This window comes from Haloferax marinum (assembly GCF_009674625.1).
GTDB classification, from domain to species: domain Archaea; phylum Halobacteriota; class Halobacteria; order Halobacteriales; family Haloferacaceae; genus Haloferax; species Haloferax marinum.
Map to the genome: position 1 here is coordinate 1,011,374 of NZ_WKJQ01000001.1, position 110,066 is coordinate 1,121,439.

Here is a 110,066-nt window from a genome sequence, read left to right on the forward strand (position 1 = left end):
CGACGAGTGGGTGGCCGCAATCGCCGACGGAGAGGGCTACTACATCGCCTGTCCCGACGGCCACGGGTCGCTCCCACCGCGACGGACCTGTCCTCACTGTGGCGACGACGAACTGACCGAAGAACCGCTCCCAGAGACGGGGACTGTCGTCACCTTCACCGAAGTCCACGTTCCCGCGCCGGACTTCGCCGACGAAGCGCCGTACGTGACGGCAATCGCGTCGTTCGGCCCCGTCAGACTCACGGGCGTCGTCCGCGACGTGCCGGGGTCCGACGTCGAACTCGGAATGTCGGTCACGCCCGACGTCGGCGTGAATACCACGACTGACGAGCAGTTGCTCGTGTTCCGCCCGGCAGACGAGTAAGCGTCGTTTCAGTCTCTCACTTCTCGTTTTGGTCTACGACGTCGCCCGGTGAGGTCCATCCGTAGACGTACGACCCGACGACCCAGACCCAGAACCCCCCTGCGAGAACTGCGATGGCCCCGTAGAGGAACAGCGACATCGAATCGAACAGGCCGAGCATCCTCAGGCGAGCGCGTCCAGAACCGTCTCGACGAACGCGTTCGGGAACTCCACGTGCGGGAGGAGCATCGCGTCGTCGAAGACGACGAGGGTGCAGTCGGCCGCCTCTGCCAGTTCGCGGCCATCTTTCAGCGGCGTGATGTCGCTTTCGCGCCCCCAGACGAGCGTCGTCGGCACGTCGAGCTCCGAGAGTGCGGACGCGAGGTCGATATCCGAGTTGAGATAGCCGGAGATGAACGACGCAGGTGCGAACCGTGCGTTCTCCTGGTGGGCCGTCCGCCACTCGTAGTCTTCCCACTCGTCACTCGCCTTCGATTGGTCGTAGTAGCCGTGGTCGTCGTTGAAATACTGGATGGAGGGCCGCGAGGCGACGAGGTTGAACAAGGCTTCGCCGACGACTGGCGCGCGGACGAGTTCACGAAGCCACTCTTTGGGCTCTGGCCCGCCGCGAGCGGTGGGACAGATGAGGACGAGTCCCGAGAGCGAAACGTCGTCGCGCGAGGCAGCAGCGACGGTGTACGCCGAGGTGAGAGACGACGCGACGACTGCCGGGTCGTCGTAGGTTGCGAGGAAGTCGCCGACGAAATCCTCGTAGAGCGCCGGCGAGTAGTACAGCGCCGGACGGTCCGACAGGCCGAATCCGGGGAGGTCGGGGGCGACGACGTGGTAGTCTTCGGCGAGTTCGGAGAACACCTCGCGGAACTCACCCGACGACCCGGCGGCGTTGATGCCGTGGAAGAAGACGAGCGTGGGTGCGTCTTCGTCACCGGCCTCGACGTACGACACGTCGATTCCACGCCAGCGATACGTCTGCTGAGTGCCGGAAAGCGGCGGTTCGAGCGGACCGACACGGTTCGAGAGGGCGGCGTTGGCGGCGGCAGTGAGACCGACACCGGCCGCAGCGAGACCAATCGCTCGTCGGAGTTTCATGTCAGTGAGATAGTTCGGAGAGACCTTAATTCGCCCGCCCGTGGCGGGGTCGGGTGACGAGTGAGTGTGCGAGTCGTTCAGTCGTCTCCGTCTTCGAGACACTCACGAAGCGGTTCGAGCACGTCTTCGGTGACGGCGTAGGGGTCCGTCTCCTTGTCGACGACGGCCCGCGCGAACTGTTCGATGCCGCCGCGACGGTCGAGTTCCCGTTCGAGCAGTCGGTTCACGTCGCTGCGGAGCAGTTGTCGAATCTCCTCACCAGCGCGCTGTCTGGCTTTCACCTCGAGTTCGCCCGACTCGGAGAGATAGGTGTAGTGGTCCCCGAGCGTCTCTGCGAGCGTCTCGATTCCCTCACCCGTCGTGGCGATGGTTTCGACCACCTGCGGTGTCCACGTCGGCTTTGCCTCGCCCTCGTCGGGTGCATCGGTGTCTTCGTCGTGGGGGGAACCACCGTGTCCGTGACTGTCGTGACCACTGTGCCCGCTGTGACCACCGTGCCCGCCGTGTCCGTCCTGCCCGCCGTGCCCGCCGTGTCCGTCCTGCCCGCCGTGCCCCGGTGTCTCCGACATCGCGCCGGCACCGTGGTGACCCATATTCAGCCCTTTCGTCGGGTCGTCGTCACGGAGGTGAATCATCTCCTGTAACTCGGCGACGGTGCGCGATGCACCCTCCATGTCTGCCTTGTTGACGACGAACACGTCGCCGATTTCTAAAATCCCGGCTTTGAGCATCTGCACGTCGTCGCCGCTGCCGGGTTGGACGAGGACGACGACGGTGTCTGCCGTCTTCACGACGTCCACCTCGTTCTGCCCCGCGCCCACCGTCTCGATGATGATTCGGTCCTTGCCGAAGGCGTCGAGGGCTTTCACGGCGTCGGCCGTGGCCGTCGAGAGGCCACCGAGTTGGCCGCGGGCGCTCATCGACCGGAAGAACACGTCCATGTCACCGACGTTCGACGCCATGCGAATCCGGTCGCCGAGGACCGCACCGCCGGTGTACGGTGACGACGGGTCGACGGCGATGACGCCGACAGTCTCGCCCTGGTCGCGATAGTGCTTGGCGAGTTTGTCCACGAGCGTCGATTTGCCGGCACCGGGACTCCCGGTGATACCGACCACGGAGGCGTGGCCGGTGTGCGCGTGAATCTCGGAGACGATGTCGCGGTAGCCCGGAGACTGTGATTCGATTTTCGTGATGACGCGAGCGAGCGCTCGGTGTTCGCCGTCCAGAAGTCGTTCGACGAGGTCGGATTCGACCGCCCGACCCATCGTCACTTACGCTCGGGCGCGTTTTCCTTCACGAAGTCGATGGTCTCCTGCATCGGAGTTCCGGGTCCAAAGATGGCGTCGACGCCCTCGTCGAGGAGTCCGGGGCGGTCTTCTTCGGGGATGATGCCGCCGACGATGACGAGCGTGTCGTCGAGTGCGCCGTACTCTTCGAGGCCGGCCATCACCTTCGGCACGAGCGTGTTGTGGGCACCCGAGAGGATGGAAATCCCGAGTACGTCGACGTCCTCTTGGACCGTCGCCTGGATGATTTCGTCGGGCGCACGGTGGAGACCGGAGTAGATGACTTCGAATCCCGCGTCACGGAAGGCGCGAGAGATTACGTGTGCACCACGGTCGTGGCCGTCGAGTCCCACCTTCGCGATGAGACACCGGATAGTTCGTTGTTCGGAGTCCGCGCTCATGGACGGAGGTTCGGTGTCACCCGATTTGATTCTAACGGAAGATGGGGAAAGATGTACTGTGCGCAGTAGTCGTGAGTGTCCATCGCAAAAAAGAGCCCACAGTCACCCAACCCGGTTGTGTCTCGGACGCTACGCGTCGATGAGACGAGCGACTCGGCCGGGCCTTCGGAGGCCCGAAATCGTGACGAGTTGGCTGTGGTCGACGCTGAACTTGACGTGCCCCTTGTTCGTCAACCGTTCGGAGAGGTTCGCACCCGTCTGGAGTTGCGCGATATCCGCAAGCGGATACGACGACGTATCGGAACCGATTTTCTCGATTACTCGGTCAGACGTAACGACGTACTTCGGCTGGTTTCTGAGCCGGTACGCGTAGAAACAGAGTGGGACACCCCAGAAGAACGGAATGAGAAAGAGCCCCACGACGAACAACGGCCGCCACCGCTCTCTATCCGGCGAAGAGACGTAGACGGCCTCTTCGTCACCGCGGAGGTCGACCGTGAGTCCAGCGGTCTCGCTGTCGCTCCGGTCGAGTCCTTCGTTCGAGAGTGGCCCCACTCCGAGTCGCCCGGCAACGTACACTGCACCGTAGAGAAACGGTATCAAGACGACTCCAAGTCCGACGAGAACGATGACTAGTGCGACGATATCTGCAGTACTCATAAAGATAAACGGGGGTGTTATTCTCGCTGGACGTTCCGAATCGTGTTTGCGACACTCTCGTGGTCGTCGAGACCGAAGAACACGATGTTCGAACCAGCAGCGGCAGTCGCAAACTGGAGGTTACCGACACCGAGGAGCTTCTCGACGAGGCGCTGTCCAGTCGACAACTGACTGATGTCGTCGATTCGATACTCTTCGGTGCTCGTCCCGAGGAGTCCAGTCTTCTTCATCACACGCTCGTTCGTCACGACGTACCGCGAACCCTTCACGAACAGGAACGGGAGAATTCCCAGCGAGATAATCGCGAGAAGGATAGATTGCCCGTCGGTCATGTACGACGCGAACGACGGCTGAATGTTGTGTCGAACCTCTTCACCATCGAGGAGCGTAAAGCCCTCTACATCTGGCACATCTGCACTCATACACCCATACTAAACTATGTCTGTAATTTAAAATTTCCTATTATCAATACACTCACTTTTTGAAGAATGTATATATCGAAAACACAACAGTCTTCATTATCGACGCTGATTCCCACGAGAAATCAGGCTGGCACACCGACCAATCGTGTGCATGGCTCGACCACACCGAACGGATAGAACTCGAATATGTACGTCGGTTGTGAACCGTCTTCTCACCACGTACCATCTCTGTACCCTGGTACGCAGTGAATATCAGGTGAGATATCAATCCCGCTCAGAGACAAAATAGTCACGAAGTTGATGAGCAATCACACGGTCACTCTCCGATAGACAGCGTTCCGACAAATCTGAGACACTGGCTCAGACGTACTCGTCGAGGAACTCGGCAATCTGTGTGTAGGCGTCGATACGGTTCTCCAGTTTGGCAAAGCCGTGGCCCTCGTCTTCGAAGATGAGCTCGCGGACGTGGGCGTGTTTTCGCGCCTCTTCGACTAGCTGGTGAGCCTCGCTCACGGGGACGCGCGGGTCGTTTTCGCCGTGGAGGACGAACAGTGGTGCGCGAATCTTCTCGACGTTGTTGAGCGGCGAGATAGATTCGAGGAACTCTCGGTCGTCTTCGAGCGAGCCGTACTCCGCCTCGCGGAGTTCGCGTCGCCAGTCGCCGGTGTTCTCGAGGAACGTGACGAAGTTGGCGATGCCGACGATGTCGATGCCGGCGGCCCACAGGTCGGGATACTCTGTCATCGACGCGAGTACCATGAACCCGCCGTAGGAGCCACCCATCGCGACGATTTTGTCGGGGTCGACCGCCGGATGGTCGTGTAACCACTCCACCGCCGCTTCGATATCTGCCACCGAATCCATCCGCTTTTCGACGTCGTCGAGGTGGCCGTACGCTTTCCCGTAGCCAGCAGACCCGCGGACGTTCGGTTCGAAGTAGGCGTACCCACGAGAGAGGAAGTACTGTTTCACGGACGAAAACGAGGGCCTGCGCTGTGATTCGGGGCCACCGTGGATATCGACGATGACGGGTGTCTCACCTTCGGGTGACTCCTCGGGGAGGGTGAAGAACGCAGGGATGTTTCGGCCGTCGAACGTCGGATAGTGGACGAGTTCCGGCGGCACGAACGTGTCCCGTGGAATCCCCGCTGTCGCCGCGAGCGTCCATCGCTCGGCGTGCCCCGTAGTCAACTCGACGACGTAGACGTTCGCGGTGTCGGCACTGGCAGTGACTGTCAGCGCCGCGCGAGCACCGTCGGGAGCGAACGAGACGCCGCCCGCGACGCCTCTCGGGAGGTCCGGTTCGGGGAACGTGTCTATCTCGTCGGGTGAGAGGAACTCACCGAACGTGAGTTCGGTGTAGCCCTCGACGTTGCGGGCGTAGACGAGGCGGTTCGACTCGTGGTCGATGCTGATACCCTCGACTTCGTGGTCACCGCCGGACTCGACGAGCGAGAACTCGCCGGTTTCGAGGTCGTATCTGACGAGTTCGAGCGTGTCGCTGTCGCGGTCGGTCACCATGTAGATGTTCTCACCGTCGGGACCCCACGAGGCGCTCTGGAACCGGATGGTTCCCTCGTGCGGCGTGATGTGCGTCAGTTCGTTCGTTATCAGGTCGAGGACGTACACGTCCTGGTCGAAGTTCGAGTACGCCTCTTCGACGATGAGTTTCGAGTCGTCTGGTGACCACCCACCGAGTGTGAGCCACCCGGTGCCCTCGTGGACGAGTGTGGCGTCCATCCCCGTTCCATCGCGTGACTGGACGTACACGTCGAAGACGGAGTTGTCACGGCGGTTCGAGGTGAACGCGAACCGACTGCCGTCGTGACTCCAGCCACCCCAACGGTGTTTCGCGTCGGGGTGTTCGGTCAGGTTCTGTACGACGCCCGTGTCCGGTTCGAGACGGAACAGTTGTTCGCGCTCGTTGCCGCCTTTGTCCATCCCGAAGACGAGTTCGGGATTCTCAGGCGACCACGACGCGAACGTGACGCGTTCGTCGTAGAAGGTGTGCTGTTCGGGCCAGACGCCGGGACCGTCGACGGTCCACACCTGCGGGACCCCCGTCGTGTCCATGAGAAACGAGAGGCGGTCTCCATCGGGGGCAAAGGAAGCACCGTAGGCGCTCCTGATGTGCAGGTAGCGCTCGATGTCGTACGTTCGCATAACTTCGAAATATAGGCGGGGTGACGAGAAATCGGTTTGGGAGTCAGAAGTCGGACAGTCGCGTGTCTTCGCGGTCGGTCCACCCGCGCATCTTCGCGTACGCATCGGGGTTCGTCGGCACGCCTTCTGTGTTGAGCAACCGCTCGGGATACAGTTCGAAGGCGATGCCGATGAGCTGGTACTCCAGTTCTTCGAGGTAGGGATACGTGTCGGGGTAGGGGCCTTCTGTGCCGACCTCCCACGGTTCGACCCAGAAGTACACCGGTTCGCGGAGACGTGGCGGCGCTGTCGAGACGAAGAGGTCTGTCACCCAGCGGTCGTACTTGTTGGTCCCGTCGTTACTGAAGACTGCCGACGAGAGGTCTCCGAAGTGGTAGTAGTTTCCGTAGCCCCAGCGCGCGAGTTTGCCGTCGTTCGTCTCGACGTTCTTCAGGTTGCTGTTGAGACTCGTTCCCGACGCACCGAACTTCCCACATTTGCCGAGGTATCGGGGGACGACCTCGTCGCCGTTGAGGGTGTACATCATGTAGACGAGGCCCTCGTAGCGACCCGCTCTGCGTTCGTAGTCGGTGACGACCTTCTCGCCCGCCTCGCGGAGCCTTCGCTCCATTCGGTGGCCTCGGCGGAGGGTTGAGCGCTCAGACCTGCCGTACCCGAAGGTTTCGATAGTTCCGTCGCTCGTCGTCTCGAAAAGTGGTATCGGGTCCGTGGTGTCGACGAAGCGGTCGACCCAGCGTTCCCAGAGTGCGCGTTTCGTATCCGTCACGGCGACGTGCCGCGTCTAAATCATCCCTTCTTCTTTGAGGCCCGCCATGATGTCGTCGACGAGGCTCTCGGCGTCTTCGTACGGGAAGTCCTGGTGCTTACCGAGCTTTGCGGCGAGTTCCATCGCCGTGATGGTCACGTCGTCTGCTTCGAACTTCGTGCCAGGGCCGTTCGGGAGCGCAGGGACGAGCGACATCTGGTTTTTGACAGGGAAACTCGCGTTTGCGAAAGCGTCCATGAACTGGTCCCGGAGTTGAGATTCAACGTCGGACATACTCTCTACGTTCGTAGTGAGGTGGAAAAATATTCCGGAACAACCAACAACCCGTGGGCAGTTCCATCTCACGACAAATCCCGTGACTCGGGAGGAGTCGGCCGCCTCGTCCGGGACTGGTGGACTTATCTACACCCGGACTGCAACCAGAACTATGGCTTTCGACTTCGACTTCGACCGTCTCAAGCAACTCACAGAGACCAGCGGTGTGCCGGGCTACGAGGACCGAATCCGTGCGCTCGTCCGTGAAGACCTCGAAGCGACGACCGACAGCGTCAGCGTCGACGCCATGGGCAACGTCGTCGGCACCATCGAGGGCGAGAGCGACTACGAAGTCGCCGTTGCCGCACACATGGACGAGATAGGCTTCATGGTCCGCCACATCAACGAAGACGGCTTTCTCCAACTCGACGCACTCGGCGGCTGGGACCCGCGCGTCCTGAAGGCGCAACGCGTCACCGTCCACGCGGATGACAGCGATTTCACCGGTGTCATCGGTTCTGTCCCGCCGCACACGCTCACTGAAGAACAGAAAAAGAAGGAACCGAAGGTCGAAGACGTGTTCGTCGACCTCGGTCTGCCTGCAGAGACCGTCGAGGAGGAGGTTTCTGTCGGCGACCTCGTGACGATGGAACAGACGACCGTCAAGATGGGCGACCACGTCACGGGCAAGGCAATCGACGACCGTGTCTGCCTGTTCGCCATGCTCGAAGCCGCGCGCCGTATCGACAACCCGCAGGTCACCATCCACTTCGCGGCGACCGTGCAGGAAGAAGTCGGACTCCGCGGGGCACAGGCACTCGGCGTCGACCTCGACCCGGACCTCGCGCTCGGCCTCGACACCACCGTCGCCAACGACGTCCCTGGGTTCAAGCCCGCAGATTACGTCACCAGACTCGGCGAAGGCGCGGGTATCAAACTGAAAGACTCCAGCGCCATCGCCAACCCGAAAGTCCACCGTCGCCTGCGCGACGTGGCCGAAGCGAACGAGATTGCCTACCAGATGGAACTGCTCCCCGCGGGCGGGACGGACACCGGTGGCTTCCAGAACACCTACGGTGCCAAGCCCGTCGGTGCCATCTCGATGCCGACGCGCTACCTCCACACCGTGACCGAGAGCGTCCATGCCGACGACGTGACCGCGTACATCGACCTTCTGACCGCCTTCCTGACGAGCGAGACCGGCGAGTTCGACTACACGCTCTGAGGCGGCCGAAAAATGGCGGCCTGGCTCCCGTCAAACTGAGGGGGCCACCCAGTTCGCTGTCGAACGCGAACCAAAGTATTCACTACAGGCCCACACCAAGCGGCGGACATGACCGACGGCAACGTGGATATGTCTCGGCGGGCGTTCCTCGGCGCGGCCGCTGGTGGCGCGGCGGTTGCTGCCACCTCCGGCACGGCCGCGGCGCAAACGGAAGAACCCGACTTCGGCGGCTACCTCGACGGAATCGACGGTGGCTACGAAGACCTTCGTGGTCAGAGCGAAGTCACCATCGAGGTTGGTGCAGAGGGCAACGGCGGCGCCCTCGCGTTCGCGCCCGCGGGTGTCTGGATAGACCCCGGTACGACCGTGACGTGGGAGTGGACCGGCGAAGGCGGCGGACACAACGTCAAGATGGAAGAAGGACCAGCAGGTCTCGACTCCGGTGCGCCCGTCGCTGAAGCAGGCACGACGTACGAGTACACCTTCGAGGAAGCTGATGCAGGTATCTCGAAATACTACTGTGCGCCCCACCAGGCGCTCGGCATGCTCGGCGCAGTCGCCGTCGGCGGCGACGTCGAAACCGTCAGCGTCGGTGGCGAGGGCGGCGGCGCAAGCCTCCCGCAGGTTCCCGACAGCGCGAAGGCCCTCGGCGTGGCGACGACGTTCGCGATGGTCGCGACGCTCGGCCTCGCGTACTTCTTCATGAAATACGGCGGCGATTACGAGATAAACGAGTAATCTCCCGTATTTTTCAGTTTTCGCCGTTCGTGAGCGACCGCACCGTTGCTCTCAGCCGTCGTGTTCGTGAGCGACCGCACCGTTGCTCTCAGCCGTCGTGTTCGTGAGCGACCACACCGTTGCTCTCAGCCGTCGTGTTCGTGAGCGACCGCGTTCACTCGCGTCCTTCGTCGTGAAATACGGCGGTGACTCCGAGGAGTGACGCAAACGCGAAACCCGTCGTGCCTCAGAAGAAGCCGTAGTCGTCTATCTCTGCTTCGTACACCGATTCGTACTGGTCGATGACGTGGGTGTAGTCGTAGGTGGCGAACTCGTCGTCGACCGTCTGGTGGTCGAATCCACGCGCGGCGACGATTTCGTCTGCGAGTTCCTGCGGACTCGTGACCAGTGACCCGCGTGCACGGCCTTCGACGAGTTCGTGCGCCGCCGAGTGTGCCTGGTACTCGACGATGCTCACACACCCGCACGCGAGCGCCCAGAGCAAGTTGGTCGCGAAGGGTTCGACGGTTGCGGTCTGGGCGAAGACGTGCGCGCCTTTCAGAATCGGTACCGCCTCGTTGGCAGAGAGTTCACCGAGGAACTCGACTCTGTCGTCGATTCGGAGGTCACGCGCGGTCTGTTCTGCGTCCGCCCGTTCGGGGCCGTCGCCGACGACGACCGCGTCCCAGTCTTTGTCGCGGAGTTCGGCGAGTGCGAGGAGGAAACTCTCGACGTTGGCGTGTTCGTCCAAGTCGCGGGCGTAGACCACGTCGGCACGCGTTTCGACCGCTGCCTCGCGGACGATGTCCATGTTGATGGGTTCGGGGACGACGTGGGTCGAATCCACCGACGCACCGAGTTCGCGAACTTCCGTCCGAACCATCTCGGAGGGTGCCAAGACGGCGTGTGGCGACTTCGCCGCACGTCGGTACGACCGCGACCCGCCGCGTTCGTCACGCGCCCACCAGTCGGCGACGACGGGAACTCTGAGGAATCGCGCGGCAGTCTTGGCGGCCGTCACGTGCGACGGCGGGTAGCTCGTGACCTGAATCACGTCCGGGCCGACTTCGCGGAGGACGAAGGGCACGCGCGAGGCGAACCGACCGGACGCTGGCGAGTCGGTGACGCGGTGGTAGGTCACGCCGTTCTGTTCGAACTCGACGACTTCGCCGTCCCACCACTTCGCACAGAGAACGACGACGTCGTGTCCGCGTTCGGTGAGCAGTTCTGCGGTTCGCCGCATCCGCATCGTCGCGCCCGTCTCTTCGTGGTGCGGAGTGAACATCGAGACGAGAGCGACGCGCATATTCGCGGCCACTACGTGCCGCGATAAAAATCCATGTCTTTCGCATTCGAGTCGACGCGGAGCGTCGGGAAGATAGTCGAAGTGAATCCGCCGTCAGAGACCGACGACAGGAGCGACGAGAGCGCCGGCGGCAGAGACCGTGTACTCCCATCCGTAGACGTGGTTGAGGAGGAAGTAGGTCACGACGCCGAGCGAGAGCGACAGAAGCCACGCAGCGGCCGCGATGCGGCCGATTTTCTTGTGTGGCGTCTGGGTGCGGATTTCGTGTTCAGAGTGTGTGAGACCGAGGATGAGCGCGTAGAGCACCACCGGCACCGACACGATAGAGAGGATGATGTGAATCGCCAGCATCGCGAGGTACGGATAGTACGCGAACGCCGGGCCGACGAACTCCTTGGTTCCACCGCCACCAATCTTCGTGAGGTAGAGGATGAGGAAGACGATGATGAGCGTGAAGGCCATCACCATCGCGGTGGCGTGTTTTCTGACCTCGTCGCGGCGAATCCAGCGCCAGCCTGCTGCGATGACGAAGACGTTTATCGTGTTCACCAACGCGATCGCGTCCGAGAGGCGGTTCACCTGCTGGAGGGTCAACTCGGGGAAGACGCTCTTGGGGACGAGTCCAGCGAAGGTTCCGATGACGAGGGCGTAGCCAACCACCGAGAGGATGGCCGTCGCCGCCGCGGGGTGTTCCTTCAGTGGATTACTGGCGCTCGCAGTTGCCATGAAACGACGTAAGTTTGGAACTGTCTTCCATCTTCGGGTTTGGGACAGTGGACGGGGTTGGTCGCGTCGAAATCATCGAACGTGGACAGGATGGGCGTGACATATACAGAGGGTGAGTTCAGCACAGTGCCAATGGTTGTTTCGGCGAATAATCACGAAATGACAGTGCGAGAACCGCGTATTGACCGCTGAATACTCTACTTGAATGAAATTTGTCTGGGTCGCATATCGTACAATAATTGTGTGATTTCCGCATCTCGCTAATCCAGACAAAAGTCCACTGACCAATAATAAATAATATTATATAATTTAAAATGGATGTGTGTGTATGGGAAGAACGCAACTCATATGTAAAAAGTGCGATGGGAGGTTTTCACCACATAAACATGAAATGGCAAAAGGAGCAGCCGTCGGCGCTGCAGCAGCCGCGGGTGCGATAAAAGGGGGCACCTATGGGATAGTCTCGGGGTCACTTCCTGGAGGAGCGACAGGTGCAGGAGTTGGTGCAGCATTAGCGGGAGGGGCGGTGTTCTTAGGTGCTAAAAGCACGACAATGTGTCCACACTGTGACAAAGTCCAATTTTTCTGACGCGATTGTAACTTCTCCCTGAGTTTAGCAGTGTGAATGGCATATTCTGAAGATTTCTGAAAAACCACATTATCTGTACGTGACACAGATACCGGAACTGTTGCCTGACCGACTTGCGCGCTCTATTCAGCACGCCGTCAACGACCTATCAGTTAACCATACGTTCAACAAAGCCACAGAGACGGTACAGAGGCACCCACATTGTGAGACTCGACCGCTCTGCACCACGAGCGAGGCCGAAGGCCGAGTCTCGTGGCTTTTTCCCTCCTGGTTTTTTGACGGGTGGTTCCCGCAGTGTCGCCAGACTGCGTCTGGCGGACCGCCGAGGTCCCCTCGGCGACGTCGCCGAGAGGCGACACGAGGAAACCCTCGTCAAAAAAGGTGGATCTTAGATAACGCCCGTAATCGTCGCCGCTTCGATAGCCGCCGACTTGCTCACGCCGTTCCCGAGAATCGTGTAGCGGTCACGAATCGTGTGTGCCGTCGTCAGCGCCTCGATAATCGTCTCGTCGTCGATGCCGAGTTCCTTGGCCGTCGTCGGCGCACCCATCGTCGAGAGCGCGTCGTGGATGTTCCGCCAGTCGCCTTTCTCGCCACTGTGGAAGTACTCGGTCATGATTGCCCCGACGCCGACCTGGTGACCGTGAAGGGCGCGTCCGGGGGCGAGGCGGTCGAGTTGGTGCGAAAAGAGGTGTTCTGCACCCGATGCCGGGCGTGACGAGTCGGCGATAGACATCGCGACACCGGACGAGACGAGTGCTTTCGTCACAATCCACGCAGATTCTTCCAGTCCGGGTTTGATGGAGTCCGCACTCTCGACCAGCAGTTCTGCGGTCATCTGCGCCAGCGCACCTGCGTATTCGGAGTACTCGACGTTCTGGAGGCGGTGGGCGAGTTGCCAGTCTTTCACTGCCGTGTAGTTCGAGATGATGTCTGCACAGCCTGCGGTGGTGAGTTCCCACGGCGCTTCGGCCAAGAGTTCCGTGTCGGCGACGACTGCCAGCGGCGGGTCTGCAGCGACCGAATGTCGAGTGTCGCCTTCGGGTATCGACGAGCGACCGGAGACGATACCGTCGTGACTCGCCGCCGTGGGGACCGAGACGAATCCGCATTCGAGACGGTCGGCGGCCATCTTCGCGACGTCGATTGGTTTGCCGCCGCCGAGGGCGATGAGGTAGCCAGCGTCCATCTCGCGGCCGATTTCGACGACGCGCTCGACCGCTTCGAAACTCGCACGGTCGAGTGAGACCGACGAGATGCCGTCGAACTGCGCGCGGACTCGGTCGCCCGCGATTCGCTCGGGCGAGGGACTCGTGACGAGGAGCGGTTCCCCAGAGAGGTAGAGCTCTGAGACTGCGTCAGCGAGTTGGTCGAGGACGCCGTGGCCGACGAGGACGTTCCGAGGCAGCTTGATCCACGTCGATTTGTCGAACATACGCAAGCATCGGCCACGGTGGTTGATAGTGTTTCTCGTCTCGGGGGCGACACGTGTGTCGTATCGTCGATAGCGGACACGACAGAACTGCTCGTCTCGACTCAGACGAGCGTCCGAACTGCGTCCCAGAGGAACATCACGCCGAACCCACCGAGGACGACGGCACTGAGCGCGGCAACCACGGGAGCGAACGACTCGACGCGCTTTTCTGCCGCGACGAGTGCCGCGGGGAATCCGGTTACCCAGACGGCGATGCCGCCGAAGAATCCGAGAATGAGCGCGGGACTCCCCGTCTGGACGATGAGCAGGTCAGACAGCGACGCACCGAGATACGGCGTGTGCGAGAGCACGTCGACGCTCCCGGTTTCGAGCAACCCGACGCCGATAGTGAGCCAAAACAGAATCTGATACGGGTTCGTCAACGCGAGGACGAACGCCTTCGTGAAGCCGGCACTGTCGGTCTCGGGGTCGGCGGCCTCGCGGAACGTCGTACTCGTCTCTTTGGCCGCGCCGTAGGCGAAGTAGAGCATGAGGAGACCCCCTGCACCGACCATGGCGGCCCGAATCGTCGGGAACTGCTCGACGAAGGCAACGAGTCCGAGTGCCGCGAGGACGAAAAAGAGCGCGTCGGCGCTCATCGCACCGAGGCCGGCACGGGCACCCGACGACCACCCGCGAACGACGCTCTCCTCGGCGATGACGGCGTTCATCGGACCGGGCGGTGCGGCGAGGGCGAGGCCGAAGACCAACCCGGCGGTGAGCGACGGGAGGACGGTAGACATCACCGTCTCTTGGGTGGAATCCCTGAAAAATGACGCGGAACCGGTGACGACGGCGCGGTCAGACGAGCGTGAGAATCGCGTCAGAGACTGTTCCGACGAACGCGTCCCACGCAGAGAATCCGGTGAAGATGGCGACAGTGGTGTCGAGGGCGAAGAAGCCAAACAGGGCTGCCGCACCGAGATACGCCTTCCGAGCGTCGAAGCGGTCCGAGAATCGGTGGAAGAAGTACGCATTGGCGATGCTCACCGGAACGATGGCGAGCATCTCGCCGGCCCAGATTGCGGGGTGTGCGCCGTACTGGACGGCGAGGCCAATCGTCACCAGTTGCGTCTTGTCACCGAATTCGCCGGCGGCCATCATCGCGAAGATGGGGAAGAACCCGCCGAACCCGGCCCCGGAGAGTTCCCGGCCGAAGACGGTCGGCGTCGCGTCGAAGTCGGTCAAGCCACCGTCGGTGGCCGCACCCACATGCTGCTTCGTCGGTGCCGAACGAAACAGGAGGATGGCGAAGACCGCGAACAAGACGGCGGTGAAGGCGTCGAGTGCGACCGGTGGAAGCGCGTTTTTCAGGGCCTGCCCGAGTGTGATTTCGAGGGCGGTCCAGATAGCGAACGCCGACCCGGCGGCGGCGACGACGATTCTCGGGTCGTACCGCGTGGAGAGGCCAGCGATGATGAACTGAACTTTCTCGCCCGGAAGCACCGCTAACTGGGCGACTAGCGCGACGACGAGAATCTCAGCCCACCCAGTCATACAGTCGAGACGCTCTCGTCTTCGCACTCCTCGTCGGGTGCGCGGACGCGAATCGTCTGTGCGACGGACTCGGGGAGACTCTGCTCTCGCCCGGAGTCGACGACGCGAACTGTGACCATGCCGAACGGGGCGACGTCGGTTATCTCGATGGTCGTTCCAGGCGTGACGCCCGCCTCGGAGAGATACTCCAGTTCTTCGGGGTCGCGGTCACTGACGCGACAGACGACGAGCGTGTCGCCGACACCGTGGTCCGAGAGCGTGGACAGTCCTGCCGACTTCGGCGGCGTCAGGTCGGCACTCGGAATCGGGTCACCGTGTGGGTCGACTTCGGGGTCCCCCAGTGCGGCGGCGACACGCCGCTCGAACTCCTCGCTGATGTGGTGTTCGAGTGCGTCGGCCTCTTCGTGGACTTCGCTCCACGAGTAATCGAGATGTTCGGTGAGGTACGCCTCCAGCAGGCGGTGGTGCCGAAGCACTTCGAGTGCGACAGTCTCGCCTTCCGTGGTTAGCTCGACGCCCTTGTACTTCTCGCGTTCGAGCAGTCCTCGCTCTTCGAGTTTCCCGACCATGCTCGTCACTGTCGGCGGCGTCTTCCCGAGATACTCCGCGATACTGGACGTCGAAACCGGAGGCCCGTGTTCCATCTGGAGAGAATAGATAGCCTTCAGATAATCTTCCATCACGTCGCTCAACATGGGTTGAATTAGACGTGTCTAAACTAAATATCCTGCGGGTGAAAATCAGTGTTCGAGCCACGGACTACAACAGACCGAGACGGCCCGTTCGACTGGGTTAGATTCCCTGGCCCATCAGGTGACTTCGAAGGATGTCGGCGTTCTTCGTGCCGGATTCCGTGTTGATTGCGACGACCGTCTCGTCTTCGGCGAACTCGTCTGCGAGTTCCCACGTCGCCGCGAGTGCGACACCGCCGGCGGCCCCGACTTCGACGCCTGCGGTCTGTGCGGCGGTGACTGCCGATTCGAGGGCGTCGTCGTCGCTGACGGTGACGGCGAGACCGTTCGTCTCTTCGAGTGCCTGTAGTGCGAGTGCCCCGCCAGCAGGGTCCGGAATCTCCAGTTCGCCGACGATGGTGTCGGGGTGGTTCCACGCTTCGGTGAAGTCGTTTCCTGCTTCCCACGCAGTCGCAATCGGGGAACAGCCGACAGATTGGGCCGCGACGAGTCGCGGCACGTCGTCCACGAGGCCGAGTTCAGACAGGTCGCGGAACCCCTTGGAGACGCCGTAGACGAGTTCGCCCGTCGCAACGGGGACGACGACCCAGTCGGGAACCGACCAGTCGAGTCGCTCGGCTATCTCGTAGGCGATGGTCTTCGCACCGTCGTGTCGGAACGGGTTGTCGAACTCCTGGAGCGTGTACCAGTCGCTCTTGAGTTTCTCGTGAAGCGCGGAGAGTGCGGCCGGGTAGCGGCCACCGACGACTTTCATCTGCCCGCCGTGGACGTTCACCATCGCTTTGTTGGGGAACGGCGTTCGCGACGGGACGAACCCGTACGAGCGCACGTCGACGAGACCGGCGTAGGACGCTGCCGACTGGGCACTGTTGCCGGCAGAGGCGTGGGCGACGACTTCTGCGTCTGCTTCGCGTGCCGCCGTGACGGCGAGCGAGAGTCCACGGTCGTGGAACGTGCCAGTCGGGTTTCGCCCCTCGTCTTTGATGCGCAACGACCCAACGCCCGCCTCGTCACCGAGTGCCGACGCCTCGACGAGCGGTGTCGCGCCCTCGTTTGCCGTCACCGGATTCGAAAAGGGAAGCAGTTCGCGGTATCGCCACATCGTGTCGAAGGGTCGTTCCGCGAGCGTCTCCGCGTCCCACTCGACCGCGTCGAGGTCGTAGGTGGGGTCCAGCGGTGCGTCGGCCTCGCTGGTGCCGGTTACGTCGGCGTCGTACTCGTCACCAGTCTCCGTACACACCAGCCCCGAGAACGTGTCGGAAGTCTGCATAGGCGGCCCTTACAGGGGGAGGAACTAAGCCCTTCTCGTCGGGCGATGGTCGACACCCGCAGGGGCTATGTGTCACCCGTCCGAGAGACACTGTATGGACGATAGCCACATCGTTGTCGTCGGTGCGGGTCTGGCGGGACTCGTCGCCGCACGACACCTCGCCGCCGATGGGGCCGACGTGACCGTCATCGAACGACGGGACGACGTCGGCGGACGAGTTCGTACCGAGAGGAAAGACGGCTTCACGCTCGACCGCGGCTTTCAGGTGTTGTTCACCGGATATCCCGCGGTCCGGCGCGAACTCGACCTCGACGCCCTCGACCTCCGGGCTTTCACCCCCGGTGCGACCATCTGTCGGCCGAGTCGCCGGTCGGTCCTCTCTGACCCCCTCCGCGACGTCACCACTCTGTTCGACTCCCTCCGCAATCCCGAGGTGACGACGACGGACAAAGTTCGCACGTTGGCGCTTCGGCAGGACGTGAGCACACGGAACGAAGCCGAGATATTCGCGTCGCCCGACCAGAGCATCCGGTCGTACCTCCGCGACTGGGGCTTCTCGGAAGACTTCATCGAGCACTTCGTCGCGCCGTTCTACGGCGGTATCACCCTCGACCGGTCGCTGTCGTCGTCGAAGCGGGTGTTCGAGTACACGTTCAAGATGCTCTCCGCAGGCAAGACTGCAGTCCCTGCGGCCGGGATGCAGGCGATTCCGGAACAACTCGCCGACCGCGCCCGCGACGAGGGAGTGACGATTCGTCTCGGCGAACGCGTCGAAGGCCTCCAAAGCGACGAGGGGAGTGCAATCGTCACCACAGGCCGCGATTCGCTCGAAGCAGACGCCATCGTCGTCGCGGCCGACCCGAAAGAAGCACGCCGACTGACCGGCGTCGAGTCGATTCCGACCGACGCACACGGCTGTGTCACCCAGTACTACACACTCCCAGAAGGGAGCGGCCTCGACGCGGGCAAGCGCATCATGCTCAACGCCGCTAACCCGGACCCCAACACCATCGCACCGCTTTCGACTGTCGCTCCGGAGTACGCCCCCGCTGGGAAGGAACTCCTGAGCGCGACGTTCCTCGGAGACGCCGCACAGGACGAAACCGAAGACGACCTCTTCGAGAAGACGCGCAGGGCACTCGAAGCGTGGTATCCCGAACGCTACTTCGAGAGTCTCGAACTAGTCCACACCGACTACATCTCCTTCGCGCAGTTCGCCCAACCACCGGGAATCCACGACTCCTTGCCGGGCCACCGCGACCCGCCGGGACGGACGTACCTCGCCGGCGACTACACCGCGTGGTCGTCGATTCAGGGGGCGATGCGAAGTGGGCGAGAGGCGGCGAGTGCCGTTCGCGCAGACCTCGCGGATTCGTCCTGAGGTTTATATCAGAGGAGGCGACGAAGTTCCCCCAGCGGCGGGAAGGTGAGCGTCTCGTCGGCGTCGTCGTCGCGGACGAGTGGACGGAAGACGTTCGCGTCGCGCACGAGTGGAGAGTCGAAGTCCGACCCGCGCATTCGGTTGATTTCGACACCGGCCGCGAGACGGGTAAAAGACGGGAGCATCAAGACGTCGGACCCGCGGTACGCCTCGGGACCGTAGAGCACACACGGCCGCCGACGGCCTTCGATAGTGAGCGTGGGATGGTCGTGGCCGACCACGTAGAGGTGACTCTCACTCTCGGGTTCGCGATGGCCGTGTGAGACGAGCGTCCCGTCTGCGAGTCGGTACTCGTCGTGGACGTCGCCGGACCACACCTCCGCGAGCATCGTGTCGTGGTTGCCGGCGACGAACACCGGGTCGGCACCGGCAGCGACGCAACCGTCTGCAATGGTTTCGAGAGCCGAGACGTGCCGCTCTGAGACGCGGTCGAACTGGTGGAGCACGTCGCCCGCGAAGACGACTTCGCGCGGTTCGAACTCGGCGCAGAGTGCCGACAGTCGGTCGGAGAGGTCGGTCTGTTCCCCGAGTGGGAAGTCGACGGCGGAGGCGTCGGCGCGGCCGATGTGCAGGTCGGAGAGAACGAGCGCGTCTGCTTCGGGGAGGGAGACGGCCCGGTCACGGACGGCGACGCGAAGCACGCCCGAGAGGAGGGACGACGGAGACAAATCAGCACCGGTGTCCACCCTCGACTCTGTGACTCGCGGTCGTCTGTCGAGGCGGTCGGAGCGAGGGCCTTTTTACACGACGGCCCCCTCACACGTACTATGAGCGGCGCACTCGAGGACAAGCGGACGGCGACCCGTTTTCGCATCCTCGCGGAGATTGCCGACCGACAACCGGCGGTGAGCCAAGGCGAGATAGCCGAGGCAGTCGGCGTGACGAGTCAAGCAGTCTCCGAGTACATACGCGAACTCGTCGACGACGAACTGGTCGAAAAGGAAGGGCGCTCGCGGTATCGAGTGACCAAGGAAGGCGTCGATTGGCTCTTTCAAGAGGCCCGCGCGCTCCAGCGGTTCGCCGAACACGTCACCGACGACGTGCTCGAAAGCGTCAACGAAGACGCCGCAATCGTCACCGACGACGTCTCGGCCGGCGACACGGTGACGCTCTCGCTCCGTGATGGTCTCCTGTACGCCACCCCAGGGAGCGACGGGCCGGCAATCGGCGTCGCCACGACGGACGCCACGGCCGGTGAAGACGCCAGCGTCACTGGCTTCGAAGGCGTCATCGAGATGGAACCGGGGTCGGTCCGTGTGCTCCAGATTCCGCCCGCACGACTCGGTGGCAGTAGTGACGTCGACCTCCCGGCACTGGCCGACGCCTGTGCGGAGGCAGATATCGTCCTCGCGAGCGGTGTCGAAGCAGTCGTCGCCTGTCGCCGCGCCGACGCGGAACTCGAAACGTGGTTCTCTCCGGGCGAAGTCGCCGCCGACGCCGCCGCTCGCGGGTTGAACGCCGTCGTCGTCGCCAGCACCGACGCCGCCGGACGGGTGACCGACGCGCTCCGCGACGCAGGCGTGTTGTTCGAAGTGACCGAGCCGTAGCTCGCCATTCTCGAACCGGACTCTCACTCGTCGGCGTGTTCTCGCGCCGTCGTGTACGCCTCACGGAGCCTGTGGAACCGCTCTTGGTCGCCGCCGTGGTCGGGATGGACGTCCTTCACCTGCGACCGATAGGCGTCGCGGACGGCGTCTGCCGTCGCGTCCGTCGCCAACCCCAATCTGTCGAACGCTTCCGAGACAGGGTCGTCGACGTCGGCCAGTTCGGGTTCGATTTTGGGAACCTCGAACGGGAGGCGGCGGCCGAGTTGGTTCCCCGGCATCTCGTGTTCACACAGGACGGCGAAGACACTCGTTCGTTCGAGACGGAAGAACGACTGTGCGTCGAAGGTGATGGCGACGTGTCGCTCGGGGAGGTAGAACGCCACCGTCTCGCCGTGTATCGACCAGTCTTCGACGAATCGCTCACCGATCGTAGAGAGATAGTCGCGGATTTCGAGACGGCGACGCCCAGCACCGTCTACTCGTGGACCGCGCGAGACCGACGGGTCCGGGAAGATACGGCCACCGACGACGAACACGCCGGCGACGACGACGGAGGCGACTGCGCCGACCACGAGGCCGACCACCAACCACGTGGGGAGCAGAAATACCCACTCCGGAAGCACGCTAGAGGGCAAGTGACGAACGACTAAGAACCCCTCGCTGGTGGCACCCCACCAGGTGAGGGTCAGTACACTGCGGTGTTGGTGACGCCGCACGCACTGCGGTGTTGGTGACGCTGTACACAGTTCGATGTTGGTGACGCCGCACGCACTGCTATGTCGGTGGAGCGCCACGTTCGTGCATGCAACCGATTCGCTTCGAGGAGGCAGACAGCACAGTGCGAACACAAATCGGTGAAGGGCTAACCCGAATCGCTGTCACCGCCGAGAGATTAGAGACCGGTCGAACAGAGGGGAGATACTTCCTCAGACACGACGATGGCTGTGCAGTCTGTGGCGAGGCAGTCGTCGCAGGCGAACCCTTCTACCTCGACCCGGAAACCGGGGAGATACTCTGTGAAATCCACGGGCAAGAGCGTCGAGAAGATTGATACGGGTCGATTTCCGAATTACGAAACAATTTCATACTCACGACCGAGTGAGTTTTTATTCACGCATGTCCCGGTCGCAAACTTCTTTATCGTACCTCGGGACCATACGAACACCACATGGCTGTAGTCTGGTTGGACGACGTACGGGCCGACGACCTCGACCTGGTCGGCGGTAAAGGCGCGTCGCTGGGCGAACTCACGGGTGCAGGGCTTCCTGTGCCTCCGGGGTTCGTCGTGACGGCGGGCACGTACCGAGCCTTCATCGAGGATGCGGGAATCGACGACGAACTCTTTTCTGCGGTCGAAGTCGACCACGAGGATTCTGCGGCACTGAAAGAGGCACACGAGGCGGCGCACGACCTCATCATGGGTACGCCGATGCCCGAAGACGTCCGTGAGGAGATACTCGACGCCTACCGGAGTATCGGCGACGGCGACGCCTACGTCGCAGTCCGCTCGTCCGCGACGGCAGAAGACCTCCCCGACGCCTCGTTCGCAGGACAGCAAGAGACCTTCCTGAACGTGCAGGAAGAAGCGCTCTTGGAGGACGTCAAGGCGTGTTGGGCCTCGCTGTTCTCCGAGCGCGCTATCTACTACCGCAACCGGAAGGGGTTCCCACACGACAAAGTCGACATCGCGGTCGTCGTCCAACAGATGGTCGACTCCGAGAAGTCGGGCGTGATGTTCACGCGCCACCCATCGACGGGTGAGAAAAAGGTCATCATCGAGGCCGCGTGGGGTCTCGGTGAGGCCGTCGTCTCCGGCACCGTCTCGCCCGACAACTACGTCGTCAACCGCGAGACGGGCGACGTCGAGACGGCGACTATCGCGGACAAGAAGACGATGTGTATCCGCGACAAAGAGACCGGACAGACCGTCGACCGAGAGGTTCCGAGCGAGAAGCGACACGAACGAGTCCTCACCAACGACGAGATTGCTCGACTCCTCGAACTCGGTGAACTGGTCGAAGACCACTACGAAACACCGCAAGACGTGGAGTGGGCCGTCTACGACGGCGAGGTGTACATGCTCCAGTCGCGCCCGATTACGACCATCTCCGAAGGCGGCGAGAACGACGCCGCGAGCGACGACGGGAAGTCGAAGAACGCCGGCGACGACGTCATCATGCGTGGTCTCGGTGCGAGTCCAGGAATCGCCTCGGGTCGCGCCCGCATCGTGACGAAACTCGACCACCTCGACCAGGTCGCCGAAGGCGACATCATCGTCACCGAGATGACGATGCCGGACATGGTGCCCGCGATGAAGCGCGCCGCCGGTATCGTCACCGACGAGGGTGGAATGACCTCTCACGCGGCTATCGTCTCGCGCGAACTCGGCGTTCCGGCAGTCGTCGGCACGGGCGACGCCACCTCGACGCTCACCGACGGTGACATCGTCACCATCGACGGCGACAAAGGGACCATCCGCGAGGGCGAGATGCCCGAAGAAGAACAGCGCCAACCCGTCGAGGAAGCACGACCCAAGACGCCCGTCAAACCGATGACGGCGACGGAGGTCAAAGTCAACGTCTCCATCCCCGAGGCGGCCGAACGCGCCGCGGCGACGGGTGCAGACGGTGTCGGATTGCTCCGAATCGAGCACATGGTGCTGACGCTCGGCAAGACGCCCGAACGCTACATCGAACAGAACGGCGAGCGCGCCTACGTCGACGAAATCGTCACCGGTGTCCGCGAGGTTGCAGAAGAGTTCTACCCGCGTCCAGTCCGCGTTCGCACCCTCGACGCGCCGACCGACGAGTTCCGCCAACTCGAAGGCGGCGAGAACGAACCACGCGAGCACAACCCGATGCTCGGCTACCGCGGCATCCGACGTGGCCTCGACAATCCGAACATCTTCCGCCTCGAACTGCAGGCGTTCCGCCGGCTCTTCGACATGGGGTACGACAACATCGAAGTCATGTTGCCCCTCGTCAACGACGCCGAAGACGTCCTCCGGGCCAAAGAGCACATGATAGAGGCCGGAATCGACCCCGACAAGCGCGAGTGGGGCGTCATGATAGAGACGCCTGCGGCCGCGCTCTGCATCCGCGACCTCGCAGACGCGGGTATCGACTTCGCCTCCTTCGGGACGAACGACCTGACGCAGTACACGCTCGCGGTGGACCGCAACAACGAGCACGTCGCCAACATCTACGACGAACTCCACCCGGCCGTGTTGAAACTCATCGGTGACACCATCGAAGCGTGCCGCGAAGTCGGCGTGAAGACGAGCATCTGTGGACAGGCCGGTTCCAAACCGAAGATGGTCCAGTTCCTCGTCGACAAAGGAGTCAGTTCCATCTCGGCCAACATCGACGCCGTCCGCGACGTCCAACACGAAGTCAAGCGGGTCGAACAGCGACTCCTGCTCGATTCGGTTCGCTGACGCGCCGGTAGCCAGGCACACGAATCTCTCGATTTTTTCGGTTTCGGCCCAGTGTAGCCACACATCCACCTGTCTTTTTCTCCGCAGACATCGTCTCTCTAGGTTGAGAGGTTCCGAACTACCATGTCCACCGCTGTCGATTCCCCCTCCACCAGTCAGTCGAACGTAACCGACCGCCTTCGCGCCGTCATCGTCGCTGTCGCCGTCGTCGCCGCCGCCATCATCCTCGGTGTCGTCCTCACGTTCGCGCTGTTCGTCCCGCTCCTCGTCGGAAACATCGCTATCGACCCGACAGGGTCGACGTTCCTCATCCTCGCGCTGATACCGTCACAACTCGCCTTCGCACTCGTCGGCATCCTCGTCTCGATCGCCCTCCTCGGCGGTGTCTCGGTGAGTCTCCCGACGCGGACAGACCTCAGGTGGGTGGCTCTCGGCCTCGTCGGCAGTTTCGCCGCCGTCGCACTGCTCGTCGCCGCATCGACGTTCGTCGACCTCAGTCCGGTTCAGTCGGTCGTCGGCGAGGCCGCAGGTGTCGACCCGACGATTCTCGTCGCACTCGCGCTCCTCTCTATCTTCGTCATCGCTCCCGCCGAAGAGTTGCTCTTCCGAGGTGCCGTTCAGGGGCGCTTACGCGAGACGTTCGGCCCACTCGGGGCGATCGTCCTCGCCAGCGCGATCTTCGCGTCGCTCCACGCGTTCAACTTCATCGGCGGCGGTATCGTGATTCTCGTCCCGCTTTCGGCCCTGTTTCTCGTCGGGTCGGTCTTCGGCTACGTCTACGAGCGAACGGAGAACCTCGCCGTCCCCATCGCGGTCCACGGACTCTACAACGCGACGCTGTTTCTCTCGTCGTTCGTCCTCGGGTGACGTCGGTCGTCTTCGAGTGAGACAGTTTTCGCAGGCGTCGGCCGGCCCCAGTGTCGCAGGACGACTCCCCGCACTGGAGCGGAACCGATATACTGAGCCTGCGGTTACAGAGGGGCATGCAGCGCGCGGCACCGCAAGAGTTCGACCGCGTCCTCTCTTCGATGTGTACCCAACCGCACCCTGCCGCCCGCGAGGCCGCAGCGCGGTTCTTGGCGACGAATCCGGGCGACCCCGCGACCTATCAGGCGGTCGCAGCACTCGAAGACGACGCACTCGCGTCTCTGGGCGAGATTACTGGACTGTCTTCTCCCTATGGATACATCGCCAGCGGTGGAACCGAGGCCAACATTCAGGCGATTCGTGCCGCGCGCAACCACGCCCGTGACGACGACCCGAACGTCGTCGCCCCCGAGAGCGTCCACTTCAGTTTTCAGAAAGCCGCCGACGTGCTCGGTGTCGAGTTACGGACCGTCCCCGTCGACGCCGACTATCGGGCGAACGTCGACGCCGTCTCCGAGGCCGTCGACGACCACACCATCCTCGTCGCCGGTGTCGCTGGAACCACCGAGTTCGGCCGCGTCGACCCGATTCCAGAACTGACGACCATCGCCCACGACGTTGGGGCCACGATGCACGTCGACGCTGCGTGGGGTGGGTTCGTCCTCCCCTTCACCGACCACGAGTGGTCGTTCGCCCACGCGCCCATCGACTCGATGACCATCGACCCGCACAAGTTCGGACAGGCAGTCGTTCCCGCCGGCGGCCTCCTCTTTCGCGAGAGAGAACTCTTGGACGCGCTCGCCGTCGATACGCCGTACCTCGAATCCACGTCGCAGGCGACGCTCACCGGGACGCGAAGTGGAGCGGGCGTCGCCTCTGCGGCCGCCGCGATGCGCGAACTGTGGCCCGATGGCTACCGCGAGGTGTACGAACGACAGCAAGCGAACGCCGAGTGGTTGTACGACGAACTCGTCGCCCGTGGCTACGACGGCGTCGAACCCGAACTCCCACTCGTCGCCGCCCCCATCCCGGACGCGGAGTTCGAATCACTCCGTGACCTCGGGTGGCGTATCTCTCGCACCGCGAGCGACGAACTCCGTGTCGTCTGCATGCCACACGTCTCCCGAGAGTCGCTTCGAGCGTTCCTCGCGGACCTCGACGACGTCGGCAGCGGTCCGGCACGGAACTAAGTCGCCGAGCCGAACTATTCGTTCACCGTGACCCTCACCGAGAGAAGACAGTTCTGCGCGCCAAGGGGTCTCTACCGAAACCTGAAGGCTTACATTTGATTGGTTGCGAGTGACTGGTGTGACCCTCCCCGTGCTCGTGCCGCTTTCCGACCTCGCCCTCGGAATCTATCCCGACTTCTCGTGGCTCTCGTCACTCGTCGAGACGGCCACCGGGTGGTTCGGGCTGGCAATCATCTTCGTCTACTCGTTCCTCATCGCCTTTGCCCTCCCAGGAGTGAGTGAGATCGTCCTCTTGGCCCCCCTCAACCTCGGCCTCTCGGAGACTGCGAAACTGGCGGTCATCATCGTCGTCAGCGGTGCCGGAAAATCCGCCGGAAGCGTCTTCGCGTTCTACATCGGCCACGAGACGAAAGAGTCCGGAATCGTCGAGCGGGCGCTCGAACGACTCCCCGTAGACGTGATGGGGTGGACCGAGCGACGAGCCATCGAAATCGCCCAGAAGTGGGGCTACGCCGGTCTCGCCGCCGCGCTCTGCGTCCCTGGGTTTCCCGACACGCTCTCGATTTACGCCTTCGCCGTCCTCGAAGACGACTACCTCAAGTTCGCCGCGGCGACGTTCGTCGGGTCGGCCGGCCGCCTCATCGTGACCGTCGTCGGCGTCGAGGCCGCACTCGCGTTCCTCTGAATCGTCGTCGCGAGTCGTTTCTGTGGCTCTGTTGAAATCATCAGTCGCTGATAGTTTGTCGAAACCGTGCTGAATACAGCGCGCATATCTAACAATCCACCATTCCCACCGATTAAACCGGTTTACTGTAGCTGCTTGCGTACCTCACTGATGTACTCCTGCTTGAGTCGGTGCGAGGCATGTCTAGTACTGCCTTCGATCTCGTCGCTATCGACCCACTTGATAACGACCATTTGTCTAGGATATCTCGAAGTTCGACGTGTTGCAGCGTTCATTCCATTCTTTGTGAGTTCTACCCCGTAATCCTCTCGAAGCCGACGACGTACCTCAACACCCCAGAGAGCCTTACCTTCAGCGTCTGCTAGCACTTTCAGTATCGTCTTCTGATTTTTTGTCAAACTGGTCAAGTCCATGGCTCCATTGTTCCCCATCGTTTCTATACGTACAACTGACATTATGTTCAATCTTTCTGCAACATGGGGAGCAAAGAAACAAATAGTGAATCCTTCGCTGAACTCACCCTCTGTATGTTGCACGCCACACCTGTCAAACTCAGAGGGTTTCAATAGAGCTGTTTCTGTCGTCCTACATCGCCTCTTCGAGAGACGGTAACGGACTCACTGGACAGAACATCGGCGTCTTCTCGAGCAGTTCTCGCAAGATGTGGACGTGACCCGCGCCGACGACGACGAGCACTCGTTCGTCTTCCGACTCGATTGCTCGCCAGAGGTTGTGCACCATCCGGAGATTCCGGTCGTACCACGTCGCAACCAGCTTCGGCCCCCCGAAGTTATTTTCACGTCCCCAGCGAAGTGACTCCCCGAAGAACCCAGCCGATTGGACTCCGAGGTTTCGCTCTCGGTTTTGCCACAGGAGGAACTCCTGAATCGACGAGGTGGCAATCTGTTCTGTAACCTCTCGCTCTAACTCGGAGACGTCGAGCTGGTCGAACTGTATCTTCTCTTCGGGTTCGAACCCATCTTCTGCGAGTTCTTCGTACGCCTCGTTTGCGAGCGTCATCGGATAGTCGATGGGGAACACTCGTTCGTGGTCCAGTCGGTCAGCCAATCGAAAACCGAGTTGGACGACCTCACTCCGGCACTCCGTCGTCAGTTCGTTCCGGGACGGGTGTGGAGGCTCGATTTCTTCTTCGGCGTCGTACGACCGCTTGCCAGACCGATACTCGTCGTAGATGGCGTTCACCTCGTCTGCGCGGTCGTACGGCCGTTCGACGGCAACCCGGTCGGGACGCCACCCCTCTAACGCGTCCACGGTGGTTCGCAACTGGGCCTGTCGTTCGGGGTGGAGTACGTCGTCTACGTCGAGTTGGGCGACGTCTAATCCAGGATTGTCCATGTGATACGTCCCGAGGAGCATCACCTCGACCGGACCCGACTCACATCGAGGCCACCCTTCTGGAGGGGTGTCAGACGACTGTTGCCGACTCATACACACACTCATCAGCATTCTGCCATGAATCTACGGGTCGGCCGCCACGGTATCTGCATACGCGTCGCCCGTTTCGACAATCTCGAGAATCAGAATCGCTGGTTATCTCCTCACATGGCGTATCTCTAGTATGGCATACAGACGCATCTCGAATCAGGTGGTCGTCGGGGGCGCAATCGTCGTCGTCGGCCTCGTACTGCTCGCAAACAGCACCGGTCTCTACGACACGAGTGGCCTGTTCCGGTACATCCCGTCGCTGTTCGTACTCGTCGGCCTGTACGCACTCGTCGCCAGTGGCTTCCGAAACGTCGGTGGGCCACTCGTCCTCATCGCCATCGCCGGCGCGTGGCAAGCGGTCGCCCTCGACCTCGTGACGGGGTCGCAGGTGTTGTCGCTGTGGCCGCTCCTCCTCGTCATCCTCGGCCTCTCGGTCGTCCTCGGTCGCGTCCGGTCCTCGGTCGAACCGGTCACCGGTGAACGCGTGGACCTCGTGGCCATCTTCGGCGGTCGGAACGCGCGCGTGACGACCAGTCGGTTCACCGGCGGGGCCCTCACTGCTCTGTTCGGTGCCGTCGAGGTAGACCTCCGCGACGTAGTCGAACTCGAAGAGACCGCCCGAATCAACGTCACGGCGTTGTTCGGCGGTGCCGAAATCACGGTCCCGCGCGACTGGAACGTCCAAATCGACGTGATTCCAATCTTCGGCGGGGCGGAAGACGAACGCCCACGGCGCGAACTCGAACACGAAGCGGTCGACCTCGTCGTCAGTGGGTTCTGTGCGTTCGGCGGCGTCTCGATAAAGGACTGAGTCGCTCTTACCCAGATGCGGCGTCTGAGGCGCGTCTTTTTTATCTCTCCTCTGTCTCAGTAGCGGTGTGACCGTCTTGCGTCCGGACAACATGCGTATGCGTCCCCTCTTTTAGCCACGGGTGGACCCGTCTTCGGCGTCCGTCTCGGTAACGCGAGGCGGGGGCGAATTCGGTGAACCCCGAGGTTGCATCGCATCGACCGACAGACGCACCCGTACCGGCGGGCTTTAGGCCCGCATCCGAGATACACGACACATATGAGCCACGAGGAATTCCCCACAACGAACCCAGCGGTGGTGACGTGTGGGTTGCCCTATGCGAACGGCGACCTCCACATCGGCCACCTTCGAACGTACGTCGGCGGCGACATCTACAGTCGCTCGCTGCGAAAGCTCGGCCAGCAGACGGCCTTCGTCAGCGGGTCGGACATGCACGGCACGCCCGTCGCCGTCAACGCCGAGAAAGAGGGTGTCACGCCCGAGGAGTTCGCACTCCGCCACCACGAGAAGTACGAAGCGACGTTCCCCCGATTCAACATCGACTTCGACAACTACGGCCACACGCACGACGAGACGAACACCGAACTCACGCAGGAAATCGTCCGAACGCTCGAAGCCGAGGGCTACGTCTACGAGAAAGAGATTCCCGTCGCCTACGACCCCGACGCGGACCAATGGCTTCCCGACCGATTCGTCGAAGGCGCGTGCCCGTACTGTGGCGAGCACGCCCGCGGCGACGAGTGTGACGAAGGCTGTGGCCGCCACCTCGAACCCGGCGAGATAGAGAACCCGACGTCGACGCTCACCGGCAACCCCGCCGAGTACCGCGAGCGCCAGCACAAGTTCTTCGCCGTCTCCGACCTCCAGGAGTACCTTCAGGAGTTCATCAATCGAGTCGAGGGCACCTCGAACGCCCAGAACCAGCCACGAGAGTGGATAGAAGGCGAACTCCAAGACTGGTGTATCACCCGCGACATGGATTGGGGTATCGACTACCCTGGAGACGCAGGTGACGATTTGGTCCTCTACGTCTGGGTAGACGCCCCTATCGAGTACATCTCGTCGACCAAGCAGTACACAGAAAAGGTCGGTGCCGACGTGTTCGACTGGGAGCAAGCGTGGAAAGAATCGGGCGACATCGTCCACATCATCGGCCGCGACATCATCCAGCACCACACCGTCTTCTGGCCGGCGATGCTCAAGGGTGCGGGGTACATCGAACCACGCGCCGTCATGGCCTCCGGGTTCATCACGCTCAACGGCAAGGGCTTTTCCACCTCGCGGAACCGCGCCGTCTGGGCCGACGAATACCTCGACGAAGGCTTCCACCCCGACCTGCTTCGGTACTACCTCGCCACGAACGGCGGGTTCCAACAGGACGTCGACTTCTCGTGGTCGAAGTTCCAAGAGCGCGTCAACAGCGAACTCGTCGGCACCGTCGGCAACTTCCTCTACCGGTCGATGCTCTTCGCCTACCGCAACTTCGAGGGGACGCCCGAGGCAGACGTCTCCGAGGAAGTCGAAGACCGAATTCGGGAAGCCATCGACGAGTTCGGCGCGGCCATCAACGACTACTCCATCCGCGAGTCCGGCAACGCCGCCGTCCGCCTCGCCCAGTTCGGCAACGAGTACATCCAGCGGAACGAACCGTGGAAACTCACCGACGAAGACCCCGAAGCGGCCGCACAGGTCATCCGCGACTGCGTCCAGATTGCGAAGGCCGTCGCCGTCATCTTCCAGCCCGTCGCGCCCGCGAAGATGCAGGCGCTCTGGGAGCAACTCGGCGAAGCGGGCCTCGTGGCCGACACGGACATCGACGACGCACTCGCCGCGCCGCCGGCGTCGTTCGACGAACCCGAGGCACTCTTCGAGAAGATAGAAGACGAACGCGTCGAGGCGCTCAACGAGAAACTCGACGAGCGCGTCGCTGCGACGGAATCCGAAAGTGACGAGTCCGAGGAGGACGGCGACGAGAGTATGGCAGACGACGCTGACCTCGAACCTATCGCCGACGACCGCATCTCGTTCGACGAGTTCCAGAACCTCGACCTGCGCGTCGGCGAGATTCTCTCCGCCGAAGGCATCGATGGCGCGGACAAACTCGCCAAACTGACCGTCGACATCGGCGTCGAAGAGCGCCAAATCGTCGCCGGCATCAAGCAACTCCACGACCTGTCGGAACTCCCCGGCAAGAAGGTCATCATCGTGGCCAACCTGGAGAAGGCCGAACTGTTCGGCACGGAGTCCAACGGCATGCTGCTCGCCGCCGGTGACGAAGCAGACCTGCTGACGACCTACGACGACGCGACGCCCGGCACGAAGGTCCAGTAACTGCGACCTGCCGAGTCTCGTTTTCCACCGCCCAACGAACCAGGACCGCAGGGGCTATCAGTGCTGCCTCCTCAGCGTCGTCTATGGAACTCGGTGGACGAACCGCAGTCGGAATCGTATTCGCGCTCGTCGCAGTCGTCGGTGTCGTCGCCGCCGTCACCAGCGGTGGGGTCGGCACGCTGACCGTCGAACGCGTCGACGAACTTCCACAGGGCCAAGGCGCTGTCGCCTTCGAGAACCTCGACCCAGACCAGCGAGCGACGTTCGAAGAAGCGGTCACGACCGACTCGCCCGTCGAGATACCCACCGAGTCAGCACGGAACGAGTTCGTCGACCCCGGATACGTCCGGTACGACGGCGGCATCTACCGCACGACTGTCTCTTCGTAACTGCCGAAAACGACCGACGGACGCCCGCGTCCCGAACATCTTCCTTCGAATGTCAGCATCGTATCGGAGTCACTATGAGTGACGACGTTCGACCCCCATCTATGCGACTGGGCGTCTCACTCGCCGTGCTTCTGTTGGTCGTCACCGCAGGGTGTCTCGGTGGAAGCAACGGAACCGGCCAACTGACCGTCGAACGCGTCGACGAACTCCCGCAGGGAGAAGGCGCAGTCTCGTACGACAACCTCTCGCCGGAGCAGAAAGACGCCTTCCAGCGAGCACTCGGCGAAGGTGGGTCTACGACCATCCACAAAGGGACCGACCGAAACGAGTTCGTCGACCCCGGATACGTCCGGTACGACGGCGGTATCTACCGAACGGCGGTCGCGGTTCAGTAGGCGGTCGCGGTTCAGTAATCGCAGCTAGCGACTGAGCCGCCTATTTTGGCGGACGAAGTCGGTAGTAGCGGCGGTTGAGGTTGTACATGTAGCCCTCACGCATCGTCTTGAGCACCGCGTAGGTGATAGTCCCGAAGACGATGGGGAGCAGGAACGTCAAGTCGAACAGCAAGTTGACGTTCATCGGCATGAGGTTCTTGACTGCCAAGAGCGAGATGGTCAGCGCGAACACCACGCCGAAGACACCAACTGCGGCCCAGAACGGTTCTTCGACCGGTCTGCGTGCGGACCCCTTGTTGAGGAAGGGGACGATGGCGATGAAGCCGACGACGACACCGTTCGCGAGGACACCGTAGGTCCGGTCGGCCATAATCTTCTGCCCACCGAGGATGGCGAGTTCGGGATTCAACGGGTCGAGTTTGAGCAGCCCGAACGACCAGTAGAGATACCAGTCGGGCAGGATGATGGCCGGCGTCTGACTCGGGTTCGCGGGTGCGCCGATGTGCGGCGGCATCGTCGCCGAGAGGAACAGAATCATCCCGACGAAGAACGACGCGATAGAGAGGTTTCGAACCGTCTCGTGGGGCCACGTCGGGAACGCCAGGACGTCTCGTTCGATGTAGTCCGACGACTGGCGAACCGTCTGGTCTTCGTATCGCGAGCGTTCGAAGTACTCGTACGTCAGGCGGGACAGTCCGGTGGTTCGGGCCTTACGCTCCGCCCACGTCGGCGTCTCGTTGTCAGGTGGGACTGGTCCGGTTGGAAGCCCACCATCCGTCGTTGGCGACCCAGTTTCCGGTGAGTCGCCACCGTCGTCAGTCCCCCCGTCTGTCCAGAGCGGAGACTCGTCGGTCGGAGACATACTACAGTATTAGCTCGAGCACAGAAAAAGTGCGCGACAAGCCCTCAGACTAGTGTTTTCGAGACATTCACCGGTTCAGTCTCGTCGGAGGACGTTCGACTGGTGCACTACATAGACTATATGTGTGAATGACTTACTCACAAACGAGTTTTTCATCGGGCTTTTTTATTGGTCGGTCGTAGTCAGGGTTATGCGCAACGCAAAAATCGTCTGTACACTCGGTCCCGCCTCGTTCGACCGAGAGACGATTCGTGGGCTCGCCGACGCTGGGATGAGCGTCGCCCGGATGAACGCGAGTCACGGAACCGTCGAACACCGGTCGGACGTTATCGATAGCATCCGTGCTGTAGACGATGCGACCGACGAACCGCTCGCGGCCATGCTCGACCTGCAGGGCCCCGAAGTGAGGACGGCCCCAATCGACGAAGACATCTATCTCGAAACGGGCTCTGAGGTCCAGTTCTTCGAAGGTGACGACGCGACGCCCGACGCAATCGGCCTCTCGTACTCTATCTCTGCTGCGGAGTCCGGTGACACCATCCTCCTCGACGACGGCCGTATCGAAGCGACGGTGGACCGAGTGGAAGACGGCACTGTCTTCGCGACCGTCGACTCCGGTGGCAAACTCGGTGCCCGAAAGGGTGTGAACGTTCCTGGTGTCGACCTCGACATCGACCTCATCACCGACTCCGACTACGAGAACCTCGAACTCGCCGCAAAGAAGGAAGTCGACTTCGTCGCCGCCTCGTTCATCCGCGACGCAGCAGACGTCTACACCATCAGCGACACGCTCGAATCGCTCGGTGCGGACATCCCTATCATCGCGAAGATCGAACGCGCCGGTGCAGTCGAAAACCTCGACGAGATTATCGAGGCCGCCCACGGCGTGATGGTCGCTCGCGGCGACCTCGGTGTCGAATGTCCGCTCGAAGAGGTCCCGATTATTCAGAAGCGAACCATCCGAAAAGCACAGGCCGCCGGTGTCCCCGTCATCACGGCGACCGAGATGCTCGACTCGATGGTCCACTCGCGTCGCCCGACCCGCGCCGAGGCGTCCGACGTGGCCAACGCCGTTCTGGACGGCACCGACGCCGTGATGCTCTCCGGTGAGACGGCCGTCGGTGACCACCCCGTTCGTGTCGTCCAGACGATGTCTCGCATCGTCGAAGAGGTCGAAGCGAGTCCCGAGTACGACGAGAGCCAAGAACAGCGTGTTCCGACCGCTATCGAGGGGTCGCGGACGGAAGCACTCGCTCGCTCGGCACGCTACCTCGCCCGTGACGTGAACGCGGCGGCTATCGTCGCCGTCTCCGAGTCCGGGTACACTGCCCGGAAGACGGCGAAGTTCCGCCCCGGCGTTCCCGTCGTCGCCGTCACGCCGAACGACCGGACGCGACGCCAACTCGCCCTCCTGTGGGGCTCTTCGGCCGAATACTCGGACTACAGTACGAGCGTCGAATCCGTCATGGACGACGCCGTCACCGCCGCCCTCGACGCTGGCGCCGCAGAATCCGGTGATACCATCGTCGTCCTCTCTGGGATGATGACCGAACTCGAAGGGACGAACACGACGAACATGCTCAAAGTGCACGTCGCCGCCGAGTCTATCGCCACCGGCCGCAAAATCGTCGGCGGGCGCGTCGCAGGGCCGCTCTACCGGACGACAGACGGTGACCTCTCGGACGTTCCCGAAGGTGCGGTTCTCGCCCTCGCCGCCGACTTCGACGGCGAGTTCGACGGCGACGCGGACAAACTCGCAGGAATCATCGACGCCCGCGCGGGCATGACCGGCTATCCGGCACTCGTCGCACGCGAACTCGACATCCCGATGGTTTCCGGTGCACCGCTCCCGGTCACGGTGACGGAGGGTTCGACCGTCACGCTCCACGCCGAACGCGGCATCGTCTACGAAGGCGACGTCATCGGCTTCGAGTACGACGGCCGATAGAAGTGCGGTAGCCCTTTCCCGCCGCGTCTCCTATCTGACAGTGATGTCCCGTTCTTCAGAACCGAAGACCGAAGACGAAGGCGAGTGGCGGTTCAGTATCGACGACGTTGGCCCCGACGGCATCGTCGACAACTCGCCCGACGGACCGGAGGCGCTCCCCATCGAACCGGAGTCGCCGAATCCGGAGAACGTCGTCTTCGTCGTCCTCGGCGTCCTGCTCGCAGTCGGTCTCATCGTCATCACAGTGTTCCCCAACGCTATCTGACGGCGTCCGAACCTCGTCTCGTCGTTCGGTTCCAAACTGCCCCCTGTTGGTCCCCGTCTCGCCCTTGCCGAGAGAGCGAATTTCCGTTTTGATAATCGGGCCTTTTGATTTATGTAACCCCGAGCGAAATCGCCGCCAACCCCAACCGGGAACACCACATGAGTTACGCAGTCCGCGCACCCTCCGCCATGGTCGCCGTGTTGATTCTCACCGCGGCGTTGTGGGTTCCGACGCCCACCGCCGCGGCCGACCAGCCAACTGCTTCGTTCGAACAGGACGTGACCACCGTCACGCGTGGTGACATCGTCGAGATTCGGGTTCGACACTCCGAACCCGGTGTCCTCCACGTCGGCGGCGACGACTACGGCTACCACCTGACCGTCGAACTCACCGGTGCAGGCGTGACGACGGTCACCATCGACACCTACAGTTCGACCGGTGGCCCCGAGACGTACGTCTCTGGCGGCGGAAACAAGACGCTCCACACTGCCGAACTTCAGCGACCACTCGAACCGACGACCTATCTGATGAACGTGACCATCGGCGGCGTCGAACGCGCTATCGGCCAACTCCAAGTCGAACCACGTGGCAACACGTCGGCGTCGACGTTCGTCGCTCCGGCGAGTCTGACCGACGCCGAGTCGACGCCGTCGGTGAGTGCCATTCGCGCCGCCTCGACGAAGCGAACGGTCGTCGCCAGAGGCGACATCGCCGTCTTCCGCCTCGACGAGAGTGGCCTCGAATCGGCGCTCGCGTCCGGAAACGTCTCCGGTGGACCGGACTCCAACGGCGTCGAACTCTCGCTGAACCAACTCGAAGTCCGCCCGAACCACGAGCAAGAGACGTTCCTCGCGACGCCCGAGAACGGCGCGACGGTCGTCTCTGACCTCGAAAACGACGCCGTCTACGTTCTGTGGGACACCTCGGACCTCCCACTCGAAGGCGACCGAGAGAACTACGAACTGGCGGTGACGCTCCAAGGCGAACACAACGAACTCGTCGAAGCGGACACCATCACCGCCCGCACACCGGTGCACCTCGTCGAACCGTCGGTGTCGATGGCCGTCGACGACGAGACAATCTACCCGTGGGAGCCGCTCACGGTCAACGTCACGGGCGAGACGACGCTGGCACCCGACACCGTGCTCGAACTCCGTGCACGCGCACCCGGCCAACCGTTCTTGCGACTCGTTCCGATGACCGTCACCGAGAACGGAACGCTCGCCACGAACCTCACGTTCGCACCCGAAGACCGCGGCCTCGTCTTCCCCATGTGGATTCGCGAGTACCGCGACCAGACGAAGACGACGATGACGTTCCACGAATCCACCGCCGCGCTGCGATTCGTCGACCAGGAGACGGACGGGACGTTCGTCACCATCAGCGAAGTGAACCTCTCGGTCGGCGGGTTCATTCAGGTCGAGACACCCGACGAAGAACTGCTGGGAACGAGTGCGTACCTCCCACCGGGGCGACACGAGAACGTCGTCGTGGAGTTCGACCGCCGGCAACTGACCGACAGCGAACTCCTGGCAGTCGCCTACGCCGACCGGAACAGAGACGGGAACTTCTCGGCCGAAGTCGACCTCCCGTTCCGAGAGAACTCGAGTGTCAACGGCACAGTCGTCGCGGACGACGCGATGGTCAGACTCGAACCGGACGCGAAGACACCGACGGCAACGCCGACACCGACTCGAACGCCGGAGACCGACGAATCACCCGCTTCGGAGGCGACGGCGACGACCACACCGTATCCGGTCGTCGAACGGACGCCGCTCGACCCGGCAGTCGCCGGGACGAACACGGGGATTCCGTTCTCGCCAGCACTTGCGGTCGTCGCACTCGTCGTCACAGGGTTGCTTGTACGACTGCGAAAGGTGGGAGGTGACCGACGATGACGAGACTCGTCGAACTCGAATCGACGAAGTTCGTCCGGTTCCTCTCTGACCTCTGGACGCAACGGAACTGGCAGACGAACGTACAACCACGAGGCGAAGGGCGCTACCTCGTTCAGGGACAGCGTGGCGACGGGACGAAGGGCCTGATGCTCGTCCTCCCTGCTGCCGAGGCGACCGTCGAGAAAGACCACGTCAGAGGCTTCGTCGCCCACGCGAAAAAGAGACAGATAGACGTCGTCGCCATCGCGACGCAAGGCGAGTTCGCGGACGAAGTTCGAGGCTTTACGACCAAACACGACGTGACGCTCCTCGATTTGGACACGTTGGGTGAGACGGTCGAAGACGAAGGGCTCGAAGAGACGGTCAAACAGTACACAGACGGCGACGTGTACGAAACCGCAGAAGTCGAGTTCGGTATTCCGTTCGACGTCCCCGAACCACTCGAGAACGCCATCTCGGCGCTCCCGCTCGACGGCGTCCGTGAACGACTCGAGTCGCTCACGAGTGGTGACGATGGTGGTGACGACGACGGTGGGTCCCTCCGTGACCGACTTCCGTCGTCGCTCGACGACCTCAAATCGGGGTCGCCGCCGAGTGTCCGGGTCGTCGTCGTCGCAGTCTTGCTGTTGGTCCTCGCACTCGGGTCGGTGGCGGCCCTCGGCCCGATGGTCGATGGTCTCGGCGGGCCTGTCGGTCAGAGCGGTGTCGGGGTGTCGGCCCTCTCGAGTGCGCCTCCCTCGTCGGCAGAGTTGGTCGCGCAGTGGAATGCGAAGACGACCGAGTCTGTCGCGGTCGGAAACGAGTCGTACACCGCTCCTGACGGCAAACAGTTCGTGTTGGTCGCGCTCAACGTCTCCGTGACAGGGTCCTCGCCTGGGTCGTTCTCGCAGACCGACCTCGTGTTCGAATCCGACGGCGTCCGGTACGGCCACCAACCACTCTCGAACACCACTGGGTTCGCGAACGGTGGGTTGTTCGCACCGAACGAGTCAGAGACCGTCTGGACGGTCTTTACCGTCCCGTCGAACGCGTCGACAGGAACCGTTCTCGTCCGCGACGCTGGTGGCGACACAGTCGCTTTCGTCCACGACGAGTCGCTTCCGGTCGAACCGGACGAAACTGACTGACTACAGCTTCGACGTGGGCCGAGTCGACGTCTCCGAATCGCCGAGTTCGACACGACTTACCCTCAACCCTTAATCGGACGACGGCCCTAGAGCACCTATGGCACACCCGCCGTTTCCGTTACAGACGGGACTCGTCGGTCCCGAGACGTTGCCGCTACTCTTGGTACTCGCCGGTCTCGGACTCTCTCTTGCCGAAGCGATGGCACCCGGCGCACACTTCGTCGTCCTCGGCGTCGCACTCCTCGCCGCCGGACTCGTCGGGCTAGTCATCGGGCCGTTCGCCACGCCACTCGTCCTCGGTCTCCTCGTGTTCGTCTTCGGCGCCCTCGCACTGTACGGCTACCGCGAGTTCGACCTCTACGGTGGCAAAGGAGAAGGTCGGACGAGCGACTCGAAGGCACTGAAAGGGAAGATAGGACGGGTGACCGAACGTGTCACCCCGACCGAGGGAGAAGTGAAACTCGACGAAGGCGGGTTCAATCCGTACTACGCTGCTCGGTCGGTCCACGGTGAACTCTCCGTGGGGAGTGAGGTTGTCGTCGTAGACCCCGGCGGCGGCAACGTCGTGACCGTCGAAGGAATCGGCCCCGGTGAGGACGAAATCGACCGAGAACTCGCCAGAGAACGTGCCCGAAGAGCACGTGAGCGGGACGAACGTGAGCGAGAACCCGAAGACGTAGAACGAATCTGACCGACGCTCACCTCCACCCCGTCACGGAGAAAACCGTGTGACGTGATTGGTTTGGTACACGAATACTTATCATACGGCCAACCCTAGACGAGGTTATGGACCTACTTGCTCTCCAGGTGGGACTCGGGTTGGGAAGTGCCGTCGCCGGCCTTCTCGTCCTCGCTCTCGCCGTCGTCACGGTGTACCAGATGGTGGAGATCGTAGACGCCTACGAGAAGAAGGCGCTCACGGTCTTCGGGGAGTACCGACGCCTCCTCGAACCAGGTATCAACTTCATCCCGCCGTTCGTCTCGCGTACCTACGCGTTCGACATGCGTACGCAGACGCTCGACGTCCCCCGTCAGGAAGCGATTACGCGCGACAACTCACCGGTGACCGCCGACGCCGTCGTCTACATCAAAGTCATGGACGCCAAGAAGGCGTTCCTCGAAGTCGACGACTACAAACGTGCGGTCTCCAACCTCGCCCAGACGACGCTCCGCGCCGTCCTGGGTGACATGGAACTCGACGACACGCTCAACAAGCGACAGGAAATCAACGCCCGAATCCGCAAGGAACTCGACGAACCGACCGACGAGTGGGGCGTCCGCGTCGAATCCGTCGAAGTCCGCGAAGTCAATCCGAGTGCGGACGTTCAGCAGGCGATGGAACAGCAGACCTCCGCCGAACGTCGTCGTCGTGCCATGATTCTCGAAGCGCAGGGTGAACGGCGCTCTGCGGTCGAGAAGGCAGAGGGTGAAAAGCAGTCGAACATCATCCGCGCACAGGGTGAAAAGCAGTCGCAGATTCTCGAAGCACAGGGTGACGCTATCTCGACGGTTCTCCGAGCGAAATCCGCCGAGTCGATGGGCGAACGCGCCATCATCGACAAGGGGATGGAGACGCTGGCGAACATCGGCCAGAGCGAATCGACGACGTTCGTCCTCCCGCAGGAGCTCACCTCACTCCTCGGCCGGTACGGCAAACAGCTGACCGGGTCCGACGTACAGGACATGGAGGGCCTCTCCAGCATGCAGTTCGACGAGGAGACCCGCGAACTAATCGGGCTGGACGACATCGACGACATCCTCGGCCAAATCGACCAGGCCGCCGAGATGGACGTCGAACAACTCGAACAGGAAGCAGAGGCCATCAAGGCCGGTGCAGAGGTCAACGACATCAAATCGCCCGACGAAGTCATCGCCGAGGTGGACGAAGAAGAAGAACCGATCAAATCGTCCGACGAAGTCGTCTCGGAGGCTGACGAGACGGACGAAACATCGAAGACAGAGGCGACGTCCAACGGCCAACAGAGCGACGACGAAACCGACGACGAGTCTGAGATGGCGTTCGAGAAAGACCTCGAATAGGACGACAGCGTTCGCGACCCGTCGGCCGCACGGTGCGAGACGCGACCGAACTGGGCGGAACGCGGCGGGTTACTCTTCTGCGTCGACGCGAGTGCGGACGTTCTCGAAGTAGGCTTCTACGTCGCGTTTGACGATGGGACGGAGCAGTCCCGTGCCGAGCGACGAGACGCCTCCGGAGAACCCGACTTCCGCAGAGTACGAGAGAATCGTCGTTCCGTCGTCTCCCTCCGTCATCTCCATCGCCGCGAGGATGTCGAAATCGCTCCCGGTCTTGGTGTCGTGTGCGACGCCGCTGGCGACGACCCAGTCCGGTTCGTTCATCTCGACGAGTTCCATTTCTCCCTCGAGCGAGACCGTGAGGTGGCTCACGCCACGCGTGATGTGGACGTCGTAGACGCGTTCAGAGCGTCGGTCTATCTCCTCGGCACCGGGGACGCACGACGAGAGGACTTCTGGGTCGGAGATGAGTTCCCACACGCTATCTTTGTCGGTGGGCAGTTCGACGGCGTCGGCGAATTCGAGGCGCTTGTCGCCCGACGGTGACTCCGCAGACGACTCTTCTTCGGTTGCTGTAGTATCGGTATTACTCATGGTTCGTGGAAAGCCGACGCAGCCGTCGGAGGAGACCGACGGAGGCGACGGGTCAGTTACTCAAGCGTGACGATGCTGAACGTGTTCTCTTCGACGTTGACGTCGCGGTAGTTGTTCTCTTCGTCGGTGATGTTTATCGTGTAGGTGACGTCCGTCGGTTCGGCGTCCTCCGGAACGTCCCACGAGCCTCCCCAAATCGGTGCGGGGTGTTCTTCGTCGTCACCAGCCCACTGCAGTTCGACGGTGACGCCGTTGTCCATCTCGACGACCATCTCGTCGATGGTCTCGTTGCTCACCGGTTCGCCAGTCGCGGGGTCGTAGACGCCGACGTCGAAGACGACGGTCATGCCTGGGACGAACGTCCGGGACGTCCCACAACTGGAGACCAGTCCGCCTTCGGGGACGGCCCCACTGGCGACGAGTTCGTCGGTCACGACGTAGTTCTTCGGGTGGAAGTCGTCGATGATGGAGAACTCGTCGGCGGCCACCTCGACGTTCTGGTACTCGATGTTTTCGCCGGTGAGTTCTACGGAGTACTTGATGGTACCTGGGTCGGCGTCTTCGGGAATCGTCCAAGAGCCGTTCCAGTAGGGGTGTGGGTGTTCTTCGTCGTCGCCGGCCCACGTGAGGTCGACGGTGACGCCGTTGTCCATCTTGACGGTTACGCCGTCGATGGTGTCGTTACCCACCGATTCGCCGGTTTCGGGGTCGTAGACGCCGACTTTGAAGACCGCATGCATGCCTGGCATGAACGTCCGCGTCGGCGCACAAGCCGACACGAGGCCGGCGTCTTTCGGGAGGCCCTCGGACCCGGCGATGAGGTCCTCGCTCAGGACGTAGTTCTTCGTCGGTTCAGGCGTCTCTGTCGTGGTCGGGGCTTCAGTCGTCTCGTCTTCCTGTTGGCCCTGACTGCTACACCCGGCGACGACCGCGCTCGTCCAGACGGCGGCGTTCGTCGCGAGGAACTTCCGCCTCGTCGCCGCTGAGCGACTCCGGAGTACGGTACTGGTACCGCCGCCCCCGTCTGTGGGGTCGGCCGTGTCACGGTCGGAATTGTCGTTGCTCATCTCCGTTCGTACCATCCAACAATCATTCACTAAAGGTGACTCTGCGATATACAGATATTTTTCAACTACACCGAAGTGCGGCGACGACACTACCCAGTCGGAAGCGGGGGGCTAAAACTCAGTTCGGTCGGTGTCTGGTGTTCGGCGACCGCACGCGAAAATCAGTTCGGTCGGTGTCAGACGGTCGGGTCGCGCTGGTTAGCCGTCGACGTCGACGAGAGTGAACTGGCCGGTCTGAACGACCTCCTCGTCCGACCCGGCGTCGACGACGACATCGTAGCTGTAGTCGCCGGGGGCAAGGTCATCGGTGCTCGGAAGTTTGCCACCCCACTGGTTCTCGATGTGGTCGGCGTGAGGGCCGTCCCACGAGAGTTCTTGCGGCGGTACGTCTGCGTTGGGGAACCGCACACTCACTTCTTCGAGGTCACCAGGACCGATGATTTCGCCCGAATCGGTCTCGAAGATGCCGACGAGGAACCCGACGGGCGACCCAACAGGGAAGAGCGATTCCGACGGGCAGGTCGTCGTCGTCCCCGACCCTCCCGACGACGTGGTGGTCTCGGTCGGAGTCGGCGTCGGCGCCTCCGTCTCCCCATCCGTGGGACTCGACGTGGTCGTCGGCGAGGTCTGCGTCGTCCGGTTCGTAACCGTGGTGGATGTCGTCTCGTCGTCGCCCCCGTCGTCGCCCCCGTCGTCGTTGCTGTCGCCGGTACACCCCGCGACGCCGATGGTGAGCCAGGTCGACGCCCCGGCGGCCACGAGTCGACGTCGCGAGAGGCGGCCGGTTCGCGCGTCGCCACCGTCGTGAGTCGACTCGGTGCTTCCGTCTTCGTTGGTCGGTTCGTTGCGCATTATGGTGAATGGTCAGCAAACGGGACCGTAAATTCCGGTTTGGAGAATACAGGGGTTTATCCCCACGGCGCCCCGTGTGTGCGCCCGCGTTTCCGACGGACGCATCCGTTCGGAGAAGACTCAGATGTCTGTCGTAGAATTCGCACTTCCCACACGTCCTGTCGTAGAATTCTCACTTCCTAAGAAGGCCACCCGTCTTTCATGGCGGGGCACTCCGAACGTACGAGTATGTCCGCTTCTGAGGGTGATTTCTGGACTAAACAGCCGGACGGAAGGGACGCGGAGCCCATCGACGTACGGCTGTCGATTCGGCCCGACGAGACGGTGGAGTGTGCGCCACCCACACCGGAACCGACGCCGATTCGCCAGTCGTTCTGTCTCGGTACCACCGATACGGCAGGTTGTCAGCAGATTGTTTCCCGTGACGGCGAGTGCGAGTACCGGGCCTACTCGCCGTGCTCGAAGTGTCCGTGTTACGTCTTCGCGAATCACGACTGTATCGCTACGCTGGAGAAGGGCCGGGACGGCCGGCTGGTCTACTCGGTGACGCTTCCGGACCGGTCGGGACTGCCCACCCTCGTTGGAGAACTCCGAGAGGCCGGAGCGACAGTGTCCGTCGACCGAATCCTCTCGATCGACGAAGAGACGGACGACCCACCTGTATTGACCGACAAACAGCAGTCTGCGCTGACCTGCGCGCTGGAGACTGGCTACTACGAACGCCCCCGCAAAGCGACGCTCGACGACCTCGCCGCAGAACTCGACATCTCGTCGTCCGCGGTCTCGCAGCGGTTGAACGCCGTCAACAGACGGCTCATCAAAAAGTACTGCAAGCAGTTCGAACCCGACCGCCTGCAGTGAGCGTTCGAGGGATGAACCACCGTTCGAACATTATTATCTAAACATTACAGGCAAACGGATTGCCCCTTCGAGAACGATGTGTCATTTGTCACGATGTCACGTCACCAGTTCCATTGTCCGTCCTGTGGGGCCGACGTCGTCGTCGACGACCGAGTTCGGAGGTACGTCCTCGACGACGGTTGTCTGCTGTGCCTCGCGCCCGTGACGGACGACGCCTTCGAGATGGTCGCCGAGGCCGAATCGTAGTCGCCGGCTTGTACCTCGACGACCTGTGTCTCGACGACGCGTCCACCTATCCAGACCGACGGCGTAAGCGGGGTGAACTGTCGCCCAACCGACCACTAATATAAAGGACTTCATATTCCCCAAACGACCGTAAGTGGTCGTTGACCGAACTCGCATCTATAATTATGGCGCAGGATACCGACATCTCCGCGGAACTCGAAGACAAGCTCAGCCAACATCGGAGACGGCAGACGCCAGCCTCGGGGACGCTCGTGATGGGTTCACAGGAGGCCTACGTCGGCGACGAGGTGACGCTGCTCGGTCGCAACCTCCCAGAGTCCATCGAGCTGACGGTCGTCTGGCACTCGGTGAACGGCAGTTGGGGCGTCCTCAAGGCCAACGAGATACTTGGACCGCAGTACCAGTCCAAAGAGAAACGACTCACGACGGTCACCACCGACGCCGACGGGAAGTTCGACGAGAGCATCGAGATTCCAGAGGACTACGGTGGGGCCCACACCGTCGAACTCCGCGCGCCCGACGGGACGAACCTCGGACAGGGCGAAATCGAGGTCACGCCGCATTTCGAGATAGAGAACCGCACGGCACCGCTCGGCGAGGTCTTCACCATCACGGGGTACGGCCTCGGCCCCAACCCCCTTACGAACAACTATCAGGTGACCTGGGACAACGGGATGGTCGGATTCATGACCGGCGTGATGAACAACGGGAAGGCGACGGCCCAAATCCGCGCGGCGGGACCCGTCGGAGAGCACGTCGTGCAGGTCTGGCGGAACTACCGCGGCGTCCCGTTCCTCCAGAACAACACGCAATCACCGTACGGTCCGGTCGCCGGGGGGCGACAGTCGTCGTGGACCGTCGAGACGACCGAACCCGAGGGCGAACCCGAATCCATGTGGATCGACGCGCAGTTCGACGAGACGCCCCTCGAAGTCCACTACCCCGACATCGACGAGGATACCGACGCCGAACTCGAAATCACGCCCACGTCGGGCAAGCCGGGGACCACGGCGTTCATCCGTGGCGAGAACTTCCCGTCGGATGAGGAGGTCGACCTCGTGTGGTACCGCCACCAGGGCCACCGCGTGAAGGGAATCCCCATCACGCCTGTGCCGCAACCGGACGTGCTTCCGTCGGTGACCACCGACGAGAACGGGTCGTTCCAGGTGGAAGTCGAAATCCCACGGGACGTCGGGTCGACCCGACCGATAACCGCGGAGATAGACGGGACGTCCGTCGCCATCACCGGCTTCATGATGCAACCCGACGTGGTCGACATCTCGCCGAAGAAAGGACCGGTCGGCACCGAAATCGACATCAAGATAACCGGCATCGGGTGGACCGTCTACGAGAACGCGCCGTACTTCGTCTACGACAACAAGCCAATCGGCTACGTCTGCGGCGTCGACGACGAGGAAGAAAACGGTATCACGCACATCAAAATCCGCGCCTCCGGCGAACCGGGCTACCACTTCATCGACGCGTACCCCTGCATCTTCGAGATGCGAGACGAAGAGCCGAACTTCGAGATCAAGCCCCACCTCTCGTACCTCGACAACCACCCGGTGCGCCCACTGCCCGCGTTCCACTTCGCGTTCGAAGTCACCGAGTGACGACGCGCCAATGACTCTCCGCGCCGTCGCACCGCGCCGCCGACCGCCACACTCTCTTACACATGACTGTTGACCTCACCCTCGCATGCTACCCCTACGAGTGGACTCGCTCGCTTCGAGACGGCCGCGTCGAACCGCAGGGCGTCTCGCTCACCACTGTCGATTACCCGAACCCCGAACGGTTCCGTCGAATGGCCCAGCGGTTGGAGTTCGACGTCTGCGAAATGTCGATGGGGACGTACCTCGCGTCCCGACGGGCGCCCGAGGAGTTCCCGTTCACCGCGATTCCCGTGTTCCCGTACCGTCGGTTCAGACACGCCTACATCTACCGGCGACGGGACGCGGACATCGAGACACCCGCCGACATCGCCGACTCTCGGGTCGGTATCGTCAACTGGCAGACGACGACCGGAATCTGGCAGCGTGGCATCCTCGCGGAGCGTCACGGCGTCGACCTCCAGTCGATCGAGTGGGTCGCGACGGGGACCGAAATCGTCCCCACCGACACCACTGGGTTCGACATCGAGTACCGCGCACCGCCGGAGGCCAGCGCGATGCCGCAGCTCGAATCGATGGTCGAGTCGGGTGACGTCGACGCCGTTCTCACCCCCGTCCACCTCGACACCGACGCGGCAGAGCGACTGTTCTCTGACCCCGTCGAGACCGAGAGACGCTACTTCCGAGAGACGAGCATCTTCCCCATCATGCACACCGTGGTCGTCCGAGACGAGGTGCTCGACGACCATCCATGGGTGGCACAGAATCTCTTCGACGCCTTCGAGGAGGCAAAACAGGCCGCCCTCGACGGACTGGACCACCCACGGTGGATGCCGCTGGCGTGGTCGAAGCCTCTCGTCGACAAGCAGCGAGAGCTCATAGGCGACGACCCGTGGGAGTACGGCCTGACGGAGCGAAACGTCGCCACGCTGGAGACGCTGCTCTCGTACGCCCACCAACAGCGGGTCGCCGCCGAGGCGTACGACGTCGAGTCGCTGTTCGCGACCGACCACATCGACCAGCAGTGGTTCGGTCCGGGGGAGGGATGACCGTCGCACCACGCATCAGCGTCGCGGGTCTCTCGAAGCGGTACGGGGAGAGCCGACGGAGTCGGTCGTCGTCGATTGGCGGTGACGCTGCACCGCCAAATCGTCACGCCACCGAACCGTCTGGTCGACCGACCGGCTACCGTGGCGAAGCGCTTTTCTTGAGGCCGTATCGTATGTCCACCTAGATGTCGAATCGACAGATAGACGACGACAAGCGCGCGACGCTCCGTCGTTTCGCCGCCCTCGGTGCCGCGAGTCCGCTCGTTGGCCTCGGAACGCGAGATGACGACGAGACGGGGTCGAGTGACGCGCGCGACGCCATCGTCGGGTACGTCGCGTCCACGCCGGGCGCGCATTTCTCGAAGGTACGCGACGATTTGAAACTGGGAACTGGCGAGACTCAGTATCACCTTCGGAACCTCGTCGACGACGGAACCCTCGACGTTCGCCGCGACGGCGACTACAAACGCTTCTTCGTCGCCGGCCGGTTCTCCGAGTTCGAACAGGTCGCACTCGGCTATCTCCGGCGTGACACACCGCGCGGAATGTTCGTCCACCTGCTTCGTGACCCAGACGCCACCGGGAGCGAACTCGCGAACAGACTTGGCGTGTCGCGGGCGACGGTCAGCACGTACGCCAAAGAACTCGATGCGGTTGGCCTGCTCTCCCGTGAGGATGGCTACGCCGTCCGCGAACCAGAGACGGTCATCACGCTCCTCATTCGATACGCCGACTCCTTCGGTGCCGACGCCGCGGCGTTCGCCAACGACGCCGCAGGGTTGATTCGGTTCGACCCCTGACGCGGGCGAACACTGAAACGAGAACCAACACCCTCTCTTCGACGAAATCTGCACGAATAGCGCCGCCGCTCAGGACGGAGTACTGCGAAGGAAAGAGAATGCCAGGGTGATGGTGGAACGCGTGAGGGGAGACACCAGCGTTCCGGGGGCGTGTGGTGGGAGGGGGTCCTCCGTGAGTTCTCAGACCGTGACTTTCCACGTCGTCCCCGACGAGTAGCCCCACTTCTCGACGGTCACGTCGAAGTCGCCGTCGAGAATCGGGCGCATGTTCGCGCCGACTTCCTTGGACGTGAGGTCGAGGTCTTCGGCGATGAGACGCGATTTGAAGTACATCTGTGACTCCGCGTTCTGCCGGAGATACTGGAGGATACGACGTTGTTTCTCGGAGAGAGAACTCGTGGTGTCGAGGACGTCGCCCTCGACTGCGGTTGCGGTGGCAGTGGTGCTCATATCTACATACAGTAGTGAGATGCCTATCAGGGGTTTGGTACACACGGTTAACACGCCTTCGTCTTGCGATTTTGTCTCCGGAGGACCCGTACAAGGCGGCCACCCCGCCCATCGCAGGTACGGTCACCTAACAGGCACGGACTGGAGACACACATCTGTGGGAGACACTCCGCCTACGACGCAAGACAGAAAATTCATACGCAGAAAGCGGCCATACACCGACAATGGGTCGCCCGACAGACCGACGTTCGGAACCAGTCGCCCACTCCGGCGTCGAAGTGAGCGTCGTCCTCCCTGCGTACAACGAAGAGCGGACGATAGAGAACACGGTCCGCGTCACGGTGGAGACGCTCGAAGGATTCCTCCCCACCGACGCGTTCGAGGTCATCGTCGCGGAAGACGGCTGCGACGACCGGACCCCCGAAATCGCCACACAGATGGCCGACGAAGACGACCGAATTCGACACTACCACAGTGACGAACGACTCGGCCGGGGTGGGGCACTCGAACGTGCGTTCGCCGCCGCAGACGGCGAGACGCTCGTCTACTTCGATACCGACCTCGCGACCGACATGCGACATCTCGAAGAGTTAGTCGAGCGCGTTCGTTCGGGCGAGTACGACGTCGCAACCGGGTCGCGCTGGATGCCGGACCACGTCGCGAAACGGCCGGTGAAACGTGGGTTCCCGAGCCAGGTGTACAACGGCCTCGTCCGCACGTTCCTCCGGTCTGACCTCCGCGACCACCAGTGTGGGTTCAAAGCCTTCAGCAGGACGGCCTTCGAGGCGCTCCGCGACGACGTCGAAGACAACCACTGGTTCTGGGACACGGAGATGCTCGTTCGCGCGCAACGCGCAGGGTTCCGCGTCTCCGAGTTTGCCGTCGATTGGGAACCGAAAGGCGACACGAAAGTCGACCTCGTCCGCGACATCCTCGGGATGGGGAGCCAGATTCTCCGGACGTGGTGGCAACTCTCGGTCCGGCCACGAATCACCCAGCGGGTGACCATCGCCGCCGGCCTCTTGCTCACCGTCGCCGCCGTCGCGTTGATGACGCTGTACATCGACCCCTCCGAGGTGTTGTCGGTCCTCGGTGAGGCAAATCCCGCACTCGTCGCGGCCGCCGCAGGTATCTACATCCTCTCGTGGCCGCTTCGCGGCATGCGCTACCGCGACATCCTCCGCGAACTCGGCTACCGTGAGTCTGCGAGTTTCCTCACTGGCGCTATCTTCATCAGTCAGACGGGGAACCTCGTATTTCCCGCCCGCGCGGGCGACGCTGTCCGCGCGTACGTGGTGAAAGCGAGGCGTGGGATTCCGTATCCGTCGGGCTTTGCGTCACTCGCCGTCGAGCGCGTCTTCGACCTGCTGACGATTGCCGGCCTCGCGGGCGTCGTCCTCGTCGGCCTCGCAGCGACGGGCGGCCTCGCTGACATCGCAACCGTCCTCGCGACGGGTGTCAGCGGCGGGTCAGTCCAAGTGTCCGCCAACGACGTTCGGACCGTCGCGTACGTCGCGACCGGCGTCGGAATCGTCGCCATCGCCGGCGTCGTCGGTATCGCCCTGTCGGCACGCGCCGACCGCAACTTCGTCCGCGCGTTCGTCGGCCGGTTCTCGTCGGACTCCTACGTCGAGTACGTCGCGGACGTCATCGAGCAGTTCGTCTCCGACCTGCAGGCCGTCGCCGGCAACCGCACCGCCTTCGGCCTCGTCGGCGTGTCGAGTCTCGCAATCTGGACTGTCGACGTGGTGACCGCTATCGCCGTCCTCTACGCACTGGGCGTCGATATCGACCCCGTCGTCCTCGTCGGCGTCGCCTTCTTCGCCGTGAGCGTCGGCAACCTCGCGAAGGTCTTGCCGCTGTCGCCAGGCGGTGTCGGTCTCTACGAAATCGCGTTCACCGTGTTCATGGCCGCACTGGCACCCGTCGCGCCGGCAACCGCGCTCGCGGCCGCAGTCCTCGACCACGCCGTGAAGAACGCAGTCACGCTCGTCGGCGGCATCGTGTCGATGCTCTCGCTCAACGTCTCGCTGACGACCGCAGTCGAAGAGAGTGCAGACGTCCGCGAACGAGAGCTTGCGGAGTCGGAGTAATCGGGAGCAGTCGACGCCGCCGAGTTTTCAGAAACAGTCGACGCCTCCGCGTTTTCAGGAACAGTCGACGCCTCCGCGTTTTTAGGAACAGTCGAACCTCCGAGTCGTCAGTAGAGTTCGCTTCGGAACGGTGCGAGTGCGGCGGTGACCGCCGACTCGAGCGCATGGGTTCGAGTGATTCGACCGCCGGTGAACGCGCCTGCCGCACCCTCGTTTTTCGCGATGTCGTCGGTTCCGAGCACGTCGTCCATCACCGGTCCGAGTTCTTCGCCGGCGCGGATGCGGTCGGCGATGCGGTCCGGGAGGAGGAACGTCGGGCCAGCACCGCGCCCGACGCGCTCGCCGTCGGTCACTGCCGACCACATGACGAGATAGAGGTCGTCGCCCGTGCCGTCGCCCGACGGATAGGCGGCGACGCCGCCTTCGATGCCGACGCCGAGGTCGTACGCACCGGAGTCGAGCGCGCGACGCGCGCGATTGACCGCGCCTTCTATCGTCTCGTCGTTTCCGTACGGTTGCTCTGAGACGCCCGACTCGACGGCGACTGCCGAGACGGACGCGTCAGTGGTCGCCTGTTCGACCGCACGGCGCTTTACCGGGTTGCCGCTTCCGACCGCGATGTCCATGTGGTCAGAGGGTCGGTGCGGTCATATCCTTCCATCGGATTCGTGTTCGGGGGGTGACCACCGGTCGGGAAGGTCGAGATTCGGATAGAAGAGCCGTGCGAGCGTGTCGATTCCGCCCATCAGCGCGGGGCTCGGCTGGTTGAGAAGCGAGTCGTCGACGACGTGAACGTCGGCATCGACGTTCCAGTCGCGCGCGTCGAACTCGGCCGAGTCGCCGCGTTCTCCCTTCCCGCAGGGGTGGAGGACGACGTGGTCGGGGGCGGCCGCTTCGACAGCGTCTTGGGTGATTTCGCGGGAGCGCTCGCCGGCGTCGAGAAACGGATACGACCCGCCAGCGGCCCGAACGACGTCGGGGACCCAATTCCCTGCGGCCATCGGCGGGTCGGCCCACTCCTCGCAGTAGACGGTCGGTCGAGGTTCGTCTTCGACCGCGGCGGCGACTCGGTCGAGCTGTCGCCGACAGTCTGCGACGAGGGCTTCACCGGCCGCCGCGTCGCCGGCCGCCCCACAGATTGTCGGGAACGTTTCGAACACCTCGTCGAGCGTCGTGGGAGCGACGTGTACCACGTCGAATCCGCGGTTTCGGGCCTCGTCGGCGATGTCCTGCTGGAGGTCGTCACAGGTACAGAGGACGTCGGGGTCGAGCGCGTCGATGCGCTCGAAGTCGGGGTTCAACCACCCACCGACGGTTGGGCGGTCCAGTGTCGCGTGAACGGTCGTTCCGACGACGTGCGGGGCGAGTCCGGCCGCGTCCAAGATGGCCGTCGCACTCGGGGCGAGCGAGACGACACGTGGTGACCCGGTCATCAGTGTCTGTCTCTTGGTGTGCCGGAGAAAAGATGCAACGGCTTCGACGTCCGACGAAATCGCGGCGAACTCGGCAGAGACTGATTGTGCCGTGTGGTCCTCTAACACATGCAAAATTGGGCAAATCCGCGGGCGATACCAAACCATTTATGCAGTCGTCTGCGGTCGTTCGTGTTACGGACAGCATCCGGGTTCTAGACGTCTCTACCCACCGTACCCGGAGCACCCGCCGTCGTATCCATGAGCGAACGAATCTGGACCCGAAACCCTGGCGCACAGAAACGAGAACAAACGAAAGACGGCCGACAGCAGGCCGAATCCGAAGAAGAGAACACGAAGGGAGACACGCTGAAGTGCCCCGAATGTAACGGTCACGTCGTCACCGACGACGAACACGGAGAGACCGTCTGTAACGAATGTGGCCTCGTCGTCACCGCCGACTCCGTCGACCGTGGCCCCGAGTGGCGCGCGTTCGACGCCCGCGAGAAAGACGAGAAGTCCCGTGTCGGTGCACCGACGACCAACACGATGCACGACAAGGGGCTTTCGACCAACATCGACTGGCGTGACCGTGACGCCTACGGGAACTCCCTGGGTGCGCGACAGCGCCAGAAGATGCAGCGTCTCCGCAAGTGGAACGAGCGCTTCCGCACCCGCGACTCCAAAGAGCGCAACCTGAAGCAGGCACTCGGTGAAATCGACCGGATGGCCTCCGCACTCGGCCTCCCCGAGAACGTCCGCGAGACGGCCTCGGTCATCTACCGCCGCGCACTCGACGACGACCTGCTCCCCGGCCGCTCCATCGAGGGTGTCGCCACGTCGTGTACCTACGCCGCCGCCCGCATGGCCGGCGTTCCACGCTCGCTCGACGAGATTGCAGAAGTCTCCCGCGTCGAGAAGAGCGAAGTCGCCCGCACCTACCGCTACATCGCCCGTGAACTCTCGCTGGAAGTCAAACCCGCAGACCCCGAACAGTACGTTCCGCGGTTCGCCAGCGAACTCGGCCTCTCCGACGAGTCGAAGATGCGTGCTCGCAAACTCCTGAAGAACGCCAAGGAGAAGGGCGTCCACTCCGGCAAGTCGCCGGTCGGCCTCGCCGCCGCCGCCGTCTACGCCGCCGCACTCCTCACCAACGAGAAGACGACGCAGGCCGCAGTCAGCGACGTCGCCGACATCTCCGAAGTCACCATCCGCAACCGCTACCACGAACTCCTCGAAGCAGAGGAGAACCTCGGTCTCGTCTGAATCGTCGACACTCCCGACGGCGCGGGTGTTCGACCGACAGTTGCTTGTTCTGTTATTTGCGCTTCGAGCAGCAGCACTGCACGATGGAGTACACTGAGGCCGGGCGACGACATCTCGCCGGGGAGAAACATTTTGTCGCAGGGTGAACACCTATCTACGATGCGTACGGAACACGCCCTCCGCGTGGGCGACGCCGCTGACAGTGGACTCGCCGACGGGAGCGTGGACCTCGTCGTGACCTCACCGCCGTATCCCATGATAGAGATGTGGGACGGTCTGTTTGCTGCGCGCGACGACGCCGTGGCCGACGCGCTCGACGCAGGCGACGGCGACGCCGCCTTCGAGGCGATGCACGAGCAACTCGACGCCGTCTGGGACGAAGTCGAGCGTGTCCTTACACCGGGCGGTATCGCGTGCATAAACGTCGGTGACGCGACGCGCAGTCTCGGCGGGTCGTTTCGGCAGTATCCGAACCACGCACGAATTCTCACTGCACTCGCCGAACGAGGGTTAGTTCCGCTTCCAGACGCCGTCTGGCGAAAGCCGACGAACAGTCTGACGAAGTTCATGGGGTCGGGGACGCTCCCACCGAACGCGTACGTCACGCTCGAACACGAGTACGTCCTCATCGTCCGAAAGGGGACCCCTCGGTCGTTCCCTCCGGGAGACGAACGACGGTACGAGAGCGCCTTCTTCTGGGAGGAACGAAACCGCTGGTTCTCCGACCTCTGGGACTTCACGGGGACGGCCCAGAAACTCGATTCGGGCACGAGAGAGCGCTCTGCGGCGTTCCCAGTCGAACTCCCACTCCGACTGATTCGGATGTACTCCGTCTACGGAGACACCGTGTTCGACCCCTTCACTGGAACGGGGACGACGACGCTCGCAGCGATGCTCGCAGCACGAGATTCGGTGGGGTACGACCTCGACGCTGGCCTCGTGAGCGCGTTCGAAGACCGGATAGACGATGCCGAAGAACGCTCCCGAACAGAGGTCGAGCGCCGACTCGACGACCACCGGTCGTTCGTGGCCGACCGAGACGACCGACCCGGCTACGAGGCCGAACATTACGACTTCCCCGTCGTCACGAAACAGGAACGGAACATCCGGTTGTACGCCGTCTCGTCGGTGACGAAGACACAGTCCGGTGAAGACCGCCTATTCACGGTGGAACACGAACCCATCGACGAGACGACTGAGACTGCCCCGACACGGTCTGCGGCGGAGTCACCCCCCGAAGGCGCGTCCGAAGACGTCCAGACCACAGACTAGTCGGGCAGTCAGTGTACCGACCGAATCGATTGCGGACACGAACACCGATTTACCACCGGCCGACACACGGAGGGTATGGACCTGACGTTCGACTCGTTCGTCCTCGCGGCGAGCACTGCAGACGTAGCCGACGAACCCGCCGCTCGGGACGTTGCGGACGCCGTCGAGTTCAGGATGGACCTCGCCGCCGACCCACTCGACGCGCTCGACGAATACGAAGGGTCACTCCCGATTCTGGCGACGAACCGTGCGTCGTGGGAAGGTGGCGAGGCGGACGCCCCGGAGCCTGACCGTCTCGACGACATCGTCGCGGCCGCGGAGTTCGACGCCGTCGCAGCGGTGGATATCGAACTCGCCAGTCTTCGTGACGAACTCGGGAGCGACGCTGCGACCAGCGCACGCGCCGCGGGCGCGACAGTGGTCGCCTCCGTCCACGACTTCGAGCGGACGCCCGCACGGTCGGAACTGACCGGACTCCTCCACGAAGCAGCGACACTCGGTGACGTCGGCAAACTCGCGGTTACCGCCCAGTCGAACGCCGACGCGCTTCGACTTCTCGACGCGACTCGGACGGCGACCGAGTGGGGAGACTCGGTTGCGACGATGGCGATGGGCGAAGCAGGGAGGCACACCCGCGCCGTCGCACCGGTGTACGGGTCGAAGATTGGCTACGCGCCCGTCGACCCTGCGAACGCGACTGCACCGGGTCAGTACGACGCTCAGACACTCCGCTCGCTCGTCTCCAGCCTGTCCGGCAAACCTGATGTTTAAATGTACGGGGGTTGGCGTTACGGAACAGTGCCCGATGCTCGTCGCCGCGCCGTGATCGCCGCCCTCGTTGGAGTCTTAGGCGCGTCTCTCGGAATCGCTGGTGCTGGCCACGTCTATCTGCGAGAGTGGCGACGCGCAATCGCGTGGTTTACGTTCGTTATCGGTGCAGGACTCGTCTTGGTCTCGACGTTTGCCGACCCGGCGACTGCGTCGGTAGAGACACTCCCGACCGAAGTGACAGTCCCCGTCATCGCCCTCTTGTTCTTGAGCGCACTCGATGCCTACCGCGTCGGGATTCGGGTTCGTGGACAGACCGCAGATGGCAAACCGGCCTGCCCAATCTGTGGCGGTGAACTCGACACCCAACTCGACTTCTGTCCGTGGTGTGCGACGGAACTCGAGTGGCACTACGTCGAGGAGTGACGGTTCTGCCGTCTCAAAAGAGGCCGTTTCAGCCGTCTCGACCCGAGAGCGTTACTTTTCGATGATGCTCTCTTCGACGGCCTCACCGAAGTGGCGGGCCGTGTCTTCGTAGTAGATGAGCATCTCGTCGCCCGGTTCGAGGTCGGTGACAGCGGTTCGTCCCGCTCGCGTGTGAACTTTGATGGTCTCGGCGTTCTGCAGGAGAGTCGTCACCCGGTCACCCTCGTACTCGGCCGAGATTCGGAACATCGGCCGCTTTTCTATCTTCACGCGCCCGACGATTGCCTCACGGGTGTGGCCGTTTTGGTCGACGATCTGTACTTCGTCGCCGCTTTCGAGCTCTGAGAGATACGTCGTTCCACCTTCGGGCGTCCGCGCGTAGGCGTGGACCGCACCAGCGTTGACACGGAACGGTCGCGAGGCGACGTACGGAGACTCCGCCGTCTCTGCGTGGACGAAAAAGAGTCCACGAGACATCGACCCGACGAGCATCCCTTCGTCGTGGTCCATAATCGACCCAGTATCGACGCAGACCCGGTCGGCCATCCCCGTGCGCTCGACTTCTTTGACCTCCGCCCAGACGAGGTCCAACTTCTCGCGTTCTGCCTCGTCCCGAACCTCGGTGGTCTTTCGTATCTCGTCGGGGTTGTCGCTGTCGAGGAGGACACCGTCAGCACCGATTTCGAGCGTCTCGAAGGCGGCTTGTGCCTCTTCGGCGCTCGTCACACCGGCGATGAGGTCAGTCTCGTCACCGATGCGGGCGATGAGATTCTCGAGCGGGATGATAGTCCAGTCCTCGCCGACGACGATGGTGTGGTCGCCGTCGTGGGCGGCGGCTTCGGCGAACGCTTCGTAGTCTTTGCTCAGGATGCGGATGTACGACCCGTTTGCCCGGTCGTCCTCGCGGCGGAGCGTCGTCAAGTCGGCAGAACCGGAGAAGTCAGACGGCAGGTCGACGGTGCCGTCACCTTCGCCCTCTTTCCCGACGATGTACGCGTCCGCGAGTGACTCGGGTTCGTCGTCGTCACTTTCTGCTTCCATCACGTGGACGTCGGCGTCGGTCCGGAACGCGGCGACCTTCACGTCACCGAGTTCGCGCACCTTCTCGACGTCGCCCTCGTCGACGAGGACCCAGTCGACGCCTGCTTCGAGGCCCGCCGTGATGCGTCGCTTCCGCGTCTCCCAGTCGCCGACCGTGTCGTCGGCTTTGAGCCAGACGCTTCGTGTCATTATCGACCACACAAGGTCGGTAGGCTTGAACGTGGCGGATGAATCAACCGACAGCGGTGTGCTGTCGGTGTTCTCGCTCTTTCTCCGGACAGACAATTTTGTATCGCACTATATGGTTTATCAGACCCGTTTCAGACAGTTGTGAGCCACTCGCCCAGCCTATCGCAGACGGTTCGGAGTAGGCGAGTTACCTTCGAAGCGGCAACACTGCGAGTATGCTGAAGACCCGAACGGCGTCCGCCACAGTTGGAGCCCTCTCGGTTTGCGCTCGGCAGAACAACCGACCAATTAGCTCCCGTCTCGGACTCACCATCTATCACTCCGACCGATGAACGATACAGCAACACTCGGTTTAGCTGTGAGATTCAGTTGGGTTCGCACAGGACGCCATTGCCCCCCCGAAAATAGCAGACCATCCTCAGCACGCGACCCCAGGGGTCGAGGTCGTGAAGAGAGGTGTCTACAGAACGCCGCGTTGGACCGATTCTCGCAGAGCGTCACGGTGCTTCTGAGTTCCATCGGTTTCGACGAGGAACCCGGCGCTCGCGTCTGTCGATATCAAGAACGCCAGTACACAGAGTGGCTGTGCTGTCGTCCCGGTGAGTCCGAATGGTTGGAGAGCCCCGACCACACAGACCGATTTTTGTACCGCTACTGGTTCAAACTGGCCCATATCACTGCTCAAGCAGTCGCTGCACTCCCTGTTCAGTTGCTGGGCTCACGATCGGTCGTTCCCGAAATTAAGCTCCACGTCGGCGACCTAACTTTGGGTACACAGCAGTTTCGTGGGACCGTGTGCCCCGAACTCGGCAGTCTCACCAGGTGATGTGCGTTCAAAATCTGGTATAGACGGCTATCGTAGCCGTGACTCCAGTCGAACAGCCGACTCATAAATTGAATGTCGCTATATAAAATCCAGATATCATCGCAAAGCCTCGGCTGCGTACGGTCCGACCGCTACGCGAATCGAATGTCCGAGAAATCCCTCGAAAACGGCAGTCTCGGAGTCGAGGTCGTCAGCGATAGGCGTCGAGCGCCGACTGCTCCGTGTCGCCATCGCGTTCGTGAGCGAGAAGTGCTCGTTTCAAATCCACACCACCGGCAGCGGAGAACCCACCGAGTGAGTCCGCCCCGACGACCCGATGACACGGGACCACGAGTGGCACTGGGTTTCGACCACAGGCTTGGCCGACAGGGACGGGGTGGCTATCGACCGCGTCGGCAATCTCGCCGTAGGTTCGCGTCTCGCCGTACGGGATATCCAGCATCGCCCGCATCACGTCGCCAGTGAACGAATCGGGGAGCCGAACGGGCAGGTCGAACAGCTGTCGCTCACCACGTTCGTACTCGGCCAGTTGGGAGACGAGTTCGTCCGGTGACGCCTCGACCAGTTCGTCGTCGAGTTCCACGTCGTATCCCAGCATCGTGACGTGCATCGACCGGACTACGCGGTGGACCATCATCTATCTGTGGCGTTCGCTCTGCGCGCGAGACGAGACGAAGAAAACAGAGAGAGACTGAGAGTGTCGTCGACGACGTTAGGCTTCGATACCGAGGCCGGCCCGTTCGAGCGCCGTCTCGACGTCGGCGTCGTCGTGGATGACGGCACTCACCGCACGCGTGATGGCCTCAGGGTCGTCGTGCTGGAAGATAGACCGGCCCATCGAGACACCGGCCGCACCGGCGTCCATCGTCCCGCGAACCATCTCGACCGTCTCCCGGTCGGTACCGCGACTGCCGCCGGCGATGACGACGGGGAGGCGCGTGGCCTCGACGACGCGACTGAAGGATTCCGCGTCGCCGCTGTAGGCCGTCTTGACGATGTCTGCACCGACTTCTTCTGCGAGGCGAACCGCGTGTGCGAGACTATCGGGGTCTTGTTCGTCGATACCGGGGCCGCGAGCGTAGGCCATCGCGAGAACGGGGACGCCGAAGTCGGCGGCGCGAGAACAGAGATTCGCGAGTTGCGTCATCTGGTCTGGTTCGTACTCAGACCCGACGTTGATGTGGAACGAGACGGCGTCGGCACCGACGCGGAGGGCGTCTTCGACGGTACCGGTGAGGCGTTTGTCTGCTTCGTCCGGCCCGATGACCGTCGAGCCATTGACGTGGACGATGTATCCTTTGCCGTTTTTGTTCGGATGGACGCGCGGTGCTGTCCCTTTGTGTGTGAGGACGGCGTCTGCGCCGCCGCGTGTAATCGCGTCGACCGTCGCTTCGATGTCCACGAGACCTTTGACCGGGCCGAGCGTGATACCGTGGTCCATCGGGACGATGAGGTATCGTCCGTTCGTCGAAATGCGTTCGAGTCGTGCCGAAATTCCTACGTCAGTGTTCATGTATGTGAAAGGGTGGCAGAGGAGTTATGTGCGTTCCGGATGCGGTGGGCGTTGCGAGGCGCCGACCATCGCACCGTCCTTGAGTTCGCGGGCGAGTGTTTCGAGGCGGTCTGCGACGGCTTGGGGGTCGTCTCCCCGTTCGTGACCGGTAGCCACGTCGTCAGATTGCGTCTGACGGGCTGCCGAGGTTCCCTCGGCAACGATGTCGACGAGGGCACTTCCGACGATGATACCGTCTGCACCGCTTCGGACGATACGTTCGGCGTGTTCACCACTACTGATTCCGAACCCGACGGCCTTGGGGACGTCGTAGTCGGCGATTCGGGCGAGCGAAGAGTCGGTCTGGTCCGACACGTCCGTCTGCGCCCCCGTCGTGCCGAGTCGGGCTTGGACGTAGACGTATCCCGAAACCTGTTCCATGATGCGCTCGAGTCGCTCGCCTCGCGTCGTCGGGGCGACGATGAACACCAGGTCGAGACCGAACTCGTCGCAGGCCTCGCGGAGGGGTTCGGACTCCTCTGCGGGCAGGTCGGGAACCACGAATCCCTCGATGCCGACCGAGGCCGCTTTCTCGACGAACGGGCGCGGGCCGGGTTCGTCGCCGTAGCGGTAGATGAGGTTGTAGTAGGTCATACAGACCAGCGGCACCGACACGTCGAGGTCCTCGACGAACTCGAAGAAGCGCGTCGGTGTCATTCCCCCCTGAAGCGACCGAACGACGGCGTTCTGAATCGTCGGCCCCTCTGCGATAGGTTCCGAGAAGGGCAAGCCGAGTTCGATGATGTCCGCGCCGCCGCGTTCGAGCGCCTCGACGTATTCGAGCGAGGACTCGTAATCCGGGTCGCCAGCGGCGAGATACGGGATGAACGCTGGGCCGTCGGCGAAGGCGTCTTCGAGCGACATCACAGTCCCCCCGTGAACTCGTCCATGTTCGGCGCGATGTCGATGTCGCGCTCGTAGGTCTCTTCGATGGCCGATTCGAGGTCTTTGTCGCCGCGTCCGGAGACGTTGACGACGACGAACTCACCGAGAGCGTCTGTCTCGTCCGTCGCGTCTGGGCCCGCGACCGCTTCGAGATAGCCGAACGCGTGGGCCGTCTCCAGCGCAGGAATGATGCCTTCCAGTTGTGAGAGACGGTGGAACGCGGTCAGCGCGTCGTCGTCGCCGACGTTGACCGCAGTCACACGGTCGATATCGACGAGATGTGCGAGTTCTGGGCCGACGCCGGCGTAGTCGAGACCCGACGAGATGGAGTGTGACTCCATAATCTGGCCGTCGTGGTCCTGGAGAATGGTCGTTCGCGCGCCGTGGAGGATGCCCTCACTCCCCGTCGTGAGCGACGCGGAGTTAGGCGCGACACCTGCGTCTTCGTCTACTTCGAGCGTCGACCCGCCCGCTTCGACGGCGTAGAGTCCGACTTCGTCGTCCGAGACGAACTCGGCGAACGCACCCATCGTGTTCGAGCCGCCGCCGGCACACGCGAGAACCGAGTCGGGGAGTCGGCCCAGTTTCTCCTGTGCTTGCGTGCGCGCTTCCTCAGAGATGACCGATTGGAAGTCGCGAACCATGCTCGGGAACGGATGGGGGCCGACGACAGACCCGATGACGTAGTGGGTGTCTTCGACGTTGGTCGCCCAGTCGCGCATCGTCTCCGAGATCGCTTCCTTGAGCGTCCCGCGGCCGACGGTGACGGGGTTGACCTCCGACCCGTTGAGTTTCATCCGGAAGACGTTGGGTCGCTGGCGGTTGATGTCGCGTTCGCCCATGTAGATTTCACAGGGCATATCGAGGTGTGCGCAGGCCATCGCCGTCGCCGTCCCGTGCTGGCCGGCACCCGTCTCCGCGATGATACGCTCTTTGCCCATGTACTTCGCGAGCAAGACCTGCCCGAGGGCGTTGTTGAGTTTGTGTGCGCCGCCGTGGACGAGGTCCTCACGCTTGAGATACACCTCGCGGCCGTAGCGCTCCGAGAGGCGGTCCGCACGCTGCAGTGGCGTGGGCCGGCCGCCGAAGTCCCGCAGTCGCGTGCGGAACTCGTCCATAAAGCCGTCTTCGTTGTTCAGCACGTATCGCTCGTACGCGTCTTCGAGTTCCTCGATGGCCGGCATCAGGGCCTCGGGAACGTACTGTCCGCCGAACTCTCCGAATTTTCCGTCTACACTCATGTGGATGTCGTCAGTGACTCTGTGTTCTGTCGTACGTCGCCGTCCATGATGGCCGTCCCGACGAGGAGGGCGTCTGCACCCGCGTTGCGCATTCGTCGGACGTCGTCGGGTGTTTTCACCCCGCTCTCTGCGACGAGCAGCACGTCGTCGGGCACCTCGGGTGCGAGTTCCTCGAACGTCGCGAGGTCGACTTCGAGTTTGCCGAGGTCGCGGTTGTTGATTCCGACGACGTCGGCACCCGCCGCGAGGGCCGCGACGAGTTCGTCGCGCGTATGTACCTCGACGAGTGGCTGGAATCCTCGTTTGCGTGCCGCCTCGACGAGGTCCGGGAGGTCGTCCCCGACGAACCGTGCGATGAGAAGCACGAGGTCGGATTCGACGACGTCGAGTTGCTCTTCTCGCAGTACGAAGTCCTTCCGGAGGACCGGCACGTCTACCGCCTCGCGGATACGCTGAAGCGACTCGGTCGACCCACCGAAGTGGTCGGGTTCGGTGAGGACCGAGAGCGCCGTCGCGCCGCCAGCGACCATCTCACGGGCCAGTTCGACCGGGTCGTCGTCGCGGACGCCGTCGGTCGTCGGACTCGTCGGCTTGACTTCGGTGATGACCGGGACCCGCCCGTCGGCCGCTGTTTCGGCCACGGCGTCTGGAAACGACCGCGCGTCGACCGACACGCGCGTGTCTCCGCCCGGTCGCTCCCGCGCAGCGTCCAGAATGGCACGCACCTCGGGAGCTAATTCGTCTCCACTAGCGTTCATTGATGTACACTAACGAACGCTTCTGTACATAAGACTTGCGTCGGCGGGGAGACTCACCGTCATTCGCGCGGGCGCGTGCGAGGCAGCAGTCAGGTCGTCGCCGGAAGTGTCAAGCCGTCGGCGGGGACAGGCGAACGTATGGACGTCACCGGAATCTACGCCCGCAAGTCGTCGACACTCGACCGTGTCGTTCAGGTCGGCGTGGTCAGTGGGAAACTCATCAGCGTCTCGTTTCCCGACGCCATCCCCGACGACGCCGAGAGCGACAACGCGTATCTCGACGCCGTCCTCGACGCGATAGACGGAGCAGACACTCCCCTCGACGAGATTCCAATCGGCCTCACCGTTCCCACCGACCAGCGAGCGGTGCTGGAAGCGGTTCGAAAGGTTCCGCGAGGGGAGTCAGTCGACACCGGTCTCCTCGTCCGGATGGCAGGGTTAGACCCCGAAGCCGACGGGTCGAAGCGTATCGTCCGCGAGGCATTGGCCGCCAATCCGATTCCCGTCGTCATCCCCGACCACCGGGTTCGAGACGCCCCGAGCGCAGCGCCCGACGCCGTCGCAGACGAACTTCGACGGGTGGAAGGAATCTAACGGTCGGCTGGGCAAACAGCCGACTGGGCAAACAGCCGACCGGGCAAACAGCCAGTCGGTTAGAACGGTGTCGCGTCGGTCTGTCGCCGCAGTGCGAGGTAGCCGAGGAGGCCGGCGAGGAGGAACAGCGTACTCGCGAAGGCTATCGACTGGAGGCCAGTGACGAGTTCGGCGAACTGTGCGAGACCGGCGAGGAGGAAACCACCGCCAGCGACGTATTTCAACTGACTGTCCACCGGAACTTGCAGTGTGACGACGCCGAGAAGGATTGCCACGACGCCGAACGCGGCGTCTGACAACAACCGAAGCGTCGGGTCCCCGGTCGCTATCGCGGCGACGACCAAGACGAGATAACCGATGAGTCCCGCCTGTGTCAGCGTCCTCGTGTCGATGTCCATACTGGTTACGCGCGGGCCGAGCACTTGAACGCATCCCCGCGGAGGCGTCCGAGTAGCGGGAATTCTACAAGCTGACCAGTCGCGACCTACCACCCGAACAACTCGTTGCCGACGAACTCCAGTGCGTTCACCAGATAGTGTGCGACGACGACGACGAGCAGACTCTCCGTGAGGACGAACGTCGCCGCGAGAACGAATCCGAGCAGGCCGGTGACGACGATACCGAGTCGGCCCTGTGCCGTGTGACCGGCACCGAACGCGACGGACGAGACGGCGGCCAAGAGCCACGGGGAGACGTCGAACCCGGTGGCGAGCGCACCGATGAGCGCGCCACGGAACAGGAGTTCTTCGAACCCAGCGATGAGCGGCAGTGCGACGAAGAGCAACAACACCCACCCCCCTAGCGTCTCGGGGGTGAGTGACTCTCTGAGCGCTTCGTCGGGGGCGAAGCCGAACCGCCGACTGAGTGACGACCCAGCCCGATTGAATCCGTAGAGAGCGACACCGAGAGCGACGCCGAGAGCGAGTTTCGTCGGAAGGTTGCCCGCCGAGAGGCCGAGTGCCGACGCCGGGACGCCTGCGTACCACGCACCCGTTGCCAAGAACCCGCCCAACAATGCCTGTGAGACGGCGACGTTGACGATGAGGAGGTGTGTCGGGATATCGGCAGGTGCCGCGTCTGTGTCTGTCGGCGGAAGCACGGGTGTGGGCGTGAGACGGTCGTCGTTACGCGTCTCTACCGACTGTGACGCAGGGTCTCTCGACTCCGTGTCGTCGCTGTCGAGGTCAGTGGTGTCGTCGCTGTCGAGGTCAGTGGTGTCGTCACTGTCGAGAACAGTGGCGTCAGCGAGGAGAGAGTCGGTGGACTCACCGTCAGTCGTGCCGCCGAGGAGAGAATCGGACGAACCGTTGTCCGCGGCCTCCGGAACGTCAGTGCTCTCGGACGACCGTGACGTGACTCCGTCTGCGTGTGGGATACCGCGTGAGAAATATGCGAACGAGAGGAGGACGACGAGGACGAGGCCGGTAAAGCCCGTAAACGCCGCCCAGTCAGCCATCCCGCGTTACTGCGGGCTTGGGCTGGAGGGCCCGACGCCCTTGCCCTTGTTGAGGGCCGAGCCAGTGATGCTCTTGAGGCGGTCGACGAGCGAATCCTTCTCGGGTTCGCCCTCGAGGGCGACTTCGAGAACCTCGCTGATGTGCGAGACGGGGATGATGTCGATCATCTCCTTGTACTCGTCTTCTATCATCACGTCCTGCTCGTTGGCGGCCGGGATGATGACCGTCTCACAGCCAGCCTTCGCGGCGGCTTCGATCTTGTGGGTGACACCGCCGACTGGCAGCACGTCACCGCGCACCGACAGCGAACCGGTCATGGCGACCGATTGGTCGATTGGGATGTCTTCCAGCGCGGAGATGACGGCGGTCGCAACCGTGATGGATGCGGAGTCGCCGTCGACACCTTGCTGGCCGGTCTGGACGAACTGCACGTGCACGTCCATCTCGGAGAGGTCCTGGTTAGAGAACTTCTTGATGATAGCCGAGACGTTCTGGACGGACTCTTCGGCCATCTCCTTGAGCTGGCCGGTGGCGATGACCCGTCCTGGACCCTGCGATGGCGTGACCTCTGCCATCACCGGGAGCATGATACCGGAGTCTTCGCCCATGACTGCGAGACCGTTGACGCGGCCGGTGACGAACCCGTCGTTGACCGAGAGTTCGTAGTCCTTGCGGCGCTGGATGTACTGGTCTGCAATCTGCTGCTCGATGGAGCGCGCACGACGCTTTGCCTGCAGCACGTGGTCGCGAGTGGTGAACTCCGCGTTCTCGCCACGGGCGATGTCGCCTGCGACGCGGACCAGTCCACCGAGGTTACGGAACTCGAGGGTCAGGTGACCCTTGCGGCCGGCACGGCGACGGGCTTCGAGGATGACTTCCTCGATTGCCTCGTCGGTGAAGTGCGGCAGACGGCCGTCGTTAGAGACTTCCTGTGCCACGAAACGCGCGTACTTGCGGCGCATCTCGGGGGAGTCCTCGATGGTGTCGTCCATGTACACCTCGTACCCGTACCCTTTGATACGGGACCGGAGTGCGGGGTGCATGTTCTCCATCGCGTCGAGGTTACCCGCCGCGATCATGATGAAGTCGGTCGGGACGGGTTCGGTCTGGACCATCGCACCCGAGGAACGCTCGGATTGGCCGGTGATGCCGAACGCGCCTTCCTGAATCGCCGTCATCAGGTGTTGCTGACTGCGCACGTCGAGGGTGTTGATCTCGTCGATGAACAGGACACCCTTGTTGGCCTTGTGGATGGCGCCTGGTTCGACGCGGTCGTGGCTCGGCGTCTCCATCCCACCGGATTGGAACGGGTCGTGCCGAACGTCACCGAGCAGGGCACCCGCGTGGGCACCGGTCGCGTCCTGGAACGGCGCGGCCTTCTGGTCGGCGTTGTTCACGATGAGGTTCGGAACCATCGCGTCGCTGCCACGGGAACCGTAGCGGAACGCGAGATAGATGATACCCGCAGCGAGGATGCCGAGGAGGACCTGCTGTGCGATGATGAGGGAGTAGCCCAGCACCACCGCGATGATGATCCACATGAGGAACGAGCGCATCTGGTTGCGCTTGCGTGCTTCCTCTTTGTGGGCCTCGACGATTTGGTCACCTTTGCCCGCGGGAACAGTACGGACCTTCGGGGCGTTGCCGTCGTCGGGGTTGTGGTAGACGAGAACGTCCTGTAACTCTTCGCGGGGGAGGAGTTCAGACATCGCCTTCGCGAGCATCGACTTCCCCGTCCCCGGAGAGCCAATCATCATGACGTGGCGGCGCTGTTTGGCCGCCTTCATGATGACGTCGCGGGCGTGTTCCTGTCCAATGACCTGGTCGACGAGTCGGTCTGGAACAGTAATCTCTTCGGAGGACTCTATCTGGAGGCCACCGAGAAGGTCGTTTTCGTCCACGTCGTCGGCCACGTCGGCCTCGATTTCGACGTCACTCCCGAGGTCGTCGATAGTCTTCTTATCGACCTCTTCGGCCTCCTCGTGCTGCAGATCCGACCCGCTATCGGCGCCCTCATCGAAGGGCATCTCGGCGGGCGAATCCTCCTGCTCTTGGAGGCTGTCGTCGGTATTCGTATCGTTACTCATAGAACTGTCGTCGCTACTTCTAATGTGGGCCTTTCGACTGATATACTTTCTCCCCGTTTGCATCTAGTGCACCTTGCCGTGAAATCGCCCTTCGACGTCCCTACCACCAGAATACCGAATTTCAGCGAACTCGGCGTATTTATAAGTAGTCCGACCTAACGGCCGACCGATGCGGGGGTTCTACATCGGCCGGTTCCAGCCGTACCACAACGGCCACCATCGAATGGTCGAAGAAATCGCCTCCGAGGTCGACGAACTCGTCCTCGGTATCGGGTCTGCCGGCGACTCACACTCGCCGCGAAATCCGTTTACTGCCGGCGAACGAATCATGATGGTCAACAAAGCCGTCTCTGATTTCGACATCACGACGTACGCGGTTCCCATCGAGGACTTAGACCGAAACTCGGTGTGGGTCAGCCACGTTCAGTCGATGTCGCCGGCGTTCGAAGTGGCGTACTCGAACAACCCACTCGTCATCCAACTGTTCAAAGAGGCGGGTGTCGAAGTTCGGCAGTCGCCGATGTTCAACCGCGAGGTGCTGGAAGGCACCGAAGTTCGACAGCGGATGATAGAAGACCGAGATTGGGAATCGCTCGTCCCGGACGCCGTCGCAGACGTCGTCCACGAAATCGGCGGTATCGAGCGAATCCAGCACATCACCGACACCGACCGGTCCGAACGGACGCCGAGTAACGCGAGCGACGACTCGAACCCCTGTTGAGATGATTACGCTCGCGTCCGACTTCGGGTCGGCGTACCCCGCCGCGATGAAGGGCGTCATCCTCTCTGTGACCGACGCTCGACTCGTGGACGTGGCCCACGACCTCCCCCGACAGGACGTTCGCGCCGCGGCGTTCTGGCTTCGCGAGACGCTCCCCTACTTTCCGCCAGCGACGCATCTCGCCGTCGTCGACCCAGGCGTCGGAACCGACCGCCGAGCAGTCGTCCTCCGCGTCGGAGACCACGTCTTCGTCGGCCCCGACAACGGCGTGCTTCGACCCCCAGCGCGCCGTATCGACGCCGAGAGCGACGGCGAACCACCGGTCGACGCCTACGAGATTCGCGTCTCCGACCCCGACTCGACGACGTTCCACGGCCGGGACGTGTTCGCCCCTGCCGCCGCAGACGCCCACGTCGCCGGTGCGGACGCACTCGACACCGTCGAGCGATTCGAAGCGGTTTCGGTCGAGTCGCTCACCGACCTGCAGTTTCCTCCTGCCGACGTCGACGACGACGCGAAGACTGCACGCGGCGAAGTACTCGTCGTCGACGACTTCGGCAACTGCATCACGAACATCCCTGGGTCGTTCCTCCGCGGCCACGACACTGTCAGTGTAAACGGCGAACCCGTCGCCGTGGGCCACACGTTCGAGGCAGTCGAGCGCGGTGAGCGACTCGTCACGGTCGGGAGTCACGGAAACGTCGAGTGCGACGTAAACCACGGCCGAGGAGACGATGCGTTTGGCCTCATGCCCGGCGACACCGTCTCCCTCACCGTCGAGTGATGGTCGTCGGAGAAATCGACCCCTTCGCGGTGATGAACGTCGTGGGACTGCTCGCGTTCGCCATCGCAGGGTCGCTCAAAGCGGCCGACGCCGGCCTCGATATCTTCGGCGTCGCAGTGCTCGGCGTGGTGACCGCACTCGGTGGCGGGACGACCCGAGACGTGCTCGTCGATAGACTCCCGGCGTCACTCGCGGCGACAGGAGACATGACCGTCGCACTCGTCGGCGTCGGCGTCGCGCTCGTCCTCATCCACTCGCTCCACGGGCAGGTGCGAGACCATCCCGCGTTCTTGACCTCGGACGCCATCGGCCTCTCTGCGTTCGCGGCGACGGGCGCGCTCGTGGGTGTCGAGGCGGGTGTCTCACCGTTCGGCATCGTCATTCTCGCGACGATTACGGCCGTTGGTGGCGGGTCTATCGCCGATATCCTCATCGGACGCGTTCCGACCGTCCTCCGCGACGATTTCTATGCGACACCGGTAGTCGTCGGTGGTGTCGCGTTTCTCGTCGCCGAGTCGGTGGGAGCCCCGACAGGTGTTCCATCGGCGCTCTGTGCCGCGCTCGTGTTCACGGTGCGGATGCTCGCGCTCCGATACGAGTGGCGACTGCCGCGGGTGTGAGTTCGCCCGGAAATTCTGCTGGGTTGTGAGACTATTGTCAGAAGTAGTGTGCTGCATACCGAGGGTGTATACAACAGAATACCCAGCTCCGGTCACGCCTGCTGGTCACGCAATGCGACACCGAAAACGACACATCGAGTGACGATTCGTGTCGAGTGACCCGCTCCCCACGTATCCTCGAGCAGAAGGACACTTCCAGGAGGGAACGTTCGTTTGCTCCCGTCGCTTGCCGTAATCTCGTATTCACCCTGGGCAGTGCAGAATATCTGGCGCTGTGGACTCGGATGCGGAGTGTCCCCGCCCCAGTCAGTCGGTGCACCGACCCAGATAGTCCCGTCTGCGGGGAGGAACGACGCCGTATTGAGAGGTTCTGCTGGCGGAGCAAATTCGGTGGGCGAGAGCGCGACTGTCACGTCCTCGAAGTGGGTCTCTCCGTCAGCGTCCGTATAGAGGCGGGTGTACAGCGCCTCCTGAACGGAACTATTCATCCGTGTAGTCGAGTCGTCCAAGTTTCAACACCGACTGGCCGATACGCGGCCTGAGATGTTATACCCGACCGTGTGGCGGCCATACGTCAGCGGGCACCTCGATGTGTCGCCGGCTTCGAGGCGCATCTCATGCCGAATACGTGCCCCCTATTCAGCAAGACTGGAGATAGCTATCACTTCACAAACAAATTCGCGTCGGAAAATCGGCCGACCAAATACGAACTGACCGCTGGCCTCGAAATGCAGTCTCCGGGGAGAGGAGGAAACTGCTTACTTGGCGGCGATGACGTCGTCGATGCGGACGATCATCGTCGCGGCTTCGGTCGCGGACTCGATAGCCTCGCGCTTGACGGCCACGGGGTCGATGACGCCGTGTTCGACGGGGTCACCGATTTCGCCTGCGCGGCCAGTCGAGATGATGCCGGCGATGCCTTCGTTCTCGTAGCGGGCGCGAAGGTCGACGAGCGCGTCGATGGGGTCCATCCCGGTGTTCTCTGCGAGCGTGCGCGGGAGTGCCTCGACGGCGTCGGCGTAGGCTTCGACGGCGAGTTGCTTGCGCCCCTCGATACCGGCGGCTTCGGACCGGATACGGTCGGCAATCGCGATTTCGGTCGCGCCAGCGCCGGGGACGACGCCGCCCTTGTCGATGGCGGCGACGACCACGTCGATTGAGTCGTTGATGGCGCGTTCGAGTTCGTCGACGACGTGTTCGGTGCCGCCACGGAGGAACAGCGTCACGGCCTTGGCCGCGGCACCGCCCTCGACGAAGGTGAGTTCGTCGTCACCGAAGCGGCGGATGCTGACGGAGTCGACGTGACCGAGGTCCGAGTCTTCGACGTCGGAGAGCGAACCGAGGCGCTTCGCACCGGTCGCACGGGCGAGGGCGCGGGCGTCGGACTTCTTCACGCTCTTGAACGCGAGGATGCCCGCGTCGGCGAGGAACCCGGCGACCCGGTCGTCGATGGACTTCGTGCAGAACACGACGTCGACACCGGCGTCCTTCAGTGCCTTGGCGTAGCCGCGGAGTTCGCGGTCTTCGGCGTCGATAGCCGCGGTGAGTTGGTCGACGGAGGTGATGTTGTACTCGGTGTCGACCTCGCTCTTGCGAACGTCGAGTTTCATGTCGAGGACGGCCACAGTCGCGTCTTCGACGGCGTGGGGCATGTTCTCGTTGACGGGTTCTTTGTCGAGGACGACACCCTCGACGAGTTCGGTCGCCGAGGACGACGCGCCCGTACGGGTGAGGACGCGAACGTCGTCGCGGTGGAACTTGCCTTCGGTGTCCTCGTGGACCATCTTGACGGCTTTGACGACGTGTTTCGCGAGGACGTCGGCCGTGACGTCACCGGTTCCCTTGCCGGTCATCGAAGACTCGGCGACTTTCTGGAGCAGGTCGTCGTCCAGGTCGACGTCGAGAACCATGTCGTCGACGGCTTCCTGGGCGATGCGGGCGGCCTCGGTGTACCCTTCGACGATGACGGTCGGGTGGAGGTCCGAGTCGAGGAGGTCCTCGGCGTGCGCGAGGAGTTCACCGGTGAGGACGGCCGCCGTGGTGGTGCCGTCACCGACTTCTTCCTCCTGCGTCTGGGATACTTCGACGATCATCTGCGCGGCGGGGTGCTCGATGTCCATCTTCTCGAGGATGGTCGCCCCGTCGTTCGTGATGACGACGTCGCCCGAGGAGTCGACGAGCATCTTGTCCATGCCGCGCGGTCCGAGTGTGGTCCGTACGGCTTCTGCGACGGCCTTCCCGGCGCGAATATTAGAATCCTGTGCGGAACGGCCGCGCGTTCGGTTGGTGCCCTCTGCGAGAATGTATAACGGTTGCTGCATTCGTGAAGCCATATTGAAACCTCAAGCGCTATCAACGATTGCAGTTCTATAAATACGTTTCGCCTGTGGTACGCTATGAAATCGCACGACAGGCCGGCGGTAAGTCGCTTATTTGGTCGCGTGGTATTCAGTCAGTTGCGACCGCTGTATGACCGTGACCGCTACCGCTGTTTGACCGTGACCGTTCCGTCGCCAAATAGCGAGACGAGCAACCCCGCGTACTGGAACGTGATTTGGCGGGAGGTGTCGCAAGATGGTTGGAAGACGGCGTCGAGTGCCTCTGGGTCGACACCAATGTCGGCCAACGGTGGAAGTTCGAGAGGGGTGAGTTCAGTTGCTGTTGCGACGGCCGAGGTAATCGCAACGGCAATATCGTCATATCGGTCAGCGGAGATGGTTACCACGGACCCAGCGTTTTCGTCTTGCTGGTCGTCCATACAGTCCGCATCGGTAGTGGAGTACGTATGGGTGTGGGTTGATTATGTAATCTTCCGGGTTCAGTGGGCCTCTCACGATGGTTCAGCGAGTCCCCTCACGAATTATCTCTGCGAGCGTTCGGTACGCCCTGCGGAGGCGAGCCGCCACCGCCTGCCGTGAGATGTCGAGTTCTGACCCGAGTTCGTCGAGCGAGGTTCGGCGGTGTTCGTCGAAGTATCCACGTTCGAGTGCGAGGAGAAGCGCCTCGCGTTGACTGTCGGTCAACGACTCACTGACCGGTGCTTCGACAGAGTCGAGGGCTGAGATACGGTCGAACTCGGAGTCGATTCCGTTGTTGGCCCAGTATCGCTTGAGTCCACTCAGAGCGCTGTGAGAGGGGACACGAAGTCGCAGACGCCAGAAGTCGACGATGGTCACACACTCCAGAAGGACGGCGTCGTACTCGCTCAATCCGGCGAGCAGGAGACTCTGGCCGAAGTCCCAGTCAGACCCGTAGAGCGCACCGTTTGGAACCGTCCCGACGAGTTGTACCGCGTCTGTCCCAAGTGCGGATTCGATGGCCTCCTGAAACGAAGTCGCGTCGGGGCCTCGTACCCAGAGATACGATCGCTCGTCCGCAGAGACCGGAACCAACTGCTCCAGTTCGAGTTGGACGTCGTATCGCTCGACCGACTGACCGGGGGGGAGCGCAGAAAGAGGGACGAGAACCTCCGCAATTAGACACACGGTGTTCGATGGCCGGAGTAGACCAAAAAACTGAGTCGTTGTGTTCTCTCGCGACGTTCTTGCGTAAATGACTGTCTCGAGTGTGGTTCAGAGTGTGGGTCGTGTTGGCGTGAGTAGCGCGGGGTGTGTCGGCGTGAGTCGCGTAACTCAAACGGCCGACACGTATTCAGCGGTGATTCTACAACCTATTTGACGGACACCGATGACCGAGTGGACGATGCTGGAGCTGGAACATGGGTTCAGAGTGGTCGACGTGAACGCTCGCCTCGACCCAGACAAACAGTCGATTGCGACGCGCGGGCGAGAGATTAGCCCCGAGCGATTAGAGCGGGAACTACATCAAGCGGGTGTCGTCCGGGCAATCGTCTCGCCGGGCGCACAACCGGGTGACCAGAGTTACCTCCGTCCGAACAACGCTGTCGCGCGGATGAGCGTCGACCGACCGTTCCTCGCGTTTGCCCGCGTCAACGGACCGCGTGACCCGAGTGGTGGGACGTCCGCACGCCTCCGAAACCTCACCTCGTCGCGCAAGGAGTTCCACACCGACCCCGACGACGTCGAACAGTACGCGTACGACGACCGCTTCTACGGGTTCTGTCTCGCCCCGGCCGTCGACGGCCTTCCGGACGACGAGACGCTGGCGATGCTCGAAGACGTTGGCCTCCCAGTCTTCGTGCAGGGCGGACGAGAGTTCACACCGAGTGCGCTCGCAGACTCGCTGTTAGGACGGTTCCCCGTGATTCTCTCCAGTTTCGGAGGGTTCCCACTCGACCGAGACCTGATGCAGGACGCGATGGACCTGCTCGACGACCACGACGACCTGTATCTCGACACGAGTTTCGTCCGCTACCGGAGCGTCCTCGAACGAGCGTTGCTCGAACACCCCGACCGCGTCCTGTTCGGAAGCGGTGTGCCGGAGACACATCCGAACGTCGGCGTCATGGAGATACTGACGCTCGACGTGTCAGAAGACGCGATGGCGAAGGCATTCTCGAAAAACGCCGCCAGAGTCATCTCGGCGCTCGCTCCGGGAGAAACGTAATACTCAGGCTCGAAATCGTCAGAGACAGACTCAGCGCCAGTCGTAGCGGGCGACTGCGCGGTCCGCTCGTGTGGAACACCCATGTGGGTTGCGGGCGCGCGAGCGGTCACGGGCACGCGCGACCATCCCATCGGACGCACCCGTCGCGATACCGGCGGCCACGTCGCGTCCGGTTCCAACCCACCCAGACGGCGTCACGTCGCCTTTGAGGACACCGACGGCCGCTTCGAACCCATCCGAGATGGCGTGTTTTGCAGTTCGTTCGATGGTGGCCGGCCGAAGGCCGTAGTTCTTCACGAGTCGGTACGTCAACGACCGATACTTCCATCCCCACTCACGCTCCGAGATGCCACCGTCGGCTTCGAACTCACGGCGGACGCACATCTCGGGTTCCCACGTGACGGTCCGGTCGAGGTGTGCGAGTCGGTGAGCCGCGTCGCGCGCGCCGCCCGTCTGGAGGTACTCGTCGAACCCGTCGAGCGAGTCGATGACGCGTCGGCGGAAGGCGACGTTGCCACCGTTGAAGTAGGTGACCTTGCGACCTGCGATGGTGTTTTCTTCTAACGATTCGGTCGTCATCCCGTTGCGGAGCGTCTGGTGTAACGGTCCGGTGACGACGTCGGCGTCGTCGATGGCGCCTTCCAGTGCAGACAGCCACGACGGTTCGACCGAGAGGTCGTATCGAAGGAGTGCGATGACGTCGCCGGTGGCGACTTCGATACCGGCGTTTCGTGCGACGTTGAGGTTACGGTCGGACAGTTCGACGAGTACGTCTACGTCCTCGCGTTCTCTCACCATCCCGGTCGTCCCGTCGGCCGATGGGCCGTTGACGACGATAACCTCGGCGTCGGGGGCGTACTCGGCCAGCGCGTCGAGGCTGGTGGCGAGACGGTCCCGACCGTTGAGGGTCGGGAGCACAACCGAGAGGTCCATACCGGACACTTGCGATGGACGTACTTAAATGTGAATCGAGAACCGTGTTAAAGTGTATCGAGAGACGGTGTCACCCGTTCTCACTCGGCATCGCTCGCGCGACTCGACGCACGAGACTCCGCGTCCGACCCGTCTCCGACCTGTGCGTTCCAGTACGACACCGACGCGATGTCGTCACCGATCGGCGTGTTACCCACCGAGAGATCGAGTGACCGGAACGGTCGTGCGATGCCGTTCGGAATCTTTCGGTAGAATCCGAACGGAACGACGAAGTCGTGTTTCGCGTCCCTGAGTTCGAGACCCGCGTCGGCGAGTAGTCTGTGAACTTCTGCTTCCGAGTAGAGTCGGGACCCCATCGGGAGCAACCAGTTGTACGCGACGCGAAGACTCTGGTCGTTGAACGTGTCGAAAAACACCTGGTCTTTCGAGACACGCGCCATCTCCGCTAAGAACTTCGCTGGCGTGTCCGCGAGGTGGAAAAATCGCATCGCGAACACGGCGTCGAAGTAGTCGTCTGGGAATGGAAGGCGCGCAGCGTCGCCGCGGAGGAACTCGATTCGGTCTGCGACACCCGCCGCACGGGCCTTCTCCCGCCCCTGTACCATCATCGCTCGTGAGATGTCCAGTCCGACGACGTTCGCTCCCTCCTGAGCGAGCATCACGGTGAACCGACCGGTCCCACAAGCGATTTCGAGGATGTTCTTGTCCTCGACAGGGCCGAGTGCCGCGAGGACTGCCTCTTTTTCCCGCCGGTCGATGAGCCGACCGCCCTTGGAGAACCGCTTCGAGTCGTACTCCTGGGCGACCTCGTCGGCCTGGTACCACTCCTTTCCTTTCACGCTACGCATACTCGCGGGGGCGATGGTAAAACGGTACTGGATATCCGTTGCTGTCTATGGATATACTTTCATCTGTAGAAACCGTACCATGGTGTATGCCAACGTGCCGAAAGTGTGGGTCGGACCACGACGCCGAAGAGCTAACGCGTCACGTCTTCGAGGAGTGGCTCGTCGTCCACTGCCCCGACTGTCACGCGCCGATGGGGAGCTATCGACTCGGTGCCCCTGCCGTCGATAAACTACAGCCTGCCTGAACACCCGGTCGTAGTCGGGCGAATACTGCTCGAGTTGTGATAAATAATATGTGTATAAGGTGTCTGCATTGTTTTGTCACACTTGAAGCTAACTCTTAACACAGAGGAACTATCTGACACAAGTATGAGCACCACTACCGCAGAGCCAGATACAGAAGACATCCTTTCGGAAGCCGAGTTCCGAAGTCGTCTCCGCGAACTGCCGCCGAGTGCGAAACTCGTCGCCAAAGTTCTCGAAAGCGACGCCCCGCTCTCGCAGGGCCAACTCGCAGAAGAGTCGCTGCTCCCCGACCGAACCGTCCGCTACGCACTCAACCGTCTCGAAGAGTCTGACCTCGTCGGGTCGCGCTACTCCTTCAAGGACGCGCGCAAGCAGGTCTACTTCCTCAACACGTAGACTGGACGGCTACCGAATCGCAGACGACTACGCCCGCGGGGGCGCACCCCGCAGACCAAGCCACCACTTCTGCCGAACCCGATAAACCACTCCCGAGCGTAGCCGTCGGCATGCACGTCACGCGCGTCTCGGTTCCCGTCGCGACTCGCGCCCCGACGGGTGCGACGAACGCGTACCTCGTCTCGGAGGGCGACGACCGCTTACTCGTCGACCCGGCGGCCCGAACAGCCGAACTCGACGAACTCGTCGAGGAGGGGGTAGACCACATCGCGGTCACCCACACCCACTCGGACCACGTGGGTGCAGTGGCCGACTACGCCCAGGAGACAGGGGCCGCCGTCTGGTGTCGTCGTGGCCGAGAACGCGAGTTCGAGGCGGCGACCGGTATCGAACCGGACCGAACGTTCGTCGAGGGGACGACCATCCCCGTCGGGTCCGGCGTCGAAGTGCTCGATACGCCAGGCCATGCACGCGACCACGTGACGTTCGTCGCCGGCGACGACTACCTGACTGGTGACCTCGCAGTCGCGGAGGGGAGCGTCGTCGTCGGTGCCCCCGAAGGCGACGTGCGCGCGTATCTCGTCGCACTCAGACGACTCCACGCGCGCAATCCAGACACGCTCGCTCCCGGCCACGGTCCCGTGATATCCGACTCACGCGCGACGCTCGCACGCCTCGTCGCCCATCGCAACGCCCGCGAAGCCAAGATTCTCGACGCCATCCACGCGGGCAACGAGACGGTCGACGCCGTGACCGACGCCGCCTACGACAAGGATATCTCGGCCGTCCGTGACCTCGCACGGGCGACGGTCGTCGCCCACATCGAGAAACTCGCCGCCGAGCGACGTGTCTCGTGGGACGCCGACGAAGAACGAGTCGTCCCCGTATAGCACCGGAGGGCTCCATCGAACCGCGTTCCTCTTGACGTTCGCGCCCACATCAGGGGTATGGACCTCGAAGCCGAACTCGCACGCGCTCGCGAACTCGACGTGTCGGAACTCGCCGACGCTATCGAATCCATCGGCTTCGAGTGCACGCGCTGTGGCGCGTGTTGCAAAGGGTACGAGACGGACGACGGCGAGCGAGAACCCCACACGGCGACTCTCTTCCCCGACGAGGTGCGGACGATTCAAGAGACAACCAGCTACGACGCTGACGGCGACTCCGTCGCCGTGGCCTCCACCTCGGACGCCTCGCTGGAGTGGCGCGATATCGCCCGCCCTATGCCCTACGGCCTCGTCGAGGGCGACGATGGACTCGAAGGCGAGACGTTCGAGTGGGCACTCCAGACGAACGCCTGCGGCGACTGCCGATTCTACGAAGAAGACGACGCTGGACAGGGTACCTGTCAGGTCCACGAGGACCGGCCGCTCATCTGTGAGACGTATCCGTTCAGTGTCGACGTCGCCGGCACGAGTCAACCGATGGGCGAGGCCGTAGACGAAGCGGGAGTCGTCCGTGCCCACGAGTGCGAAGGTCTCGGCCGGGACATCTCGCGGGGGGACGCGGCGGAACTGGCCGGGGCACTCAAAGAACGTGCCGTCCGCGAAATCGAGGAGGCAATCGCCGTCTCAGCGGCCTACGAACCGGTCGAAACTGAACCGGGCGAGGTGGTCGTCCACGACTCCGAAGGCGCGAAGTCACCCGACGGGGCCGAACTGCAGTAGCCGAATGTCAGGGACGGCGGTACATCTTTAACAGTTCGGACTGACCACATAGTGGAGGTCTAACGGTGGAAATCTCAGATAAACTCCTGTGTCTGTTCAATGCTGACGTTCGTACCGAGGACGACCGATATATCGTCGAAATTCCTCGCCGCGAAGTCGAAACCGGTGCTATCGACCCCGGTGAGACGTACCGCGTCGCTCTCATCTCTCGCGAAACGAAAGAGGCCGTCGAGGCCGAACCGAGCGGCGAGGCCACGCCATCCGCCGAACCACAACCCCCGGTCGAACCCGGAGAGCTTCGGTACGTCGAAATCGAGGATATCGGAAAGCAAGGTGACGGTATCGCCCGCGTCGAGCGTGGCTACGTCATCATCGTCCCCGGTACCGACGTTGGCGAACGTGTAAAGGTCGAAATTACCGAAGTCAAGTCTAACTTCGCAGTCGGCGAAGTGGTCGAAGACGACTTCTAACAGCGTACTTTTTCGGACGGACTCGCGGCATCGACGAATCTCAGCGGATTGCTTCGCGGAACGCGCGCGACGACGCCGACCCATCCCGGAGCGACTCACTCGGACAGACCACGATTTCGAGTGAACGACCCACCGGTCTTGCGAGTGAACGAGAGAGCACACTTGCACGTGAAGAACAGCGATAGAAAGCCGATATCTCCTACTGAACGTACTTCAGGAGATTCGCGTCGATACCGACGTCTGCTGGAGCGTCGTAGGGGCGGTTCACCACGATGTCGCCGGCAGTAGACTTGCCGATACCGGGGATAGCCGTCAGTTCGTCCATCGACGCTTCGTTGATATCCAGTGGGTACGGGACGCCGGTGACAGACCGGTAGCCGTGGTCGGTGACGACGATATCGACGATTTGGCCCAGTTCGCGCTCTCCGGGGATGCCGACGAGCAGTGGGTAGGTGCCGAGTTGTCGGCCGAACGTCCGTCCGTCCTGATGGTATTCGAGGTGGACGTCGGGAAGGACGGTTCCCGGTGGGGCGACCCGTCGGAGCATCGGTCGGTCGATATCCTCGCGGACCTCCTGTTTGTACTTCTTGAACAGTTGCTTGTGGTCACGGGCGATGGACGCGCCGGTATCCGACATCTCGGTTCCGTCGAACGCCATGACCTGGCGGATGTTGATACGGCGAACCATCAGGCCTTCGTCGTAGACGCGCTGGAGGAAGCGTTTGTTGTGCGCGAACGTCTCTTCGGACTCGCCTTTCAATCCGTGGAGGAGGTTGATTCCGGGCAAGAGTTTCGGCAGGCGAGTTGCGGCGTCCGGGCCGTGTGTCGGTGCGTCTGCCGGGTCGTCACCGGGTCGCCATCCGGCGACTTCGTTGACGATTTTCACCGCCTCGAAACACTCGTCTGCGGAGACGTTGAGGCTGTTTTCTTCCTGGACGACGGGGTCTGCCGATTCGAGACCGAACGCCGCCGTGTCACCCGCCGTGTTGTGTTCGGCGATGATTCTGAGTGCCTCGCGGGATTTCTCGGGCCACTCGACGATGGTAATCGGGTTGACGTTGTCGAGGTGGAGTGTTCCGAGGTCCGGCGCAACTTCGCGGATGCCGCCGTAGAGGCGACGGAGGGCGTCGGGGTTCGGTGCTTCGCCGTCGCCGCCGAACGCCAAGATGTCTGCCTGTCGGCCGAGACGGAAGTGTCTCGCACCTCGGTTGTACAGGTTCTCGACTTCCTTGACGACGGAGTCGGCGGTGCGGAACGATGGGTTGCCGTAGAGCGGTTCGGTACAGAACGAACATCGGTAGGCACAGCCGCGAGAGGTCTCCATCTCGCAGATGAGGTGGTCGGGGTGGTTCGGGTGTTGTTCGACGACGAACGCCCCTTTGGCCGCCCAGCGGTCGAGTTCCTCGTTGTCGCGCATCCGGTTACCGAAGCCTTCGAGCGCGCTATCTACGAGGTCGAAGGCGGCCGCCTCGATGTCGCCTTTGGCGACGAAGTCGTAGTCGAGGTTCTTGCGCTGCATGTCCTGTCCGCCGGCGTTCTCGTCGCCGACGCCGAAGCGGATGGGACCGCCCATGAGGGTCGTTCCTTCGGCGACCCACGCGAGTTCGCGGACTTCGTCGGGTTCGGCAGGCGTTCCGCCCACGTACTTACCGGGGACGGTCATGCCGCCGATGTATATCATCAGGTCCGCGTCGGCCACGTCGCGCCACTTCTGGCGGTCGTCGCGGAGTTCGTCGATGGTGTGGTAGACGACGTTGGACTCGGGGACGCCCGCGTCGACCACCGCACCTGCGGTGAATCGCGGATACGTCGAGATGTACGGCGGCACGCCGAAGTGCGCCGGTTCGTCGACGTATCCGTCGACGATCGTCACGGTGAGGTCGGCGGGGTCGGTCATCGGTCGGGGTTTGCGTTCGACGCTGAAAACGCAACCGGTCGAACGTCGTGGTGGCAGGTCGAGCGTCGCGGTGGCAGGTCGAGCGTCGCGGTGACGGAGCAGACGAGACCGAGGACGCAGTGCAGGTACGATACCGTGACCGAACGTTGCTGAGGCAGACACCGTGACCGAACGCCGATGAGACAGGTTCCGCCTCCCGCGCGTTTATGAGCGTGGGAGCGCAAGAAATGGGTATGCCTGCGACCCTCGAAATCAAGTGTACCAACGAGGACTGCGAACTCGACATGTTCGAGTTGCACTACACCTACGACATGCCGGACGACGTGACGCTGGCAGATTTCAACTGTCCGTACTGTGGTGAACAGCAGTTCTTGGAGGAGATTCAACTATGAGCGACCTGCGAAAGTTCGGCGAGTCGGCGGCCAACGCCGTCCTCGAACGCGTCGGCCGAGGCGTCAGTCAGATGCAAGAGCGCAAACCGCTCGCCCACGACCTCCTCGAGTCCGACGACGCCTACCTCGTCGTCTTCGACGCACCGGGTGCCCGTGCCGAAGACGTCCAGGTGCGCTTCCTCGACGGGGAAGTCGAGATTCGTATCGACCGCTTCCGCGAGTTCTACGAAGGGTACGAGATGCGCTTCCCCGGTCGCGGACTCACGCTCTCCAGTAGCGCGACGCTCCCCTCCGACGCCGCCGTCGAAGCGGCAGACGGCGCGGCGACGGTCAAGAAGAACGGGACGATACAGATTCAGATTCCGAAAGACGAACGCGGCAGCGACATCGAAGTCACAGAAGAAGACGACGCAGACGAGGTCGACTACGGCGACGTCGACGACCAAGACGCCTGAGTTACCGAGTCGTCTCTGCGTCGTCGTCCGCCACGGTCATCCCTTCGACGACGGCGAACGATTCGTCGCCGTCGAACCGACGTGGGTCGAACGGGTCGGGGACAGCGACATCCGTTTTTCCGAGTAGTTCTCCGGCGAGGAGTTCCCCTATCGCCGGTGCCCACATGAAGCCGTGGCCGTGCCACCCCGAAGCGACGTAGACGCCGTCTGTGACCTCGCCGACGAGCGGGTTTCGGTCGGGTGTGGCACCGCAGAGACCCGCCCACGCTCGCTCGACGGTCGGTGCTGTCTCGGCTCGTTGCTGTACTGCGTCCAGCGTGTCGCGGACGAACCAGTCGTCTGCGGTTTCGTCCCACTCGTCGGGGTCGGCCTCGACCGGTTCGACGCCGTCACCGGCGAGGACACCAGCGGGATGTGGTCGAAGATACGACTCTGCTGTCGCGTCGTAGACCGTCGGGCCGCGGTAGTCACAGGTGCCGACGAGTGCCTGTACCCGGTAGGGTTTGAGCGCAATCGGATAGCCAGCGTCGACGAGGAGAGACCGCGAGTGGACGCCCGCAGCGACGACGACGGCGTCGAAGGCGTCGGTTCTCTCGTCGTCGAGAGCGACGCCCGGTGGGTCGGCCCGAACCGACACGGCGTCACCGACGCGAAACTCCACGCCGGTCTGCTCGCATTTCTCGACGAACAGGTCGACGTAGGCCGCAGGGTCGGCCCATCCGGCGTTCTCCGCGACGCCCGCGAGCGCGACGTCGTCGGTTCGGATGGGAAATCGCTCGCCCAACTCGTCGGCGGTGGCCGTCGAGACGTCGCGGCCGTGGACTCGCATTCGCTCGACTGCCTCCGTGAGTGCGGTTGCCGCCGCGTCGTCGCCGTCGCGGGCGAGGAACACGTAGGGCGTCTCGTGGAAGGTGAACCCGCCCGTTCCCGACAGCGACCGAATGCGAGTCATCGCTCGGTCGGCCACGGAGACGTCGATGTCCTCCGCGTACGCGTCGTAACAGATGCCGGCGGCCCGGCCGGTCATGCCAGACCCAGGCGTGTCTCGCTCGAAGAGGGTGACGCGAGCGCCGCCCGTCGCCAAATCGTGGGCGACCGTCAGTCCGACTGCGCCTGCGCCGACGACGGCGACTCGCTCGGGCACGTCCATACGCAACGCTGAGTCGGCATGCTATTTGAATGAGTGGGAGGCCGTGGTGCGGTGTGTCGCCTACTCGGCGAACTCGTCGACACCGCGTGCGGGATAGCCGACGACGACGTCGACACCGATGTCGCGCAGGTCGTCGATACGCTCGCGGACGTCCGCGACTGACCCGATGAGGGCGTAGTCGCGGGCGGCCTTGAGGAGTACCTCGCGCGCGCGTCCGTCCGCCGACGAGTCGGTGGGAGACCCGTCGGGGAGTGCCCGAGCGACTGGTCGGCGACGCGAGATGTACGCGCCGACAGCGTCGAGAATCTCGTCGTCGTCGTCGGTCAGTGCGGTCGGTGCGTAGAGAGCGACCTCACCGTCGTATCCGGCCGCGCGCAACGCGCGAACGTCGCGGCGAGTCGACCGTGAGAGCAGTTCGTACTGGGTGCCGCCGGCAGCGAGGGCGATTCGTTCGATTCCCTCGGTACCGACCCACGCGTCGGGGGCCTGCTCTCTCGCGACCCGGAGTCGGGGTGCGACCGGCCGACCTTTCTCCTCGTCGGTGAGGTACGCAGGATGCCCCGCGACCAACACCTGTTGGACGCCCTCGGGAATCCACTCGTACAGCGAGTCGTCACCGAGTGGGTCGAAGCCATCGACGCGAACCGGCGTCGTCAGTCTGACTTCTTTCTCCGCAGCGAGCGCCTCGAGGACGTCGGCGTCGGGTATTCGGTGGCGGCCTTCGTAATCGATAGCGACGATATCCAGCGGGATATCGAGTGCTCGACGCACGTCGCACTCGGCGGGTTTGAGTGCAACAGCGTCCAATCCAGCTTTCGAGACCGCTCGTCCGGCGGTCAGCATGCTATCACCACAAAAATTTCAGTACCGTCGCGGAACGCGATCCATCGTCTGTGCGACCATGTGAGAATTGGTAGCGTGGAGGAGGCCAAAACCTTGTCGATGACGGCGACGCTGACCATCCGAACGTCTATTTATATACTCCCGTCGAGGCGGCACCGTCGAGCAGACGAAATGTCACGTACAATAGAGATGTTGTCGTCTGCCCGTGGTTCGAGTCTCGAACCCGTAGAATTGTGGAATTCCTACATTTTTCGAATAGAGTGAAAACAGCGATTTCGCGGAGAAGTGGGCTCTGAGACCCGTTTTCGCTGATTCCCAGTTCCAAAGATTCGAAAATCGGTCTCCGCTTATATGGTGTAGCCTCCCATCGTTTCAGATGTAAGGTGAACTAAGATGGCCGCAACCGGACAAATCGAGATGCTGGGGAACCGGATCGACTTCGACTACTCGCAGGGCGTCACGGGCTACGTGCTCCTGCTCACCCGTATCATCACGGGATACTGGTTCCTCCACGCTGGCTGGGGGAAGCTGACGGCTGCAGAACCGTTCAACGCTGCCGGGTATCTCGTGAACGCGACTGGTGGCTCGCCCATCCACGGCTTCCTCGTGTGGGTCGGCCAGACGCCGTGGATGCTCGAGATTACGAACTTCATGATTCCAGCCGGTGAGTTCCTCATCGGACTCGGCATCCTCGTCGGAGCACTCACCAGGCTCGCCGCCTTCTTCGGTGGCTTCCTGATGGTGTTCTTCTACCTCGGGAACGCCGACTGGGGACACGGCTTCGTCAACGCTGACCTGTTCGGCTTCATGATGTTCGTCATCGTCGGCACCCTCGCCGCGGGCCGCATCTACGGCCTCGACACCATCATCGAGAAGATGGAGTTCGTCAAGCAGCGCCCCGCGCTGAAGTACCTCCTCGGCTGAAGGCCCGGTCCCGGTCAGAAGAGGGGGGGAATGCGGCAGAACGTTTTTTCGAAGCGCGTTACACACCGAGCAGTAGCGACACTGCATAGTCGATGTCTACTACATAGCCGATGTCCACTGCAGAGCCGATGTCTGTGAGAACAGCGAGACTCGATGACGGCGTCTCGTCCTGAAACGACGTCTCGTCCCGAGAGACGACTACACCGGATAGTCGGCGTCCGGGTCGACGACCCGGTCTACTTCTGGCGGCACTTCCCAGTCGGTCGTGAGTTCGAGCAGTTGGACGAGCATGCGACCGGTCGCGCCCCAGACGGTGTACCCGTCTACGTGGAAGAAGTGGAGTCGAACCTCGCCGTACTTCGGGTGGTCGCGGAGCTCCGACTCGTAGTTCGACCGGTCGGTGAGTTCGTCGACCGCCAACGCGGCAATCTCTGCGACCTCTCGCTGGTCGGGGTCGTACTCGCGGTCGGGAACCGTCGCCACGAACGGGGTGACAGAGTAGTCCGTCACGGTGAGGATGTCGTCGAGTCGCCCGTGAAACGTGACCTCGTCGGGGCGAAGTCCGATCTCTTCGTTAGACTCTCGCAGTGCGGTCGCTCGGAGGTCCACGTCGGCAGGTTCGCGTCCACCGCCGGGGAAACTCATCTGACCCGGATGCTCCCCGAGATGGTCTGCTCGCTTCGTGAACAGAACGTGCGGCCGCTCGTCGCGGAACAACACGGGCGCGATGACCGCTGCCCGTCGTCCCGCCTCGACTGTCACCGGTTCGTGTCGGGTGACGCCAGCGAGGTCCATCGTCACAACTCGTAAAGCGACGGCACGACTTAGGCCTGCCCCTCTCCGGCCAATGCTGCGTCGAGTCGGTCCCTGATAGACGCCACGTCGGTGTCCGCCCACGCTTCGAGGTCGTACGTCACGTCGAGCAAGCGCTCGATTTCGTCGGTGTCGTCCGACTGGACTGCCGACGCCGCGGCGGCACGCAGACGAGCCTCGACCTGTTCTGCGAGTTCGTCACGGGGCACCTCGCGCTCGGGATAGTCGAGAATGTGTGGGAGGTCCTCTGCACGCGGCGGCAACGTCGGGAACGCCATCGGGCCAACAGTGAGGAGTTCGCCATTCGTACCCGCGTCGGCGTCGGCGTCGACCTCGGCGTCCGCGTCCGAACCGTCGTCGGACTCCTCGTCGGTCTCGTAGGCGACGAGATAGTACGCGTCGATTGCGTCCGAAATCGTATCCGAGAGGGCGTCAGTGTCGGTCTCACGGCCCTGTTTGAACGCGAGTTCGTCGAGTGCGTCTTCGAGCTCTTCGCGGGTGAGTGCACCGAAGAGGTCCACGATGCCGGCTAAATCGTCGTATACGGATTCGGTCATCGTCCCTCCTGTACCGCCGCGATATCGTCGCGGGCAGCGGCCAACACGTCCTCGGGCGACAGCGGTGCGTCCGCCCACGCCGGTAGTCGCGTGTCTTCGTCCGGTTCGACGACGGCGGCAGCGTACGTCTCGACCTGGTGACGCTCGTCCGCCCGGTCGTAGTCGAATCCGTTGAACGCTGCGTCGGCAGCGTACTGCTCGACGAACTGGAACCCAGTCTCACGGTAGCGGTCTGCGAGCGTCTCGAAGTCGAGGTCGGCACCGTGTTCGAGCACTGTCCGGAGGAGTGTCCGACCGACGGACTCGCTCATATCTGAGAGCCCGGTCGGGCCGCTGACGGCCCGGTGGTCGTGTTCGTACGCGCCGAGGTCGACCTGCGCAGTTCTGTCGAACCCTGCGTGCGTGAACGCGTCGCCGAGCGTGCCGACTTCGAGCCCCCACGAACGAGGCACTCGCATCTTCTGTGCGAGGTCGCTCGTCGTGGCGAACTCACCGGCGAGCGCGTACCGGAACGAGTCGAGATAGTGGACGATCGGCACGTTCGTCTCGTCGGCGAGTGTGCGCACCAGTGGGGCGTAGAAGAGTCGAAACAGTCGCCCGTACAGTTTGCTGTCTTCGACACGAGCGTAGTACCCCTTCGAGAAGTCGTGGCCACGCGCGAGAGGGAACAGGAGTCTCGTGACGTACCGTTCGTCGTAGGTCTTGGTGTCCGCGTCGTGGACGACGACGAACTCCTCGCGGGCGGCACACCCCAGGGCAAGCCACACGTCTCGGCCTTTTCCTCGCTCGCCGTCGATACCACTCTCGTCCAGTAGTTCGGCCACACGCGGTCCGTCGCACCACAGCACGTCGAGCGGCAGGTCGAACTCGTTCAACCAGTCGACGAAGGGGGCGACGCGCTCGGCGGGGGCACGGAGGGGGACGACCACGCGCGCGGGCGACAACGACTCCAGCGTCGAGAGCACGCGCTCGGCGGCGAGACCTGCGTACTCCCGTTCGGTCATCGGAACGACGACGGCCGCCCGGTCTATCGGGGCGTCCGGAACCGGCCCGGAGAGGTCGTGGAGCGTCGTGACCCGCTCTTGTACGTACTCCATCGTCTCAGTCGTTGGACTCGGTGAGCAAAAGTGCGGCGAGAGTGGAGGGGGCTGCCGGAACTGCCTCTCAGTTCGGAATCCGCCCGGCACGCTGGAAGACGACCAGTCCGGCGACGATGACGCCCAGACCGAGGGCGAACCCGACGAACACCTCGTCGAAGGTGAATCCCACGTCTGTCAGATAGCCGACTGCGCCCGACCCGCTGGCCTGGAAGACCATCATCCCGAACGAGTAGACCGAGTACGCACTGCCTCTGCTCTCGTCGGGGAGTGTGTCGAGCAAGTACGTGTCGAGTGCGGGAAACAGACTGTGGATGACGTAGCCGAGGATGGCCGTGACGACGAGCAGGCTGACGAGTCCGGTCGTCTGCGTGAGGACGAGTAGTGAGGCGACGAACGCGGTGAGGACGCCGAGGATGTATGGAACCCGAGGGAGTCTGTCCGCGAGGCGGCCAGACAGGAAGAACGCCGGAACACCCGCACCGAAGACGACGGTGAGCATGTTGCGCGCCGTCGCCGGGGGGAGCCCCTTCGTCTCCATGTAGAGTTCGAAGAAGTTGAACACCCCTTGCCAGACGAATCCCGTGAACCCGAGGATGACGATGCCCGTGAGGATGATACGCCACTCCTTGCGGACGGCCCCGAGGAGGTCACGGTCAGACGACCCCGCGTCCGGGAGGTCGGTCGAACGGGCCGTGAAAAAGAGGATGGTCGTCACGACGGCGGCGGCGAGACCGATACAGACGAAGACGAGTTGCCACGACGCCGAGACGAATCCGAACCGGGAGACGATATCCGGGCCGACGGCGAGGACGAGCGTGACGAACGGAGCGACGCTCACGGCGGCGAGTTGGCTCGCGGTTCCGTGGATACCCATCGCGCGGCCAACGCGCTCGGGGTAGAGTTCGCTCACGAGGGGGTTCGCGGCGACGAAGTACGCGCCCGAGGCGAGTCCCATGGACGCGGCACCGACCATCAACAGTTCGATAGACTGGGCGCTGGCGGTCAGCGCAGAGGCCAACACGAGGATGACACCGGTTCCGAGGACGACGTAGTGGCGGGGCACCCGCGTGAGCACCCATCCCGTCGGCACGCGAAGACTCGCACTGCCGAGCCAGACGAGCGTCGCGACGAATCCGACGGTCGCCCGGTTGACTTCGAAGAACGTGATGAACTCTCCGAGGAGGGGCGCGAAGACGACTCGCGCGAGGTTGACGAGGAATATCATTCCGCAGAGGGTTCCGAAGAGGCGACCACGTGACACGCTCGAAACCGCGGGCCCTGGAGTGACAACCCTTTCGAAGCGGGATTCAGTTGCAGGGGTGCCGGCGGGTTTTTATGTTCGTTACACAAACGGAGATTTATGAAGACAACGCGGAAGGGGCTTCGAGACGGCGACCTGGATAAAGACACCTACGGGCGACTGACGTGTTCGGAGTGCGGTGACACACTGAAGAAGAAGAACGACCCGGACGAAGTGTTCGCGCTCCGAATCTGCCCGGACTGCGGGGCCGAGTTCAAAGAACTCAGATAGGACCCGACAGAAACGCTCCCGCGACCAGTCTCACTCGAAGACCGAATCGAATGCCCGCGCTCCGAGCGGGTCGAACGTTCCGGCGGCAACATTTTCTGCGACGTGCTCGGGGGACGACGCACCGACCAACGCAGCAGTGACACCGGGCGCACTCCGCGAGAAGTTGAGCGCACGCTGCGCGAGCGTGTCTCCCGACAGAACCTCGTTTACCGACTCGGGTATCTTTCGTGCGAGGTCACCCTGTGCGATACTCGCGCTGGAGAAGACGTGTAGGTCGTGTTCGTGTGCGTACCACAGCGCACTCGTCAGGTCGCCGTCGTCGGTCTCGTGTGCGTCCACGGTGAACGCGTCGGCCATCACGACGTTGAACGGGAGTTGAATCGCTTCGAGTCCGGAGTCGTCGTTGCCGACTGTCTCGGCCGCGCGTTCGGCGCGGCGGACCACTTCCGGTAGCGAGAGATGCGCGTCGTGGTCGGGTGCGACCCGGAACGCCTCCCAACTGGCGACGCCGTAGCGTCCGATGTCGTCTGCGGCGACGCGGCGTTCGAGGACTTCGAAGGCAGACTCGATGCGGTCGTACACGGTCTCTCGGTCGGCCGTCACCAACTGCGTCTCTGGGTTGTGGAGGTAGTAGAGGTCGATGTGGTCGAGCCCCATCAAGTCGAGCGAGCGGTCGACCATCTCGTCGACGAACTGCGGGGCGATGGTGTGACTGCCGTGTGCGAGTTCGTCGGCCGTCGCGAGGCCCGCATCGAGGACCGTCTCCCGGATGTACTGTCCGGGGTTCTCCGGACGCGAGCGGTCGAAGGGGACGAATCCCGCCTTCGACGCGACGACGACAGCCTCGCGGTCGGTGTCGGCCTCGCGGAGTGCGTCACCGACGACGCGTTCCGAACGACCGTGACGGTAGTTCGACGCCGTATCGACGAGATTGATGCCGTTTTCCAACGCGAGGACGAGCGACTCACGGTATCGGTCGTCGACTTCGTCGGTCGGGTCACCGAGATACGTCCCGATACCGATACTCGAGACGACACCGGGACCGAATCGTCGGAAGAAGGTCCGACCGAAACTGTCGCCGAAGCGGTCACGGTAGGCCCACGTTCCCCGTCCAGTAGCCATGGGCGGCGCTAGGATTGCCGACGGTTAAGGGCCACCGGTCCCGGTCCAGTGGTGAAACACTGTGCTCGGTCGGACGCTCAGATGTCGCCCGTGAGCGCCTCGAAGATGTTCTCGATGAGTTCGTCGCGGGCGATTCCGCTCCCGTTACCGCCGTCTGCGATGGTGTCCGGGCGGAGAATCTGCCCGCCACCCATCCGAGCGTGGCCACCGGCGCTGGCACCGCGGTAGTCGCTCAGCGCCGCTTCGAGCGTCCGGCCCATGTGGACTCGGTCGTCGCGCGAGCGACCCGAGAGATAGACGTTGCTGTCGCGCTCACCGCAGACGACCGCCGCGGTGACGCCTTCGAGTTGAATGAGTTCGTCGGCCGCCTGCGGGATGGCGTCGACGTTCGATATCGTCCCGATGTCGGCGACGGCGAACGGGCCGCGAACGTCGCGGCCGGCGATGGCACGTGCCTTCGCTTCGAGGACTTCGCGTGAGACTTCGGGGTTGGCGATACGGTCGAGGTGGTCTTCGTTGACGCCGGGGAAGAGGTAGCCCGCAGCGTCGAAGTCGGCCGACGAACAGCCGGCAGTGAGGTGTTTCGTGTCGGTGAGAATCCCGTATACGAGCCCGGTCGCCACCTGTGAGGGGACCGTGTACGTCGAGTTCACTTCGCTCGCGTGCATGTCCGGTGGGACGGGTTTCGCGCCGACGTCTCGGAAGTACTCCGCGACGATGCTCGAACACGCACCGTAGTCGGTGCGGACGTCGGTGAACGCCTCGCCCGTGCCGTCACCGGGGTGGTGGTCGATGACAGCGTACGGGAGGACGCCTTCTGCGCCTGCGAATCCGCGAGGCGTGTTGTGGTCCACGAGGACGACTGCCTCGGCGGCGAGGTCGCTCACGTGGTCGATAGCGTCTAAATCGAGGTCGAGAACGGTTCGAAACGCACGGTTTTCCTGATGTCGAATCTGCCCTGCGAACTGAATCGTCGGTGTCGTCCCGACCTGTTCGGCGAGACAGGCCACACCGATTGCGGCGGCCATGGCGTCGGGGTCCGGGTTGGGGTGCATGAGGACGGCAACCTCCTCTACGTCTTCGAGGGCTTCTACGAACCGTGTTCCCATCGGCCGCTTGAAGCGAATTGCCGCGTAGAGGGCGAGGATGACGGCGCCGAAACCGACGACGATAGCCGCTGCTAACTCCGGATGAGTGCTGACGAACGAGCCAATCGACTCGAACATCTCGCCAGAGTCGTACTGCCCCACCGAACCGACCATACTGAAGACGACTGGAGGAGATGGTATGAAGATTCCCCCTAATCGATTTTTCTCGATTGACAGAACGTCCGACCCCTGAACGTATCGGCGGCAGGAGATGCTCAGCGGTCGGCCGCCCGATAGGCGTCGATTGCCGCTCGGTAGCCTGACCGATATGTTGGGTGAGTGAACTCGTAGCCGAGTTTTCGGAGGGAGTCGTTCGAGCAGCGTTTGCTCGTCAAGATGCGACGTTGCGCCGCCTCGGAGAGGTCACCCTCGTCGAGGCGTTCTGCTTTCGACCGCTTTGCTGGCCGGGGAACGTCGCACTCGTCGGCAAGCCAATCTGCGAACTCGTGTTTCGAGACGGGTTCGTCGTCGACGACGAGGACCACGTCGTCGCGTGCGCGGTCGGTTTCGAGGAAGAACGCGACAGCACCGGCGGCGTCGTCACGGTGGACCATGTTGAGATAGCCGTCGGTGACAGGGCCGTCGAGATAGCGCTCGAGACGGTAGCGGTCGGGTCCGTAGAGGCCAGCGAAACGGGCGACCGTCCCGTCGAGTCCGCGTTCCGCGGCGTACTCGCGTGCGACTCGTTCTGCTTCGGCCAGCACGCGCGTCTTGTCCGTCGTCGGGTCGAGTGGCGTAGATTCGTCGACGAAGTCGCCGTCGTGGTCGCCGTAGACGCCCGTACTCGACGTGTAGACGAGTCGGTCTGGTGCGGTATCCCGTGCGGCGAAGTGGTCGATGGCGGTCCGGAGACCATCGACGAAGATGGTTCGGGCGGCGGCGGCCCCTCGCCCGCCGGAACTCGCCGCGAAGACGACGTGGTCCACGTCGGGAATCGCAGTGAGAGACGCTGCGTCCGTCACGTCGGCGCGAACCGCCGTCGCACCGGTTTCTGAGACTGCGTCGAGGCCGGCGTCCGACCGTCGGACGCCCCACACCTCGTGACCGCCGGCGACGAGTTGCCGTGCGAGTTCGAGGCCGACGTAGCCACACCCGAGGATGGCGACTCTCATCGCTCGTTTCGGACGGCGATGACGTGGTGGATGGCCGCGAGTTCGTCGAGCGTCGTCGCCGTGCGTCCCTCGATAGCCTGTTGAATCTCTTGGCCCGAGAGGTCGAGTTCGATTTCGGACGCGAGCGTGTCCACGTCGAGGATGCCCGTCGTCATTCCCATGAGGAGGTGGTCGCGGAACTCCCACGCGATGGCGTCTGCGTCCGGGTATCCGTCGGTGAGCGCGAGGATAGACGCGGCCTGTTCGAGCGTCAACTCCAAGACGCCGTCCGAGAGGGCGTCTTCGGAGACGTCGGCGGCAGTGGCGGCAGCATCTACACCTGCCGCGTCGACTGCGGCGCGGACCTCCTCTTCGTAGGCGGCCCGAAGTTCGTCAGGGGTCACGGTGCCGGGTCGCTCGACGGCGTCGTACAACATATACCGATGGGTGGGGAGTCGGGCGGCAAAACGGTTGTTACTCGGTACGAACTGTGCCGTGACTCGTCTGCCGACCAGTCACGCGTCGCGGCAGTCTGTCGGAACGGTACATCCCGGTCCGCCCTCCCACCCGGCCGAGCGCTCGTCGGCGTCGCCATCGACGTCGCCCACGCCGGTTCCCGATGGCGGGACTGCGACGACGATAGTCGTCTCGACAGTGAAATCGACGCGGTCGCCACGGCCGACCGGCTCCGCAGTGCCGTCTCCGTCCCAGTCGAGCGACACTGCCGACCCATCACGAGCGTAGGTCAGCGACTCCGTTTCGTTGCCACGGGCGTGGAGACGGAACTGTGCGAACTCGCCGGCGACGGACACGTCCCACACGTTGACCGTCGCGTACCAGTATCCTGGAACTGGTGCGACTGGCATTCCGGCGGGGACGCGGCGGAACGACCGGTCGAAGCGCGACTGGAGCGTGTCGTCGATGCGCTGTTCGACGGCGTCACTGGTCGCGTTCTTCACCGAGTCCGTCGCGACCGACGCGAGCGCGTCCTGTCGGGCGGTGCGCGTCGATTCGACCGTTCGGTTGGTGAGTCGCTGTGGGACCGTCGTGGCCTTCTGTCGGCGAACAGTCCTGAACGCGTCGTCGAGACGGAGTTCGAGCACGTCGGCTTCGGCGCTCCCCTGTTCGGTCGCAGACACGGCGATGGCCCGCGAGACGGACCCGTTCGTCACTGCCAGCGCCCTGTGTGCGGGGTCGTCCCAGCGACCGAACGCCGACTGGAGGACCGCTTGCCGTTCGGTCATCGTGAGGTCCGTGTGGAAGGCGAGGACGTCGCTGGCAGCACCTTTAGTCGGGTCTGTCGCTCGGACGACGGCGCGTTCGAGTGCGTCGCGTCGCGTCTGCAACTTCTCGTTCGTCTCGTTCGTCTCGCCCGTCTCGCTCGTGTCGTTCGACGCCGCGAGTGCGTCGTCTGCGGCGAGCAGTGCGTGGGCCGCGACTCGAAGCGGAACCCGGCGGCGAGCACCGAAGACGGGTTCGAGAACAGTATCGGTCGCGTCGCCGTACGGGACCGTGAACAGGTTGGTGTTCCGAGCGACGAGCGGATGGTACGTTCCCTCGTCCTCGACGGTCGGAACGGCTGACCCGGAGAGTCCATCGAGCGAGAGATACATCGGGTCAGCGTCGGGGACGAATCGGACGTCTTCGGACCGGTCGGTCGTCCCCTTCGAACCCACCGTTCCGACGACGCGCCGTGCGGTCTGTTCGGCGTCGACCGCCGCAGAGAGCGACCCGACGCTCGTCTCGCTGGCCGCGTCGTCCGCTGCGCCGGTCGCGGCCGCGGTCTGAGCGGCACGTTCGTCGAGTTCGGCAACGACGCGGTCGAGATACGCGGCACGAACCGCGACACGCGCCCGGTCTGCGACGCCGTCGTAGGAGGCGGGTGCACCGACGAGTTCGGCACGGTCTGTCCGAAGGTCGGCCGCGAGTTCTGCCGCGGGGTTCACGGAACCGCCAGCGACTGCGCGGGCCGAGAAGGAACGACTCCGATTCCGCACCCGGTCGTGGAGCGACAGAAGGTCCGAGCGAATCCACGCGTTCGTTCCCGACGCACGCGCAGAAGTCACCGTCTGTTCCGACGGAACGTCACCGGCGGCCACGTCGCGGGCGAGGCCATCGAACCCGCCGTGTGTCGAGACGACGTCCGAGGCGACGGCCGACGCGCCGGCGAAGTTCTCGCCGTCGAGTGCGCCGCCCGCCGAGAGAACTGGGTCGAGCGGACGACTCGGACCGGGAACCGTGTGCGGAGAGAGAACGATTGCGACGTCGACGCGTGTCTGTTCGCTCGTCTCCTCGCTCGTGTAGACCGTCTGGTTCCCCTGCCGCCACGTTCTCGTCGTCACCTCGCTCGTCGTGACTCTCCGAGACGCGGCCGACACGACTGTCGTGTCGGGAGCGACGGCGGGCGTCCCCGTCGGGAGCGTCGTGACCGACGAGTTCGTCTCCGTCGTCGTCTCCACGAGTTCCCAGTCGGGACCGAGTTCGACCGGCGGGTCGTCGGTGCGTTCGACGACGTGAACGTCGGATTCGACCGACACGGTCGCCCGGTGCGCGTCGGTACTCACCGATTCGAGCGAGTCTGAACCGTCCCGGCCGTCGAGGACCGAGACGAGCGCACGGTCTGCCGCCGACCGAATCGAGGCGTCGATCGTACGGTTCGTCGGGAGCGGTGGGTCGCGCGAGTCGCTCGTGGGGTTCGGCGCGGGGAGCGCGTCTGCCAGCGCTGGCGCACCCATCGCACCGGTCTGGGCGAGCAGACTTCGAACGCCAGTTTGGACTGCTGCACGGCCAATCGCCCCCCGTGCGTCGGCGTCGGTCGTTCCGAACGTCTGCTGTTCAGCGAGGAGGACGCCGGCGTTCGTGGCAAGCGCGGCGTGGTCGTTCGAGACGACGTTCTCGATCGGCGCACCTGCGTACTGACTCCATCCGCGGGTCCACGCCGCCGTCCAGAGCGCAGTCGTCACCGTCGCGTCGACCGTTCCGCCGTTCGTCGCACTCGCGTCGAGGCGGTGTTCGAACGTCTCGGTTCGCTCGTGGAGTGCGAGGACCGGCGTTCGGACGCCGACAGTCGTCGTCATCGATTTCTCAGCGACTCGCTGGCCGTCACGGTGCACGTCGACAGCGACGTCCTCGACAGTGACGACCACCATCGACCCGTTGTCCCGAGACTCGATAGCGACGCGTTCGAGTGCTGCGCGAAGTGTCGATTCGTTCGTCGGACGGGGGAGTGAGGCCGTCGCAGAGACCCCAGCGCGTTTCGCAGCGATAGTCTGGAGTCGCTCCGACGTGGTGAGCGCGATTCGCAGTCGGAGGTAGTCCCGAAACGTCCGGTTCTCCGAGAGAACTCGTCCGACTGTCGTGTTCGAGGGCTCGGTGACGGGGTTCGCCGCGGCCTCGCGTGCCGCGTCGTGCACCGCCGCACGGACTGCGGCGTCGGTCTGGGCGCTCACCTGGTCGATTGCGTCTTCGACTCGTCCGTCGGTAACAGGGTCGTGGGTCGACAGCGCCCCGGAGAACGTCGCACTCCCGACGAGCAACAGCACACCGAGTAAGGCGAACGGAACACGGCCTCGGTCGTCGTCTGCGAGTCTCACAGCGACCACGTCCTGACGACGACGGTGACGCGACCGACCGACACCGCGTCGGCGGCCCGGCGAGGGTCGTCGTACCGACGGCGCATGTCCGTTTCGAGTCGTCGAGAGAGCGCCGATTCGAGGTCAGCGTTCGCGGCGGTGGTCTCCTCCGCGGCGACTTCTGGCGTGACCGAGGCGTTTAGCAACGTCCCTGCGCGCTCGTAGCGATGTCGCATCAGCGTCGAGACGGGAGCGTCACCCCGAAGTGCGAGGCGCGCCAGTGATGGCGGAAACAGCCCTGCGACCGTTCGGTTGGCGACGACGGCCGCAACGGCTTCGAAGCCGTCGTCGCTCGCGGCGAGTGCGTCGGCGCGTGCGGCAGGGAATCCACTCGGAACGTCGAGCGCCGCCGCGTGTGTCGTCGCAGTCGCTGGGGGCGTGGCTCCGACGTCAGTCGTCGCTCGAATCGGTGCGTTTGGATACGGCGTCCACTGCACTGCGACGTGAACACCACGGGCGGGGAGTTCCGACGCGACTCGACTCCGGACTCGGTGGCGGAAGTCGTCTCGAGCGTGCGTGAGCCTCTCGCCGTCGATGGCGACAGCACCGAGCGTTGCGCGACCCAGCAATCCAGCGAGGCTGCCGTGTGCAGTCCGCTCGAGTTCACGAGAATCGACACCACCCGTGCCGAGGAGCGACGGGTCTGCGTCGGCGACGCCGGGTTCGAGGTCGTAGTGGACCGTCGCGGTACTCGTCGCGAGCGACGTCGCGACGTCGGTCGCATCGATGGCGGTTCCGTCGGTGTCGACAGCGCCACCGGCGGTCGCTCCTGTGCCGGCCGTGACGACGAGTCCAACGCTCGCGCCGACGAGTAAGAGACAGACCGTCACGTCGAAGACGAGGTCGGTCATCGCCAGACCTCCACGCGAAGGGTTCCGAACCTGACGTGTCCGGGGGCCGTGCGGACACTCACACGGGTGGAGTCGCCGTCTGCGTCTGTCGGTGCGTCGGCTCCGACGACGCGCCGCTCGTCGCCGGCGGCGACGACGATTCGGCAGGCGTACCCGTCTGGGCAGGCCGAGCGAGCAGTCGAGAGGCGGCGGAGTTCGACGACGCCGGCGTCGTCCACGAGGAACGATTCGACGTTGTCGAGCGTGGCCGGTGCGAGGGCTCGGTCTGCGACCGGGTGTGAGCGGTCGAGCACCGTCGCGTACCCAGAGAGCGCTGCACAGACGACCACCAGTGCGGTGAGCGCGGCGACCGGCGAGGTCTGAGCCCTACGCGGCGACGACGGTGACATCCATTCCCTCCCACGAGACGTGTCGAACGACGAGTTCTTCGGCGGCCGGCCGCCACGACGAGTTGGTCTGTTGTGCGTCTGCAACGGCGGTACGGAGTTCAGCAGGCGACTCGAAGACTGCGCTCGGTCGCGCACCGAACGCGACCGACTCGAGTTTCGTTCCGGGTGCCGCCGGCGTAACTGGGCCGAACGCGAACGTCGCGTGTGCGGTTCCACCGGCGTTACGGAGGCCGATGCGGTGTGCGCCGAGGCGGACGGATTCGGCGCCGAGTGAGTGTTCGGCCACGGTATCGTACTCGGCGACAGCGACGCCATCGACGGTGTCCGCGACGCCGGATGCGTCCGGTGCCGGAGTCGTCGGGAGTCCCGCGACGATACCGAGCAGAACTGTCGCGGCCACCGAGAGTGCGGCCCACGTGTACAGCGATTCGAGCGGTGCGTCGAACATAGACCGGAGTGGTCCCGTTCGAGTATATAAACCTCAGCACGGTTCGGTCCAACGCTCGACGCTCGAACGCCCGATGGCCAGCTGTCCCACGTTCGAACGCCCGATGGTCAACCGCCCCATGCTCGAACGCCCGATGGTCAACCGCCCCATGCTCGAACGCCCGATGGTCAACCGCCCCACGCCCGATTAGACGAGTGCGCCCGCGGCGGCGAACGAAACGAGGAACGTCGCCGTCGCGGAGACGAGTGCCCCGCCGACGCGCGAGGCGACGAGGTGTCGGTCTAGTCCGTTCTCGATACCGACCGAGAGCGTCGTGAGCAACACGGCAGACAGGAGGACGTACACACCCACTGCGAACCCGAAGTCACCGGTTGCCATGGGGGCAGTGACTGCCGCTTCGCCGAGAGACCGAGCGGGGGCCATTCCGTCTGCGAGCGCGACAGTCGCACCCGCGACGAGCGGGCCGAAGAACGCCGCCGTGTTCGAGAGCGTCTCGGTGATAGACGCGAGTTCACGGCGTGCTTCTGCGTCGAGTCGAGAGAGTGCTGCGAGTTGGTCGGCCATCGAGACGATGGCACGCCCTGCAGGACGGCCCTCGCTGGCGGCGAGTCCGAGGAGCGTGACGACGCCGGCGACGCGAGGACTCGGCACCGACTCGAGGACGCCGTACTCCCCACAGAACGATTCGACGACGCCCACACGAAGTCGGCGCTGGACACCGACTGCGTCGGCGAACAACTCGCCAGTCGCACCGGGAACCGACGACGACGCACGGTCGAGCGCCGATTCGACCGACTCACCTTCGGACACGGCACGCCCGACGAGGTAGAGGACGTCCGACAGACCGTCTTCGACGGTCTGCACCTGTTCTCGGAGTGCGACGACTGGCCGTGCGGAGACGTACAGCGTCGACCCGAGACCACCACCGACTGCGGCGAACGGGGCGGCCCACGGTGCGACGAACGCGGAGACGGCGGCGGCACCCGAGACACCGACAGCGACCCCGACGAGTCCGGCACGGAGTCGGTGGTCGTCGACCGCAGGGTGCGACGAGTCGACCGACAGTGGTGCGAACGCGACGGGTCTGCGGACGAGTACCCATCCGACTGCAGCGAGGAGACAGACCGGGAGGACGACGTCGTACAGGAAGACGACGTGCATCGTCGAGATATCGACGCCAGCGACCCGTGCCGCAGGGAGTGCGCCGACGAGTGCAAGCGGAAGCAGGACACCGAAGGCGTAGACGGCGGTTACTGGTCCGCGGATTCCGCCGGCGAAGTCGGCGAGTCGGTCACGAGTCCCCTCGCGGACGACTTCGTGCGCTCTATCGAGTGCTCGGTCTCGTTCACCAGCGGGAACGTCGGCGGCCGTCTGGAGCAACGCCGTCGCGCGGTCCAGTGCGGGGAACCACGGACGCCACGCGGCGGCGAACTCACCGAGCCCAGCAGTTGGTGTTCCGCGGGCACGGTCGGTGTGCGCGGCGAGCGAGTCCGAAAGCGGGTCGTCGGTCGCCCGAGCGGCGAACACCGCTGCGTGCTCGACCGAGGGTTCGATTCGCATTCGGAGCGCGATACGGCCGACCAGTTCGGGGACGCGACCGAGTGCGCGAGTGCGTCGGAGTGTCGCCAACCAGACGGGTGTGACGTGAATCGCGTGTGCCGAACCGAGCGCCGACGCGAGTGCGACCAAGACGACTGTCAACGTCGGAAAACCAGCGAGAACGGCTACAGAACCACCGAGAGCGCCTGCGGGAATCGACGCACCGTACCCGGCACCGACGACGGTTTCGGCGTCCACTCGAGAACCGAGGAACGTGAGCGCGCGCCGTAACTCGTCGCTGGGGTCGCTCGTGGCCGGAGCGAGTCGCGCGAGCATCGGCAACGACGCGTGAACAGCAGTCGTTAGCATTCGGAACCACACCCTGAATCGCCTGCAACACGGTCAGCAGGAGCAGTCTGCCCAGTCCGTGCGAGCGACGACAACTTCGACGCACGGGCGTCGAGTTCGTCCAGAACGTCGGCGTACGACTCACCGGGAACGGCGAGCGACTCGACGGCGACACTGTCGCCACGGTCGATGGTTCCCGTCGGCACGGTCGACTCGCCATCGTGTGAGAACAACGTCTCGAACGCGACGTCGTCACCCGCCGACCGAACTTCCTCGACGGAGGCCACACGGTGTGACTCCGCTCGCTGGCACGTGACGACGAGGTCTGTCGCGGCGAACGACGACGCGGGCACCCCGAGGTCAGACACGACGCGTTCGCGGACGTCGGCCGCACCGTCGCCGTGAATCGTGCCGAGGACGGCGCTGGCGTTCGCTCCGACACGCATCGCCTCGTAGAGGACGGCCGCCTCGTCGCCGCGAACCTCACCCACTGCGAGCGCTCCGTCACCCAATCGGAGCGCCGCGTGAAGCGCCTCTTGCGGCGTCGGTTCGGGACCACCCGTCGTGTCGGTTCGGAGGGCCTGGACGTCGCGACCGGCCGACCGAAGACTCGACGCAGGGAGCTCCGGCGTGTCTTCGATGAGGACCGTTCGAACGTCGCTCGGCAGCTCCCAGAGGAGCGATTCGAGGAACGTCGTCTTTCCCGCTCCTCGGGCACCGGCGACGAGGATGGACGCACCACGTTCGACGGCGAGCGAACAGACTGCGGCGGCGTCCGGTGAGAGCGTCTCGTTTTCGACCAGTGTAGCGAGCGTCAACGGCGTCTCGTCGTGCCGGCGGAAGGCGAATCCGAGACCGTCACTCGCCGGTGCGGTGACGCCTGCGACGCGGATGCTCGTCCCGCCGGCGTCGATGACGGTGTCGAGTGTCGGGTCCGCGCGAGAAAAGGACGCACCACTCACGCGCCGAAGGCGAGAGGCGAGTGACGCCGCCCCACCGGGAGCGAGACGAACGTTCGTCGGCATCGACGTGCCCTCGACGACGACGCGAATCGGGTTCTCGTCGGCAGGCGTCGAGATGTACACGTCGGAGACACGAGGGTCAGAAAAGAGGTCGTCGAGGACGCCGTGGCCCTGTGTGTGCTTTTCCAGAATCGACGCGAGCGTGTCGATGGGGAGGGTCGTGTCGGCAGACCGTCTCTCGCTGTCCGACGAACCCAGTTCGTCGGCGTCGGCAACGAGGCGGACAGCACGGCCGGGTGCGCGCGCTCCGGCCTCGACAGTCCCGCGAGCGAGCGCGTCGTGTGCTGCTTCGAGCGCCTCCGCAGAGACAGGGTCGAGGCTCGACTCCGGCGGGTCGAGATGGTAGACTGGCCCCCGTGGCGTCTCGTACCGACGGGCGATTGCACCGGTGTCGAGCGTCGTCGACTCGGCGAGTCGTGCCTCAGCAGGTGGGCGTGGGTCGACACGTGACCGAGCGACCGTCGGACCGACGACCGCGCGCAACGCGTCACCGTATCCGTCGGCTCGGTCGGCACCTTCGGCGAGTCCGGTTTCGACGGCCGCGCGGCGTATCGGACCTGCGCGGCCGGTCGCCTCGTGGGCAGCGCCGAGTGGGTCCGTTCGGGTGCGTTCTGCAAGCCGTTCGTCGTAGAACCGGACACGTTCGGCAAATCGGCCGGCCGCGACGAGGAGGCCAGTCGCGCCATCGTCGTATCGGCGTTCCAAGCCATCGGTTCGGACGACGACTGCGTCTACGTCGTCTGTCTCCAGCGTCTCGACGACTGTCGCCCGGCACGCAGCGGCAGTCGCGAGTGACCCGGTGTTCGGACAGTCGGTCGCGTCGACGACGAGCGTGGTCGTCTCGTCGTCTGGGCGGTCGGTCGGCGTCGAAATCGTCGGCGTACAGCCACAGTCGGCAGTGGGGTCCGACTCTCCGAGGTCCGTGCCGACGACAGCAGCGAGTGTGGTGACGACCGAATCGGGGAGCGGCGAGCGGTCCGCGTTCAAAAGCGACGAACAGCCGAAATCTGGGAACGACGAGCGGTCGAAGTCGAGAGGCATACGGTGGGGTGGCCCCGTCCCCCTATTTGAACCTACGCAGGAAATCGAGGGAGAGAAATCGGCGTCGTACAGGCTGTCGAAGTCACAGAATCCGGATTACGCTGGTTCGACGACGGGTTCGAGTTACGCTGGTTCGACGACGACCACCGGTCCAGCGCTGTCTGCCTGCAGCGTCAACCGAAGGCGGTGCTCACCGGGGGCGAAGACGAGTCGCTCGCCAGCGACGCGGACGCGTGGCCCCCCGACCCGTCGGACGACAGTCGGTCCAGAGGCCGTGGTCGCCGCCAGTTCGACGCCGTCACCACCGCGAATCGTGAGTCGGGAGACACCGGCCGCCCGCCACGACCCGGACGGAACGGAGACGGCGACGTATCGTCGTGCACCGGCGAGTCCAGTGGGTGTCGGGTCTTCGGTGGCCGCGAGCGAGGCGGCCGCGTGGGCGATATCGTTCGCAATCGTCCCGACCTCGACAGTCGTCGCGTCTGCCCGTGCGGCGTCGGCCGCTGGAAACGCGACACTCGCGATTGCGACGGTGAGCAGACACGCGAGGACGACGCGAATCACAGCACATCACGGAGTCGCGCTGCGAGTCCACTGGACTGCTCGTCCGTCTGTTCGCGACGGGCGGGATGGTCGAACTCGGTGTGCGACTGTGGACGCGAAGTGGACAGTTCCGATACAGACTCGGTTCCGCCGAGGTCCGACACCGGTTCGTCTCCCTCGAGTTCTGACACCGATTCGTCGACGAGTGCCGCTTCGAGCGATTCGGCCTTCGCGAGTGCGGCGTTCGCACGGCGTTCGACGTCTTCGTTGACGGTCCGGACACCGCCGACGTAGCCACGAATCGCCTGCGTCGCCGCGTCCACGTCGTCCAGTCGGTCCGAAATCGACTCCACGGTCGATTCGAGGTCCGAGATCCGAGTCTCGATTGCGGCGAGGTCTTCGAGTGCAGAGACGTCGGTGTCGGTCCCAGTCAGCGTTCGTTCGACCGCTTCCAGTCGGGCGACGAGTTCGTCGGTTCGGTCGGGCGTCGATTCTGCGGCAGTTCGCGAAGTGCGGTGGGTCATACGACGGGGTGGTTCCGTCATCCAACATAAACCTCGGGACCGAGATACTGGGTCGCCTCGGCGTCGCAACCAGTCACCTGTGGGGAACGTTCAAGAGAAGTCCCAGAGTGGAGTGGGGCATGAAGACCGTCCTGATTGGTGTTGGACAAGCAGGTGGAAAACTCACTGCGGCCCTCCAGTCGTTCGACCAGCAGATGGGTTTCGGTGCCGTCCTCGACGCAGTCGGGGTAAACACCGCAAAGACCGACCTCCAGTCGCTCCCGTTCGAGACCGTCCTCATCGGCCAAGACCGGGTCAACGGACACGGTGTCGGTGGCGACAACGAACTCGGTGCCGAAGTGATGGAGTCGGACAAGACAGAAGTCATGTCGGCACTCGACGGCCGCGTCACGGCGAAGACGGAGTCGATATTCGTCGTCGCCGGCCTCGGCGGTGGGTCAGGGTCCGGTGGGGCACCTGTCCTCGCGAAGGCACTCAGACGCGTCTACGACATCCCGGTCTACGTACTCGGTATCCTCCCCGGCGAAGACGAAGGCGCGATGTATCAGGTGAACGCCGGTCGGTCGCTCAAGACCATCGCGCGTGAGTCCGACGCGGTCCTCCTCGTCGACAACGACGCCTTTCGGTCGTCGGGTGAGTCGATGCGCGCAGGGTACGACGCCATCAACGACGCAATCGCCAAACGAGTCGGACTCCTCCTCGCCGCGGGAGAGGCAGTCGAGGGCGTCGGAGAGAGCGTCGTGGACAGTTCGGAACTCATCAACACGCTTCGGGCCGGCGGAATCGCCGCACTCGGATACGCCAGCGCCGAAGCCTCGGACGTCGCAGAAGAGAACATCAACGCCGTCATGAGTACGACCCGCCGGGCGGTTCTCACTGGCACGAGTCTCCCCGATGCGAGCACCGCCGACTCGGCACTCGTCGTCGTCGCTGGGAGACCGGAGGTAGTTCCCCGAAAAGGCGTCGAGCGCGCCCGTCGCTGGGTCGAAGACGAGACCGGAAGCACGCAGGTCCGTGGTGGTGACTTCCCGTTAGAGAGCGGCCGACTCGCGTCGCTCGTCCTCCTCGGCGGCGTCGAGCGGTCCGGGCGCGTCGAGTCGTTCATGGAACGCGCTCGTGAGGCCATCGAAGAAGCCGATACAGTGGTTCGAGGGGACCCGACAGAGCAGTGGGCGAACGACGAACTGGAAGACCTGCTGTAGCGGCCACGACTCGCTCTCCGGTGGTCGAAGACGAACGGAGAGACCGGGGAACGTGAGTGTGTCCGGTGCGGCGCGAACCTGTTCCGTTCGGCGCGGTGCTTACTGGTGGACGAGAGTCGCACCGTCGAGTTCGGTGCGGGTGAAGTCGACTTCCATGAGTTCGAGAATCGTCGGCGCGATGTCGTAGAGGTCGGCGTCTTCGATCTCGGCCTCGGGGTCGTCGATGTAGAGCGACGCGTTGTCGAACGAGTGCATCCCGTTGCGCGGGCCGGTTCCGAACACGTCGTCGTGACCCTTGAACCCGGACTTCAAGTCGAAGCCGTGGTTCGGGATGACGACGAGGTCCGGCGCGATGTCGTCGTGGTCGCCGCGGAACGCTTCTTCTTTGACGACGACGCGTTCGGCGACTTTCTTGCCGTTCGGTCCTTCGAGTGCTTCGAGTTTGGCCTTCAGTTCGGCACGGACCTCCTCGTACTCGTCTTCGGAGACGGAACCGCGAGGTTCGCGGCCTTCGAGGTTGATGAAGAAGCGACCGGGGATGAGCGAGTACGCCTTCGACTCGGAGGCGATGTCAGAGAGTGAGTCGTGGTCGTCGGCGTCGTACGAGAGCCACCCTTCCTGTTCGAGCCAGGTGTTGCAGTGGACCTCGTAGTCGAGCGAGGTAAAGCCGTGGTCGGACGCGACGACGAGCGTCACGTCCTCGGGCAGGAGGTCACGGATGTTGCCGATGTACTCGTCGACTTTTCGGTAGAACTCGACGAACGCGTCTTTGTTCGGGCCGTCGCGCTCGTAATCTTCGAAGAGGAAGTGGTTGACTCGGTCGGTCGTCATGAAGACGCCGAAGAAGAGGTCCCAGTCGTCCTTTTCGAGGTAGTGGACGAACGCCTCGTATCGTTTGTCGAGCGTCTCGTGAGCGTCTTCCATGAACGCCGTCTTGTCGTCGTCGTGGCCGAGTTTGGCGTTCACGTCGATCTTGTAGCCCATCGATTCGAGGTGGTCGCGGAACTCGTCGGGGTAGGCGGCCTTGTCGACTCCGGGCGAGAGGAATCCAGAGACCATGCGCTGGACGTTTCGTTGCGGCGGGAACGTCACGGGGACGTTCATCACCGTCGCCTTTCGGCCCGCGTCGGTGACGCGGTCCCAGAGGCGAGTGGCCTGTACGTCTCGGCCCATCGGAACGTACGTGTCGTACGAACCGACCTCACGGTCCTGGAAGCCGTAGACGCCGGTCTCACCGGGGTTGACACCAGTCGTGAGCGCCGGCCAGCAAGCGCTGGATTCAGGCGGGACGATACTGTCGATAGCACCACCCGAACCGTCGTCGGCCAGTGCCGCGAAGTTCGGAAACTCCTCGGGATGCTCAGAGAGGAGACTAAATGGCACCCCGTCGATGCCGATGAAGGCGACGCGGGGGTGGTCCTTGCCGCGGAGTCGGTCGAACAAACCCATGCTTCAGGTTATCCAAGATAACCATAAGAAGGTTCGTCTATGTACGCGCGTTTGCGTCGATGTACGACGGATTCGAACGGCCATCCGAGTAATCGGAGAGATTCGCCGCCGAACGAACGGCGACCTAGCGAACCGAATGCACCGAAGAGTGAGAGACGATACGATGGTCAGGCCCGTGGCGACCCGCGCGTCTTGAGCGGCCGGTCACTCAGCAGGGTCGTCCGACCAGTCGCACGGAGTTCGCTCACGGTGACGAACGCCAGTCCCCAGAGGATGAGCGCGGACGCCCACACGGGACCGACACTCGACACCTGCGTCGGGAAGACCAGCGAGAGTGCCCCGAAGTAGATTGCGAGGCCAGCGGTCAGCCACGCGACGACACGGTGGCCTGCCGCACCGGCAGACGCGACGAGTCCGAGGACGAGGAGGTTGACCGACATCGTCGACATCTCCATGTAGTGGCCCGCGATCGCGTGTACGTCACCCGAACTCTGCAGCGTGAACTGATTCGCTGCGAAGGCGAGGACAGGGATAGCCGCCACCGCGACGAGGCCGAGGAGTGCCGGACTGTAGTCGTCTCCGACCGAGAGCAGCTCCCGGCCGGCGGGGTGGAACAGCGACATCAACCCGATGAGGACGAAGAACGGGAGTACTTCTTCGACCGGTCCGCCCCCGACGACGACCCCGACGAAGACGAGCGTGATGAGTGCGAACGCGACTTGCATCAGTGCCACCCGCTTGAGCGGGCGGTAGAGTTGACTCGCGACGCTCAGCATGATTATCCAGACGTTCGCGGCGATGACCATCACGTGGAGACGGTGCTCTGCAAGTACCTCCCCACCTGCACCCCACCCGGTGAACGAAAACATGAGTAGGTCCGAGATGAACGCCGCCGCCATCCCGAGGGTCACGAGCGCGAGGAGATAGAACGCATACAGCCGAGCACGCTTGAAGGTCGTCGGCGATTCGCTCTGCTCTTCGTTGTGTTCTGTGTTACCAATAGCCATTGCCACAGAGAACTACGACGGAACGAGAGATAACCATTCTCTGGGGTTTTCGGACCTGTTCCCGGCCGAGACTGTTCTTCGACACTGCTGGACTGCGACGTGGGGCGAAGGAGCGAAGTGTCACGCGAGGTAACGTCACATCGTGAAGGAGTTCGAGCGCAAACAACTCTTGGAACGCGTCAACCGTGAGGGGGCGACGGTGGGCGCACAGATTCCCGAGCGAATCGACGTCCAGGGGGAACAGATAGACCTCAAGCAGTTCGTCTTCGAGATAAAACGCCGCGACACAATCCCGTCTGGTGAACACGACCGGGTGGACCAGGCAAAGCGAAATCTCCGGCGCGAGCGCCTCGAACGCCTCCAACCGATAGAGGACGGCGAGATAAGTTACGAGGAGGGCCGGAAACTCGTCGACGACATCATCGGAATCGACCGAGCGTTGAACGCGCTCGAACAACTCCGGCCGGCAGACCTCGAACAGGAGGCCAAACTCCAGAACGCGGCCGACCAGAAGCGCTGGATGAACTTCTTGAAGAAGGCGCTCGGTCGCGACAGCGGCAAGAGCAAGCGAGGTGGCCGATGAGCCGAAACGACGAGATAGCGACGCTCCTCGAAGAGTTCGCAGACTTACTCGACGCGAAAGACGTGGCGTACAAGCCGTCGAGTTATCGGCGCGCCGCCGAGAACGTCCGCGAATACCCGAAACCCGTCGAAGAACTCGCCGCCGAAGGCACAGACGCGGTCGAAGAAATCGACCGCGTCGGCGACGCCATCGCGTCGAAGATAGTCGAGTACGTCGAGACGGGCCACATCGAGGAGTTAGACGACCTGCGCGAGGAGTTACCCGTCGATATGGCCGTCCTGACGAACGTCGAAGGCGTCGGGCCGAAAACTGTCGGAAAACTCTACGAAGCACTCGGAATCACCACCTTAGACGAGTTGGAGGCCGCCGCTCGCGAGGGGAAGATTCAGGAGGTCAAAGGCTTCGGTGCGAAGACGGAGACGAACATCCTCGACGGTATCGAGTTCGCCCGCGAAGCGACCGGCCGAGAGACGCTCGGAAAAGCAGTCCCGCTCGCCGACGACTTGCTGGCGTACCTCACCGAGAGCGACGCGGTGGGCCGAGCAGAACCCGCCGGGTCGATGCGGCGGTGGCGCGAGACGGTCGGCGATATCGACGTACTCGTCGGGAGCGGCGACCCCGAAACCGTCCTCGACCACTTCCTCGCGTGGGACCTCGTCGGCGACACCATCGAGGCGGGCGCACAGAAGGCGAGTATTCGCGTCAACGCGATGCGCGTCGACCTCCGCGTCGTCGACCCCTCGGAGTACGGTGCGGCACTCCAGTACTTCACGGGGAGCAAAGACCACAACGTCCACCTCCGAAACGTCGCCATCGACCGCGGCCTCAAGATGAACGAGTACGGACTGTTCGACGTCGCCGACGTTTCGGACCCAGATAGCGACCCTCGCGTCGGAACCCGCGTCGCTGGCGAGACCGAGGAGTCGATGTACGCCGCGCTCGACTTGCCGCTCATCCCCCCCGAGATGCGCGAAGATACCGGCGAGATAGAGGCGGCCACCGACGGGTCGTTACCGGACCTCATCGAGGAAGGCGAGATTCGTGGTGACCTCCACACGCACACCGTCTGGTCAGACGGCGACAACACCATCGCGGAGATGGTCGCCGCCGCCGAAGAACGCGGGTACGACTACCACGTCGTCTCGGACCACGCGACCGGTCCGGGGATGGTCGGCGGCGTCGGCGTCGAAGACGACGACCTGCTCGAACAGATTGACGAAGTTCGCGCCGTCGCCGCCGACTCGGATATCACCGTCTTCACTGGCGTCGAAGCGAACATCGACGCCGAAGGCGGTATCTCGGTCGACGACGACGTTCTCGACGAACTCGACGTGGTCATCGCGTCGCCCCACAGCGCCCTCGACCAGGACCGCGAGACTGCGACCGAGCGCCTCGTCCGAGCGATGGAGCATCCCGCAGTCGACATCCTCGGCCACCCGACCGGCCGCCTCATCAACCAGCGTCCGGGTCTGTCGGTCGATTACGAACGACTGGCCGACGCGGCGGTCGAACACGGCGTCGCACTCGAACTCAACGCGAGTCCATACCGTCTCGACCTGAACGGTGAGGCGCTCAAAATCGCCGTCGAGGCGGGTGCGACCATCGCAATCGACACCGACGCCCACCGACCGGCAGAACTCGACCACGTCCGCTACGGCATCCACACGGCGCGGCGCGGGTGGGTCGAGACGGCCGACGTCATAAACACGTGGTCGGTCGACGAGTTGACGGCCTTCCTGCATTGACCGACGACGCTCGACCTTCGGGAACCGACCGCGGCGACGACGACACCGACCGCGGCGACGACGACACCCACCACAGCAACACCGACCACGACGAAGTCGGCGCTGACCACCCCGGAACGCTCGCTTCGGGGGTCGAAGCGGCAACTTCGAAAGACACGACGCTCCTCTTGGACGTGATGCTCGGCAAACTCGCCACCTACCTGCGAATGTGTGGATACGACGCCGCCTACGCGATGGACGAAACCGGAGGCGACCCCGGCGACGACCGGTTACTCGCCCGCGCTCGCGACGAGAATCGCGTCCTCCTCACCCGCGACGTCTCGCTGGCCGAAACGGCCGACCGAAGCGTCTTGCTGGCGGGACGAACACCACTCGACCAACTACACGAACTCGAATCGGTCGGGTTTCACGTCGAACTCGACGAACGACCGGCACGGTGCGGGTCGTGCAACGGCGAAGTCGAACTACTCCCCGACGGCGACCCAGTTCCGGAGTACGCACCCGACCCGACCGAGACCGACCTCTGGCGGTGTCGAGACTGCGGCCAGGTGTTTTGGCGCGGGAGTCACTGGCGCGACGTGGAGTCACGACTGAACGACAGGTGAGCGGGAAGAAGCGAGGAAAACGAAGGACTCGAGCGAGTCAGTAGCGACTTCGGGGGAACCACTCGTCGCAGGACTCCATATCCTGCATCATCTCGTCGTGCGCAGCGCAGTAGGGTTTGAGGCCATCCGACGTGCGGACGTATTCGAAGTAGGTGCAGTTGCCACAGTACCGGTCTCCGACCATGCTATCCTGCGGCCGGTTCGCGTTCGGGTGTTCCATCGCGTTCTCGGGTCCTCGACTTGCGGACGACCCGACGGTGTCGACGCCCTTGGCGGTCTGTGCACGTTCTGTGGGCCCCGTGGACGGTTCGAGGTCGAGTGGGGTAATCGGTTGCGACGACGCGCCGCCGTCGGTCGCCCCTGCAGCACCGCCCGTGGGTGAGTTCGTCTGTGTCTCGACGTCGCCGTCGGGCGTGCCGCCGAGGAACCCGATGCCGCTGAGGCCGCCGCGGACGGTCTTTTCGACTTCGACGATGCGAGTCTCTCCTTTCTTCGTCACCTGGACGGTGGCCGTCCCACCGGGGTCGTTCCGCGTCTTGAAGTTGGCGACGCCGACGAACAGACACCAGAACGTGGTAATCGTGCCGAAGAAGTAGACGCCGACGGTCTCGAGCGTCAGGTCGGTGAGTCCTGCACCACAGGTCGCACCGGTCCACTGGCACGGGTAGGCATGAGAGAAGAGGCCCACTCCGAGAACAGCGATACTTGCGCCGATGACTGCTGCGGCACGAGTCCGACGGCTAGCGGGAAGAACCGCGAAGACGCCGAGGAAAACGGCAGGAACGCCTATTCCTCCGAGGATGCCCCCGAGTTCACGTGCCTCACCGAGCGTGGCTCCACCCGACGTGTACACGTCGGTGGTCGTGACCACGATGCCCGCGATGACGAGCAGTACACCGGTGATGAACACCCCAAACCCTAGGGACAGCCGTCGGAGACTCGGGCCACCTCGGCCGCCGTGATATGCCTCCGATAGACTGGTCATAGAATCGTTTACGAAACCGGTCCCTAAAACGATGCGTCAGACGTCTGTCTGTTTATCGACACGTCGCGGGCTGTCGTTCTCGACCGGAGTCGAGGCCGATAGGAATCTCGAAGGGATTATCATCCGCGGTGGCTAACGCTCGTTCATGGCTGACGAGGAAGCAGACGAAGCGCCTGCCGTGGAACTGGGCGAAGGCGAGTCCGTCGAAGGCGCGCCCCTCGCGCGTGTGGCCTCTCGACTGACGTGGCCCCAAGAGAAGAGTAGCATCCTGAAGAAAGAAGGCGACGCGGTCATTCGGACGCCGAGCGGCCCGCAGACGCTCGAAGACGTCCTCGCTGACGTCGACGAGACGTACTTCGACACGCGCCAGACCTTCGTCAACGACGTGCTGGACGTCGTCGGCCGAGGTCCCGTCGCGACCGAATAACGGTGCTCCGTCGCCGGTTCGCGCGACTCCCGTGGCTCTATCGCGCCCTCCTCGCTGGAGGTGTCATCGGTGCCGCGTGGAGCCTCTGGCCGATTCCGTCCGGCGATCTCACCTACCGTGCGGTCCACGACGCGCTCTTGTTTATCCTCGTTCCCGGAGCGCTTGCAGTCTCACACGGGCGTAACCTCGGGTGGAGGGTAGACCGGGCAGCACTCAGAAACACGGTCCTCCTCGCCCTGTTCGTCCTCCCGTTTTATCTCGTCGGGTCGTCGCTTCCGACGATTCGGACCTACTACCCGATGTGGCACACCTCGACGGCGCTCGTCGAGTTCGTCCCACACGCGGCACAGCAACTGCTCGTCGTCGTCGCCGCCGAGACGTACTACCGAGGGTTACTCTGTGTCGGCGTCCGCGACATCGGACGAAAGAGCGCACTCATCAGTCCGATTCTCTACGCCTTCCACCACGTCGGAAAGCCGCCGATAGAGCTTCTGTTGTCGGCACCGACGGACGTTCTCTTCGGCCTCGTCGATTACGAGAGTGACTCGATTCTCCCGTCTATCGTCGCCCACGGGTTCGGTCTCGTCCTCCTCGACTGGTTAGTGCTCCATCCGCCGCTGTTCCCGCCCGACGAGGTTGCTGCGGCACTTCAGTGGCTTCCGATTCCGCTATGACCCACTACGGGGACACGAACGTTTCAGCAGACCCCACCGACGACAGTGAACCACCCCTCGGACTCGCGCGCGGAACAGTCGAACTCGTTTCACACGACCCGGCGTGGCACGACGCCTCCGACTGCGAAGTCGAGCGCCTTCGGTCGCTGCTCGAGACCGATGTCCTCGGGTTCGAACACGTGGGGAGCACCGCGATTCCGGGCATCGCCGCGAAGCCGGTCGTCGACCTGCTCTCTGTGGTCTCGGACCTCGACGAGGCCGACCACCTGGTGGCCGAACTCGAAGCAGCAGGCTACGAAGAACGGCCCGACGACGGCGTTCCAGACCGGCGGTTCTTCGCACGTGGACCGCCGTCGCGACGGACTCACTACCTTTCGGTAACCGAACGCGGGAGCGACTGCCACCGCGAACAGGTGACGTTTCGTGACTCGTTGCGGCAAGAGCCCAAGCTCGCCGCCGAGTACGACCGCCTGAAGCGGGAGTTGGCCGACGACTACCCGGACGACCGGGCGTCGTACACCGCGGGGAAGTCGTCGTTCGTGCAGTCGGTACTCGACCGCGTCGACGAACGGCGGTCGTCGGTCCGCCAAACAGAGTCTGGCGATATCGACGATTGGTGAGTGCGCGACTCACACAATACAGGTACTTTTTCCCGGCCGGGGCTCGAAGGGAAGTCGATGACACTCCCAATCGACCCGACCGCTATCAAACCGGAAGACATCGGCGAGGAGCGAGTCGTTCTGAACATGGGCCACGAGGAAGCAATCGAACACGTCCGCGAGGCATTTACGGACGCCGGGTTCGGTATCGCGACCGAATTTTCGCCCTCGGAGATGCTGAACGAGAAGATAGACGCCGGTCGTGACCCGTACTACGTGCTCGGTGCCTGTAACCCTGCGATGGCAGACCGCGCCCTCGACGCCACCGACAACAAGATGGGCGGGCTCTTCCCGTGCAACGTCGTCGTCTGGGAGGAAGAACCCGGAAAACAGGTCGTCTACCACCTGAGCATCATGCGCGTCGCTCGACTCATCGGTATCGCACCCGACGACGACGAGATGGCGGACATCATCGCCGACACGGGCGAACTCGTCGAGAAAGCGCTCGCCAACCTCGACGCTGTCGAAGCCTAAGCCGGGACACCTCGTCTCTATACGGACTCGCTTTCTTCGAGTGCGTCGGCGATGCGCTCGATGTCTCCACGAATCTTGTACAAGAGGTAGATACCGACGAGCGCCGCGACTATCGGCAGGAGGCCGACGACGGCGTACACGAGGAAGATGACGAGCAGTTCCGGACCGCCAGGTATCTGGAGTGGGACCATACAGAAGGTGTCGGCCCAGTGTCAGATATACGTTACTGCCCGAAGTCGAAGATGTTCGTCTGGAGGCCGGCGGCCATCGTCGATTTCCGACGAAGGTCACCGAGCGAGACGGGGAGGTAGTTGGTCACGTCGCGGACGGCGTCACCGAACGTCTCTGCTTCGACCATCTCGCCTTCGAAGGCGTGTCGAATCGACTCTCGAATCTGCCAGACGCCGACCGGACCCCAGTACTCGTCGGAGACGTGCCGAAGAACTAGGGCTTTGGCCTGTCGCCCTCTGTCGTGGAGGTGCTCGAGGACGCCCAGTCGAGAGGCGTGATACGCGCCTGCAGTCTCGTTCACGTAGGACGACCGGCCTTCGTAGCCTTCACTATCCGCGGCGAGATACATCCCAGCCTCTGGATTGGGGTTCCAGACGCTCCCAGGGGCTTTCATCTCGACTAACTCGAACTCCCACCGACCCGGTGCGAGGATAACCCAGAAGGCGTTGCCGAGGAACTCGTTTCGGTAGATCTCGA

At 63.3% G+C, this 110,066-nt stretch carries 117 protein-coding genes (2 of these 117 running past the window's edge); 52 read left to right on the plus strand and 65 right to left on the minus strand.

Features of this window, described 5'->3' with window-relative positions; genetic code table 11:
- On the plus strand, positions 1-364 hold the 3' portion of the coding sequence (locus tag GJR99_RS05130) for a Zn-ribbon domain-containing OB-fold protein (protein WP_151109926.1). It extends 17 nt beyond the left edge of the window; the window shows 364 of its 381 coding nt (coding positions 18-381); the start codon falls outside the window, past its left edge; the stop codon is at positions 362-364.
- 16 nt (positions 365-380) lie between these two features.
- Here GJR99_RS05130 and GJR99_RS05135 read toward each other — a convergent pair whose 3' ends face one another.
- The 9 genes from GJR99_RS05135 to GJR99_RS05175 form a co-directional block, all read right to left on the minus strand.
- Positions 381-524 (minus strand): hypothetical protein, encoded by a 144-nt coding sequence (locus GJR99_RS05135; RefSeq protein WP_154325940.1) that lies wholly within the window; start codon positions 522-524, stop codon positions 381-383.
- Positions 525-526: 2 nt separating this feature from the next.
- The gene (locus tag GJR99_RS05140; protein WP_151109928.1) at positions 527-1,453 is read right to left on the minus strand and encodes an alpha/beta fold hydrolase; all 927 of its coding nucleotides are present in this window, start codon (positions 1,451-1,453) and stop codon (positions 527-529) included.
- A 77-nt stretch (positions 1,454-1,530) separates the two neighbouring features.
- Complete coding sequence (gene meaB / locus GJR99_RS05145; protein ID WP_151109930.1) at positions 1,531-2,721, minus strand: methylmalonyl Co-A mutase-associated GTPase MeaB; 1,191 nt, start codon at positions 2,719-2,721, stop codon at positions 1,531-1,533.
- Positions 2,722-2,723: 2 nt separating this feature from the next.
- Positions 2,724-3,143, minus strand: coding sequence for a cobalamin B12-binding domain-containing protein (locus tag GJR99_RS05150; protein ID WP_151109932.1), 420 nt, complete (start codon positions 3,141-3,143; stop codon positions 2,724-2,726).
- Positions 3,144-3,272: 129 nt separating this feature from the next.
- Positions 3,273-3,803: a hypothetical protein gene (locus GJR99_RS05155; RefSeq protein ID WP_151109934.1), complete on the minus strand. Its 531-nt coding sequence runs from the start codon at positions 3,801-3,803 to the stop codon at positions 3,273-3,275.
- A gap of 17 nt (positions 3,804-3,820) precedes the next feature.
- Positions 3,821-4,225 (minus strand): PH domain-containing protein, encoded by a 405-nt coding sequence (locus GJR99_RS05160; protein ID WP_151109936.1) that lies wholly within the window; start codon positions 4,223-4,225, stop codon positions 3,821-3,823.
- Between the two features lie 360 nt (positions 4,226-4,585).
- Positions 4,586-6,388 (minus strand): S9 family peptidase, encoded by a 1,803-nt coding sequence (locus GJR99_RS05165; protein ID WP_151109938.1) that lies wholly within the window; start codon positions 6,386-6,388, stop codon positions 4,586-4,588.
- A gap of 43 nt (positions 6,389-6,431) precedes the next feature.
- The gene (locus tag GJR99_RS05170; protein WP_151109940.1) at positions 6,432-7,154 is read right to left on the minus strand and encodes a hypothetical protein; all 723 of its coding nucleotides are present in this window, start codon (positions 7,152-7,154) and stop codon (positions 6,432-6,434) included.
- A gap of 15 nt (positions 7,155-7,169) precedes the next feature.
- Positions 7,170-7,427, minus strand: a complete 258-nt coding sequence (locus GJR99_RS05175; protein ID WP_151109942.1) for an MTH865 family protein — start codon at positions 7,425-7,427, stop codon at positions 7,170-7,172.
- Positions 7,428-7,581: 154 nt separating this feature from the next.
- Here GJR99_RS05175 and GJR99_RS05180 point away from each other — a divergent pair, with 154 nt between their 5' ends.
- Together GJR99_RS05180 and GJR99_RS05185 are read left to right on the plus strand one after the other, a co-directional pair.
- Complete coding sequence (locus tag GJR99_RS05180; RefSeq protein WP_151109944.1) at positions 7,582-8,634, plus strand: M42 family metallopeptidase; 1,053 nt, start codon at positions 7,582-7,584, stop codon at positions 8,632-8,634.
- Between the two features lie 108 nt (positions 8,635-8,742).
- Positions 8,743-9,372: a halocyanin domain-containing protein gene (locus GJR99_RS05185; protein ID WP_151109946.1), complete on the plus strand. Its 630-nt coding sequence runs from the start codon at positions 8,743-8,745 to the stop codon at positions 9,370-9,372.
- Between the two features lie 226 nt (positions 9,373-9,598).
- Here the strand turns inward: GJR99_RS05185 and GJR99_RS05190 are convergent, their stop codons facing one another.
- The 7 genes from GJR99_RS05190 to GJR99_RS05220 form a co-directional block, all read right to left on the minus strand.
- Positions 9,599-10,657 carry a glycosyltransferase family 4 protein gene (locus GJR99_RS05190; protein ID WP_151109948.1) on the minus strand — a complete coding sequence of 353 codons (1,059 nt, stop codon included), beginning with the start codon at positions 10,655-10,657 and terminating at the stop codon, positions 9,599-9,601.
- Between the two features lie 93 nt (positions 10,658-10,750).
- Complete coding sequence (locus GJR99_RS05195) at positions 10,751-11,383, minus strand: DUF420 domain-containing protein (RefSeq protein ID WP_151109950.1); 633 nt, start codon at positions 11,381-11,383, stop codon at positions 10,751-10,753.
- A gap of 977 nt (positions 11,384-12,360) precedes the next feature.
- Entirely contained in the window at positions 12,361-13,407 is a 1,047-nt protein-coding gene (locus tag GJR99_RS05200) for an NAD(P)-dependent glycerol-1-phosphate dehydrogenase (protein WP_151109952.1), read from the minus strand.
- A 101-nt stretch (positions 13,408-13,508) separates the two neighbouring features.
- Positions 13,509-14,189 carry a LysE family translocator gene (locus GJR99_RS05205; RefSeq protein ID WP_151109954.1) on the minus strand — a complete coding sequence of 227 codons (681 nt, stop codon included), beginning with the start codon at positions 14,187-14,189 and terminating at the stop codon, positions 13,509-13,511.
- 58 nt (positions 14,190-14,247) lie between these two features.
- Positions 14,248-14,943 (minus strand): TMEM165/GDT1 family protein, encoded by a 696-nt coding sequence (locus tag GJR99_RS05210; RefSeq protein WP_151109956.1) that lies wholly within the window; start codon positions 14,941-14,943, stop codon positions 14,248-14,250.
- On the minus strand, positions 14,940-15,638 hold the full coding sequence (locus tag GJR99_RS05215) for a metal-dependent transcriptional regulator (protein ID WP_151109958.1): 699 nt from the start codon (positions 15,636-15,638) through the stop codon (positions 14,940-14,942). The genes GJR99_RS05210 and GJR99_RS05215 overlap by 4 nt, the downstream gene beginning before the upstream one ends.
- A 97-nt stretch (positions 15,639-15,735) precedes the next feature.
- Positions 15,736-16,905, minus strand: a complete 1,170-nt coding sequence (locus GJR99_RS05220; RefSeq protein WP_151109960.1) for a threonine synthase — start codon at positions 16,903-16,905, stop codon at positions 15,736-15,738.
- A 94-nt stretch (positions 16,906-16,999) separates the two neighbouring features.
- Here GJR99_RS05220 and GJR99_RS05225 point away from each other — a divergent pair, with 94 nt between their 5' ends.
- Positions 17,000-18,286 carry an NAD(P)/FAD-dependent oxidoreductase gene (locus GJR99_RS05225; RefSeq protein ID WP_151109962.1) on the plus strand — a complete coding sequence of 429 codons (1,287 nt, stop codon included), beginning with the start codon at positions 17,000-17,002 and terminating at the stop codon, positions 18,284-18,286.
- An 8-nt stretch (positions 18,287-18,294) separates the two neighbouring features.
- Here the strand turns inward: GJR99_RS05225 and GJR99_RS05230 are convergent, their stop codons facing one another.
- Positions 18,295-18,987 (minus strand): metallophosphoesterase, encoded by a 693-nt coding sequence (locus tag GJR99_RS05230; RefSeq protein WP_151113859.1) that lies wholly within the window; start codon positions 18,985-18,987, stop codon positions 18,295-18,297.
- A gap of 126 nt (positions 18,988-19,113) precedes the next feature.
- Here GJR99_RS05230 and GJR99_RS05235 point away from each other — a divergent pair, with 126 nt between their 5' ends.
- Positions 19,114-19,893 carry a DUF7839 domain-containing protein gene (locus GJR99_RS05235; RefSeq protein WP_151109964.1) on the plus strand — a complete coding sequence of 260 codons (780 nt, stop codon included), beginning with the start codon at positions 19,114-19,116 and terminating at the stop codon, positions 19,891-19,893.
- A 23-nt stretch (positions 19,894-19,916) separates the two neighbouring features.
- Here the strand turns inward: GJR99_RS05235 and GJR99_RS05240 are convergent, their stop codons facing one another.
- Positions 19,917-20,516: a J domain-containing protein gene (locus GJR99_RS05240; RefSeq protein ID WP_151109966.1), complete on the minus strand. Its 600-nt coding sequence runs from the start codon at positions 20,514-20,516 to the stop codon at positions 19,917-19,919.
- A gap of 179 nt (positions 20,517-20,695) precedes the next feature.
- Here GJR99_RS05240 and GJR99_RS05245 point away from each other — a divergent pair, with 179 nt between their 5' ends.
- The 5 genes from GJR99_RS05245 to GJR99_RS05265 all read left to right on the plus strand — a co-directional run bounded on the left by GJR99_RS05245 (position 20,696) and on the right by GJR99_RS05265 (position 26,071).
- Positions 20,696-20,944 (plus strand): hypothetical protein, encoded by a 249-nt coding sequence (locus tag GJR99_RS05245; protein WP_151109968.1) that lies wholly within the window; start codon positions 20,696-20,698, stop codon positions 20,942-20,944.
- 117 nt (positions 20,945-21,061) lie between these two features.
- Positions 21,062-23,329 (plus strand): pyruvate, water dikinase, encoded by a 2,268-nt coding sequence (gene ppsA, locus GJR99_RS05250; RefSeq protein WP_151109970.1) that lies wholly within the window; start codon positions 21,062-21,064, stop codon positions 23,327-23,329.
- A gap of 123 nt (positions 23,330-23,452) precedes the next feature.
- The gene (locus tag GJR99_RS05255) at positions 23,453-24,196 is read left to right on the plus strand and encodes a CPBP family intramembrane glutamic endopeptidase (protein ID WP_151109972.1); all 744 of its coding nucleotides are present in this window, start codon (positions 23,453-23,455) and stop codon (positions 24,194-24,196) included.
- Positions 24,197-24,312: 116 nt separating this feature from the next.
- On the plus strand, positions 24,313-25,386 hold the full coding sequence (gene mfnA / locus GJR99_RS05260) for a tyrosine decarboxylase MfnA (RefSeq protein WP_151109974.1): 1,074 nt from the start codon (positions 24,313-24,315) through the stop codon (positions 25,384-25,386).
- A gap of 118 nt (positions 25,387-25,504) precedes the next feature.
- Positions 25,505-26,071, plus strand: a complete 567-nt coding sequence (locus tag GJR99_RS05265) for a YqaA family protein (protein ID WP_151109976.1) — start codon at positions 25,505-25,507, stop codon at positions 26,069-26,071.
- Positions 26,072-26,656: 585 nt separating this feature from the next.
- Here GJR99_RS05265 and GJR99_RS05270 read toward each other — a convergent pair.
- Positions 26,657-27,520, minus strand: a complete 864-nt coding sequence (locus GJR99_RS05270) for a DUF5694 domain-containing protein (RefSeq protein ID WP_151109978.1) — start codon at positions 27,518-27,520, stop codon at positions 26,657-26,659.
- A 130-nt stretch (positions 27,521-27,650) separates the two neighbouring features.
- Between GJR99_RS05270 and GJR99_RS05275 the strand changes: the two genes are divergently transcribed.
- The 4 genes from GJR99_RS05275 (at position 27,651) to GJR99_RS05290 (ending at position 31,443) form a co-directional block, all read left to right on the plus strand.
- Entirely contained in the window at positions 27,651-28,328 is a 678-nt protein-coding gene (locus GJR99_RS05275; protein ID WP_151109979.1) for a LiaF transmembrane domain-containing protein, read from the plus strand.
- Between the two features lie 258 nt (positions 28,329-28,586).
- Positions 28,587-30,659 carry a methionine--tRNA ligase gene (gene metG / locus GJR99_RS05280; RefSeq protein ID WP_151109981.1) on the plus strand — a complete coding sequence of 691 codons (2,073 nt, stop codon included), beginning with the start codon at positions 28,587-28,589 and terminating at the stop codon, positions 30,657-30,659.
- 83 nt (positions 30,660-30,742) lie between these two features.
- Complete coding sequence (locus GJR99_RS05285; RefSeq protein ID WP_151109983.1) at positions 30,743-31,048, plus strand: hypothetical protein; 306 nt, start codon at positions 30,743-30,745, stop codon at positions 31,046-31,048.
- 101 nt (positions 31,049-31,149) lie between these two features.
- The gene (locus GJR99_RS05290) at positions 31,150-31,443 is read left to right on the plus strand and encodes a hypothetical protein (protein ID WP_151113862.1); all 294 of its coding nucleotides are present in this window, start codon (positions 31,150-31,152) and stop codon (positions 31,441-31,443) included.
- A gap of 40 nt (positions 31,444-31,483) precedes the next feature.
- Here the strand turns inward: GJR99_RS05290 and GJR99_RS05295 are convergent, their stop codons facing one another.
- On the minus strand, positions 31,484-32,305 hold the full coding sequence (locus GJR99_RS05295; protein WP_151109985.1) for a cytochrome b family protein: 822 nt from the start codon (positions 32,303-32,305) through the stop codon (positions 31,484-31,486).
- 190 nt (positions 32,306-32,495) lie between these two features.
- On the opposite strand from GJR99_RS05295, the gene pyk reads away from it, so the two are divergent.
- From pyk to GJR99_RS05325, 6 genes are all read left to right on the plus strand, one after another.
- A complete protein-coding gene (pyk, locus tag GJR99_RS05300) occupies positions 32,496-34,253 on the plus strand; it encodes a pyruvate kinase (RefSeq protein ID WP_151109987.1) in 1,758 nt (585 codons plus the stop codon).
- A gap of 43 nt (positions 34,254-34,296) precedes the next feature.
- Positions 34,297-34,518, plus strand: coding sequence for a DUF7312 domain-containing protein (locus GJR99_RS05305; RefSeq protein WP_151109989.1), 222 nt, complete (start codon positions 34,297-34,299; stop codon positions 34,516-34,518).
- A 158-nt stretch (positions 34,519-34,676) separates the two neighbouring features.
- Positions 34,677-36,416: a DUF7282 domain-containing protein gene (locus tag GJR99_RS05310; protein ID WP_151109991.1), complete on the plus strand. Its 1,740-nt coding sequence runs from the start codon at positions 34,677-34,679 to the stop codon at positions 36,414-36,416.
- Positions 36,413-37,543, plus strand: a complete 1,131-nt coding sequence (locus GJR99_RS05315; RefSeq protein ID WP_151109993.1) for a restriction endonuclease — start codon at positions 36,413-36,415, stop codon at positions 37,541-37,543. The genes GJR99_RS05310 and GJR99_RS05315 overlap by 4 nt, the downstream gene beginning before the upstream one ends.
- Before the next feature lie 97 nt (positions 37,544-37,640).
- Positions 37,641-38,234: an NfeD family protein gene (locus GJR99_RS05320; protein ID WP_151109996.1), complete on the plus strand. Its 594-nt coding sequence runs from the start codon at positions 37,641-37,643 to the stop codon at positions 38,232-38,234.
- Between the two features lie 95 nt (positions 38,235-38,329).
- Positions 38,330-39,583, plus strand: coding sequence for an SPFH domain-containing protein (locus tag GJR99_RS05325; RefSeq protein ID WP_151109998.1), 1,254 nt, complete (start codon positions 38,330-38,332; stop codon positions 39,581-39,583).
- A gap of 69 nt (positions 39,584-39,652) precedes the next feature.
- Here GJR99_RS05325 and GJR99_RS05330 read toward each other — a convergent pair whose 3' ends face one another.
- The 3 genes from GJR99_RS05330 to GJR99_RS05340 all read right to left on the minus strand — a co-directional run bounded on the left by GJR99_RS05330 (position 39,653) and on the right by GJR99_RS05340 (position 42,093).
- Entirely contained in the window at positions 39,653-40,174 is a 522-nt protein-coding gene (locus GJR99_RS05330) for a CoxG family protein (RefSeq protein ID WP_151110000.1), read from the minus strand.
- Between the two features lie 56 nt (positions 40,175-40,230).
- Positions 40,231-41,241 carry a hypothetical protein gene (locus GJR99_RS05335; RefSeq protein ID WP_151110002.1) on the minus strand — a complete coding sequence of 337 codons (1,011 nt, stop codon included), beginning with the start codon at positions 41,239-41,241 and terminating at the stop codon, positions 40,231-40,233.
- A 198-nt stretch (positions 41,242-41,439) separates the two neighbouring features.
- Complete coding sequence (locus GJR99_RS05340) at positions 41,440-42,093, minus strand: hypothetical protein (protein WP_154325944.1); 654 nt, start codon at positions 42,091-42,093, stop codon at positions 41,440-41,442.
- A 228-nt stretch (positions 42,094-42,321) separates the two neighbouring features.
- Here GJR99_RS05340 and GJR99_RS05345 point away from each other — a divergent pair, with 228 nt between their 5' ends.
- The 5 genes from GJR99_RS05345 (at position 42,322) to GJR99_RS05360 (ending at position 46,659) form a co-directional block, all read left to right on the plus strand.
- Positions 42,322-42,954 (plus strand): helix-turn-helix domain-containing protein, encoded by a 633-nt coding sequence (locus GJR99_RS05345; RefSeq protein WP_191967070.1) that lies wholly within the window; start codon positions 42,322-42,324, stop codon positions 42,952-42,954.
- A 93-nt stretch (positions 42,955-43,047) separates the two neighbouring features.
- Positions 43,048-43,200 (plus strand): DUF7560 family zinc ribbon protein, encoded by a 153-nt coding sequence (locus GJR99_RS17375; protein ID WP_191967071.1) that lies wholly within the window; start codon positions 43,048-43,050, stop codon positions 43,198-43,200.
- Positions 43,201-43,364: 164 nt separating this feature from the next.
- The gene (locus GJR99_RS05350; protein WP_151110007.1) at positions 43,365-44,813 is read left to right on the plus strand and encodes a hypothetical protein; all 1,449 of its coding nucleotides are present in this window, start codon (positions 43,365-43,367) and stop codon (positions 44,811-44,813) included.
- Between the two features lie 62 nt (positions 44,814-44,875).
- Positions 44,876-45,859, plus strand: a complete 984-nt coding sequence (locus tag GJR99_RS05355; protein ID WP_151110009.1) for a substrate-binding domain-containing protein — start codon at positions 44,876-44,878, stop codon at positions 45,857-45,859.
- A 185-nt stretch (positions 45,860-46,044) separates the two neighbouring features.
- Complete coding sequence (locus tag GJR99_RS05360) at positions 46,045-46,659, plus strand: winged helix-turn-helix transcriptional regulator (RefSeq protein WP_151110011.1); 615 nt, start codon at positions 46,045-46,047, stop codon at positions 46,657-46,659.
- A gap of 180 nt (positions 46,660-46,839) precedes the next feature.
- On the opposite strand, the gene GJR99_RS05365 is transcribed toward GJR99_RS05360, so the two are convergent.
- Positions 46,840-47,109: a DUF7123 family protein gene (locus GJR99_RS05365; RefSeq protein ID WP_151110013.1), complete on the minus strand. Its 270-nt coding sequence runs from the start codon at positions 47,107-47,109 to the stop codon at positions 46,840-46,842.
- A gap of 224 nt (positions 47,110-47,333) precedes the next feature.
- Between GJR99_RS05365 and aglD the strand changes: the two genes are divergently transcribed.
- Positions 47,334-49,202 (plus strand): flippase domain-containing glycosyltransferase AglD, encoded by a 1,869-nt coding sequence (aglD, locus tag GJR99_RS05370; protein WP_151110015.1) that lies wholly within the window; start codon positions 47,334-47,336, stop codon positions 49,200-49,202.
- Between the two features lie 107 nt (positions 49,203-49,309).
- Here the strand turns inward: aglD and yjjX are convergent, their stop codons facing one another.
- Complete coding sequence (yjjX, locus tag GJR99_RS05375; RefSeq protein WP_151110017.1) at positions 49,310-49,828, minus strand: inosine/xanthosine triphosphatase; 519 nt, start codon at positions 49,826-49,828, stop codon at positions 49,310-49,312.
- A gap of 21 nt (positions 49,829-49,849) precedes the next feature.
- On the minus strand, positions 49,850-50,635 hold the full coding sequence (locus GJR99_RS05380; RefSeq protein ID WP_151110019.1) for a helical backbone metal receptor: 786 nt from the start codon (positions 50,633-50,635) through the stop codon (positions 49,850-49,852).
- A 240-nt stretch (positions 50,636-50,875) separates the two neighbouring features.
- Here GJR99_RS05380 and GJR99_RS05385 point away from each other — a divergent pair, with 240 nt between their 5' ends.
- From GJR99_RS05385 to GJR99_RS05400, 4 genes are all read left to right on the plus strand, one after another.
- Positions 50,876-51,880, plus strand: a complete 1,005-nt coding sequence (locus GJR99_RS05385; protein ID WP_151110021.1) for a transcription initiation factor IIB — start codon at positions 50,876-50,878, stop codon at positions 51,878-51,880.
- A gap of 159 nt (positions 51,881-52,039) precedes the next feature.
- Positions 52,040-53,152, plus strand: a complete 1,113-nt coding sequence (locus GJR99_RS05390; protein ID WP_151110023.1) for a DNA-methyltransferase — start codon at positions 52,040-52,042, stop codon at positions 53,150-53,152.
- Positions 53,153-53,227: 75 nt separating this feature from the next.
- Positions 53,228-53,923: a type I 3-dehydroquinate dehydratase gene (locus GJR99_RS05395; RefSeq protein WP_151110025.1), complete on the plus strand. Its 696-nt coding sequence runs from the start codon at positions 53,228-53,230 to the stop codon at positions 53,921-53,923.
- Positions 53,924-53,950: 27 nt separating this feature from the next.
- Positions 53,951-54,346, plus strand: coding sequence for a DUF7575 domain-containing protein (locus GJR99_RS05400; protein ID WP_151110027.1), 396 nt, complete (start codon positions 53,951-53,953; stop codon positions 54,344-54,346).
- 51 nt (positions 54,347-54,397) lie between these two features.
- Here GJR99_RS05400 and GJR99_RS05405 read toward each other — a convergent pair whose 3' ends face one another.
- The 6 genes from GJR99_RS05405 to trpC all read right to left on the minus strand — a co-directional run bounded on the left by GJR99_RS05405 (position 54,398) and on the right by trpC (position 60,838).
- On the minus strand, positions 54,398-55,576 hold the full coding sequence (locus GJR99_RS05405) for a 3-dehydroquinate synthase II (protein ID WP_151110029.1): 1,179 nt from the start codon (positions 55,574-55,576) through the stop codon (positions 54,398-54,400).
- A gap of 1,016 nt (positions 55,577-56,592) precedes the next feature.
- Positions 56,593-57,012, minus strand: coding sequence for a methylated-DNA--[protein]-cysteine S-methyltransferase (locus tag GJR99_RS05410; protein WP_151113864.1), 420 nt, complete (start codon positions 57,010-57,012; stop codon positions 56,593-56,595).
- Positions 57,013-57,114: 102 nt separating this feature from the next.
- On the minus strand, positions 57,115-57,915 hold the full coding sequence (locus tag GJR99_RS05415) for a 2-amino-3,7-dideoxy-D-threo-hept-6-ulosonate synthase (protein WP_151110031.1): 801 nt from the start codon (positions 57,913-57,915) through the stop codon (positions 57,115-57,117).
- A 24-nt stretch (positions 57,916-57,939) separates the two neighbouring features.
- The gene (trpA, locus tag GJR99_RS05420) at positions 57,940-58,818 is read right to left on the minus strand and encodes a tryptophan synthase subunit alpha (protein ID WP_151110033.1); all 879 of its coding nucleotides are present in this window, start codon (positions 58,816-58,818) and stop codon (positions 57,940-57,942) included.
- Positions 58,818-60,080, minus strand: a complete 1,263-nt coding sequence (trpB, locus tag GJR99_RS05425) for a tryptophan synthase subunit beta (protein WP_151110035.1) — start codon at positions 60,078-60,080, stop codon at positions 58,818-58,820. Before trpB ends, trpA begins: the two co-directional genes overlap by 1 nt.
- Positions 60,077-60,838 carry an indole-3-glycerol phosphate synthase gene (gene trpC / locus GJR99_RS05430; protein ID WP_151110037.1) on the minus strand — a complete coding sequence of 254 codons (762 nt, stop codon included), beginning with the start codon at positions 60,836-60,838 and terminating at the stop codon, positions 60,077-60,079. Before trpC ends, trpB begins: the two co-directional genes overlap by 4 nt.
- A 138-nt stretch (positions 60,839-60,976) precedes the next feature.
- Between trpC and GJR99_RS05435 the strand changes: the two genes are divergently transcribed.
- Complete coding sequence (locus tag GJR99_RS05435; protein ID WP_151110039.1) at positions 60,977-61,432, plus strand: MGMT family protein; 456 nt, start codon at positions 60,977-60,979, stop codon at positions 61,430-61,432.
- A gap of 59 nt (positions 61,433-61,491) precedes the next feature.
- Here the strand turns inward: GJR99_RS05435 and GJR99_RS05440 are convergent, their stop codons facing one another.
- The 3 genes from GJR99_RS05440 to lonB all read right to left on the minus strand — a co-directional run bounded on the left by GJR99_RS05440 (position 61,492) and on the right by lonB (position 64,976).
- Positions 61,492-61,830, minus strand: coding sequence for a hypothetical protein (locus GJR99_RS05440; protein ID WP_151110041.1), 339 nt, complete (start codon positions 61,828-61,830; stop codon positions 61,492-61,494).
- Between the two features lie 86 nt (positions 61,831-61,916).
- Positions 61,917-62,888, minus strand: a complete 972-nt coding sequence (locus tag GJR99_RS05445) for a CPBP family intramembrane glutamic endopeptidase (RefSeq protein WP_151110043.1) — start codon at positions 62,886-62,888, stop codon at positions 61,917-61,919.
- Positions 62,889-62,894: 6 nt separating this feature from the next.
- The gene (gene lonB / locus GJR99_RS05450; protein WP_151110045.1) at positions 62,895-64,976 is read right to left on the minus strand and encodes an ATP-dependent protease LonB; all 2,082 of its coding nucleotides are present in this window, start codon (positions 64,974-64,976) and stop codon (positions 62,895-62,897) included.
- Between the two features lie 169 nt (positions 64,977-65,145).
- Here lonB and GJR99_RS05455 point away from each other — a divergent pair, with 169 nt between their 5' ends.
- The 3 genes from GJR99_RS05455 to GJR99_RS05465 are packed head-to-tail and all read left to right on the plus strand — an operon-like array spanning position 65,146 to position 67,101.
- Positions 65,146-65,697: a nicotinamide-nucleotide adenylyltransferase gene (locus tag GJR99_RS05455; RefSeq protein ID WP_151110047.1), complete on the plus strand. Its 552-nt coding sequence runs from the start codon at positions 65,146-65,148 to the stop codon at positions 65,695-65,697.
- 1 nt (position 65,698) lies between these two features.
- Positions 65,699-66,481, plus strand: a complete 783-nt coding sequence (locus GJR99_RS05460; RefSeq protein ID WP_151110049.1) for an SAM hydrolase/SAM-dependent halogenase family protein — start codon at positions 65,699-65,701, stop codon at positions 66,479-66,481.
- A complete protein-coding gene (locus GJR99_RS05465; protein ID WP_151110051.1) occupies positions 66,481-67,101 on the plus strand; it encodes a trimeric intracellular cation channel family protein in 621 nt (206 codons plus the stop codon). The genes GJR99_RS05460 and GJR99_RS05465 overlap by 1 nt, the downstream gene beginning before the upstream one ends.
- A 92-nt stretch (positions 67,102-67,193) precedes the next feature.
- Here the strand turns inward: GJR99_RS05465 and GJR99_RS05470 are convergent, their stop codons facing one another.
- The 4 genes from GJR99_RS05470 to GJR99_RS05485 all read right to left on the minus strand — a co-directional run bounded on the left by GJR99_RS05470 (position 67,194) and on the right by GJR99_RS05485 (position 70,586).
- Positions 67,194-67,589 carry a cupin domain-containing protein gene (locus GJR99_RS05470; protein ID WP_151110053.1) on the minus strand — a complete coding sequence of 132 codons (396 nt, stop codon included), beginning with the start codon at positions 67,587-67,589 and terminating at the stop codon, positions 67,194-67,196.
- A gap of 270 nt (positions 67,590-67,859) precedes the next feature.
- A complete protein-coding gene (gene thsA, locus GJR99_RS05475) occupies positions 67,860-69,422 on the minus strand; it encodes a thermosome subunit alpha (protein WP_151110055.1) in 1,563 nt (520 codons plus the stop codon).
- Between the two features lie 161 nt (positions 69,423-69,583).
- Positions 69,584-69,859 carry a HalOD1 output domain-containing protein gene (locus GJR99_RS05480; RefSeq protein WP_151110057.1) on the minus strand — a complete coding sequence of 92 codons (276 nt, stop codon included), beginning with the start codon at positions 69,857-69,859 and terminating at the stop codon, positions 69,584-69,586.
- Between the two features lie 82 nt (positions 69,860-69,941).
- Complete coding sequence (locus tag GJR99_RS05485; RefSeq protein WP_151110059.1) at positions 69,942-70,586, minus strand: helix-turn-helix domain-containing protein; 645 nt, start codon at positions 70,584-70,586, stop codon at positions 69,942-69,944.
- A gap of 217 nt (positions 70,587-70,803) precedes the next feature.
- Between GJR99_RS05485 and GJR99_RS05490 the strand changes: the two genes are divergently transcribed.
- Entirely contained in the window at positions 70,804-71,628 is an 825-nt protein-coding gene (locus GJR99_RS05490; protein ID WP_151113868.1) for an amidohydrolase family protein, read from the plus strand.
- 30 nt (positions 71,629-71,658) lie between these two features.
- Here the strand turns inward: GJR99_RS05490 and GJR99_RS05495 are convergent, their stop codons facing one another.
- Both GJR99_RS05495 and GJR99_RS05500 read right to left on the minus strand, forming a co-directional pair.
- Positions 71,659-72,561: a glycosyltransferase family 2 protein gene (locus tag GJR99_RS05495; protein ID WP_151110061.1), complete on the minus strand. Its 903-nt coding sequence runs from the start codon at positions 72,559-72,561 to the stop codon at positions 71,659-71,661.
- An 80-nt stretch (positions 72,562-72,641) separates the two neighbouring features.
- Positions 72,642-73,400 (minus strand): class I SAM-dependent methyltransferase, encoded by a 759-nt coding sequence (locus tag GJR99_RS05500; protein ID WP_191967147.1) that lies wholly within the window; start codon positions 73,398-73,400, stop codon positions 72,642-72,644.
- Positions 73,401-73,495: 95 nt separating this feature from the next.
- Between GJR99_RS05500 and GJR99_RS17380 the strand changes: the two genes are divergently transcribed.
- From GJR99_RS17380 to GJR99_RS05520, 5 genes are all read left to right on the plus strand, one after another.
- Positions 73,496-73,654, plus strand: coding sequence for a hypothetical protein (locus tag GJR99_RS17380; RefSeq protein ID WP_191967072.1), 159 nt, complete (start codon positions 73,496-73,498; stop codon positions 73,652-73,654).
- Positions 73,655-73,778: 124 nt separating this feature from the next.
- Positions 73,779-74,051, plus strand: coding sequence for a winged helix-turn-helix domain-containing protein (locus GJR99_RS05505; protein ID WP_151110065.1), 273 nt, complete (start codon positions 73,779-73,781; stop codon positions 74,049-74,051).
- Between the two features lie 110 nt (positions 74,052-74,161).
- On the plus strand, positions 74,162-74,941 hold the full coding sequence (locus GJR99_RS05510; RefSeq protein ID WP_151110067.1) for an MBL fold metallo-hydrolase: 780 nt from the start codon (positions 74,162-74,164) through the stop codon (positions 74,939-74,941).
- A 57-nt stretch (positions 74,942-74,998) separates the two neighbouring features.
- Positions 74,999-75,718, plus strand: coding sequence for a YkgJ family cysteine cluster protein (locus tag GJR99_RS05515; RefSeq protein ID WP_151110069.1), 720 nt, complete (start codon positions 74,999-75,001; stop codon positions 75,716-75,718).
- 65 nt (positions 75,719-75,783) lie between these two features.
- On the plus strand, positions 75,784-76,188 hold the full coding sequence (locus GJR99_RS05520; protein WP_151110071.1) for a TRAM domain-containing protein: 405 nt from the start codon (positions 75,784-75,786) through the stop codon (positions 76,186-76,188).
- 199 nt (positions 76,189-76,387) lie between these two features.
- On the opposite strand, the gene GJR99_RS05525 is transcribed toward GJR99_RS05520, so the two are convergent.
- On the minus strand, positions 76,388-78,085 hold the full coding sequence (locus GJR99_RS05525; RefSeq protein ID WP_151110073.1) for a radical SAM protein: 1,698 nt from the start codon (positions 78,083-78,085) through the stop codon (positions 76,388-76,390).
- 233 nt (positions 78,086-78,318) lie between these two features.
- Here GJR99_RS05525 and GJR99_RS17385 point away from each other — a divergent pair, with 233 nt between their 5' ends.
- Together GJR99_RS17385 and GJR99_RS05530 are read left to right on the plus strand one after the other, a co-directional pair.
- Entirely contained in the window at positions 78,319-78,477 is a 159-nt protein-coding gene (locus GJR99_RS17385; protein ID WP_191967073.1) for a DUF7559 family protein, read from the plus strand.
- Positions 78,474-78,932, plus strand: coding sequence for an Hsp20/alpha crystallin family protein (locus GJR99_RS05530; RefSeq protein WP_151110075.1), 459 nt, complete (start codon positions 78,474-78,476; stop codon positions 78,930-78,932). Before GJR99_RS17385 ends, GJR99_RS05530 begins: the two co-directional genes overlap by 4 nt.
- Before the next feature lies 1 nt (position 78,933).
- On the opposite strand, the gene GJR99_RS05535 is transcribed toward GJR99_RS05530, so the two are convergent.
- Together GJR99_RS05535 and GJR99_RS05540 are read right to left on the minus strand one after the other, a co-directional pair.
- On the minus strand, positions 78,934-80,082 hold the full coding sequence (locus GJR99_RS05535; protein ID WP_151110077.1) for an NAD(P)/FAD-dependent oxidoreductase: 1,149 nt from the start codon (positions 80,080-80,082) through the stop codon (positions 78,934-78,936).
- Between the two features lie 60 nt (positions 80,083-80,142).
- The gene (locus GJR99_RS05540) at positions 80,143-80,925 is read right to left on the minus strand and encodes a DUF7388 family protein (protein WP_151110079.1); all 783 of its coding nucleotides are present in this window, start codon (positions 80,923-80,925) and stop codon (positions 80,143-80,145) included.
- A 393-nt stretch (positions 80,926-81,318) separates the two neighbouring features.
- Here GJR99_RS05540 and GJR99_RS05545 point away from each other — a divergent pair, with 393 nt between their 5' ends.
- Positions 81,319-81,849, plus strand: coding sequence for a DoxX family protein (locus tag GJR99_RS05545; protein WP_151110081.1), 531 nt, complete (start codon positions 81,319-81,321; stop codon positions 81,847-81,849).
- A 198-nt stretch (positions 81,850-82,047) separates the two neighbouring features.
- Here the strand turns inward: GJR99_RS05545 and GJR99_RS05550 are convergent, their stop codons facing one another.
- From GJR99_RS05550 to GJR99_RS05565, 4 genes are all read right to left on the minus strand, one after another.
- Positions 82,048-82,644, minus strand: coding sequence for an NUDIX hydrolase (locus GJR99_RS05550; RefSeq protein ID WP_151110083.1), 597 nt, complete (start codon positions 82,642-82,644; stop codon positions 82,048-82,050).
- A 29-nt stretch (positions 82,645-82,673) separates the two neighbouring features.
- Positions 82,674-83,219, minus strand: coding sequence for a DUF7109 family protein (locus tag GJR99_RS05555; protein WP_151110085.1), 546 nt, complete (start codon positions 83,217-83,219; stop codon positions 82,674-82,676).
- The gene (locus tag GJR99_RS05560) at positions 83,216-84,316 is read right to left on the minus strand and encodes a glycosyltransferase family protein (protein ID WP_151110087.1); all 1,101 of its coding nucleotides are present in this window, start codon (positions 84,314-84,316) and stop codon (positions 83,216-83,218) included. The genes GJR99_RS05555 and GJR99_RS05560 overlap by 4 nt, the downstream gene beginning before the upstream one ends.
- A gap of 67 nt (positions 84,317-84,383) precedes the next feature.
- Positions 84,384-85,544, minus strand: coding sequence for an MFS transporter (locus tag GJR99_RS05565; RefSeq protein WP_151113870.1), 1,161 nt, complete (start codon positions 85,542-85,544; stop codon positions 84,384-84,386).
- Positions 85,545-85,679: 135 nt separating this feature from the next.
- On the opposite strand from GJR99_RS05565, the gene GJR99_RS17390 reads away from it, so the two are divergent.
- Positions 85,680-85,850 carry an HVO_0758 family zinc finger protein gene (locus GJR99_RS17390; RefSeq protein WP_191967074.1) on the plus strand — a complete coding sequence of 57 codons (171 nt, stop codon included), beginning with the start codon at positions 85,680-85,682 and terminating at the stop codon, positions 85,848-85,850.
- Between the two features lie 30 nt (positions 85,851-85,880).
- On the opposite strand, the gene GJR99_RS05570 is transcribed toward GJR99_RS17390, so the two are convergent.
- The 12 genes from GJR99_RS05570 to GJR99_RS05625 all read right to left on the minus strand — a co-directional run bounded on the left by GJR99_RS05570 (position 85,881) and on the right by GJR99_RS05625 (position 99,548).
- Positions 85,881-86,972, minus strand: coding sequence for an aldo/keto reductase (locus GJR99_RS05570; protein ID WP_151110089.1), 1,092 nt, complete (start codon positions 86,970-86,972; stop codon positions 85,881-85,883).
- 77 nt (positions 86,973-87,049) lie between these two features.
- On the minus strand, positions 87,050-88,234 hold the full coding sequence (locus tag GJR99_RS05575) for a DHH family phosphoesterase (RefSeq protein ID WP_151110091.1): 1,185 nt from the start codon (positions 88,232-88,234) through the stop codon (positions 87,050-87,052).
- A 101-nt stretch (positions 88,235-88,335) separates the two neighbouring features.
- Entirely contained in the window at positions 88,336-89,232 is an 897-nt protein-coding gene (locus tag GJR99_RS05580; RefSeq protein WP_151110093.1) for an SDR family oxidoreductase, read from the minus strand.
- The gene (locus tag GJR99_RS05585; RefSeq protein ID WP_151110095.1) at positions 89,229-89,648 is read right to left on the minus strand and encodes a DUF5791 family protein; all 420 of its coding nucleotides are present in this window, start codon (positions 89,646-89,648) and stop codon (positions 89,229-89,231) included. The genes GJR99_RS05580 and GJR99_RS05585 overlap by 4 nt, the downstream gene beginning before the upstream one ends.
- Positions 89,649-89,726: 78 nt before the next feature.
- Entirely contained in the window at positions 89,727-92,813 is a 3,087-nt protein-coding gene (locus tag GJR99_RS05590) for a DUF7286 family protein (RefSeq protein ID WP_151110097.1), read from the minus strand.
- Entirely contained in the window at positions 92,801-93,694 is an 894-nt protein-coding gene (locus GJR99_RS05595; protein ID WP_151110099.1) for a DUF7284 family protein, read from the minus strand. Before GJR99_RS05595 ends, GJR99_RS05590 begins: the two co-directional genes overlap by 13 nt.
- Positions 93,691-94,083: a DUF7285 family protein gene (locus GJR99_RS05600; protein WP_151110101.1), complete on the minus strand. Its 393-nt coding sequence runs from the start codon at positions 94,081-94,083 to the stop codon at positions 93,691-93,693. The genes GJR99_RS05595 and GJR99_RS05600 overlap by 4 nt, the downstream gene beginning before the upstream one ends.
- On the minus strand, positions 94,061-94,531 hold the full coding sequence (locus tag GJR99_RS05605; protein WP_151110103.1) for a DUF7283 family protein: 471 nt from the start codon (positions 94,529-94,531) through the stop codon (positions 94,061-94,063). Before GJR99_RS05605 ends, GJR99_RS05600 begins: the two co-directional genes overlap by 23 nt.
- A 186-nt stretch (positions 94,532-94,717) precedes the next feature.
- On the minus strand, positions 94,718-96,439 hold the full coding sequence (locus tag GJR99_RS05610; RefSeq protein ID WP_151110105.1) for a pilus assembly protein: 1,722 nt from the start codon (positions 96,437-96,439) through the stop codon (positions 94,718-94,720).
- Positions 96,433-98,481, minus strand: coding sequence for a type II/IV secretion system ATPase subunit (locus GJR99_RS05615; protein ID WP_151110107.1), 2,049 nt, complete (start codon positions 98,479-98,481; stop codon positions 96,433-96,435). Before GJR99_RS05615 ends, GJR99_RS05610 begins: the two co-directional genes overlap by 7 nt.
- 123 nt (positions 98,482-98,604) lie before the next feature.
- Complete coding sequence (locus tag GJR99_RS05620; RefSeq protein WP_151110109.1) at positions 98,605-99,045, minus strand: DUF7311 family protein; 441 nt, start codon at positions 99,043-99,045, stop codon at positions 98,605-98,607.
- A complete protein-coding gene (locus GJR99_RS05625) occupies positions 99,042-99,548 on the minus strand; it encodes a DUF7310 family coiled-coil domain-containing protein (protein WP_225317598.1) in 507 nt (168 codons plus the stop codon). Before GJR99_RS05625 ends, GJR99_RS05620 begins: the two co-directional genes overlap by 4 nt.
- Before the next feature lie 119 nt (positions 99,549-99,667).
- Between GJR99_RS05625 and GJR99_RS05630 the strand changes: the two genes are divergently transcribed.
- A complete protein-coding gene (locus tag GJR99_RS05630; RefSeq protein WP_151110111.1) occupies positions 99,668-100,750 on the plus strand; it encodes a tubulin/FtsZ family protein in 1,083 nt (360 codons plus the stop codon).
- Positions 100,751-100,849: 99 nt separating this feature from the next.
- Here GJR99_RS05630 and GJR99_RS05635 read toward each other — a convergent pair whose 3' ends face one another.
- Together GJR99_RS05635 and GJR99_RS05640 are read right to left on the minus strand one after the other, a co-directional pair.
- A complete protein-coding gene (locus GJR99_RS05635; RefSeq protein WP_151110113.1) occupies positions 100,850-102,199 on the minus strand; it encodes an alkaline phosphatase family protein in 1,350 nt (449 codons plus the stop codon).
- Positions 102,200-102,366: 167 nt separating this feature from the next.
- Positions 102,367-103,206 carry a hypothetical protein gene (locus GJR99_RS05640; RefSeq protein WP_151110115.1) on the minus strand — a complete coding sequence of 280 codons (840 nt, stop codon included), beginning with the start codon at positions 103,204-103,206 and terminating at the stop codon, positions 102,367-102,369.
- A 142-nt stretch (positions 103,207-103,348) separates the two neighbouring features.
- Between GJR99_RS05640 and GJR99_RS05645 the strand changes: the two genes are divergently transcribed.
- Genes GJR99_RS05645 through GJR99_RS05655 form a run of 3 tightly spaced genes read left to right on the plus strand, consistent with a single transcriptional unit; the run spans position 103,349 to position 106,139 of the window.
- Positions 103,349-103,789: a DUF5788 family protein gene (locus GJR99_RS05645; protein ID WP_151110117.1), complete on the plus strand. Its 441-nt coding sequence runs from the start codon at positions 103,349-103,351 to the stop codon at positions 103,787-103,789.
- Positions 103,786-105,534: a DNA polymerase/3'-5' exonuclease PolX gene (gene polX / locus GJR99_RS05650; RefSeq protein WP_151110119.1), complete on the plus strand. Its 1,749-nt coding sequence runs from the start codon at positions 103,786-103,788 to the stop codon at positions 105,532-105,534. Before GJR99_RS05645 ends, polX begins: the two co-directional genes overlap by 4 nt.
- Entirely contained in the window at positions 105,498-106,139 is a 642-nt protein-coding gene (locus GJR99_RS05655; protein ID WP_225317599.1) for a Mut7-C RNAse domain-containing protein, read from the plus strand. Before polX ends, GJR99_RS05655 begins: the two co-directional genes overlap by 37 nt.
- 37 nt (positions 106,140-106,176) lie before the next feature.
- Here GJR99_RS05655 and GJR99_RS05660 read toward each other — a convergent pair whose 3' ends face one another.
- Positions 106,177-107,124, minus strand: coding sequence for a DUF7139 domain-containing protein (locus GJR99_RS05660; protein WP_151110121.1), 948 nt, complete (start codon positions 107,122-107,124; stop codon positions 106,177-106,179).
- A gap of 145 nt (positions 107,125-107,269) precedes the next feature.
- On the opposite strand from GJR99_RS05660, the gene GJR99_RS05665 reads away from it, so the two are divergent.
- The 4 genes from GJR99_RS05665 to GJR99_RS05680 are packed head-to-tail and all read left to right on the plus strand — an operon-like array spanning position 107,270 to position 109,358.
- Entirely contained in the window at positions 107,270-107,551 is a 282-nt protein-coding gene (locus tag GJR99_RS05665; RefSeq protein ID WP_151110123.1) for a DUF5789 family protein, read from the plus strand.
- Between the two features lie 2 nt (positions 107,552-107,553).
- The gene (locus tag GJR99_RS05670) at positions 107,554-108,225 is read left to right on the plus strand and encodes a CPBP family glutamic-type intramembrane protease (RefSeq protein WP_151110125.1); all 672 of its coding nucleotides are present in this window, start codon (positions 107,554-107,556) and stop codon (positions 108,223-108,225) included.
- Entirely contained in the window at positions 108,222-108,845 is a 624-nt protein-coding gene (locus GJR99_RS05675) for a GrpB family protein (RefSeq protein ID WP_151110127.1), read from the plus strand. Before GJR99_RS05670 ends, GJR99_RS05675 begins: the two co-directional genes overlap by 4 nt.
- 57 nt (positions 108,846-108,902) lie before the next feature.
- Positions 108,903-109,358, plus strand: a complete 456-nt coding sequence (locus GJR99_RS05680) for a DUF302 domain-containing protein (protein ID WP_151110129.1) — start codon at positions 108,903-108,905, stop codon at positions 109,356-109,358.
- A gap of 17 nt (positions 109,359-109,375) precedes the next feature.
- On the opposite strand, the gene GJR99_RS17395 is transcribed toward GJR99_RS05680, so the two are convergent.
- Positions 109,376-109,549, minus strand: coding sequence for a hypothetical protein (locus tag GJR99_RS17395; RefSeq protein WP_191967075.1), 174 nt, complete (start codon positions 109,547-109,549; stop codon positions 109,376-109,378).
- 32 nt (positions 109,550-109,581) lie between these two features.
- On the minus strand, positions 109,582-110,066 hold the end of the coding sequence (gene nreA / locus GJR99_RS05685; protein WP_151110131.1) for a DNA repair protein NreA. It continues 781 nt past the right edge of the window; 485 of the gene's 1,266 nt are visible here — the last part of the coding sequence; its start codon lies off the right edge, out of view; it ends in the stop codon at positions 109,582-109,584.

What these genes read in the sequence shown, in the direction of transcription:
- GJR99_RS05135 (WP_154325940.1), bottom strand. Translation starts at nt 524, where the DNA reads ATGCTCGGCCTGTTCGATTCGATGTCGCTGTTCCTCTACGGGGCCATC.
- GJR99_RS05140 (WP_151109928.1), bottom strand. Translation starts at nt 1,453, where the DNA reads ATGAAACTCCGACGAGCGATTGGTCTCGCTGCGGCCGGTGTCGGTCTC.
- meaB (WP_151109930.1), bottom strand. Translation starts at nt 2,721, where the DNA reads ATGGGTCGGGCGGTCGAATCCGACCTCGTCGAACGACTTCTGGACGGC.
- GJR99_RS05150 (WP_151109932.1), bottom strand. Translation starts at nt 3,143, where the DNA reads ATGAGCGCGGACTCCGAACAACGAACTATCCGGTGTCTCATCGCGAAG.
- GJR99_RS05155 (WP_151109934.1), bottom strand. Translation starts at nt 3,803, where the DNA reads ATGAGTACTGCAGATATCGTCGCACTAGTCATCGTTCTCGTCGGACTT.
- GJR99_RS05160 (WP_151109936.1), bottom strand. Translation starts at nt 4,225, where the DNA reads ATGAGTGCAGATGTGCCAGATGTAGAGGGCTTTACGCTCCTCGATGGT.
- GJR99_RS05165 (WP_151109938.1), bottom strand. Translation starts at nt 6,388, where the DNA reads ATGCGAACGTACGACATCGAGCGCTACCTGCACATCAGGAGCGCCTAC.
- GJR99_RS05175 (WP_151109942.1), bottom strand. Translation starts at nt 7,427, where the DNA reads ATGTCCGACGTTGAATCTCAACTCCGGGACCAGTTCATGGACGCTTTC.
- GJR99_RS05180 (WP_151109944.1), top strand. Translation starts at nt 7,582, where the DNA reads ATGGCTTTCGACTTCGACTTCGACCGTCTCAAGCAACTCACAGAGACC.
- GJR99_RS05185 (WP_151109946.1), top strand. Translation starts at nt 8,743, where the DNA reads ATGACCGACGGCAACGTGGATATGTCTCGGCGGGCGTTCCTCGGCGCG.
- GJR99_RS05190 (WP_151109948.1), bottom strand. Translation starts at nt 10,657, where the DNA reads ATGCGCGTCGCTCTCGTCTCGATGTTCACTCCGCACCACGAAGAGACG.
- GJR99_RS05195 (WP_151109950.1), bottom strand. Translation starts at nt 11,383, where the DNA reads ATGGCAACTGCGAGCGCCAGTAATCCACTGAAGGAACACCCCGCGGCG.
- GJR99_RS05200 (WP_151109952.1), bottom strand. Translation starts at nt 13,407, where the DNA reads ATGTTCGACAAATCGACGTGGATCAAGCTGCCTCGGAACGTCCTCGTC.
- GJR99_RS05205 (WP_151109954.1), bottom strand. Translation starts at nt 14,189, where the DNA reads ATGTCTACCGTCCTCCCGTCGCTCACCGCCGGGTTGGTCTTCGGCCTC.
- GJR99_RS05210 (WP_151109956.1), bottom strand. Translation starts at nt 14,943, where the DNA reads ATGACTGGGTGGGCTGAGATTCTCGTCGTCGCGCTAGTCGCCCAGTTA.
- GJR99_RS05215 (WP_151109958.1), bottom strand. Translation starts at nt 15,638, where the DNA reads ATGTTGAGCGACGTGATGGAAGATTATCTGAAGGCTATCTATTCTCTC.
- GJR99_RS05220 (WP_151109960.1), bottom strand. Translation starts at nt 16,905, where the DNA reads ATGCAGACTTCCGACACGTTCTCGGGGCTGGTGTGTACGGAGACTGGT.
- GJR99_RS05225 (WP_151109962.1), top strand. Translation starts at nt 17,000, where the DNA reads ATGGACGATAGCCACATCGTTGTCGTCGGTGCGGGTCTGGCGGGACTC.
- GJR99_RS05235 (WP_151109964.1), top strand. Translation starts at nt 19,114, where the DNA reads ATGAGCGGCGCACTCGAGGACAAGCGGACGGCGACCCGTTTTCGCATC.
- GJR99_RS05245 (WP_151109968.1), top strand. Translation starts at nt 20,696, where the DNA reads ATGCAACCGATTCGCTTCGAGGAGGCAGACAGCACAGTGCGAACACAA.
- ppsA (WP_151109970.1), top strand. Translation starts at nt 21,062, where the DNA reads ATGGCTGTAGTCTGGTTGGACGACGTACGGGCCGACGACCTCGACCTG.
- GJR99_RS05255 (WP_151109972.1), top strand. Translation starts at nt 23,453, where the DNA reads ATGTCCACCGCTGTCGATTCCCCCTCCACCAGTCAGTCGAACGTAACC.
- mfnA (WP_151109974.1), top strand. Translation starts at nt 24,313, where the DNA reads ATGCAGCGCGCGGCACCGCAAGAGTTCGACCGCGTCCTCTCTTCGATG.
- GJR99_RS05270 (WP_151109978.1), bottom strand. Translation starts at nt 27,520, where the DNA reads ATGAGTCGGCAACAGTCGTCTGACACCCCTCCAGAAGGGTGGCCTCGA.
- GJR99_RS05275 (WP_151109979.1), top strand. Translation starts at nt 27,651, where the DNA reads ATGGCATACAGACGCATCTCGAATCAGGTGGTCGTCGGGGGCGCAATC.
- metG (WP_151109981.1), top strand. Translation starts at nt 28,587, where the DNA reads ATGAGCCACGAGGAATTCCCCACAACGAACCCAGCGGTGGTGACGTGT.
- GJR99_RS05285 (WP_151109983.1), top strand. Translation starts at nt 30,743, where the DNA reads ATGGAACTCGGTGGACGAACCGCAGTCGGAATCGTATTCGCGCTCGTC.
- GJR99_RS05290 (WP_151113862.1), top strand. Translation starts at nt 31,150, where the DNA reads ATGCGACTGGGCGTCTCACTCGCCGTGCTTCTGTTGGTCGTCACCGCA.
- GJR99_RS05295 (WP_151109985.1), bottom strand. Translation starts at nt 32,305, where the DNA reads ATGTCTCCGACCGACGAGTCTCCGCTCTGGACAGACGGGGGGACTGAC.
- pyk (WP_151109987.1), top strand. Translation starts at nt 32,496, where the DNA reads ATGCGCAACGCAAAAATCGTCTGTACACTCGGTCCCGCCTCGTTCGAC.
- GJR99_RS05305 (WP_151109989.1), top strand. Translation starts at nt 34,297, where the DNA reads ATGTCCCGTTCTTCAGAACCGAAGACCGAAGACGAAGGCGAGTGGCGG.
- GJR99_RS05310 (WP_151109991.1), top strand. Translation starts at nt 34,677, where the DNA reads ATGAGTTACGCAGTCCGCGCACCCTCCGCCATGGTCGCCGTGTTGATT.
- GJR99_RS05315 (WP_151109993.1), top strand. Translation starts at nt 36,413, where the DNA reads ATGACGAGACTCGTCGAACTCGAATCGACGAAGTTCGTCCGGTTCCTC.
- GJR99_RS05320 (WP_151109996.1), top strand. Translation starts at nt 37,641, where the DNA reads ATGGCACACCCGCCGTTTCCGTTACAGACGGGACTCGTCGGTCCCGAG.
- GJR99_RS05325 (WP_151109998.1), top strand. Translation starts at nt 38,330, where the DNA reads ATGGACCTACTTGCTCTCCAGGTGGGACTCGGGTTGGGAAGTGCCGTC.
- GJR99_RS05330 (WP_151110000.1), bottom strand. Translation starts at nt 40,174, where the DNA reads ATGAGTAATACCGATACTACAGCAACCGAAGAAGAGTCGTCTGCGGAG.
- GJR99_RS05335 (WP_151110002.1), bottom strand. Translation starts at nt 41,241, where the DNA reads ATGAGCAACGACAATTCCGACCGTGACACGGCCGACCCCACAGACGGG.
- GJR99_RS05340 (WP_154325944.1), bottom strand. Translation starts at nt 42,093, where the DNA reads ATGCGCAACGAACCGACCAACGAAGACGGAAGCACCGAGTCGACTCAC.
- GJR99_RS05345 (WP_191967070.1), top strand. Translation starts at nt 42,322, where the DNA reads ATGTCCGCTTCTGAGGGTGATTTCTGGACTAAACAGCCGGACGGAAGG.
- GJR99_RS17375 (WP_191967071.1), top strand. Translation starts at nt 43,048, where the DNA reads ATGTCACGTCACCAGTTCCATTGTCCGTCCTGTGGGGCCGACGTCGTC.
- GJR99_RS05350 (WP_151110007.1), top strand. Translation starts at nt 43,365, where the DNA reads ATGGCGCAGGATACCGACATCTCCGCGGAACTCGAAGACAAGCTCAGC.
- GJR99_RS05355 (WP_151110009.1), top strand. Translation starts at nt 44,876, where the DNA reads ATGACTGTTGACCTCACCCTCGCATGCTACCCCTACGAGTGGACTCGC.
- GJR99_RS05360 (WP_151110011.1), top strand. Translation starts at nt 46,045, where the DNA reads ATGTCGAATCGACAGATAGACGACGACAAGCGCGCGACGCTCCGTCGT.
- GJR99_RS05365 (WP_151110013.1), bottom strand. Translation starts at nt 47,109, where the DNA reads ATGAGCACCACTGCCACCGCAACCGCAGTCGAGGGCGACGTCCTCGAC.
- aglD (WP_151110015.1), top strand. Translation starts at nt 47,334, where the DNA reads ATGGGTCGCCCGACAGACCGACGTTCGGAACCAGTCGCCCACTCCGGC.
- yjjX (WP_151110017.1), bottom strand. Translation starts at nt 49,828, where the DNA reads ATGGACATCGCGGTCGGAAGCGGCAACCCGGTAAAGCGCCGTGCGGTC.
- GJR99_RS05380 (WP_151110019.1), bottom strand. Translation starts at nt 50,635, where the DNA reads ATGACCGGGTCACCACGTGTCGTCTCGCTCGCCCCGAGTGCGACGGCC.
- GJR99_RS05385 (WP_151110021.1), top strand. Translation starts at nt 50,876, where the DNA reads ATGAGCGAACGAATCTGGACCCGAAACCCTGGCGCACAGAAACGAGAA.
- GJR99_RS05390 (WP_151110023.1), top strand. Translation starts at nt 52,040, where the DNA reads ATGCGTACGGAACACGCCCTCCGCGTGGGCGACGCCGCTGACAGTGGA.
- GJR99_RS05395 (WP_151110025.1), top strand. Translation starts at nt 53,228, where the DNA reads ATGGACCTGACGTTCGACTCGTTCGTCCTCGCGGCGAGCACTGCAGAC.
- GJR99_RS05405 (WP_151110029.1), bottom strand. Translation starts at nt 55,576, where the DNA reads ATGACACGAAGCGTCTGGCTCAAAGCCGACGACACGGTCGGCGACTGG.
- GJR99_RS05410 (WP_151113864.1), bottom strand. Translation starts at nt 57,012, where the DNA reads ATGCACGTCACGATGCTGGGATACGACGTGGAACTCGACGACGAACTG.
- GJR99_RS05415 (WP_151110031.1), bottom strand. Translation starts at nt 57,915, where the DNA reads ATGAACACTGACGTAGGAATTTCGGCACGACTCGAACGCATTTCGACG.
- trpA (WP_151110033.1), bottom strand. Translation starts at nt 58,818, where the DNA reads ATGTCGCTCGAAGACGCCTTCGCCGACGGCCCAGCGTTCATCCCGTAT.
- trpB (WP_151110035.1), bottom strand. Translation starts at nt 60,080, where the DNA reads ATGAGTGTAGACGGAAAATTCGGAGAGTTCGGCGGACAGTACGTTCCC.
- trpC (WP_151110037.1), bottom strand. Translation starts at nt 60,838, where the DNA reads ATGAACGCTAGTGGAGACGAATTAGCTCCCGAGGTGCGTGCCATTCTG.
- GJR99_RS05435 (WP_151110039.1), top strand. Translation starts at nt 60,977, where the DNA reads ATGGACGTCACCGGAATCTACGCCCGCAAGTCGTCGACACTCGACCGT.
- GJR99_RS05440 (WP_151110041.1), bottom strand. Translation starts at nt 61,830, where the DNA reads ATGGACATCGACACGAGGACGCTGACACAGGCGGGACTCATCGGTTAT.
- GJR99_RS05445 (WP_151110043.1), bottom strand. Translation starts at nt 62,888, where the DNA reads ATGGCTGACTGGGCGGCGTTTACGGGCTTTACCGGCCTCGTCCTCGTC.
- lonB (WP_151110045.1), bottom strand. Translation starts at nt 64,976, where the DNA reads ATGAGTAACGATACGAATACCGACGACAGCCTCCAAGAGCAGGAGGAT.
- GJR99_RS05455 (WP_151110047.1), top strand. Translation starts at nt 65,146, where the DNA reads ATGCGGGGGTTCTACATCGGCCGGTTCCAGCCGTACCACAACGGCCAC.
- GJR99_RS05460 (WP_151110049.1), top strand. Translation starts at nt 65,699, where the DNA reads ATGATTACGCTCGCGTCCGACTTCGGGTCGGCGTACCCCGCCGCGATG.
- GJR99_RS05465 (WP_151110051.1), top strand. Translation starts at nt 66,481, where the DNA reads ATGGTCGTCGGAGAAATCGACCCCTTCGCGGTGATGAACGTCGTGGGA.
- GJR99_RS05470 (WP_151110053.1), bottom strand. Translation starts at nt 67,589, where the DNA reads ATGAATAGTTCCGTTCAGGAGGCGCTGTACACCCGCCTCTATACGGAC.
- thsA (WP_151110055.1), bottom strand. Translation starts at nt 69,422, where the DNA reads ATGCAGCAACCGTTATACATTCTCGCAGAGGGCACCAACCGAACGCGC.
- GJR99_RS05480 (WP_151110057.1), bottom strand. Translation starts at nt 69,859, where the DNA reads ATGGACGACCAGCAAGACGAAAACGCTGGGTCCGTGGTAACCATCTCC.
- GJR99_RS05490 (WP_151113868.1), top strand. Translation starts at nt 70,804, where the DNA reads ATGCTGGAGCTGGAACATGGGTTCAGAGTGGTCGACGTGAACGCTCGC.
- GJR99_RS05495 (WP_151110061.1), bottom strand. Translation starts at nt 72,561, where the DNA reads ATGGACCTCTCGGTTGTGCTCCCGACCCTCAACGGTCGGGACCGTCTC.
- GJR99_RS17380 (WP_191967072.1), top strand. Translation starts at nt 73,496, where the DNA reads ATGCCAACGTGCCGAAAGTGTGGGTCGGACCACGACGCCGAAGAGCTA.
- GJR99_RS05505 (WP_151110065.1), top strand. Translation starts at nt 73,779, where the DNA reads ATGAGCACCACTACCGCAGAGCCAGATACAGAAGACATCCTTTCGGAA.
- GJR99_RS05510 (WP_151110067.1), top strand. Translation starts at nt 74,162, where the DNA reads ATGCACGTCACGCGCGTCTCGGTTCCCGTCGCGACTCGCGCCCCGACG.
- GJR99_RS05515 (WP_151110069.1), top strand. Translation starts at nt 74,999, where the DNA reads ATGGACCTCGAAGCCGAACTCGCACGCGCTCGCGAACTCGACGTGTCG.
- GJR99_RS05525 (WP_151110073.1), bottom strand. Translation starts at nt 78,085, where the DNA reads ATGACCGACCCCGCCGACCTCACCGTGACGATCGTCGACGGATACGTC.
- GJR99_RS17385 (WP_191967073.1), top strand. Translation starts at nt 78,319, where the DNA reads ATGCCTGCGACCCTCGAAATCAAGTGTACCAACGAGGACTGCGAACTC.
- GJR99_RS05530 (WP_151110075.1), top strand. Translation starts at nt 78,474, where the DNA reads ATGAGCGACCTGCGAAAGTTCGGCGAGTCGGCGGCCAACGCCGTCCTC.
- GJR99_RS05535 (WP_151110077.1), bottom strand. Translation starts at nt 80,082, where the DNA reads ATGGACGTGCCCGAGCGAGTCGCCGTCGTCGGCGCAGGCGCAGTCGGA.
- GJR99_RS05540 (WP_151110079.1), bottom strand. Translation starts at nt 80,925, where the DNA reads ATGCTGACCGCCGGACGAGCGGTCTCGAAAGCTGGATTGGACGCTGTT.
- GJR99_RS05545 (WP_151110081.1), top strand. Translation starts at nt 81,319, where the DNA reads ATGGCCGCAACCGGACAAATCGAGATGCTGGGGAACCGGATCGACTTC.
- GJR99_RS05550 (WP_151110083.1), bottom strand. Translation starts at nt 82,644, where the DNA reads ATGGACCTCGCTGGCGTCACCCGACACGAACCGGTGACAGTCGAGGCG.
- GJR99_RS05555 (WP_151110085.1), bottom strand. Translation starts at nt 83,219, where the DNA reads ATGACCGAATCCGTATACGACGATTTAGCCGGCATCGTGGACCTCTTC.
- GJR99_RS05560 (WP_151110087.1), bottom strand. Translation starts at nt 84,316, where the DNA reads ATGGAGTACGTACAAGAGCGGGTCACGACGCTCCACGACCTCTCCGGG.
- GJR99_RS05565 (WP_151113870.1), bottom strand. Translation starts at nt 85,544, where the DNA reads ATGATATTCCTCGTCAACCTCGCGCGAGTCGTCTTCGCGCCCCTCCTC.
- GJR99_RS17390 (WP_191967074.1), top strand. Translation starts at nt 85,680, where the DNA reads ATGAAGACAACGCGGAAGGGGCTTCGAGACGGCGACCTGGATAAAGAC.
- GJR99_RS05570 (WP_151110089.1), bottom strand. Translation starts at nt 86,972, where the DNA reads ATGGCTACTGGACGGGGAACGTGGGCCTACCGTGACCGCTTCGGCGAC.
- GJR99_RS05575 (WP_151110091.1), bottom strand. Translation starts at nt 88,234, where the DNA reads ATGGTCGGTTCGGTGGGGCAGTACGACTCTGGCGAGATGTTCGAGTCG.
- GJR99_RS05580 (WP_151110093.1), bottom strand. Translation starts at nt 89,232, where the DNA reads ATGAGAGTCGCCATCCTCGGGTGTGGCTACGTCGGCCTCGAACTCGCA.
- GJR99_RS05585 (WP_151110095.1), bottom strand. Translation starts at nt 89,648, where the DNA reads ATGTTGTACGACGCCGTCGAGCGACCCGGCACCGTGACCCCTGACGAA.
- GJR99_RS05595 (WP_151110099.1), bottom strand. Translation starts at nt 93,694, where the DNA reads ATGACCGACCTCGTCTTCGACGTGACGGTCTGTCTCTTACTCGTCGGC.
- GJR99_RS05600 (WP_151110101.1), bottom strand. Translation starts at nt 94,083, where the DNA reads ATGTCACCGTCGTCGCCGCGTAGGGCTCAGACCTCGCCGGTCGCCGCG.
- GJR99_RS05605 (WP_151110103.1), bottom strand. Translation starts at nt 94,531, where the DNA reads ATGTTCGACGCACCGCTCGAATCGCTGTACACGTGGGCCGCACTCTCG.
- GJR99_RS05610 (WP_151110105.1), bottom strand. Translation starts at nt 96,439, where the DNA reads ATGCTAACGACTGCTGTTCACGCGTCGTTGCCGATGCTCGCGCGACTC.
- GJR99_RS05615 (WP_151110107.1), bottom strand. Translation starts at nt 98,481, where the DNA reads ATGCCTCTCGACTTCGACCGCTCGTCGTTCCCAGATTTCGGCTGTTCG.
- GJR99_RS05625 (WP_225317598.1), bottom strand. Translation starts at nt 99,548, where the DNA reads ATGACCCACCGCACTTCGCGAACTGCCGCAGAATCGACGCCCGACCGA.
- GJR99_RS05630 (WP_151110111.1), top strand. Translation starts at nt 99,668, where the DNA reads ATGAAGACCGTCCTGATTGGTGTTGGACAAGCAGGTGGAAAACTCACT.
- GJR99_RS05635 (WP_151110113.1), bottom strand. Translation starts at nt 102,199, where the DNA reads ATGGGTTTGTTCGACCGACTCCGCGGCAAGGACCACCCCCGCGTCGCC.
- GJR99_RS05640 (WP_151110115.1), bottom strand. Translation starts at nt 103,206, where the DNA reads ATGGCTATTGGTAACACAGAACACAACGAAGAGCAGAGCGAATCGCCG.
- polX (WP_151110119.1), top strand. Translation starts at nt 103,786, where the DNA reads ATGAGCCGAAACGACGAGATAGCGACGCTCCTCGAAGAGTTCGCAGAC.
- GJR99_RS05660 (WP_151110121.1), bottom strand. Translation starts at nt 107,124, where the DNA reads ATGACCAGTCTATCGGAGGCATATCACGGCGGCCGAGGTGGCCCGAGT.
- GJR99_RS05665 (WP_151110123.1), top strand. Translation starts at nt 107,270, where the DNA reads ATGGCTGACGAGGAAGCAGACGAAGCGCCTGCCGTGGAACTGGGCGAA.
- GJR99_RS05675 (WP_151110127.1), top strand. Translation starts at nt 108,222, where the DNA reads ATGACCCACTACGGGGACACGAACGTTTCAGCAGACCCCACCGACGAC.
- GJR99_RS05680 (WP_151110129.1), top strand. Translation starts at nt 108,903, where the DNA reads ATGACACTCCCAATCGACCCGACCGCTATCAAACCGGAAGACATCGGC.
- GJR99_RS17395 (WP_191967075.1), bottom strand. Translation starts at nt 109,549, where the DNA reads ATGGTCCCACTCCAGATACCTGGCGGTCCGGAACTGCTCGTCATCTTC.